Origin of the sequence: Actinomadura gamaensis (genome assembly GCF_042652125.1) — a bacterium.
In the GTDB taxonomy this organism is placed as follows: Bacteria; Actinomycetota; Actinomycetes; order Streptosporangiales; family Streptosporangiaceae; genus Spirillospora; species Spirillospora gamaensis.
The window spans coordinates 113136-225669 of record NZ_JBHSIT010000011.1; the positions used below are offsets into that span (position 1 = coordinate 113136).

Annotated in this window: 111 protein-coding genes (2 of these 111 only partly in view); 32 read left to right on the plus strand and 79 right to left on the minus strand. The window is 72.5% G+C overall.

Annotated features, from left to right (window positions below):
- The 16 genes from nuoL to ACFPCY_RS32700 all read right to left on the minus strand — a co-directional run.
- Positions 1-820 carry the 5' portion of an NADH-quinone oxidoreductase subunit L gene (gene nuoL / locus ACFPCY_RS32625; protein ID WP_378261665.1) on the minus strand. Its footprint begins 1094 nt before the window's first position, so 820 of the gene's 1914 nt are visible here — the first part of the coding sequence; the start codon lies at positions 818-820; its stop codon lies beyond the left edge, outside the window.
- 13 nt (positions 821-833) lie between these two features.
- On the minus strand, positions 834-1133 hold the full coding sequence (gene nuoK / locus ACFPCY_RS32630) for an NADH-quinone oxidoreductase subunit NuoK (RefSeq protein ID WP_253883576.1): 300 nt from the start codon (positions 1131-1133) through the stop codon (positions 834-836).
- Positions 1130-2011: an NADH-quinone oxidoreductase subunit J gene (locus tag ACFPCY_RS32635; RefSeq protein ID WP_378262067.1), complete on the minus strand. Its 882-nt coding sequence runs from the start codon at positions 2009-2011 to the stop codon at positions 1130-1132. The genes nuoK and ACFPCY_RS32635 overlap by 4 nt, the downstream gene beginning before the upstream one ends.
- Before the next feature lie 26 nt (positions 2012-2037).
- The gene (nuoI, locus tag ACFPCY_RS32640; protein WP_378261667.1) at positions 2038-2571 is read right to left on the minus strand and encodes an NADH-quinone oxidoreductase subunit NuoI; all 534 of its coding nucleotides are present in this window, start codon (positions 2569-2571) and stop codon (positions 2038-2040) included.
- Complete coding sequence (gene nuoH / locus ACFPCY_RS32645; RefSeq protein WP_378261669.1) at positions 2558-3910, minus strand: NADH-quinone oxidoreductase subunit NuoH; 1353 nt, start codon at positions 3908-3910, stop codon at positions 2558-2560. Before nuoH ends, nuoI begins: the two co-directional genes overlap by 14 nt.
- Entirely contained in the window at positions 3907-6333 is a 2427-nt protein-coding gene (locus ACFPCY_RS32650; RefSeq protein ID WP_378261671.1) for an NADH-quinone oxidoreductase subunit G, read from the minus strand. The genes nuoH and ACFPCY_RS32650 overlap by 4 nt, the downstream gene beginning before the upstream one ends.
- Positions 6330-7631 (minus strand): NADH-quinone oxidoreductase subunit NuoF, encoded by a 1302-nt coding sequence (gene nuoF, locus ACFPCY_RS32655; protein WP_378261673.1) that lies wholly within the window; start codon positions 7629-7631, stop codon positions 6330-6332. Before nuoF ends, ACFPCY_RS32650 begins: the two co-directional genes overlap by 4 nt.
- Positions 7628-8455, minus strand: coding sequence for an NADH-quinone oxidoreductase subunit NuoE (gene nuoE, locus ACFPCY_RS32660; RefSeq protein ID WP_378261675.1), 828 nt, complete (start codon positions 8453-8455; stop codon positions 7628-7630). Before nuoE ends, nuoF begins: the two co-directional genes overlap by 4 nt.
- The gene (locus ACFPCY_RS32665) at positions 8452-9702 is read right to left on the minus strand and encodes an NADH-quinone oxidoreductase subunit D (RefSeq protein WP_378262069.1); all 1251 of its coding nucleotides are present in this window, start codon (positions 9700-9702) and stop codon (positions 8452-8454) included. The genes nuoE and ACFPCY_RS32665 overlap by 4 nt, the downstream gene beginning before the upstream one ends.
- A 101-nt stretch (positions 9703-9803) precedes the next feature.
- Entirely contained in the window at positions 9804-10550 is a 747-nt protein-coding gene (locus tag ACFPCY_RS32670) for an NADH-quinone oxidoreductase subunit C (RefSeq protein ID WP_378261677.1), read from the minus strand.
- Position 10551: 1 nt separating this feature from the next.
- Positions 10552-11100, minus strand: a complete 549-nt coding sequence (locus ACFPCY_RS32675) for a NuoB/complex I 20 kDa subunit family protein (RefSeq protein ID WP_378261679.1) — start codon at positions 11098-11100, stop codon at positions 10552-10554.
- Positions 11100-11459: an NADH-quinone oxidoreductase subunit A gene (locus tag ACFPCY_RS32680; RefSeq protein WP_378261681.1), complete on the minus strand. Its 360-nt coding sequence runs from the start codon at positions 11457-11459 to the stop codon at positions 11100-11102. The genes ACFPCY_RS32675 and ACFPCY_RS32680 overlap by 1 nt, the downstream gene beginning before the upstream one ends.
- Before the next feature lie 163 nt (positions 11460-11622).
- Entirely contained in the window at positions 11623-12879 is a 1257-nt protein-coding gene (locus ACFPCY_RS32685) for a geranylgeranyl reductase family protein (RefSeq protein WP_378261683.1), read from the minus strand.
- 133 nt (positions 12880-13012) lie between these two features.
- Positions 13013-13714, minus strand: coding sequence for a demethylmenaquinone methyltransferase (locus ACFPCY_RS32690; protein WP_378261685.1), 702 nt, complete (start codon positions 13712-13714; stop codon positions 13013-13015).
- Positions 13715-14737: 1023 nt separating this feature from the next.
- Positions 14738-14980 (minus strand): DUF4229 domain-containing protein, encoded by a 243-nt coding sequence (locus ACFPCY_RS32695; protein ID WP_378261687.1) that lies wholly within the window; start codon positions 14978-14980, stop codon positions 14738-14740.
- A gap of 39 nt (positions 14981-15019) precedes the next feature.
- Positions 15020-15988, minus strand: a complete 969-nt coding sequence (locus ACFPCY_RS32700) for a threonine ammonia-lyase (RefSeq protein ID WP_378261689.1) — start codon at positions 15986-15988, stop codon at positions 15020-15022.
- Between the two features lie 255 nt (positions 15989-16243).
- Here ACFPCY_RS32700 and ACFPCY_RS32705 point away from each other — a divergent pair, with 255 nt between their 5' ends.
- On the plus strand, positions 16244-16450 hold the full coding sequence (locus tag ACFPCY_RS32705; RefSeq protein WP_117361811.1) for a BldC family transcriptional regulator: 207 nt from the start codon (positions 16244-16246) through the stop codon (positions 16448-16450).
- A 587-nt stretch (positions 16451-17037) separates the two neighbouring features.
- On the opposite strand, the gene ACFPCY_RS32710 is transcribed toward ACFPCY_RS32705, so the two are convergent.
- A complete protein-coding gene (locus tag ACFPCY_RS32710; RefSeq protein ID WP_378261691.1) occupies positions 17038-17286 on the minus strand; it encodes a hypothetical protein in 249 nt (82 codons plus the stop codon).
- A gap of 93 nt (positions 17287-17379) precedes the next feature.
- A complete protein-coding gene (locus tag ACFPCY_RS32715) occupies positions 17380-18357 on the minus strand; it encodes a hypothetical protein (RefSeq protein WP_378261693.1) in 978 nt (325 codons plus the stop codon).
- A gap of 104 nt (positions 18358-18461) precedes the next feature.
- On the opposite strand from ACFPCY_RS32715, the gene ACFPCY_RS32720 reads away from it, so the two are divergent.
- Entirely contained in the window at positions 18462-18770 is a 309-nt protein-coding gene (locus ACFPCY_RS32720; protein ID WP_378261695.1) for a PLDc N-terminal domain-containing protein, read from the plus strand.
- Positions 18771-18789: 19 nt separating this feature from the next.
- On the opposite strand, the gene ACFPCY_RS32725 is transcribed toward ACFPCY_RS32720, so the two are convergent.
- The 6 genes from ACFPCY_RS32725 to ACFPCY_RS32750 form a co-directional block, all read right to left on the minus strand.
- Entirely contained in the window at positions 18790-19179 is a 390-nt protein-coding gene (locus tag ACFPCY_RS32725; protein WP_378261697.1) for a hypothetical protein, read from the minus strand.
- 133 nt (positions 19180-19312) lie between these two features.
- Positions 19313-20302, minus strand: a complete 990-nt coding sequence (gene ccsB / locus ACFPCY_RS32730) for a c-type cytochrome biogenesis protein CcsB (protein WP_378261699.1) — start codon at positions 20300-20302, stop codon at positions 19313-19315.
- A 5-nt stretch (positions 20303-20307) separates the two neighbouring features.
- Entirely contained in the window at positions 20308-22185 is a 1878-nt protein-coding gene (gene resB, locus ACFPCY_RS32735) for a cytochrome c biogenesis protein ResB (RefSeq protein WP_378261701.1), read from the minus strand.
- Between the two features lie 6 nt (positions 22186-22191).
- On the minus strand, positions 22192-22932 hold the full coding sequence (locus ACFPCY_RS32740; RefSeq protein WP_378261703.1) for a cytochrome c biogenesis CcdA family protein: 741 nt from the start codon (positions 22930-22932) through the stop codon (positions 22192-22194).
- Between the two features lie 11 nt (positions 22933-22943).
- A complete protein-coding gene (locus ACFPCY_RS32745) occupies positions 22944-23522 on the minus strand; it encodes a TlpA family protein disulfide reductase (protein WP_378261705.1) in 579 nt (192 codons plus the stop codon).
- 45 nt (positions 23523-23567) lie between these two features.
- Positions 23568-24206, minus strand: a complete 639-nt coding sequence (locus ACFPCY_RS32750; RefSeq protein ID WP_378261707.1) for a histidine phosphatase family protein — start codon at positions 24204-24206, stop codon at positions 23568-23570.
- A gap of 273 nt (positions 24207-24479) precedes the next feature.
- On the opposite strand from ACFPCY_RS32750, the gene ACFPCY_RS32755 reads away from it, so the two are divergent.
- A complete protein-coding gene (locus tag ACFPCY_RS32755; protein WP_378261709.1) occupies positions 24480-25562 on the plus strand; it encodes a beta propeller repeat protein in 1083 nt (360 codons plus the stop codon).
- Between the two features lie 13 nt (positions 25563-25575).
- Here the strand turns inward: ACFPCY_RS32755 and ACFPCY_RS32760 are convergent, their stop codons facing one another.
- The gene (locus tag ACFPCY_RS32760) at positions 25576-25974 is read right to left on the minus strand and encodes an ATP-binding protein (RefSeq protein WP_378261711.1); all 399 of its coding nucleotides are present in this window, start codon (positions 25972-25974) and stop codon (positions 25576-25578) included.
- A gap of 194 nt (positions 25975-26168) precedes the next feature.
- Here ACFPCY_RS32760 and ACFPCY_RS32765 point away from each other — a divergent pair, with 194 nt between their 5' ends.
- Positions 26169-27221 carry a hypothetical protein gene (locus ACFPCY_RS32765; RefSeq protein WP_378261713.1) on the plus strand — a complete coding sequence of 351 codons (1053 nt, stop codon included), beginning with the start codon at positions 26169-26171 and terminating at the stop codon, positions 27219-27221.
- 114 nt (positions 27222-27335) lie between these two features.
- Here ACFPCY_RS32765 and ACFPCY_RS32770 read toward each other — a convergent pair whose 3' ends face one another.
- Complete coding sequence (locus ACFPCY_RS32770; protein WP_378261715.1) at positions 27336-27950, minus strand: hypothetical protein; 615 nt, start codon at positions 27948-27950, stop codon at positions 27336-27338.
- An 80-nt stretch (positions 27951-28030) separates the two neighbouring features.
- Positions 28031-28972: a LysR family transcriptional regulator gene (locus ACFPCY_RS32775; protein ID WP_378261717.1), complete on the minus strand. Its 942-nt coding sequence runs from the start codon at positions 28970-28972 to the stop codon at positions 28031-28033.
- A 72-nt stretch (positions 28973-29044) separates the two neighbouring features.
- On the opposite strand from ACFPCY_RS32775, the gene ACFPCY_RS32780 reads away from it, so the two are divergent.
- Together ACFPCY_RS32780 and ACFPCY_RS32785 are read left to right on the plus strand one after the other, a co-directional pair.
- Positions 29045-29974 (plus strand): EamA family transporter, encoded by a 930-nt coding sequence (locus ACFPCY_RS32780; protein ID WP_378261719.1) that lies wholly within the window; start codon positions 29045-29047, stop codon positions 29972-29974.
- A 5-nt stretch (positions 29975-29979) separates the two neighbouring features.
- The gene (locus ACFPCY_RS32785) at positions 29980-30813 is read left to right on the plus strand and encodes a dihydrodipicolinate synthase family protein (RefSeq protein WP_378261721.1); all 834 of its coding nucleotides are present in this window, start codon (positions 29980-29982) and stop codon (positions 30811-30813) included.
- On the opposite strand, the gene hemL is transcribed toward ACFPCY_RS32785, so the two are convergent.
- The gene (gene hemL, locus ACFPCY_RS32790) at positions 30797-32101 is read right to left on the minus strand and encodes a glutamate-1-semialdehyde 2,1-aminomutase (protein ID WP_378261723.1); all 1305 of its coding nucleotides are present in this window, start codon (positions 32099-32101) and stop codon (positions 30797-30799) included. The genes ACFPCY_RS32785 and hemL overlap by 17 nt on opposite strands.
- Before the next feature lie 178 nt (positions 32102-32279).
- Between hemL and ACFPCY_RS32795 the strand changes: the two genes are divergently transcribed.
- The 4 genes from ACFPCY_RS32795 to ACFPCY_RS32810 all read left to right on the plus strand — a co-directional run bounded on the left by ACFPCY_RS32795 (position 32280) and on the right by ACFPCY_RS32810 (position 36790).
- Positions 32280-33983 (plus strand): protein kinase domain-containing protein, encoded by a 1704-nt coding sequence (locus ACFPCY_RS32795; protein WP_378261725.1) that lies wholly within the window; start codon positions 32280-32282, stop codon positions 33981-33983.
- A 17-nt stretch (positions 33984-34000) separates the two neighbouring features.
- Positions 34001-34540 (plus strand): S26 family signal peptidase, encoded by a 540-nt coding sequence (locus tag ACFPCY_RS32800; protein ID WP_378261727.1) that lies wholly within the window; start codon positions 34001-34003, stop codon positions 34538-34540.
- A 138-nt stretch (positions 34541-34678) separates the two neighbouring features.
- Entirely contained in the window at positions 34679-34819 is a 141-nt protein-coding gene (locus tag ACFPCY_RS32805) for a hypothetical protein (RefSeq protein WP_378261729.1), read from the plus strand.
- A gap of 123 nt (positions 34820-34942) precedes the next feature.
- Positions 34943-36790 carry an ABC transporter ATP-binding protein gene (locus ACFPCY_RS32810; RefSeq protein ID WP_378261731.1) on the plus strand — a complete coding sequence of 616 codons (1848 nt, stop codon included), beginning with the start codon at positions 34943-34945 and terminating at the stop codon, positions 36788-36790.
- 46 nt (positions 36791-36836) lie between these two features.
- Here ACFPCY_RS32810 and ACFPCY_RS32815 read toward each other — a convergent pair whose 3' ends face one another.
- The 8 genes from ACFPCY_RS32815 to ACFPCY_RS32850 form a co-directional block, all read right to left on the minus strand.
- On the minus strand, positions 36837-37427 hold the full coding sequence (locus ACFPCY_RS32815; protein WP_378261733.1) for a bifunctional DNA primase/polymerase: 591 nt from the start codon (positions 37425-37427) through the stop codon (positions 36837-36839).
- Between the two features lie 222 nt (positions 37428-37649).
- Positions 37650-38633, minus strand: a complete 984-nt coding sequence (hemB, locus tag ACFPCY_RS32820; protein WP_378261735.1) for a porphobilinogen synthase — start codon at positions 38631-38633, stop codon at positions 37650-37652.
- Positions 38634-38703: 70 nt separating this feature from the next.
- Positions 38704-40266 carry a bifunctional uroporphyrinogen-III C-methyltransferase/uroporphyrinogen-III synthase gene (locus ACFPCY_RS32825; RefSeq protein WP_378261737.1) on the minus strand — a complete coding sequence of 521 codons (1563 nt, stop codon included), beginning with the start codon at positions 40264-40266 and terminating at the stop codon, positions 38704-38706.
- 26 nt (positions 40267-40292) lie between these two features.
- Complete coding sequence (gene hemC / locus ACFPCY_RS32830; protein ID WP_378262071.1) at positions 40293-41165, minus strand: hydroxymethylbilane synthase; 873 nt, start codon at positions 41163-41165, stop codon at positions 40293-40295.
- 44 nt (positions 41166-41209) lie between these two features.
- The gene (locus ACFPCY_RS32835) at positions 41210-42517 is read right to left on the minus strand and encodes a glutamyl-tRNA reductase (RefSeq protein WP_378261739.1); all 1308 of its coding nucleotides are present in this window, start codon (positions 42515-42517) and stop codon (positions 41210-41212) included.
- A 310-nt stretch (positions 42518-42827) separates the two neighbouring features.
- Positions 42828-43592, minus strand: coding sequence for a redox-sensing transcriptional repressor Rex (locus ACFPCY_RS32840; protein ID WP_378261741.1), 765 nt, complete (start codon positions 43590-43592; stop codon positions 42828-42830).
- A gap of 381 nt (positions 43593-43973) precedes the next feature.
- Complete coding sequence (locus ACFPCY_RS32845) at positions 43974-44225, minus strand: glutaredoxin family protein (protein ID WP_378261743.1); 252 nt, start codon at positions 44223-44225, stop codon at positions 43974-43976.
- Positions 44222-45538, minus strand: coding sequence for a putative quinol monooxygenase (locus tag ACFPCY_RS32850; RefSeq protein WP_378261745.1), 1317 nt, complete (start codon positions 45536-45538; stop codon positions 44222-44224). Before ACFPCY_RS32850 ends, ACFPCY_RS32845 begins: the two co-directional genes overlap by 4 nt.
- 312 nt (positions 45539-45850) lie before the next feature.
- Here ACFPCY_RS32850 and ACFPCY_RS32855 point away from each other — a divergent pair, with 312 nt between their 5' ends.
- Positions 45851-46648, plus strand: coding sequence for a sigma-70 family RNA polymerase sigma factor (locus ACFPCY_RS32855; protein WP_378261747.1), 798 nt, complete (start codon positions 45851-45853; stop codon positions 46646-46648).
- A 29-nt stretch (positions 46649-46677) separates the two neighbouring features.
- A complete protein-coding gene (locus tag ACFPCY_RS32860) occupies positions 46678-47562 on the plus strand; it encodes an HAD family hydrolase (protein WP_378261749.1) in 885 nt (294 codons plus the stop codon).
- 1 nt (position 47563) lies between these two features.
- Here the strand turns inward: ACFPCY_RS32860 and ACFPCY_RS32865 are convergent, their stop codons facing one another.
- From ACFPCY_RS32865 to ACFPCY_RS32900, 8 genes are all read right to left on the minus strand, one after another.
- On the minus strand, positions 47564-48919 hold the full coding sequence (locus ACFPCY_RS32865) for a leucine-rich repeat domain-containing protein (protein WP_378261751.1): 1356 nt from the start codon (positions 48917-48919) through the stop codon (positions 47564-47566).
- A 66-nt stretch (positions 48920-48985) separates the two neighbouring features.
- Positions 48986-49525, minus strand: coding sequence for a TIGR03086 family metal-binding protein (locus ACFPCY_RS32870; RefSeq protein ID WP_378261753.1), 540 nt, complete (start codon positions 49523-49525; stop codon positions 48986-48988).
- 87 nt (positions 49526-49612) lie between these two features.
- Positions 49613-50644, minus strand: coding sequence for a lysophospholipid acyltransferase family protein (locus ACFPCY_RS32875; protein ID WP_378261755.1), 1032 nt, complete (start codon positions 50642-50644; stop codon positions 49613-49615).
- Between the two features lie 28 nt (positions 50645-50672).
- Positions 50673-51683 (minus strand): NAD-dependent epimerase/dehydratase family protein, encoded by a 1011-nt coding sequence (locus tag ACFPCY_RS32880; protein ID WP_378261757.1) that lies wholly within the window; start codon positions 51681-51683, stop codon positions 50673-50675.
- Positions 51684-51733: 50 nt separating this feature from the next.
- Positions 51734-51832 (minus strand): 30S ribosomal protein bS22, encoded by a 99-nt coding sequence (locus ACFPCY_RS32885; RefSeq protein ID WP_018654693.1) that lies wholly within the window; start codon positions 51830-51832, stop codon positions 51734-51736.
- A 314-nt stretch (positions 51833-52146) separates the two neighbouring features.
- A complete protein-coding gene (locus ACFPCY_RS32890) occupies positions 52147-52350 on the minus strand; it encodes a helix-turn-helix domain-containing protein (protein ID WP_026414196.1) in 204 nt (67 codons plus the stop codon).
- Between the two features lie 337 nt (positions 52351-52687).
- Positions 52688-53539 (minus strand): phosphatase, encoded by an 852-nt coding sequence (locus tag ACFPCY_RS32895; RefSeq protein ID WP_378261759.1) that lies wholly within the window; start codon positions 53537-53539, stop codon positions 52688-52690.
- Positions 53539-54747: an acetoin utilization protein AcuC gene (locus ACFPCY_RS32900; protein WP_378261761.1), complete on the minus strand. Its 1209-nt coding sequence runs from the start codon at positions 54745-54747 to the stop codon at positions 53539-53541. Before ACFPCY_RS32900 ends, ACFPCY_RS32895 begins: the two co-directional genes overlap by 1 nt.
- Positions 54748-54998: 251 nt before the next feature.
- Here ACFPCY_RS32900 and ACFPCY_RS32905 point away from each other — a divergent pair, with 251 nt between their 5' ends.
- On the plus strand, positions 54999-56150 hold the full coding sequence (locus ACFPCY_RS32905; protein WP_378261763.1) for an alpha/beta hydrolase: 1152 nt from the start codon (positions 54999-55001) through the stop codon (positions 56148-56150).
- A 137-nt stretch (positions 56151-56287) separates the two neighbouring features.
- On the opposite strand, the gene ACFPCY_RS32910 is transcribed toward ACFPCY_RS32905, so the two are convergent.
- From ACFPCY_RS32910 to ACFPCY_RS32940, 7 genes are all read right to left on the minus strand, one after another.
- Positions 56288-56716 (minus strand): hypothetical protein, encoded by a 429-nt coding sequence (locus ACFPCY_RS32910; protein ID WP_378261765.1) that lies wholly within the window; start codon positions 56714-56716, stop codon positions 56288-56290.
- A 75-nt stretch (positions 56717-56791) separates the two neighbouring features.
- On the minus strand, positions 56792-57586 hold the full coding sequence (gene proC, locus ACFPCY_RS32915; protein WP_378261767.1) for a pyrroline-5-carboxylate reductase: 795 nt from the start codon (positions 57584-57586) through the stop codon (positions 56792-56794).
- Positions 57587-57651: 65 nt separating this feature from the next.
- On the minus strand, positions 57652-58572 hold the full coding sequence (locus ACFPCY_RS32920) for a proline dehydrogenase family protein (RefSeq protein ID WP_378261769.1): 921 nt from the start codon (positions 58570-58572) through the stop codon (positions 57652-57654).
- A gap of 167 nt (positions 58573-58739) precedes the next feature.
- Positions 58740-59474, minus strand: coding sequence for an ABC transporter permease (locus ACFPCY_RS32925; RefSeq protein WP_378261771.1), 735 nt, complete (start codon positions 59472-59474; stop codon positions 58740-58742).
- A complete protein-coding gene (locus ACFPCY_RS32930) occupies positions 59471-60202 on the minus strand; it encodes an ABC transporter ATP-binding protein (protein ID WP_378261773.1) in 732 nt (243 codons plus the stop codon). The genes ACFPCY_RS32925 and ACFPCY_RS32930 overlap by 4 nt, the downstream gene beginning before the upstream one ends.
- A 69-nt stretch (positions 60203-60271) precedes the next feature.
- Positions 60272-60979, minus strand: coding sequence for a TetR/AcrR family transcriptional regulator (locus tag ACFPCY_RS32935; RefSeq protein ID WP_378261775.1), 708 nt, complete (start codon positions 60977-60979; stop codon positions 60272-60274).
- The gene (locus ACFPCY_RS32940; RefSeq protein WP_378261777.1) at positions 60976-61860 is read right to left on the minus strand and encodes a sugar phosphate isomerase/epimerase family protein; all 885 of its coding nucleotides are present in this window, start codon (positions 61858-61860) and stop codon (positions 60976-60978) included. Before ACFPCY_RS32940 ends, ACFPCY_RS32935 begins: the two co-directional genes overlap by 4 nt.
- A 163-nt stretch (positions 61861-62023) precedes the next feature.
- Here ACFPCY_RS32940 and ACFPCY_RS32945 point away from each other — a divergent pair, with 163 nt between their 5' ends.
- Both ACFPCY_RS32945 and ACFPCY_RS32950 read left to right on the plus strand, forming a co-directional pair.
- A complete protein-coding gene (locus ACFPCY_RS32945; RefSeq protein WP_378261779.1) occupies positions 62024-62722 on the plus strand; it encodes a class I SAM-dependent methyltransferase in 699 nt (232 codons plus the stop codon).
- A gap of 92 nt (positions 62723-62814) precedes the next feature.
- Positions 62815-63870 (plus strand): alpha/beta fold hydrolase, encoded by a 1056-nt coding sequence (locus tag ACFPCY_RS32950; protein WP_378261781.1) that lies wholly within the window; start codon positions 62815-62817, stop codon positions 63868-63870.
- Positions 63871-64010: 140 nt separating this feature from the next.
- Here the strand turns inward: ACFPCY_RS32950 and ACFPCY_RS32955 are convergent, their stop codons facing one another.
- Positions 64011-64862: an SGNH/GDSL hydrolase family protein gene (locus tag ACFPCY_RS32955; RefSeq protein ID WP_378261783.1), complete on the minus strand. Its 852-nt coding sequence runs from the start codon at positions 64860-64862 to the stop codon at positions 64011-64013.
- A 159-nt stretch (positions 64863-65021) separates the two neighbouring features.
- Between ACFPCY_RS32955 and radA the strand changes: the two genes are divergently transcribed.
- Both radA and disA read left to right on the plus strand, forming a co-directional pair.
- Positions 65022-66683, plus strand: a complete 1662-nt coding sequence (gene radA / locus ACFPCY_RS32960) for a DNA repair protein RadA (RefSeq protein WP_378261785.1) — start codon at positions 65022-65024, stop codon at positions 66681-66683.
- Positions 66684-66795: 112 nt separating this feature from the next.
- Positions 66796-67878: a DNA integrity scanning diadenylate cyclase DisA gene (disA, locus tag ACFPCY_RS32965; protein WP_378261787.1), complete on the plus strand. Its 1083-nt coding sequence runs from the start codon at positions 66796-66798 to the stop codon at positions 67876-67878.
- A gap of 48 nt (positions 67879-67926) precedes the next feature.
- Here disA and ACFPCY_RS32970 read toward each other — a convergent pair whose 3' ends face one another.
- Together ACFPCY_RS32970 and ACFPCY_RS32975 are read right to left on the minus strand one after the other, a co-directional pair.
- Positions 67927-68625 carry a B3/B4 domain-containing protein gene (locus ACFPCY_RS32970; RefSeq protein WP_378261789.1) on the minus strand — a complete coding sequence of 233 codons (699 nt, stop codon included), beginning with the start codon at positions 68623-68625 and terminating at the stop codon, positions 67927-67929.
- Between the two features lie 110 nt (positions 68626-68735).
- Entirely contained in the window at positions 68736-69416 is a 681-nt protein-coding gene (locus tag ACFPCY_RS32975) for a hypothetical protein (RefSeq protein WP_378261791.1), read from the minus strand.
- Between the two features lie 66 nt (positions 69417-69482).
- Between ACFPCY_RS32975 and ACFPCY_RS32980 the strand changes: the two genes are divergently transcribed.
- The gene (locus tag ACFPCY_RS32980; RefSeq protein WP_378261793.1) at positions 69483-70352 is read left to right on the plus strand and encodes an HhH-GPD family protein; all 870 of its coding nucleotides are present in this window, start codon (positions 69483-69485) and stop codon (positions 70350-70352) included.
- A gap of 84 nt (positions 70353-70436) precedes the next feature.
- Positions 70437-71318: a DNA-3-methyladenine glycosylase family protein gene (locus ACFPCY_RS32985; protein ID WP_378261794.1), complete on the plus strand. Its 882-nt coding sequence runs from the start codon at positions 70437-70439 to the stop codon at positions 71316-71318.
- A gap of 29 nt (positions 71319-71347) precedes the next feature.
- Here the strand turns inward: ACFPCY_RS32985 and ACFPCY_RS32990 are convergent, their stop codons facing one another.
- Positions 71348-71926: a TetR/AcrR family transcriptional regulator gene (locus tag ACFPCY_RS32990; protein WP_378261796.1), complete on the minus strand. Its 579-nt coding sequence runs from the start codon at positions 71924-71926 to the stop codon at positions 71348-71350.
- Between the two features lie 86 nt (positions 71927-72012).
- On the opposite strand from ACFPCY_RS32990, the gene ACFPCY_RS32995 reads away from it, so the two are divergent.
- From ACFPCY_RS32995 to ACFPCY_RS33015, 5 genes are all read left to right on the plus strand, one after another.
- Positions 72013-72408 (plus strand): nuclear transport factor 2 family protein, encoded by a 396-nt coding sequence (locus ACFPCY_RS32995; protein WP_378261798.1) that lies wholly within the window; start codon positions 72013-72015, stop codon positions 72406-72408.
- The gene (locus ACFPCY_RS33000; RefSeq protein WP_378261800.1) at positions 72408-72884 is read left to right on the plus strand and encodes a nuclear transport factor 2 family protein; all 477 of its coding nucleotides are present in this window, start codon (positions 72408-72410) and stop codon (positions 72882-72884) included. The genes ACFPCY_RS32995 and ACFPCY_RS33000 overlap by 1 nt, the downstream gene beginning before the upstream one ends.
- Before the next feature lie 31 nt (positions 72885-72915).
- Positions 72916-73581 carry a DsbA family oxidoreductase gene (locus ACFPCY_RS33005; RefSeq protein WP_378261802.1) on the plus strand — a complete coding sequence of 222 codons (666 nt, stop codon included), beginning with the start codon at positions 72916-72918 and terminating at the stop codon, positions 73579-73581.
- Between the two features lie 67 nt (positions 73582-73648).
- Positions 73649-74098 (plus strand): VOC family protein, encoded by a 450-nt coding sequence (locus ACFPCY_RS33010; RefSeq protein WP_378261804.1) that lies wholly within the window; start codon positions 73649-73651, stop codon positions 74096-74098.
- A 387-nt stretch (positions 74099-74485) separates the two neighbouring features.
- Positions 74486-75328: a trypsin-like serine peptidase gene (locus tag ACFPCY_RS33015; RefSeq protein ID WP_378261806.1), complete on the plus strand. Its 843-nt coding sequence runs from the start codon at positions 74486-74488 to the stop codon at positions 75326-75328.
- Here the strand turns inward: ACFPCY_RS33015 and ACFPCY_RS33020 are convergent.
- Positions 75286-76536 carry an MFS transporter gene (locus ACFPCY_RS33020; protein WP_378261808.1) on the minus strand — a complete coding sequence of 417 codons (1251 nt, stop codon included), beginning with the start codon at positions 76534-76536 and terminating at the stop codon, positions 75286-75288. The two genes, ACFPCY_RS33015 and ACFPCY_RS33020, sit on opposite strands and share 43 nt — an antisense overlap.
- Before the next feature lie 225 nt (positions 76537-76761).
- On the opposite strand from ACFPCY_RS33020, the gene ACFPCY_RS33025 reads away from it, so the two are divergent.
- A complete protein-coding gene (locus ACFPCY_RS33025) occupies positions 76762-77112 on the plus strand; it encodes a VOC family protein (RefSeq protein WP_378261809.1) in 351 nt (116 codons plus the stop codon).
- Positions 77113-77290: 178 nt separating this feature from the next.
- Here the strand turns inward: ACFPCY_RS33025 and ACFPCY_RS33030 are convergent, their stop codons facing one another.
- Entirely contained in the window at positions 77291-78073 is a 783-nt protein-coding gene (locus ACFPCY_RS33030) for a hypothetical protein (protein ID WP_378261811.1), read from the minus strand.
- Between the two features lie 77 nt (positions 78074-78150).
- On the opposite strand from ACFPCY_RS33030, the gene add reads away from it, so the two are divergent.
- The gene (gene add / locus ACFPCY_RS33035; RefSeq protein WP_378261813.1) at positions 78151-79338 is read left to right on the plus strand and encodes an adenosine deaminase; all 1188 of its coding nucleotides are present in this window, start codon (positions 78151-78153) and stop codon (positions 79336-79338) included.
- A 97-nt stretch (positions 79339-79435) separates the two neighbouring features.
- Here the strand turns inward: add and ACFPCY_RS33040 are convergent, their stop codons facing one another.
- From ACFPCY_RS33040 to ACFPCY_RS33065, 6 genes are all read right to left on the minus strand, one after another.
- Complete coding sequence (locus tag ACFPCY_RS33040; RefSeq protein WP_378261815.1) at positions 79436-80134, minus strand: hypothetical protein; 699 nt, start codon at positions 80132-80134, stop codon at positions 79436-79438.
- A 158-nt stretch (positions 80135-80292) separates the two neighbouring features.
- Positions 80293-82809, minus strand: a complete 2517-nt coding sequence (locus tag ACFPCY_RS33045; protein WP_378261817.1) for an ATP-dependent Clp protease ATP-binding subunit — start codon at positions 82807-82809, stop codon at positions 80293-80295.
- A gap of 604 nt (positions 82810-83413) precedes the next feature.
- Complete coding sequence (locus tag ACFPCY_RS33050; protein ID WP_378261819.1) at positions 83414-83734, minus strand: histone-like nucleoid-structuring protein Lsr2; 321 nt, start codon at positions 83732-83734, stop codon at positions 83414-83416.
- Between the two features lie 556 nt (positions 83735-84290).
- The gene (locus ACFPCY_RS33055; protein WP_378261820.1) at positions 84291-84854 is read right to left on the minus strand and encodes an RDD family protein; all 564 of its coding nucleotides are present in this window, start codon (positions 84852-84854) and stop codon (positions 84291-84293) included.
- Between the two features lie 42 nt (positions 84855-84896).
- The gene (locus ACFPCY_RS33060; RefSeq protein ID WP_378261822.1) at positions 84897-85904 is read right to left on the minus strand and encodes an RDD family protein; all 1008 of its coding nucleotides are present in this window, start codon (positions 85902-85904) and stop codon (positions 84897-84899) included.
- A gap of 3 nt (positions 85905-85907) precedes the next feature.
- Entirely contained in the window at positions 85908-86438 is a 531-nt protein-coding gene (locus ACFPCY_RS33065; RefSeq protein ID WP_378261824.1) for an amino-acid N-acetyltransferase, read from the minus strand.
- A 473-nt stretch (positions 86439-86911) separates the two neighbouring features.
- On the opposite strand from ACFPCY_RS33065, the gene ACFPCY_RS33070 reads away from it, so the two are divergent.
- A complete protein-coding gene (locus ACFPCY_RS33070; RefSeq protein WP_378261826.1) occupies positions 86912-88021 on the plus strand; it encodes a C40 family peptidase in 1110 nt (369 codons plus the stop codon).
- A 272-nt stretch (positions 88022-88293) separates the two neighbouring features.
- Here ACFPCY_RS33070 and ACFPCY_RS33075 read toward each other — a convergent pair whose 3' ends face one another.
- Positions 88294-88524, minus strand: coding sequence for a LuxR family transcriptional regulator (locus tag ACFPCY_RS33075; protein WP_026414168.1), 231 nt, complete (start codon positions 88522-88524; stop codon positions 88294-88296).
- 560 nt (positions 88525-89084) lie between these two features.
- Here ACFPCY_RS33075 and ACFPCY_RS33080 point away from each other — a divergent pair.
- Positions 89085-90113: a LacI family DNA-binding transcriptional regulator gene (locus tag ACFPCY_RS33080; RefSeq protein ID WP_378261828.1), complete on the plus strand. Its 1029-nt coding sequence runs from the start codon at positions 89085-89087 to the stop codon at positions 90111-90113.
- 474 nt (positions 90114-90587) lie between these two features.
- On the plus strand, positions 90588-91802 hold the full coding sequence (locus tag ACFPCY_RS33085; RefSeq protein ID WP_378261830.1) for a cytochrome P450: 1215 nt from the start codon (positions 90588-90590) through the stop codon (positions 91800-91802).
- On the opposite strand, the gene lysX is transcribed toward ACFPCY_RS33085, so the two are convergent.
- On the minus strand, positions 91789-93243 hold the full coding sequence (lysX, locus tag ACFPCY_RS33090; RefSeq protein WP_378262074.1) for a bifunctional lysylphosphatidylglycerol synthetase/lysine--tRNA ligase LysX: 1455 nt from the start codon (positions 93241-93243) through the stop codon (positions 91789-91791). The two genes, ACFPCY_RS33085 and lysX, sit on opposite strands and share 14 nt — an antisense overlap.
- Positions 93244-93288: 45 nt before the next feature.
- The gene (locus ACFPCY_RS33095) at positions 93289-94260 is read right to left on the minus strand and encodes a LysR family transcriptional regulator (protein WP_378261832.1); all 972 of its coding nucleotides are present in this window, start codon (positions 94258-94260) and stop codon (positions 93289-93291) included.
- Positions 94261-94379: 119 nt separating this feature from the next.
- Here ACFPCY_RS33095 and ACFPCY_RS33100 point away from each other — a divergent pair, with 119 nt between their 5' ends.
- Positions 94380-95579: an MFS transporter gene (locus ACFPCY_RS33100; protein WP_378261834.1), complete on the plus strand. Its 1200-nt coding sequence runs from the start codon at positions 94380-94382 to the stop codon at positions 95577-95579.
- Between the two features lie 110 nt (positions 95580-95689).
- On the opposite strand, the gene ACFPCY_RS33105 is transcribed toward ACFPCY_RS33100, so the two are convergent.
- The 6 genes from ACFPCY_RS33105 to ACFPCY_RS33130 all read right to left on the minus strand — a co-directional run bounded on the left by ACFPCY_RS33105 (position 95690) and on the right by ACFPCY_RS33130 (position 101583).
- A complete protein-coding gene (locus ACFPCY_RS33105; RefSeq protein WP_378261836.1) occupies positions 95690-96481 on the minus strand; it encodes a type III pantothenate kinase in 792 nt (263 codons plus the stop codon).
- Between the two features lie 14 nt (positions 96482-96495).
- Positions 96496-97353 (minus strand): carboxylating nicotinate-nucleotide diphosphorylase, encoded by an 858-nt coding sequence (gene nadC / locus ACFPCY_RS33110; protein ID WP_378261838.1) that lies wholly within the window; start codon positions 97351-97353, stop codon positions 96496-96498.
- A 13-nt stretch (positions 97354-97366) separates the two neighbouring features.
- Positions 97367-98986, minus strand: a complete 1620-nt coding sequence (locus tag ACFPCY_RS33115; protein ID WP_378261840.1) for an L-aspartate oxidase — start codon at positions 98984-98986, stop codon at positions 97367-97369.
- 213 nt (positions 98987-99199) lie between these two features.
- The gene (panD, locus tag ACFPCY_RS33120; protein ID WP_378261842.1) at positions 99200-99613 is read right to left on the minus strand and encodes an aspartate 1-decarboxylase; all 414 of its coding nucleotides are present in this window, start codon (positions 99611-99613) and stop codon (positions 99200-99202) included.
- Positions 99610-100473, minus strand: a complete 864-nt coding sequence (panC, locus tag ACFPCY_RS33125; protein ID WP_378261844.1) for a pantoate--beta-alanine ligase — start codon at positions 100471-100473, stop codon at positions 99610-99612. Before panC ends, panD begins: the two co-directional genes overlap by 4 nt.
- Positions 100474-100668: 195 nt before the next feature.
- Positions 100669-101583: a Rossmann-like and DUF2520 domain-containing protein gene (locus tag ACFPCY_RS33130; protein WP_378261846.1), complete on the minus strand. Its 915-nt coding sequence runs from the start codon at positions 101581-101583 to the stop codon at positions 100669-100671.
- A 291-nt stretch (positions 101584-101874) separates the two neighbouring features.
- Here ACFPCY_RS33130 and ACFPCY_RS33135 point away from each other — a divergent pair, with 291 nt between their 5' ends.
- Positions 101875-102147, plus strand: coding sequence for a hypothetical protein (locus ACFPCY_RS33135; RefSeq protein WP_378261848.1), 273 nt, complete (start codon positions 101875-101877; stop codon positions 102145-102147).
- Positions 102148-102456: 309 nt separating this feature from the next.
- On the opposite strand, the gene ACFPCY_RS33140 is transcribed toward ACFPCY_RS33135, so the two are convergent.
- From ACFPCY_RS33140 to ACFPCY_RS33160, 5 genes are all read right to left on the minus strand, one after another.
- Positions 102457-104967 carry an ABC transporter permease gene (locus ACFPCY_RS33140; RefSeq protein WP_378261850.1) on the minus strand — a complete coding sequence of 837 codons (2511 nt, stop codon included), beginning with the start codon at positions 104965-104967 and terminating at the stop codon, positions 102457-102459.
- Between the two features lie 5 nt (positions 104968-104972).
- The gene (locus tag ACFPCY_RS33145) at positions 104973-105746 is read right to left on the minus strand and encodes an ABC transporter ATP-binding protein (protein ID WP_378261852.1); all 774 of its coding nucleotides are present in this window, start codon (positions 105744-105746) and stop codon (positions 104973-104975) included.
- Positions 105747-106724: 978 nt separating this feature from the next.
- Positions 106725-106961 carry a chaplin family protein gene (locus ACFPCY_RS33150; RefSeq protein ID WP_378261854.1) on the minus strand — a complete coding sequence of 79 codons (237 nt, stop codon included), beginning with the start codon at positions 106959-106961 and terminating at the stop codon, positions 106725-106727.
- A gap of 166 nt (positions 106962-107127) precedes the next feature.
- Positions 107128-107850 carry a response regulator gene (locus ACFPCY_RS33155; protein WP_378261856.1) on the minus strand — a complete coding sequence of 241 codons (723 nt, stop codon included), beginning with the start codon at positions 107848-107850 and terminating at the stop codon, positions 107128-107130.
- 164 nt (positions 107851-108014) lie between these two features.
- A complete protein-coding gene (locus ACFPCY_RS33160; RefSeq protein ID WP_378261858.1) occupies positions 108015-109205 on the minus strand; it encodes a sensor histidine kinase in 1191 nt (396 codons plus the stop codon).
- A gap of 489 nt (positions 109206-109694) precedes the next feature.
- Between ACFPCY_RS33160 and ACFPCY_RS33165 the strand changes: the two genes are divergently transcribed.
- Positions 109695-110834, plus strand: a complete 1140-nt coding sequence (locus tag ACFPCY_RS33165) for an SAM-dependent methyltransferase (protein WP_378261860.1) — start codon at positions 109695-109697, stop codon at positions 110832-110834.
- Here ACFPCY_RS33165 and ACFPCY_RS33170 read toward each other — a convergent pair.
- Both ACFPCY_RS33170 and ACFPCY_RS33175 read right to left on the minus strand, forming a co-directional pair.
- The gene (locus ACFPCY_RS33170) at positions 110792-112000 is read right to left on the minus strand and encodes a cytochrome P450 (protein ID WP_378261862.1); all 1209 of its coding nucleotides are present in this window, start codon (positions 111998-112000) and stop codon (positions 110792-110794) included. The genes ACFPCY_RS33165 and ACFPCY_RS33170 overlap by 43 nt on opposite strands.
- Before the next feature lie 285 nt (positions 112001-112285).
- A protein-coding gene (locus ACFPCY_RS33175) for a PH domain-containing protein (RefSeq protein ID WP_378261864.1) crosses the window boundary here: on the minus strand, positions 112286-112534 show its final stretch. It continues 1209 nt past the right edge of the window; the window shows 249 of its 1458 coding nt (coding positions 1210-1458); its start codon lies beyond the right edge, outside the window; the stop codon is at positions 112286-112288.

Below are 112534 nucleotides of genomic sequence, written 5' to 3' on the forward strand. Positions count from 1 at the left end.
CGCCCGCGGTGACCATGGTCGCCGCGTGGATCAGCGCCGACACCGGGGTCGGGCCCTCCATCGCGTCCAGCAGCCAGGACTGGAGCGGGAGCTGCGCGGACTTGCCGCACGCGCCGAGCAGGAGCAGCAGCCCGAGCGCGGTCGCGGTGCCGGAGGTCAGCTTGCCCGCCAGCCCGACGTGCTCGGCGCCGGTGCCGAGCACCGTGGTGAAGTCGACCGAGCTGAAGGTGGCGAACATCAGCATGATCGCGGTGACCATGCCGAGGTCGCCGACGCGGTTCACCACGAACGCCTTCTTCGCGGCGACCGCGGCGGTCGGCTTGAACTGCCAGAACCCGATCAGGAGGTAGGACGCGAGGCCCACGCCCTCCCAGCCGAGGAACAGCACGACGTAGTTCGCGCCGAGCACCAGCGTGAGCATCGCCGCGACGAACAGGTTGAGGTAGGCGAAGAACCGCCGCCGGTCCTCGTCGTGGGCCATGTAGCCCATCGAGTAGATGTGGATCAGCGAGCCGACGCCCGTGATCAGCAGCACGAAGCTGATCGACAGCGGGTCGACCAGCAGGTCCATCCCGACGTGCAGCGAGCCGACGTCGAAGAAGTTCCACAGGTGCAGCGTGCGGCGGCGCTCGGCGTCGTCGTAGCCGAGCATCTGGAAGAACATCCCCAGGCCGACGACGAACGACGCGAGCGACATCGCGACGCCGAGGAAGTGTCCCCACCTGTCGGTGCGCCGTCCTCCGAGCAGGAGGACCGCCGCCCCGAGCAGCGGGAACGCGATGAGCAACCAGGCCGCGGCCTGGATCCCTTCCGCTTTCACTGGCCGCGGCCCCCTAGTACTTCAGCAGGTTCGCGTCGTCGACCGACGAGGACCTGCGGGTCCGGAAGATGGTCATGATGATGGCGAGGCCGACCACGACCTCGGCCGCCGCCACGACCATCACGAAGAACGCGATGATCTGGCCGTCGAGGTTGCCGTGCATCCGCGAGAACGACACGAACGCCAGGTTGCAGGCGTTGAGCATGAGCTCCACGCACATGAACACCACGATCGCGTTGCGGCGCACGAGCACGCCGACGCCGCCGATGGTGAACAGGATCGCCGACAGCGCCAGGTAGTGTCCGGGGCTCACTTCTCGACCTCCTCAGTCGCGGCGCCGGCCCCGGGCTCGGCGGTCTCGGTCGCCGTGCGGACGGCCCGGACGTCCCGGTCGAGCGCCTGCCGCTCGGTCTGGCCGCCCAGGTCGGTGTGCCGGTGCGCGGTGTCGGTGCGGGCCGCGATGATCGGGTTGACCGACAGCTCGGACGGGGTGCCGTCCGGCAGCAGGGCGGGCATGTCGACCGCGTTGTGCCGGGCGTAGGTGCCGGGGCCGGGCAGCGGGCCGGGGTGCGCGCCGGTCTGCGCGGCCTTGCGGAACCGCTCGACCGACAGCGTCCGCTGGGTGGGCTTCGGGGAGGTGCGCTCGCGGTGCGCGAGCACCATCGCCCCGAGCGCCGCGGTGATCAGCAGGGCGCTGGTCGCCTCGAACGCGAACACGTACTTGCCGAACAGCAGGGCCGCCAGGCCCCGGACGTTGCCGCCGTGCTCGGCGTTGGCGTTCTTCAGCCCGGCCGAGTCGCCGAGCGCGGCGTTGGCGAAGCCCGCGCCGAGCAGGACGAAGAAGCCGAGGCCCGCGATCGCGGCCCAGAGCCGCTGCCCGCGCAGCGTCTCCACCAGCGAGTCGGTGGACGAGACGCCGACCAGCATCAGCACGAACAGGAACAGCATCAGCACCGCGCCGGTGTAGACGATGACCTGCACGAACGCCAGGAACGGCGCGTCCTGCACCGCGTAGAGCGCGGCCAGCGACAGCATCACCGTGGCCAGCAGCAGCGCCGAGTGCACGGCCTTCCGCATGAAGATCATGCCGAGCGCGGCGGCGACCGACACGATCGCCAGGAGCCAGAAGAAGAACGGCTCGCCGGACTGCTTGTCGGCGACGTTCCCCGCCAGCACGTGCGCGGTGGCCAGGTCGGCGGGGGTCAGGCCGGCGGCGGTCACTTCTTCTCACCGCCTTCCTCGGACTGCAGGCCGAGGCGGTAGTAGTCCTCCTCGGAGTCGCCGAGGCGCATGGCGTGCGGCGGGGCCTCCATGCCCTCGCGCAGCGGCGCGAGGAGCATGTCCTTGGTGTAGATCAGCGACTCGCGGCTGTCGTCCGCGAGCTCGTACTCGTTGGTCATCGTGAGCGCCCGGGTGGGGCACGCCTCGATGCACAGCCCGCACAGGATGCAGCGCAGGTAGTTGATCTGGTAGACGCGGCCGTACCGCTCGCCCGGCGAGTAGCGCTCCTCCTCGCTGTTGTCGGCGCCCTCCACGTAGATGGCGTCGGCGGGACACGCCCAGGCGCACAGCTCGCAGCCGACGCACTTCTCCAGGCCGTCCGGCCAGCGGTTGAGCTGGTGGCGTCCGTGGAAGCGCGGGGCCGTCGGCTTCTTCACCTCGGGGTACTGGACGGTCTCGCTCTTCATGAACATCTGGTGGAACGAGACCCCGAACCCCTTCACCGGGTTCAGGAAGTCAGTGAGTCCCACTGCTGACCTCCTCACGAGAGGATTCGGTGGTGCGCGGCCGGGGCACGTCGCGGCGGCCGTGGTAGTGCGGGGCGTCCATCGGCGGGACGGGGAAGCCGCCCGCCGCCGGGTCCGGCGGCGCCGTGCCGGCGGCCTCCGGTTCCTCGGGCCTGCGTCCGCGCGCGAACTCCCATACGAAGGTCAGGGCGATCACGGCGATCGCGAGCACCACGACGACCGCCATGAGCGTCCCGACGTTGTGGCCCTCGTTCTTCAGCGCGCGGATGGCGGCGACCAGCAGGATCCAGCCGAGCGAGAAGGGCATCAGCACCTTCCAGCCGAGCTTCATCAGCTGGTCGTAGCGGACGCGGGGCAGCGAGCCGCGCAGCCAGATGAAGAAGAAGATGAACAGCCAGAGCTTGACCATGAACCACAGCACCGGCCACCAGCCGGAGTTCGCGCCCGACCACACGGTGGAGATCGGGGCGGGCGCCCGCCAGCCGCCGAGGAACAGGGTGGTGCACAGCGCCGACAGCGTCGCCAGGTTGATGTACTCGGCGAGGAAGAACATCGCGAACTTCAGCGACGAGTACTCGGTGTGGAAGCCGCCGACCAGCTCGCCCTCGCCCTCGGGCAGGTCGAACGGGATGCGGTTCGACTCGCCCATCATCGTGATCACGTAGACCACGAAGGACGGGAACAGCAGCACCGCGTACCAGGTGTTCGCCTGCGCGTTGACGATCTCGGTGGTGGACATCGACCCGGCGAACAGGAACACCGCGACGAACGACAGCCCCATCGCGATCTCGTAGGAGATCACCTGCGCGGACGAGCGGAGCCCGCCGAGCAGCGAGTAGGGCGACATCGACGACCAGCCCGCCAGGACGATGCCGTAGACGCCCATCGACGACATCGCGAGCACCAGCAGCACCGCGACCGGGAGGTCGGTGCCCTGGAGCGCGGTGTGGTGGCCGAAGACCGACACGGTCGGGCCGAACGGGATGATGCTGAACGAGATGAAGGCGGGCACCGCCGACATCACCGGCGCGAGGACGAAGACGACCTTGTCCACGTTCCGAGGGACGATGTCCTCCTTCAGCGCCAGCTTCACGCCGTCCGCGAGGCCCTGGAGCAGGCCGAACGGTCCGGCCCGGTTCGGGCCGACGCGCAGCTGCATGCGGCCGATGACGCGGCGCTCGACCCACATCGACATCAGCACGGTGAGGACCAGGAAGACGAAGATCACCAGGACCTTGCCGCCGATCAGCCACCACGGGTCCTTGCCGAAGGTGGACAGCGTCGGGTCCGACGGCGCGGGCCCGGCCAGCACGGCCTGCCCGGCCAGGGTGAGACGGCTCATCGGGTGCCTCCGATCGAGACGATGTCCCCCGCCTGCGCGCCGAGGTCGGCGTGCACCGCGACCTCGGCGGAGTTGGTCGGCAGCCAGACCACGCGGTCCGGCATGCCGGGCGTGACCTCCAGCGGGAGGGTGACCTCGCCGCGCGGGCCGCGCACCGTGATCTTCCCGTCCGCGCCGGCCTCGGCGGCGGTGGCGGCCGAGACGCGGGCGACGGCGGCCTTGGCGGTGCCGGCGAGGTAGGGCTCGCCGTCCTGCATGCGGCCCCGGTCGAGGAGCTGGCGCCAGCTCGCGAGCACCGCCTCGCCGGGGCCCGGCTGCGGCAGGGCGCCGAGCGCGGCCGACGGCGCGGGCGGGCGCTCGCCGCGGAACGCGCCGAGCTCGGTCAGCTCGCGGCGCGCGGCGTCCGGTCCCGGCAGGCCGAGGTGGACGTCCATCTCGTTGGCCAGCGCGTCCAGGACGCGCAGGTCCGACATCTTCGCGGCGTTCTTCAGGACGGTGTCGAACGGGCGGCCCCGTCCCTCCCAGTCCACGAACGTGCCGGACTTCTCGGCGACCGCGGCGACCGGGAGCACCACGTCCGCGCGGTCGGTGACCGCGCTGACCCGCTGCTCCAGGCTGACGATGAACGGGGTGGCGTCCAGGGCCGCGAGCGCGGCCTCGGGGTCGGGCAGGTCGTACGGGTCGAACCCGCCGACGAGCAGCGCCCCGCGCTCACCGGACGCCGCCGAGGACAGGATCCCGGCGGTGTCGCGGCCGGGCGTCGCGGGCAGTTCCGCGACGCCCCAGACGCGGGCGGTCTCGGTGCGGGCGTCCGGGTCGAACACCGGACGGCCGATCGGCAGCAGGCCCGGCAGGGCCCCGGCCTCGATCGCGCCGCGCTCGCCCGCGCGGCGCGGCACCCAGGCCAGCTTCGCGCCGGTGGCGTGCGCCAGCCGGACGGCCGAGGACAGCGCGCCCGGGCTCGCCGCGAGCCGCTCGCCGACCATGATGACCGCGCCCGGCTTCTCCAGCAGGTCGCGGATCCCGGCGTTCTCGCCCGCGACCAGCCCGCCGAGCACCTCCGCCTCCGCTCCCGGCACGGCCGGGAGCAGCGTCCCGCCGGTCTTCTGGAGACCGCGGGTGGCGAACGGCGCGACGGAGACGACCTTCAGCTTCTTCTTGCGGAACGCCTTGCGCAGCCGCAGGAAGACGATCGGCGACTCCTCCTCGGGCTCGAACCCGGCCAGGAGGACCACCGGAGCGGTCTCCAGGTCGGCGTACGACACCTCGATCGGACGGCCCGCCACCGCGAAGGCCAGGAACTCGGCCTCCTCGGCGCTGTGCGGACGGGCCCGGAAGTCGATGTCGTTCGTGCCGAGCGCGATGCGGGCGAACTTGCTGTAGGCGTAGGCGTCCTCCAGCGTGAGGCGTCCGCCGGTGAGGACACCGGCCCTGCCTCGTGCGCGCGCGAGACCGCGCGCGGCCACCGTCAGCGCCTCGGGCCAGGACGCGACCTCCAGCTCACCCTTCTCGTTCCGGACGAGCGGGTGGTCGAGCCGGTCGGGCTGCGTGGCGTAGGTGAACGCCCAGCGGCCCTTGTCGCAGTTCCACTCCTCGTTCACCTGCGGGTCGTCCCCGGCGAGGCGGCGGGTGATCTTGCCGCGCCGGTGGTCGGTGCGCAGCGCGCAGCCGGACGCGCAGTGCTCGCACGCCGACGGCGTGGACACCAGGTCGAACGGCCGCGATCGGAACCGGTACGCCGCGCCGGTCAGCGCGCCGACCGGGCAGATCTGCACGGTGTTGCCGGAGAAGTAGGACTGGAACGGCTTGTCGGTCGCCGCGCCCACCTGCTCCTTCGCGCCGCGCTCGAACAGGTCGATGAACGCGTCCCCGGCGATCTGGTCGGAGAACCGGGTGCAGCGCGCGCACTGGATGCAGCGCTCGCGGTCGAGCAGCACCTCGGTGGACAGCGGGATCGGCTTGGGGAAGGTCCGCTTGGTCTCGGTGAACCGCGTCTCGCCCCGGCCGTTGGACATCGCCTGGTTCTGCAGCGGGCACTCGCCGCCCTTGTCGCAGATCGGGCAGTCCAGCGGGTGGTTGATCAGCAGCAGCTCCATCACGCCGTGCTGCGCCTTGTCGGCGACCGGCGAGGTGAGCTGCGTCTTGACGACCATGCCCGGCATCACCGTGGTGGTGCAGGACGCCTGCGGCTTGGGCATGCCGCGCCCGTTGCCCGCGTCCGGGATCTCCACCAGGCACTGCCGGCAGGCCCCGATGGGGTCGAGCAGCGGATGGTCGCAGAACCGCGGGATCTGGATGCCGAGCAGCTCGGCCGCCCGGATGATCAGCGTACCCTTGGGGACGCTGATCTCGAAACCGTCGATGGTGCAGGTCACCATCTCGACCTGCTGCTCCACCGACTTCTTCTCGTCGGCGACGGTCATACCGCTGCACCTCCCCACAGGGTGGACTTGGCCGGATCGAACGGGCAGCCGCCCTGCTCGAAGTGGCGGATGTACTCGTCCCGGAAGAGCTTGATCGACGAGACGACCGGGCTGGTCGCGCCGTCGCCGAGCGCGCAGAACGAGCGGCCGAGGATGTTGTCCGACAGGTCCAGCAGGGTGTCCAGGTCCTGCTCGGAGCCCTGCCCGGCCTCCAGCCGCTTGAGCAGCTGCTTGTACCAGTACGTCCCCTCGCGGCACGGCGTGCACTTGCCGCACGACTCGTGCGCGTAGAACTCCGACCAGCGCAGGACGGCCCGCACCACGCACACCGTGTCGTCGAAGATCTGCAGCGCGCGGGTGCCGAGCATGGACCCGGCCGCGCCGACCGACTCGAAGTCGAGCGGGACGTCCAGGTGCTCCTCGGTGAACAGCGGCGTGGACGAGCCGCCCGGCGTCCAGAACTTCAGCCGCCGCCCGCCGCGGATGCCGCCCGCCATGTCGAGCAGCTCGCGCAGCGTCACGCCGAGGGGGGCCTCGTACTGGCCCGGCCTGGTCACGTGCCCGGACAGCGAGAAGATGCCGAACCCGGCGGACTTCTCGGTGCCCATGGAGGTGAACCAGTCGGCGCCGTTCGCCACGATCGAGGGAACCGAGGCGATGGACTCGACGTTGTTGATGACGGTGGGACCGCCGTAGAGTCCCGCGACCGCCGGGAAGGGGGGCTTGAGCCTGGGCTGACCGCGGTACCCCTCCAGGGAGTCCAGCAGCGCCGTCTCCTCGCCGCAGATGTAGGCCCCGGCGCCGGTGTGCACGACCAGCTCCAGGTCGTACCCCGAGCCGAGGATGTCCTTGCCGATGTACCCGGCGGCGTAGGCGTCGCGCACCGCCTGCTGGAGGCGGCGGATGACGTGCAGCACCTCGCCGCGCACGTAGATGAACGCGTGGTTCGACTTGATCGCGTACGCGCTGATGATGACGCCCTCCACCAGGACGTGCGGGTTGGCCATCATCAGCGGGATGTCCTTGCACGTGCCCGGCTCGGACTCGTCCGCGTTCACCACCAGGTAGCGCGGGTTCGGGCTGTCCGGCGGCAGGAACCCCCACTTCATCCCGGTGGGGAAGCCCGCGCCGCCGCGGCCGCGCAGGCCGGAGTCCTTCACCGTCTGGACGATCGCGTCCGGCTCCATGGCGAGGGCCTTGCGCAGGGCGGTGTAGCCGCCGTCGCGCTCGTACCCGGCCAGGGTGAACGAGTCGGGCTGGTCCCAGTTCCGCGTGAGGACGGGAGTCAGCGTGGTCACTGGTTGCGTCCTTCCTGGCTGCCGGGCTTGACGTCGCCGCCGATGGGCTTGCCCGGCTCGTTCGGCGGCGGGTCGGTGATCTCCTCGGCCCGCACCGGCTCGTCCGGGGCGGCCGCGCCCGTGTCGGCGGACGGTGCCGTCCAGCCGCGCTCGCGGGCGAGTTCGAGGCCGCGCAGCGACTCCGCGCCGGCCTGGACGCCCTCGTGCGCGAGGCCGTCGTCGAAGCCGGCCAGCACCCGGCTGGCCTCCTTCCACGTGCACAGCCGGTTCGGACCGCGAGAAGGAAGCACTTGCTTACCCGCGCGCAGGTCGTCGACCAGGCGCTTGGCCTTCTCCGGCGTCATGTTGTCGAAGAACTCCCAGTTCACCGTCATGACGGGGGCGAAGTCGCAGGCCGCGTTGCACTCGATGCGCTCCAGCGAGACCTTGCCGTCCTCGGTGGACTCGTCGTGCCCGACGCCGAGGTGCTCGCTCAGCTCGTTCCAGATCTGGTCGCCGCCCATCACCGCGCACAGCGTGTTGATGCAGACGCCGACGTGGTAGTCGCCGACCGGCTCCCGCTTGTACTGGGTGTAGAACGTCGCGACCCCGGTGACCTGCGCGGGCGTGATGCCGAGCGTCTCGGCGCAGAAGTCGATCCCGCGCCCGGTGACGAAGCCGTCCACCGACTGCACCAGGTGCAGCATCGGCAGCAGCGCCGACCGGGGCTGCGGGTACCGGGCCAGGATGTCCTTGGCGTCGCGGTCCAGCCGCTCCCGCGTCTCCGGGTCGTACGGCTCGGTGTTGCGGAACGGCGGCTCCAGCTTGAGCAGCTGCTCGCTCAACGGTCCACACCTCCCATCACGGGGTCGATCGAGGCGACCGCGGCGATGACGTCGGCGACCATGCCGCCCTCGGCCATCGCGGGCGCCGCCTGGAGGTTGGTGAACGACGGCTCGCGGAAGTGCACCCGGTAGGGGCGCGTCCCGCCGTCGCTGACGATGTGCGCGCCGAGCTCGCCGCGCGGCGACTCCACCGGCGCGTACACCTGCCCGGCCGGGACCCGGAAGCCCTCGGTCACCAGCTTGAAGTGGTGGATCAGCGCCTCCATGGAGGTGCCCATGATGTGCGCGATGTGCCGGGGCGAGTTGCCCATGCCGTCCGCGCCGATCGCGAGCTGCGCCGGCCAGCCGATCTTCTTGTCCTCGACCATCACCGGCCCCTTGACCGACTGGAGCCGCTCGACGCACTGCTCCACGATCTTCAGGGACTCGTCCATCTCCTTCATCCGCACCAGGTAGCGGCCGTAGACGTCGCAGGTGGTCTCGGTCGCCACCTCGAAGTCGTAGGTCTCGTAACCGCAGTACGGCTGGGACTTGCGCAGGTCCCACGGGATGCCGGTGGAGCGCAGGATCGGTCCGGTGATGCCGAGCGCCGTGCAGCCGGTCAGGTCCAGGTACGCGACGTCCTTCGTGCGCGCCTTGTAGACCGGGTTGTCGTCCATCAGCTTGCGCATCGCCTTCAGCCGCTTCGGCATCCGGTCGAGGTAGTCGCGCAGCTTGCTCATCGCGCCGCTCGGCAGGTCCTGCGCGACGCCGCCCGGACGGACGTACGCCATGTTCATCCGCAGGCCGGTGATCTCCTCGAACAGGTCGAGGGTGTACTCGCGCTCGATGAACCCGTTCAGCATGACGGTCGTCGCGCCGAGCTCCAGGCCGAACGTCGCGATCGCGACCAGGTGCGAGGAGATCCGGTTCAGCTCCATCATCATCACGCGGATGATCTGGGCCCGCTCCGGCACCTGGTCGGTGATCCCGAGCAGCTTCTCGACGCCGAGGCAGTACGCCGTCTCGTTGAAGATCGGCGCGAGGTAGTCCATCCGGGTGCAGAACGTGGTGCCCTGCGTCCAGGTGCGGAACTCCATGTTCTTCTCGATGCCGGTGTGCAGGTAGCCGATGCCCAGCCGGCACTCGTCGACCGTCTCGCCGTCGAGCGTCAGGATCAGCCGGAGCACGCCGTGCGTGGACGGGTGCTGCGGGCCCATGTTGACGACCAGGCGCTCGTCCCCGGAGTCCCGGGCCTCGGCGACCATCTGGTCCCAGTCCTGGCCGCCGACGTCGAAGACGCGGCCCTCGGCCGCCTCCTCGGCGGCGGCCGCGTAGGCGTCGTACTCGGTGTACTTGGTGGAGGGGCTCACGTGTACGACCTCCGCTGGTCGGGCGGCGGAACCTCGGCGCCGCGGTACTCGACGGGGATGCCGCCGAGCGGGTAGTCCTTGCGCTGCGGGTGCCCGACCCAGTCGTCCGGCATCATGATCCGGGTCAGCGCCGGGTGGCCGTCGAACACGATCCCGAAGAAGTCGAAGGTCTCGCGCTCGTGCCAGTCGTTGGTCGGGTAGATCCCGACGACCGAGGGGATGTGGGGGTCGGCGTCGGGGCACGACACGTCCAGCCGGACGCGGCGGTTGTGCGTGATCGACAGCAGCGGGTAGACCGCGTGCAGCTCCGCGCCCTCGTCGGTGGGGTAGTGGACGCCGCTCACGCCCATGCACATCTCGAAGCGCAGGTCCGGCGCGTCCCGGAGGGTGCGGGCGACCTCGACGAGGTGCTCCCGCCTCACGTGGAAGGTCAGCTCGCCGCGGTGCACCACGACCCGCTCGATCGCCTCGCCGTAGCTCGGCAGCAGGCGCTCCAGCGCGTCCGCGACCTCGTCGAACTCGCCGGCCTCGGCCGCGCCCTCGGGCCCGCCGAACGGACGCGGCGACGACACCTTCGGGGCCTGCCGGACGACGAGCCGTCCGTATCCGGACGTGTCGCCGGAGCCCCTGACGCCGAACATGCCCATCCGGGCGACCGGCTGCTCGGCGCGGTCCTCCTCGCGCTGCGCGGGGAGCCGGTCGGCGGCCTGCTCGGCCTGCTGCTCGGGGTTCTGCGAGCTCATCTCACAGCACCCCCTGTCCGAGCAGCGGCAACTGGCGGCGCCTGGACTCCTCCAGCTCGGCGATCTGCTTCGCCCGCTGCGGCCCGAGCTTGGTGTTCTGGATCTTGTCGTGCAGCTTCAGGATCGCGTCCAGCAGCATCTCCGGCCGCGGCGGGCAGCCGGGCAGGTAGATGTCCACCGGGACGATGTGGTCCACGCCCTGCACGATCGCGTAGTTGTTGAACATGCCGCCGGACGAGGCGCACACGCCCATAGCGATGACCCACTTCGGCTCGGTCATCTGGTCGTAGATCTGCCGGAGCACCGGCGCCATCTTCTGGCTCACCCGGCCCGCGACGATCATCAGGTCGGCCTGCCGGGGCGTCGCCGAGGCACGCTCCATCCCCCACCGGGAGAAGTCGTGCCGCGGGTCGCCGGTCGCCATCATCTCGATCGCGCAGCACGCGAGACCGAAGGTGGCGGGCCACACCGAACTCTTCCGCGCCCAGCCCGCGACCTGCTCGACGGTCGTCAGCAGGAAGCCGCTGGGGAGCTTCTCTTCAAGACCCATTAGTCCCACTCCAGACCACCGCGCCGCCAGATGTAGGCGTACGCCACCAGCACGGTGAGGATGAAAAGGACCATCTCCACAAGACCGAAAATCCCCAGGCTGTCGAAGGCGACGGCCCAGGGATAGAGGAAGATGATCTCGATGTCGAAGACGATGAACAGCATCGCCGTCAGGTAGTACTTGATCGGGAAGCGCCCGCCGCCCACGGGCTGCGGGGTCGGCTCGATCCCGCACTCGTAGGCGTCCAGGCGCGCCCGGTTCCAGCGCTTCGGCCCCGTCATCGAGGCCATCAGCACCGATCCGGCGGCGAAAACGAACGCCAGAACCCCCAACACGATGATCGGGATATAGAGGTCCACGGAGTCCTACTTCCTCTCCTCGGGGCGTACGACGCTGTACGGACGCGACCTTCGCGCATGGCGGAACCGCGTCACGGCGACGGCCGCCGCGTGACCGCGGTCACGCGGGCGGGTCGTCACCCTAGCCAAGGTGATCAATAGCACTCCCCTCCGGGGGTCGGGGTTAAGCGGCGGGCGCCACCCTCTGCATGGCGTTGATGATCCGGTCGAACGCGTCGCCGCCCCGCGGGTCGGTGAGGTTCGCCAGAAGCTTGAGGGTGAAGCGCATCAGCGTCGGGTGCGGCAGGCCGTGCGTGGTGAGGAACTTCATCACCCGTGGGTCACCGATGGCCTGCACGAAGACCCGCGCGAGCGTGAAGTAGCCGCCGTGCTCGTCCTTCAGGATGCGGGGGTACTCGTAGAGCGTCCGCTCGCGCTGCGCCGGGGTGCGGCGGGCGAGCGCCTGCACCATGATCTCGGCGGCGAGCTTCCCCGATTCCAGGGCGTAGTCGATGCCCTCGCCGTTGAACGGGTTGATCATCCCGCCCGCGTCGCCGACCAGCAGCATGCCGCGGGCGTAGTGCGGCTGCCGGTTGAAGCCCATGGGGAGCGCCGCGCCGCGGGCCGGGCCGGACGCGTGCTCCTCGTCGAACTGCCACTCGGGCGGCATCTGGGCCGTCCAGCCCTTGAGCATCCCGCGGTAGTCCACGTTCTGGAACGACTTGGAGGTGTTGAGGAGGCCGAGGCCGACGTTGCAGGTGCCGTCCGCGAGGGGGAACACCCAGCCGTAGCCGGGGAGCAGGCGGCGGCCGTCCCACAGCTCCAGCCACGCCTCCATGTACTCGTCGGTGTGCCGCGGCGACTCGTAGTAGCGCCGGACGGCCACGCCCATCGGACGGTCGGTGCGGCGCTCCAGCCCCATCGCCACGCTGAGCCGGGTCGAGTTGCCGTCGGCGGCCACGACCAGCGGCGCGTGGAAGGTGATCTCCTCGTCCTTGTGCCTGGCCGTCACGCCGACGATGCGGTCGGTGCGCTCGTCGATGATCGGGCCGGTGACGTTGCAGCCCTCGATCAGCTCGGCGCCGGCGGCCGCGGCGTGCCGGGCGAGCAGCTCGTCCAGGTCCATCCGGGAGCGGACGAGGCCGAAGTCGGGGAAGCTGGCGAGCTCGGGCCAGGGCAGCTCGATCCGGGTGCCGCCGCCGTAGATGCGCAGGCCCTTGTTCCGGCTCCAGCCGGGCGCGTCGATGTCCACGCCCATGGAGATCAGCGCCCGGACGGCCCGCGGGGTCAGCCCGTCGCCGCAGATCTTGTCGCGCGGGAACGTCGCCTTCTCCAGCAGGAACACGGTCAGGCCGGCGCGGGCCAGCCAGTAGGCGGTGGACGACCCGGCGGGTCCGGCCCCGACGACGATGACGTCCGCGTGTCGGGTGGAGTCGGTCACAGCGTTCCTCTTACTTCGTTCGCTTGTGAAGTACTTCACAAGAATCCGATGGGGAGTCTATTCCTTTGGAGCCGCTCGTGGGTACCTCTGCGCCCGCCCGGTTTTGGACCGGTGCAAAACACCCGGAACGGGATCAGCCTGGGTTGACGGCGTGGTGCATCGCCGCAACCCCGAAAGTCAGGTTCCGCCAGCGCACCCTCGTCCACCCGGCGGCCTGGACGATCGCCGCCAGCGACGCCTGGTCGGGCCACGCCAGCGTCGACTCGGCCAGATACGTGTAGCTGTCCGGGTTGGACGACACCCGGCCGAGCAGCGGCAGCCCGACCTTCAGGTGCGCCTTGTGCCCCGCGGCCAGCAGCGGGTTCGGAGGGTGACTGACCTCACACACCAGCAGCCGTCCGCCCGGCTTCGCCACCCGCCGCATCTCCCGCAGCGCCGCCTCGGTGTCGGCGACGTTCCGCAGCCCGAACGAGATCGTGACCACGTCGAACGCGCCGTCCTCGAACGGCAGCCGCAGCGCGTCCCCGGCCACGAACGCCAGATTGTCGACGCCGACCTGCCGTCGCCGTCCCACCCGGAGCATCCCGAGCGAGAAGTCGCACGCGACGGTGCGCGCGCCCGCGTCCGCGAACGGCACCGAGGACGTCCCCGTCCCCGCGGCCAGGTCGAGCACCCGCTCCCCCGGCCGCGCCGCCACGGCGCGCACGACCTCCCGCCGCCACCACCGTTCCATCCCACCGGTCATGAGCGTGTTGAGCAGGTCGTACCGATCGGCGGTCCGATCGAACATCGCCGCCACGTCGGCGGGCTTCTTGTCGAGATTGGCGCGGGTCATGCCCCCAGCCTAGGAGGCCCCGCAACACCCCACACGAGCGGTCCGCACCCGCACCCCCCCCAGGGCGACACAACCCCACCCCCCAGCCCCACCCCATCCGCCCACAAATGCCGCAACCAAGAAGAACAAGCAGCCGCCCACCCCCAGCAAGTACGCATGCGCGAGATACGCGCGGTGTACGGAAAGAACACACACGCGCGCCAAGCACGCGCGTGTGCAGGAGGTACGCGCGTGCGCGGCGAGTACCCATGCCCGGCGCACGAGCGTGCGCGAGAAGAACGCGCGCACGAGAGGCACTCGTGAACCGCAAGGCACCCGTAAACGCGACAGATGCGCGCGGGACGCGCGCGTGAGGGATGCGCGCGGAAGGTACGCGGGCGCCCGAGGAGTGGGCGCAGGCACGGAAGGTACGCGGGCGCGTGAGTAACGCACGAGGAAGGTGCGCGCGGCCGCGAGAGCGATGCGCGCGGGCGCGTGGGGGATACGCGCGGAAGGTATGCGAGCGCCCGAGGAGTGGCGCAGGCACGGAAGGTACGCGGGCGCGAGAGGGACGCACGAGGAAGGTGGGCGCGGGCGCGTGTGAAATGCGCGCGGGCGCCGGGGGATGCGCGCGGAAGGTGGACGCGGGCACGGAAGTACGCGCATGTGCGGGAAGAACACGCGGGCGCCAAGGGGTGCACGTCGCGGAAGGTACGCGCGTGGGCGGGAAGAAGACGCGGGCGCGGAGGGGGTGCGCGGCGCGGGAGGGGCGCGCGGGCGCGGACGTACGCGCGTGGGCGGGAAGAAGACGCGGGCGCGGAGGGGGGCGCGGCGCGGGAGGGGCGCGCGTGGGCGGGAGGGGCGCGCGGGCGTTGGGCGAGGAGGTCTGGGCGGGAAGAGCGCGTGCGCGGGATTAACGCGGGGGAGCCGGGGGCGACGGCGCGTGGGGCCGACGCGTGTGGACGCTGTGGGAGTTGGGCCGGAGGGGAAGGCGTGCGGCAATTCCGCTGTGCGCGGAGCGGGCGCTAGCGCGCGCTGGAGGGGTTAGTCCTCTTTGCCGCGGGACTCCTCCAGTTTGGTCTTGCGGTCGCGGACGGTGCTGACGATCGTCGCCGACATCGCGTCCCGCTGGGTCGAGAGCAGCACGTAGCTGATGACGCCGCTGATGAGGAGGGCGCCGAGCAGCAGGAAGATCGGCGCTTTCCGCATGGGGGTCAGCCAGAGGACGGCGGTCGTGGCGACGAAGATCCCCAGGCGCGCGGAGGTGTAGAAGAGAACGGAACGCATGGCGGTTCCAGGCTACTCCCGGTCTGGCGATGGCCTGGTTCAGCCCTGCCGCAGGACGTCGAGGAAGAGCGCCGGGTCCACGTTTCCGCCGCTCAGGACGGCGACGGTCGTCCGGGCGGACGGCAGGTCGGCGCGGCGGTACAGGTAGGCGGCCGCCGCGACGGCGCCGCCGGGCTCGGCGATGAGGCGGGCCTCGCGGGCGACGCGGCGCATGGTGAGCCGGATCTCGTCCTCGGAGACGGTGACGATGTCGTCCACCAGCTCGCGGACGTGCGCGAAGGTGAGGTCGCCGAGGCGCTGGACGCGGAGCGCGTCGGCGATGGTGCGGCCGGTGTCCTCGGCGGCCCACTGGACGGGGCGTCCGGCGCGCAGCGAGTCGCGGGCGTCGGCGGCGAGTTCGGGCTCGACACCGATGACCCTGGCGCGCGGGTTGCGGGCCTTGATCGCGACCGCGACGCCCGAGACGAGGCCGCCGCCGGAGACCGGGACGAGCACGAGGTCGACGTCCGGCGCGTCCTGGACGATCTCCAGCCCGACCGTGCCCTGCCCGGCGATCACGCGCGGGTCGTCGAACGGCGGGACGAGGGTGAAGCCGTGCGCGGCGGCGAGCTTCTCGGCCGTCTCGACGCGCGCTTCGAGGGTCGGCTCGACGTAGACGATCTCGGCGCCGAGGGCGATGCACGCCTCGACCTTCACGCCGGGAGTGGTGTGCGGGATGACCAGGACGCAGCGGATGCCGAGGGCGCGGGCCGTCCAGGCGACGGCTTGGGCGTGGTTTCCGCTGGAATGCGCGACGACTCCCTTGGCACGTTCCTCTTCGGGAAGTCCGGCGATGGTCGCGTACGCGCCGCGCAGTTTGAACGCGCCGACGGGTTGGAGCGATTCGGCTTTCAGCAGGAGCCGTTCTTCGGCGGGGACGGGGAACGGCACGAGCGGCGTGCGGACGGCGGTGCCGGCGATCAGTCCGGCCGCGCGCTCGACGTCCGCGACGGTCACGAGGGCGGGCATGGGAGCGAGGTTATTCGCTCACGATCAGCGTGCGATAACGGACGGCCCGGCCGCCGTCACGGGCGGGACGTCAGGGACGGGAGCTGGGCGTGGTGTCCGTAGTGTCCAAAACCACGTTTACGGTCGGTGATAGAGGCAGCTCGGAAAACTACGCAGCGTGATGTTTTGCGAAAACAAGGGAGAAATCGGTCTTGCTCCGCCACACTAGGAAACAGTCCACCCGCGCCGAGAGCGGGACAAAGGGGGAGAGAGAACGTGGAGAGCACGAGCGAGCGCCTGCTGACCCCCGGAGAGGTCGCCGCCCTCTTCAGGGTCGATCCGAAGACGGTCACCCGATGGGCCGCGGCGGGCCGCATCAGCAGCATCCGGACCCCGGGAGGCCACCGCCGCTTCCGCGAGTCCGAAGTGCACGCGCTGCTGCGCGGTGACGAACCGGTCGTCGAGCACTCGGCCGTCCGCTGACGGGACCCGCCCGCGCTGCCTCGGCGCGGACGGTCCCGCCGCCGCCTTTCCGGGCCCCGCCTCACCCGGCATGCCCCGCCGGTGGTAGGCGGTCTTCTGTTTTTCACACCCGAACACCGGGTGCCGGGCACGAACACCGCGAGTACGCGCGGGCGACCCGCCGAGTCCGCGCGTCCTCGACATCCAATTCACCGCGCCACGACTCACGGTCCGTTGCGCTGCCCGAGCTCGAACCGTCGCGCCGCCCGAACTCATGCCGTCGCGCCGTCCGACTCCGAATCGTCGCACTGCCCCGACATCGGATCGTCGCGCCGCGCCATCCCACGGCATCGCGCCGCGCCATCCCAGGGCATCGCGGCGCGCCATCCCAGGGCATCGCGCCGCGCCATTCCTGGGCGAGGAGCTGCGCCAACCCGGCGCGTCGCGCTGTGCGATCCGATCGGGGTGCTGACTGATCTCAGGCTTTTCGTGCCGGGTGGTTCCCGAGCACCGTCTTGGACGGTTCGGGACGGCGATCTCGTGACGCCGGATGCCGTCTTGCCGGGCCTTGCCTCATCGGCCTTTTGTACCGTTCCCAAGGCGCTGATTCAGGAGTCGTTCTCGGCTTTCCACTCTTCGAAGGCCGCCTGCAGCTCCGCGTCGCCCTCGCGCCATCCGCGGCGGCGCTCCTCCAGCTCCTCCTCGGTGAGCGACTGGTCGAGGAGGCGCTCGTAGTCGGGGTCGTTCGGGCCGATCTCCACGTACGCGTCGGCGATGACCCGCCCCTCGTCACCGCTGTCGAGCAGGACGCCGTGCGGCACGCGGAGCGTGCCGTCGGGGAGCCGGATCACGTACATCGGGAATCACCTTCGATGGCTCGTCTTCCGTTGGCGGACGGTCGGATTCCGTTGGCGGGTCGCGGGGTCGGGTTCCGTTGGCGGAGGGGCTGGTCAGATTCCGTATCGGCGGTTGAAGAACAGCATGACCTCAAGGGCGGCACGGATGTTGCCGGAGAGCATATCCACCAAAGCGGGACGTTGCCGGGCCGAAATGGCGGCGAACGCGTCCGCGAAAAACTCCCGGCGGCCGAGCGCGTCCGGCTGCTGGTGGAAGTCGCTCATGAGGTACGGACGGCACATGTCGTACAGCTGCCGGAACGCGGCGCTGTCGGACTGCCACGTGCCGGGTTCGCCGTCGATGTCGTCCAGGGCGTGTCCGACCTCGTGCATCATGACGTCCGGCGTCGGGGACGGCCGGTCGCCGACGACGATCTTCCGGTCGCCGTACGCGCCCGCGCAGATGTCCCACGTCGCCCGGCCGGACGGGAGCGGACGGCCGCGCAGGTGCCCCATGTCGTCCAGGTGCGGGACGCCGCCCGGCCCGACATAGATTCCGGACAGGCCGTCGGCGAGTTTGCGCTTCAGCGCGTCCGGCAGCGACGCGAGGCTCTCCACGGCGCGGACGACCTCGGGCGACGGCGGCCCCTGCCGGGCGTCCCACTGGCGGTGTAGGACGTTCTCCAGGACGCCGCAGTGCCGGAGACCGTCCAGCATCGGCGGGCTGTCCGGCGGACGCGGCGCGGCGCGCAGCGGGGCGGGCTCGTCGTCGAGCTCGAAGTCGCTCCACGAGTAGACCTTGGCGGGCTGCTCGGCGCGCATGCGGTGCCGTCCGACCGCGGCGGTCGGATCCGGCCCGGGGACGTCGCCCTCGGGGCGGGCCGCGTACGCGTCGTCCCGTCCGCCCTTCCGGAAGCGTCCGAACCGGTCCCGCGGCTGCGCGCCGCGCGGCCGGATCTGCGCCGGCTCGGGACTCTGCCAGGCACCCGAGTCCCGCGACCGCCCGGGATCGGGCGGCGAGGGCGAGTACCGGGCGTCGCCACCGCGCGACCCGCCTCCGGGGGACCTGCGATGGATGCCTTTGAACCGCATCGGGCTCCTCGCGTTCTCGAGGGGCCCCGTGCGGGGCCTCCGGGCAGCGTAAGCCGAATCCCGACACGCCGTCATCCCCCTTGGTCGAGGACTACCGTTGTCCCATGGCCTATGCGCTGATCGCTGTCGTCCTCGTCGCGGGCTGGCTCTTCTGCCTGCTGGACGTCCTCACCAGCGACGAACGCGAGGTTCGCCTCCTCCCGAAGTCCGTCTGGCTCCTCCTCACCCTGCTCGGTTTCGTCCTCGGCGGGTTCCTCTGGCTGCTGGCCGGGCGCCCGCGCGGACGCTCGGTGGAGTCGGTGCTGTGGCCGCCCGGATCCCAGGCCGTCCCCCATCCGGACGCCCCGAAGGGCCCCGACGACGACCCCGCGTTCCTGCGCGACCTGAGCCGCCGCATCCGCGGCGACGACTGAACGACGGGCTCGGTGAGCGCTAGCCGGTGCCGTGGTGCGTCTTCAGGTGGTCGCGGGAATCCTGGTCCAGGCGCTCGATCGTGTTCGCCATGGGTTTGAGGGCTGCGAGGATCTCGTTGCGCAGTCCGTCGAACTTGGCGTCCATACCGTCGAACTTGGCGCTCATCTCGGCGCGGAGGCCGGCGATGCGCGAGTTGGTGCCGTCGAGGCGGGCGTCCAGTTCGGCGCGGACGCCGTCGATCTTGGTGTCGAGGCGGGTGGCGACGCCGTCGATGCGGGCGGTGAGCTCGGAGCGGAACAGGCCCATCTGGCGGAAGATGACGCCGATGACGGCCACGGCCGCCGCGATCAGCGGCCAGAGCTGGGTGAGGTGCATGATCGTGATCCCTTCGTCACGGAATGTGCTCACAGCGATCATCCGGGGCGGGGACGAGTGATCACAAGCTGATACCCAGCCTGTGGATAACTTCGAGACTCCGTTAGGGACGGGCAACGCCAAAAGGGCGTCCTCCCCGACGGAAGGACGCCCCTTTCGGCATGGGTCAGGCGTAGGAGTGCAGGCCCGAGAACATGTAGTTCACGCCGAAGAAGTTGAAGATCAGGCAGGCGAAGGCCAGCAGGGACAGAAGGGCGGCCTTGCGGCCCTTCCAGCCGGCGGTGGCGCGGGCGTGGAGATAGGCGGCGTAGACGATCCAGGTCACGAACGACCAGGTCTCCTTGGGGTCCCAGCCCCAGTAGCGGCCCCAGGCCTGGTCGGCCCAGATGGCGCCCATGACGATGGCGGCCGTCCAGATCGGGAAGGCGAAGGTGGTGACGCGCAGGGACAGGCGGTCGAGGGCGTCGACGCCGGGGACGCGGGACCAGACCGAGTCCTCCGCGATCGGGCCGCGGGCCTCCTGGCGGGACCTCAGCAGGTACAGGATCGTGGCCGCGCCCGCGACCGTGAACGAGCCGGTCGCGATGATCGCGGCCGTGACGTGGATGGCGATCCAGTAGGAGTTCAGCGCCGGGGTGACGGGGCCGACCGAGTCGTAGAGCCAGATGTTCGCGACACCGAGTGCGATCACGGCGGCGAACATGACGAAGGCGCCGAGGAAGCGGGCCTTGTACCGGGCCAGGACGATCAGGTAGGCCGTCACGGCGGCGAACGCGATGGCGGTGAGGAACTCGTACATGTTGCCCCACGGCCAGCGGTGCGCCGCGAGGCCGCGGGTCAGGATGACGCCGAGGTGGGACGCCCAGCCGAGCAGGTTCAGCACGACGGCGAGGCGCGCCCAGTCGATGCGGCGGCGGTCGTCCTCCTGCGGCGCGGGGACGGCGGCGACCTCGGTGACCGTCCGGTCGGGGCCGTCCGCGCCGACGAGGACCTTGGCCTCGGTCCGGACGGCGGCCGTGGCGGCGGCGGTCGCGGCGGCGTGCCTCCTGCGGCCGAAGCCGAGGTCGGCCGCGTAGGCGACCAGCGCGACGATGTACAGCACGACGGTGCTGACCATCAGCTTGTCGCTCAGGTTGGCGAGGTCGGCGTTGTGCACCCTCGTCACTCCTTGTCAGAAGGGTCGTCGGTTGCCGACGCGGACGTCGTGGCCCCGGACGGTTCGGATGTCTCGCCGGTGGACGCTGCCTCCGGCGCCTGCTTCTCCCCGGGCTCCGGGTCGCCGGGGCCCTCGGGCGGCGTGCCGCGCAACGCGGTCACGACGTCGTCGAACTCCGGGGTCGGGTTCCCGAGCGTGAGCCCGCCGACATGCACCACCGTACGCCCGTCCCCCGCGGCGCTCGCACGGACCCATACCCTGCGCCGCCGGACGGTGAACGACGTGATCACTCCGAGGATGGCCAGCACCGCCGCGATCAGCGCGGGCATGCGCCCCGGGTCGTGGTTGACCGAGAGGCTCGTCCACTCCTTCATGCCGTCGAAGGTGACCGAGCCGGAGCCGTCGGGGAGCTTGAAGGTCTCCCCCGGCTCCATCAGCTTCTCCCCGCCCTTGATCGGGTTCAGCGTCTTGCCGATGCCCTCCAGCTGGTACACCGACTGGGCGCTGCCGTTGTCGAGGCCGAGGTCGCCCTTGAACGCGACGAGCGAGATGACCGGGCGCAGCGCGGCCGGGAACTCCGAGACGATCTGCTTGCCGTCCGGGGTGGCGGTCGCGGTCGGCCACAGGATCGCGTAGAAGGCGAGCTGGGTCGGCTGCGCGTCCGGGGCCTTGATCACGCCCTCGGACTGGAGGGTGCGCGGGTTCTGCGGCAGGAACGGGACCGCGCCGCGGAAGGCGACCTGGCCCTTGGCGTCCCGGACGGTGAACTGCGGCGCGTAGCCGTGGCCGAGCAGGTACACCTTCGCGCCGCCGATCTCCAGCGGATGGTTGACGCGCAGGTTGTAGTGCTTGGCGGGGCTGTCCGGCTTGTCCCGGTAGGTGATCGCGGCGTGGAAGTCGGTGGCCTGGCCGCGCTTCTCGCCCTTCAGCTCGTACTTGGCCTGGAAGTCGTCCAGGGTGATCGAGAACGGCGCCATCTGGTCGGTGTCGAACATCCGGCCGGGCTTGAACTGGTCGTACTGGGCGAGGGTGTTGCCGAAGGACGAGCCCTCGCGGAGCAGCACGTCCCCCCGGTAGCCGAACAGGTTGCCGACGCCGAGCGAGAACAGCAGGCCGAGCAGCGCCAGGTGGAACAGCAGGTTCCCGAACTCGCCCGCGTAGCCCTTCTCGGACGCCACGGACCCCTTGCCTTCCGCGACGCGGAACCGGCGCTTCCTGAGCAGCGCCTTCGCCTCGGCGAGCACCTCGTCCGGGGTACGGGACGTCTCGAACGTCGCCGACTGCGGCAGCCGGGCCAGGTTGCGCGGCGCGGCGGGCGGCTGGGCGCGCATCGCCTGGACGTGCTTGACCAGGCGCGGCAGGACGCAGCCCGCGAGCGACACGAACAGCAGGATGTAGATCGCCGCGAACCAGGGCGCGGAGAACACGTTGAACAGGGAGAACTTGTCCAGCCAGGGCGCGAGCGTCCTGTGCTGCTGGAAGTACCGGTCGACCTTCTCCGGCGCCTGCCCGCGCTGCGGCAGGAACGAGCTCGGAATCGCACCGAGCGCCACCAGGAACAGCAGGACGAGCGCCGTCCGCATCGTGGTGAGCTGCCGCCACGCCCAGCGCAGCCAGCCGAGCGGGCCGATGCCCTTCGGACGCGGCCCGTCGGCGGCGGGCGTGCGCCCGGCGGGGGTGGCGGTCGCCGCCGCGTCCACCGCGTCCGCGGCCGCAGCCTCGTCCGACGCCGCCTTCTCAGCCGCCGCCTCGTCCGAAGCCTTCGCCTCGTCGGAAGCCGAAGCTGAAACGTTCGCCTCGTCCGAGGCCGAAGCCGCCGCCGCAGTTGCGTCCGCGGCTGCCGCTCTCTCGGCCTTCTCGCGCTCAGTGTCTGTGTCGGCCATCGCTCATCAAATCGGGGTCTCGAAGCCGCCGATGAACGACTTCATCTGGATGGTCAGTTCGTTCCAGAGCCCGGTCACCAGCGCGAGCCCGATGAGGACCAGCATCCCACCGCCGACCCGCATGACCAGCGCGTAATGCCGCTTGACGGCGGCGAACGCGCCGAGCGCGCGCCGGTAGGCGAGCGCGGTGAGCAGGAACGGCAGGCCGAGCCCGACGCAGTAGGCGACCGACAGCAGCGCGCCGCGGGTCGAGCTGGCCTCGGTGATCGCGAGGGACTGGACGGCGGCGAGCGTCGGGCCGATGCACGGCGTCCAGCCGAGGCCGAAGATCACGCCGAGCAGCGGCGCGCCGGCCAGCCCGGCCGCCGGGAGCCGCCCCGACTTCAGGGTGCGCTGGAGGCCGGGGATGAAGCCCATGAAGGCCAGCCCGAACACGATCGTCACGACGCCGAGGACGCGCTGGATCGTGGTCTGGTACTCCAGCATCCACCGGCCGAGGCCGCCCGCGACCGCGCCCATGCTGACGAACACGAAGGTGAACCCGCCGACGAACAGCGCGACGCCCCCGAGGAGCCGGCCGCGCCGCTGCTCGGCGAGGTCGGCGCCGGTCATCCCGGTCACGTAGGACAGGTAGCCGGGGACGAGCGGCAGCACGCACGGCGACACGAACGACACCAGCCCCGCGAGCGCGGCCAGCGGGGCCGCCGCCAGCAGCGAGCCGCTGGTGACGGTCGTCTCGGTGTTCACCGCCGCGAGGATCACTTTTCCGCGAGGACCTTGGTCACGATCGGATTCAGCGTGGAGAACGTCGTGGCGCCGAGCAGCCGCGCCGCGACCCGGCCCCGGCGGTCCAGCACCAGGGTGGTCGGGATGGCGTTCGGCGGGACGTCCTTGAAGGCGAGGCCGATGCGGCCGTCGCCGTCGAACAGGCTCGGGTAGGACACCTTGAAGCGCCGCTGGAAGGCGATCGCGTTGTCCTTGTCGTCCTTGAAGTTGACGCCGAGGAACGCGACGCCGCTGTTCTTGTTCTGCTGGTAGACCTGGTCCAGCGACGGGGCCTCGCCCCGGCAGGGCGCGCACCAGGACGCCCAGAAGTTCACCACGGCGACCTTGCCGCGCAGGTCGGAGAGCCTGACCTGCCTGCCCTCCAGGGTGCTGCCCTCGGCGGACGGCGCGGCGTGGCGGCCGGTGGCCGCCACCTCCTGGATCTTGCCGTTGCCCGCGATGAACCGGTTGTCGCCGCCGCTCGGGCCGCCGGTGCCGCCGCCCGCGCAACCGGCGAGCAGCAGAACCGAGGACGCCGCGGCGGCGCTCACGAGGGAGATCCGGGGGCTCAACACACCCTCCTACTACAAGACGTAGTACTCAATGTATCGGCCGGGTCAGGCGCCCGCGACACCGGTCCCCCGGCCGATGCCCGCGGCGGGCTCGGCGTAGGACGTCCCGACCAGCCGGGAGCCCTCGAACTCCAGGCTGGTGACGCTGGCGAGGTCGCACTCGCGCCGGCGGGGGTGGTGCCACAGCCTGCGGTGCTCGGCGTGCAGGCGCAGGATCCAGATGGGCAGCTGGTGGCTGACGAGGACGGCCTCGTGCCCGGTCGCGGCGTCCCGCGCGGCGATCACCGCGGACCGCATGCGGCGGGCGATCTCGGTGTACGGCTCGCCCCAGGACGGCCGGAACGGGTTCCACAGGTAGCGCCAGTGCTCCGGCCGGCGCAGGCTGCCCGCGCCGACGCCGAAGGTGAGGCCCTCGAAGTGGTTGTCCGCCTCGATCAGCCGATCGTCCACCGTGACCGGCAGCTCGAAGGCGTCCACCAGCGGGGCCGCCGTCTCCAGCGCGCGCTGCATGGGCGAGGAGTACAGCGCGGTCACGTCGCGGCCCTCGAACCACTTGGCCGCGGTCCGGGCCATCTCGTTCCCGTCCTCGCTCAGCCGGAAACCGGGCAGCCGCCCGTACAGGACACCGTCGGGATTGTGCACCTCACCGTGCCGCAGCAGGTGAACGATCGTCTTCTCAGTCATCGCGTCGCCAGGCTACCCGCCCCCGGCCCGCGCCCCGCCCCACCCCCTCACCCCACCCGCGCGCGACGCCCCGCCCCTCGCTGCCCGCGCGCGCCACCTCGGCCCCTCGTCCTGTCCGCGCGCGCCGCCTCGGCCCCTCGCCCGTCCGCGCGCCACCGCGACGCCTCATTCCTTCGCGCGCCGCGGCCGTCCGCGGGGGCCGTTCCGCGGTCGTGTCAACCGGCGGCCCTTTCGGCGCGTCAAGATCGCGTCATTGCGATCGGAAGGATCCCCATGCCGCGTCCCCTCCCCCTGGCCGCCGCGCTGACCGCCGCTCTCGTGGCCGTCACCGCCTCCCCGGCGTCCGCCGCCCCCTCCCACTGGAAGCTCACCTACGACGTCGCCGCGTCCCGCACCCTCGGCAACGTGAGCAACGGCCTGACGTCGCTCGCGGTGCTGGGCCCGCGCGACGCCTGGCTCGCCGGTAGCTGGGACAACGTCGCGACGAACTTCTCGGCGATCCAGCACTTCGACGGGCACCGCTGGAGGAACACGCCGCTGCCCGGCGTGCTGACGTCGAAGCGGAACAGCCTGAGCGCCGTCGGCGAGGTGTCCGCGTCGTCCTCGGGCAATATCTGGGCGTTCGCGACGACCCAGACGAACGCGGACGGCGTGATGCAGCACGCCTTGCGCTGGAACGGGCGGGCCTGGACGGTCCAGCACACGTGGAAGCGCGAGTCGGACCGCTTCACCGGTGTGACGTTCGGCCCGAAGGACGTGTGGGCGTTCGGCGACCGGGGGTTCGGAAGCCGGCACTTCGACGGGTCGTCCTGGCGGCAGGTCGCGACGCCCGGCGTGGTCCAGCAGGTCAGCGGCGTCTCCTCCAGGAACATCTGGGCGGCGGCCGGGGCGTCCCTGCTGCACTACGACGGCCGGGCGTGGCGGGCGGTGAAGCCGGGTCCGGGCGCGCTCGACATCCGCGCGGTCAGCGCGCGGACGGCCGGCGACGTCTGGGCGGTCGGCGGCGTCCGATCCGGAGCGAACGTGACGCCCGTCGCCTTCCACTGGGACGGCCGGGCCTGGCACAGGTACGCAGGGCCGCGCGGCAAGGTGGCCAAGGCGCCGCTGGTCGCGGCCGTGGCGGACGGGCGCGGCGGCGCGTGGCTGTCGCGCCGCTCGACGGGCGGTGGCACCGACCTGTTCCACCTGGTCAGGGGCAAGTGGGTGGCGCAGGCACTGCCGAAGCACCGGCTGGGCAGGCCGTACGTCCGCACGCTCGCGGCCGTGCCGCACTCGACGGCCCTCTGGGCGGTCGGCGTGATCGAGTACGGGGGCGCGCCGGCCGGCGACACGGTGGTCTACAGCGGCACGCGGTGAGGTCGGGGGACGGTCAGGGCGAGAGTTCGAACCAGGTGTGGAGGCGGCCGGACGCGTCGGAGGCGTAGCCGAAGCGGTCGGCCAGGGACTCGATCAGGACGATCCCGTAGCCGTTGTCGCGGGGTTCGTCGCCCTGGCGCCGGGTGGGGACGGTGTCCCCGCCCGCGTCCACGACCTCGCAGTGCAGGACGCCGCCCCGGTCGTGCAGGGCCAGGGTGAACCTGCCGCCGTCGCGCGAGCGGGAGTGCTGGACGCTGTTCGTGCACGCCTCGGAGATCAGCAGTTCGGCGGTGTCGCAGCGCGGATCGTCCGCCAGTTCGGCGCGCACGAAGCGCCGGGCGAGCGCCACGCTGGCCGCCACGGCCGTCAGCTCGACGGCTCCGATGAGCTCTCCGACCTCGGTTCCCGACACGGTGCACCCCCGCCCCCGACGACGCGCTGGACTCCTACCGAACAGCGCCAACTCCAGACCTCTGACACAAGATAGGACGAATCGGACACCATTCGTGCCCGCCGAACCCGCCGATTCCCAGGTCGGGGCCTCAGGGCGCCAACCGGCGGGGCGGTTCGCGCGTCCAGCACGTGATGATCACGAAAAAGGCCGCGATGCGCCGTACGACCACAGTTCTCGCCGCCGGAGCCCTGCTCGGCGGCGTCCTCGTCCCCGCGTCCGCCGAGGCCGCCGCGCCGTCCTGGAAGGTCGCCCGCTACGACGCCAAGGCCGGTTTCGACGGCGTGGCGGCGATCAACGGCAAGAACGTCTGGGTCGTGGGCGGCGGCTCGGGACGCGCCCACACCTGGCGGTTCGACGGGCGGCGCTGGACCGAGCCCGCGCTGCCCGCCGCCTACCGGAAGATCGACTTCTCGGCCGTCGCCGGGTCCGCGCCGGACAACGTGTGGGCCTTCGGGAGCGTCGGCCGCGGCACGCAGGTCGCGCTGCGCTGGGACGGCCGCGCGTGGCGGGCCGTCCACACCTGGAAGATCACCGCGCCGGTGGTGGGCGCGGTGGTGAACGGGCCGAAGGACGTCTGGGCCTACGGCTCCGCCACCGATTTCCTCACTTTCAGCACGTACCACTTCGACGGGCGCACCTGGACGCATCCCCGTATGGGGTTCCAGATGTCGGCCGGTTCGGTCGCGTCCGCCAAGGATCTGTGGGTGACCGCACACGACCGGACGGGCGCGGTCCCCAAGCCGGTCGTCGCGCGCTGGAACGGCAAGTCGTGGGCCCAGGTGAAGCTTCCGGCGCTGCCCGTCGAGCGGCAGCACCAGACCGAGCTGTCGGCGATCGCCGCGCGGTCGTCCTCGGACGTGTGGGTCGCGGGCACCCGCTACGTCAAGGACGGCCCGGACCTCGCCCTGCGTCCGATCGCCCTCCACTGGAACGGACGCGCCTGGAAGCGGCTCGACCCGCCCGGCAAGAACGCGGTCGTCTCGCTCGCCTCGGACGGTTCGGGCGGCGTCTGGGCGTCCACGACCTTCCACCTGTACCACTACGCGAAGGGACGCTGGACGCAGGCGAAACTGCCCGCGCGCAAGGGCAAGACGCTGCGGGTCGCGCAGCTCTCGCGGGTGCCGGGCGGCACGTCGGTGTGGGGCTCGGGTGACTACATCTGGGGCAGGCTGCCCAGCACGGCCGGCGCGATCATCCGCTATTGACGTCCGGCCGGGCAGCCCGACCCGCGGGCAGCCCGAGCCGGGCCGCCGGTCAGCCGGGCCGCCGGTCGGCCGGGCCGCCGGGCCGCCGGGCCGCCGGTCAGCCTGAGCGAACAGTCAGCCGGAGTGGACGGTCGTCCAGGTGTGGCGGTCGAGGAAGCCGCGGTCGTCGTTCGCGTACTCGGTGAACGCGCGCTGCACCTCGGCCAGGTCGGGGACGCGCGTGCGGTACAGCTCGCCGCTCGCGCCGTCCTTGTACTCCAGCTCGTAGCCGCCGTCCTCGGGCGAGACCTGGACGAAGTGGTGGCCGAACACGACCAGGGCGGCGAAGGGGTTGGCCGCGTCCAGGGTGGCCAGGACGTCCCGGACGAGTCCGAGGTCCGGGTCGATCACGACCATGCCGTCCCCGGTGTGGAGCTGCATGCCCTGGTAGACCCCCACGGGGGCGATGTTGTGGACGAGTTTCCGCACCGGGTCCCAGACGATCAGGCCGAGCCCCTGCGCGATCGCGTAGACGTCCGTGGAGACCTGGTCGGCCCGGTCGTCGGCCATCGTGACGCGAACGAACCGTCCGCCGGTCTCGGCGACCTCGACGTCCGGGTGGAGGCGGCGCAGCTCGGCGGCGAACTCGCCGGTCGCGGGGGTCGGCTCCGGTTCGGTGGCGGTGATCCGTTCCGCCTGCTCGCGGGTCACGGGCCGGTCGGAGCGCCAGAGCAGCAGCTCGTAGGTCATGCGGCCATCATCCCAGTTCAGCGCTTGCGGGCCTTACCCGCGGCGCGATCCGAAGCAGCTTCCCGCCGGGGAGGCTCCGGTCAGGCGGGAACAGGGGTCGGGACGGCCTCCAGCGAGACGGGGACGTTGGACGGGACGGCCTTGCGGAAGGCGTCCAGCGCGGCGCGGATGGCGGGACGGCGGGCGGCCTCCTCGCGCCAGACGCAGTAGACGCGGCGGGTGAGCGGGGCCTTCAGCGTGACGATCTCGACCTCGGGCGGGACGTCGCAGCGGCCGAGGCGGGGCAGGATCGCGACGCCGAGCCCGGCCGCGACCAGGGAGAGCTGGGTGGCGAACTCGTAGGCGTGGTGGTCGATGTGGGGCTCGCAGTCGATCGAGCGGAGCGTCCGGTGCAGCCAGTCGCAGCAGATCGAGCCGGGGGTGGAGCTGATCCAGGTCTCGCCCGCCAGCTCCTCCAGGGCGATGTCGGCGCGGCCCGCGAAGCGGTGGCCGGGCGGCAGCGCGATGTCGGCGATGTCCGCGCAGACGGCGCCCTTGAGCAGGCCCTCGGGCAGCGGGAGGGGCTCGTTGCTCCAGTCCTGGACGACGGCCAGGTCGAGGTCGCCGCGGACGACCAGGGGCATGCTCTCCAGCGGGTCCAGCTCGCTGAGCAGCACGCGCAGGTCGGGGTGGTCGAGGCGGAGGGCGCGCATGGCGGCCGGAAACAGGCCGCGGATAGCGGTCGGGAACGCGCCGACCGAGAGCTGGCCGACGACCGCGCCGCGGTGCGCCTCCAGGTCGGCCTGGGCCTGCTCGACCAGCGACAGGATGCGTCCGGCGTGCCCGACGAGCAGCTGGGCGGCGTCGGTGAGCCGGACGCCGCGGCCGTTGCGCTCCAGGAGCTTCTGGCCGGTCTCGCGTTCGAGCTTGGCGAGCTGCTGGGAGACGGCGGAGGTGGTGACGTGGAGCACGTCGGCGGCCGCGCTGACCGACCCGTAGGTCGCCACGGAGTGCAGCGCGCGCAGCCTTTCCAGATCGAGCATGAAGCAATGCTAAATCCATCTGTCAAGAAGATCTAGCTTGTCCTAAACACAGGGCTTGACGACGATCGGGTGATGCGTCCCCGACACGTGTTGCTCGCCGTGCTGATCGCCGCGGTGTGGGGGTTCAACTTCGTGCCGATCAAGATCGGCCTCGAACACTACCCCCCGCTGTTCTTCGCCGCCCTGCGTTTCGCGGTGGCGGCGCTGCCCGCCGCGCTCCTCGTCCGGCGGCCGCCCGTCCCGGCGCGCTGGCTGCTGCTGGTCGGGCTGCCGATGGGCGTCGGCCAGTTCGGGCTGCTGTTCATCGCGATGCGGGCCGGGATGTCCGCCGGGCTCTCGTCGGTGGTGCTGCAACTGTCCGCGCTGTTCACCGCGCTGATCGCGTGGGCGGCGCTGCGCGAGCGCCTCGGCCTGAGGCTGGTCGCGGGGATGGCGGTCGCGTTCGGCGGCGTCGCGTGGCTCGGCGTCCTCCAGTCGGGCGGGACGAGCGGACCGCTCGGCGCGTTCCTGCTCTGCATAGCGGCGGCGTTCATGTGGGGTCTGGCGAACGTCGCGATGCGACGCATGAACGCGCATGCGACCGGCGAGATCGACCCGTTCGGGTTCATGGTGTGGATGTCGCTGGTGCCGCCTCTTCCGATGCTCGCCCTGTCGCTCCTCATCGAGGGACCGGACGAGATCGGGCACTCGCTGGCGCACCCGTCCTGGGCCGGGCTGGGGGCACTGGCCTACGTGGCCTACCTGTCCACGCTGGTCGGTTACGGCCTCTGGGGCTACCTGATGCGCCGCTACGAGGCCAGCACCGTGGGCATGTACTCGCTGCTCGTCCCGCCGTTCGGACTGGCCGGGGCGACGGTCGTCCTGCACGAGCACGTGAGCCCGGCGCGGCTCGGCGCGGCCGCGCTGATCGTCGGCGGGGTCGCGCTCGGCGCGGTCCGCGTCCGTTCCCGGCGGAAATCGCGGGCTCTCGGCTCGACTCCCGATCCCCTTCCCACGAGGTGACTTCGATGTATGGAATCCATGTCCCGCTGGTCACACCTTTCACACCGGACGGCGAGGTGGACGTCGCCTCGCTCGAACGGCTCGCCAAGCACGTCCTGGACGCCGGGGTGGACGGCCTCGTCGCGCTCAGCACCACCGGCGAGGCCGGGATGCTCACCCCGGACGAGCAGGAGACCGTCCTGCGCGTCACCCGGAGCGTCTGCGACTCCTACGGCGTGCCGCTGACCGTCGGCGCCGGGACGATGGGCACGGACGCCACCATCGCGCAGGCGCGCGAGCGCGCCCGGTACGCGGACACCCTCCTGGTGGTCGCGCCGTATTACGTGCGCCCCACCGAGGACGGCGTCGTCCAGCATTTCGCGGCCGTCGCGTCCGCCGTGGACGTGCCCGTGCTCATGTACAACATCCCGTACCGCACGGGCCGCGCGCTCTCCGCCGAAGCCCTCCTGCGCGTCCTCGCCCTGGACGGCGTCGCCGGCGTGAAGCACTGCCCGGGCGGCATGGACGCCGACACGCTCACCCTCCTGGCCGAGGCGGGCGAGAAGATCCTCTGCGGGGACGACCCGTACATCTACCCCATGCGCACGCTGGGCGGGGGCGGCGCGATCGCCGCGACGGCCAATCTCGTGCCGTCCGCCTACACGAGCCTCGACCTCGACACGCACAACCGGCTCGTCCCGCTGGTGGGGGCGCTGTTCTCGGAGCCGTCCCCGACCGTCCTCAAGGCGTGCCTCGCCGCCCGAGGGATCATCGACGCTCCGGACGTCCGCGCCCCCTTCCAGCCCCCGCGGCCCGAGCCGGTCGACCGCGCGCTGAAGATCCTTACCGAGCTTCCCTGACCGCCGCGGCCGCGCGGGCGGCGTGCGGGAGGGCGTCGAGGATCTTCGAGATCGCGGTGTCGTCGTGCGCCGCCGACAGGAACCACACCTCGTACGCGGACGGCGGCAGGTAGACGCCGCGGTCGAGCATCGCGTGGAAGAACGCGGCGAACGCGGCCGTGTCCTGCTTCTGCGCGTCGCCGAAGTTCTGCACGACCGGGGCGTCCGTGAAGAAGATCGAGAACAGGTTGCTCGCGCGCTGGACCCGGTGCGGCACGCCCTCCTTGGACAGCGCCTCCGACGCGGCCGACGAGACGGCCTCCGCGTTGCGGTCGATGGCCGCGTACACCTCGTCGGTCGCGTTCCGCAGGGTGGCGAGGCCGCCCGCGGTCGCGAGCGGGTTCCCCGACAGCGTCCCGGCCTGGTAGACGGGCCCGGCGGGGGCGAGGCGGTCCATCACGTCGGCACGGCCGCCGAACGCGGCGGCGGGCAGCCCGCCGCCCATCACCTTGCCGAAGGTCATCAGGTCACCCGCGACGCCCTCCACGCCGTACCAGCCGGACCGGGACGCCCGGAACCCCGTCAGCACCTCGTCGACGATCAGCAGCGCGCCGTGCCGCTGGCACAGGCTCTTCAGCAGCGCGTTGAAACCGGTCGTCGGCGGGACGACGCCCATGTTGCACGGCACCGCCTCGGTGATCACGCAGGCGATCTCGCCGCCGTGGTCGGCGAAGGCCCGCTCGACGCCGATCACGTCGTTGTACGGCAGGACGATCGTGTCGGCCGTGGTCGCGCCCGTCACGCCCGGGGTGTCGGGCAGCGCGAGCGTCGCCGCGCCGGACCCGGCGGCGGCGAGCAGCGCGTCCACGTGCCCGTGGTAGCAGCCGGCGAACTTCACGACCTTGGACCGCCCGGTGAACCCGCGCGCCAGCCGGATCGCCGACATGGTCGCCTCGGTGCCGGAGTTCACCAGCCGGACGCTGTCCACCGGCGTCCGCGCGACGATCTCCTCGGCGAGCTCCACCTCGCCCTGCGACGGCGCCCCGTAGGACGTGCCGCGCTCGGCCGCCTTCGCCACCGCCTCGACGACCGCCGGGTGCGCGTGGCCGAGGATCATCGGCCCCCACGAGCAGATGAGGTCGACGTACTCGACGCCGTCCGCGTCCGTGAGGTACGGCCCGCGCGCCGACGCGATGAACCGCGGCGTCCCGCCCACGGCCCGGAACGCTCTCACCGGCGAGTTCACGCCGCCCGGGATCACCCGTACGGCCCGATCGAACAACTCCTGGGACTTGTCTGCTTCGGTCACCCCTCCAGTCAACCAGTTGCAGTTCGGTGACGCGTCTTGACCTCGCCTGGTACCGGCCGATATTCCAGCAAAGGCGTCGTCTGCCCCTTGCGGACAGGCGAGAATGCTTCAGGCGGGATGTCGGTGTCGCGAGCGGCGGCACCCCCGGTTCTTCAGCCGGCGCCGCCGGATCGGAGGGATGGCTCACACCGTGGTCGACGGCTGGACGGTTCCGGGATTCACCCACGAGCGGGACCTTGGCGGCGGCACCGCGGGGCGCGTGGTGCTCGCGGTGGACGACATGACCCAGACCAAGGTCGCCATTCGGTACCTCGACAAGCGCCTGGAGTCCGACGAGGCGCTGCTGTCGCGGTACCGGATGGTCGCGCGCAGGCTGTCCCAACTGGAGGATCCGAACGTCGTCGATCTCTACGACTTCGTGGAGAACCCCTCCCCGCGCGGCGGCACGGCGATCGTGATGGAGCGCGCCGAGGGCGTCTCGCTGCGCCGCATCCTGGCGGCGCGCGGCCCGGCCGGGCCCCTGGCGGCCCTCTCGGCGCTCGGCGGCGTCCTGCTGGGGCTGGCGGCCGGGGAGGGACGGGAGGTCGTCCACGGGGCGCTCCGGCCGTCCAACGTGATGGTCGCGCCGGACGGCGAGGCCCGCCTCACCGACTTCGGCCTCGGCTTCGGCCCGGTCGCCGGGCCCGCCTACACCGCGCCCGAACTCTGGGACGGCGCGCCGCCGTCCGCCGCGTCCGACCTGTACGCCGCCGCGGCGATCTTCTTCGAGTGCCTGACCGGACGGCCGCCGTTCAGCGCCCGCAGCAACTCCGGCTGGGCCAAGGCGCACCGCGACGCGCCCGTCCCGGTCGACCAGGTGCCGGGGCCGCTGCGGGACGTCCTCGCGCACGGCCTCGCCAAGGAGCCGGAGAAGCGTCCGGCGTCCGCCGCCGACTTCGCCGCCGAGCTGGAGGAGGCGGCGGTCGCGGCGTACGGGCCGTCCTGGGAGGCGCAGGGCCGGGGCCGCCTGGCCGAGCTGGTCAAGGAGACCGCGGACATCCCCGAGCCGTCCCCGGCGCGGATCCGCATCACCGGCCAGAACCGGATCTCCGCGCCGTCCGGCGGCGGCGGGGGCGGGAAGCGCCGCTGGGCCGTGATCGGGATCGCCGTCGTCGTGGTCGCCGGAGGCGCGGGCGCCGCCTACGCCTTCACCGGCGGCGAGAAGCACAGCGCCGACCCGCCGCACCCGTCGCAGGAGAGCCGCACGACCACCCCCTCGACCGCGTCGCCCGCGCCGCAGGGGCCGGGCGCGGCGCTGGCCGCCCAGATCCGGGACGCCACGACCCGCACGCCCGCCGCGACGTTCTCGTTCCGCCGGACGGGTCCGGGCGTCAACGTCACCGCGCACGGCTCGTTCACGCTGGTCACGGGCGGCGAGCCGTCCTACACGATGCAGCTCGCCGGGACGGGCGACACCAAGAGGACGGGCCGCGCGGTGGTGATCGGCGACAGCGCCTACGTGCGCGCGGGCAAGGGCTGGCGGCAGTTGCCGGTGGCCGCCAAGGGCTACCCCGCGCTGGCGGCGCAGATCCGCGCGGCGGGCTCGGTCCCGGCGGTGACCGCGCTGCTGGAGAACTCCACGAAGTTCCAGCACAACGGCCCGGTGTACCAGGGGACGGCCGCGCTGGACGTGCTCGGCCGGCAGCCCGGCTTCGGTGATCTCTACGCCGAACTGGCACGTGCCACGGGCGCGCGGGAGGTCACGTTCTTCCTGCGTCTCGACAAGGCGAACCGTCCGGTCCAGCTGAAACTGCGCGCGGGCGCGAAGCCGCACTGGCTGCTCACGACCTACACCGACTGGGCCCGCAAGCCCCCCATCGCCGTGCCCAAGCCGGCCGCCTGACCGCGGCGTTGAGCGCGATGGGCCGGACGCCGCTCGCCTTCGTCCTGGGGGCGGCCGGGCTCGCCGGAGCCGCCGTGGCCGCCGGGGCCGCCGCCTGGACGGCCCGGCGGCGGCTGATCGTCGTCACGGTCGAGGGGCGCAGCATGGCGCCGACGTTCCTGGACGGCGACCGCGTCCTGGTCCGCCGCCGGAGCCTCGCGGACGTCCGGCTCGGTGACGTCGTCGTGCTGGAACCGCCGTCCACCGGCGAGTACCTCGCGGCGCCCCCGACCAATGGCCCCGGCCGCGGCCGGACGGTGGCGTGGAACGTGAAGCGGGTCGTCGCGCTGCCCGGCGACCCGGTGCCGGACGGCGTGCCGGGCGAGGGCGGGACGGTGCCGTCCGGGAAGCTGGCGGTGTTCGGCGACAATCCGGACAGCGTCGACTCGCGGCAGCGCGGGCTGTACTCAGGCGAGCGGCTGCTGGGCGTGGTGCTCCGGAGGCTGGGCGGCACCCGCGCGGGCGCCGTCCGGGACGGGTCAAACCGGCAATGGTCACCAAGATCCGCTCCCCGCTGATCGCAGAACTCACAACGCGGAACCGGGCTCTTGAGCCCTTGATCGCCGACGGTTAGCTTCTGGGCAAGCGAGCGCCGGGCGGGTTCCGGAACCGCGACGGCGGCGCTCGACCAGTCCCGCGACCGGAGGTGGTTCTCCATGGTCCGTGCCCTCACCCGACTGAGCGACCGAATGCTCGACCGGCTCCTGCCGTCGTCCAAGGCCAAGGCCGAGGCGTGCTGGTGGACCTCGACCGGCATGCACTGCTGCATCTACGCCGGCCACACCTACTGCACCTGATCACCTACTGCACCTGATCAGGACCGATCCGATCACGCTCCACCTGATCAAGGCTGATCTGATCGACCGGTGACCGGTCCGCCGAGAACGGATCGTCCCCGCCGACAGGGATCGGAGGCGCTCATGACGCCGTCGCCGATGACGGTGCCGCTGCGGCGGCGGCTCATGAGCGTCGCCTCCCTCACCTGGCGGGCGCATCCGCGCGCGACGCCCGCGGCCGTCGCGATCGCGGTGCTGGCCGGGTCCGCGCCGGTCGCGACCGCGTGGCTCACCAAGCTCGTCCTGGACGCGCTCGCCGCGGGCGAGGGGCGCTCCGAGCTGCTCCCCCTGGCCGCCGGGCTCGCCGTGTGCGGGCTCGCGGTGACCGTCCTGCCGCACGCGTCCACCTACGTGCAGCAGCAGCTGAAACGGGCCGTCCGGGCGCTGGCGTCCGACCGGCTGTTCCGCGCCGTGAACGCGGACGCGGGCCTGCGCCGCTTCGAGAGCCCCGGCTTTCAGGACGTGCTCCGCCTGGCCCGCGAGTCCGCCGAGAACGCCCCGGACCGGCTGGTCTCCGGCGCGCTCGCGATCGCGCAGTCCGCGCTCCTGCTGACCGGCTTCGTCGGGACGCTGCTGGTCGTCAACCCCTGGCTGGTCGCGGTGATCTTCCTCGCCGCGCTGCCGTCCGCGTGGATCCAGCTCGGGCTGAGCCGCGAGCGCGCCCGCACGATGTGGGGCATCAGCCCCGGCCTGCGCCGCCAGATCTTCTACGGCGAGCTGCTGAGCCGGCCCGAGGCCGCCAAGGAGGTGCGGCTGTTCGGCCTCGGCGACTTCTTCCGCGCGCGGATGCTGGCCGAGCTGCGCGCCACCGACGCCGCCGAGCGCCGCGTGGACGTGGCCGCGCTGCGCCGCCAGGGCCTGCTCGCGCTGCTCGGCGGCGCGGTCGCGGCGGGCGGCCTGGTCTGGGCGGTGCTCGCGGCGACCGCGCACCGGATCACGCCCGGCGACGTGACGATGTTCGTCGCGGCCGTCGCCGGGGTGCAGGCCGCGCTCGCCCAGATCGTGGACCGCTGGGCGAACGCCCACCAGGCGCTCCTGCTGTTCGGCCACTACGTCACGGTCACCGAGGCCGGCCCGGACCTGCCGGTGCGCCCCGATCCGCGTCCCGTGCCCGCGATGCGGCGCGGCATCGAGCTGCGGGACGTGTGGTTCCGCTACGGCGAGGACCAGCCCTGGGTGCTGCGCGGCATCGACCTGGTCGTCCCGCACGGACGCAGCGTCGCCCTCGTCGGCGTGAACGGCGCGGGCAAGAGCACGCTGGTCAAGCTGCTGTGCCGGCTTTACGACCCGGACCGCGGCTCGGTCACCTGGGACGGCGTGGACCTCCGCGACCTCGACCCCGCCGAGCTGCGCGACCGCGTCGGCGCCGTCTTCCAGGACTTCATGGAGTACGACCTGACCGCGGCGGAGAACATCATGCTCGGCGATCTCGCCGCCGCCGGAGAGCCCGGGCGGATCGAAGCCGCCGCGCGCCGCGCCGGGATCCACGACGCCGTCGAGGCCCTGCCGGACGGCTACGACACCATGCTGAGCCGGATCTTCGCGGGCCCCGGCGACGCGGCGGGGGCGGCGCTCTCCGGCGGCCAGTGGCAGCGGCTCGCGCTGGCGCGGGCGCTCCTGCGCGACGACCGGGACCTGCTGCTGCTCGACGAGCCGAGCTCCGGCCTGGACGCGGAGGCCGAGCACGCCGTCCACGCGTCCCTGCGGGAGCACCGGACGGGCCGGACCAGCGTGCTCATCTCGCACCGCCTCGGCGCGGTGCGCGAGGCCGACCTCATCGTCGTGCTGGCGGACGGCCGGATCGCCGAGCAGGGCACCCACGAGGAGCTGATGGAGCGCGGCGGCGCGTACGCGCGCCTGTTCGCCCTCCAGGCGAGCGGCTACGTCTCCGAACCCGAGAAGACCCGCGCGTCCGAGACCGCCGACCGCTGAGCGGCCGCCGCAGGCGCCTCCCGCAGGCGGCGCAGGCGCTGAGCGGTCAGAGCGCCTCGCAGGCGTCGGCGAGGACTTCGAGGAGGCGCAGGGGGTCGGGAAGCGGGGCGTCCTGCGGCGGACGGATCCAGCCGGCCGTCCGCCCGTGGGCCAGGACGGACGGCGGGGCGACCACGTAGCTGTCGCGGCAGTGCCAGCGCATGCCGGGCGTCTCGGCGACGGTCTCGGGCGAGCAGTCGAGATGGCAGGACCACCACTCGTCCTCGTCCACGGGGGCGCCTCGGGTGGCGACGAAGAACAGGTACCGCTCGTCGCCGACATGCGCGACCGGGCCGACCGGGAGGCCCTCGGCCTCCAGCCGGGCGAGGGCGTCGGCCCCGGCCTCGGACGGGACGTCGAAGACGTCGAACACGCGGCCGGTCGGGAGGATGACGTTGGCCTCGGGACGCTCGGTCCACCAGCGGTCGATCACGGCGGGCTCGACGGTGGCCTGGATCGCCCAGGCGGCGGAGACGGGGTGCGCGGCCGGGTCGGGACAGCCGATGCGGTCGCACGAGCAGGCCCGGTCGCGGCCCGCGTGCGCGCCCGGTACGCAGGGCCAGCCCAGGGCCGCGTAGGCGCGCGCGGCGTCCGCCATGGAGGGCGGCTGTTCGCGAGTCCGTCTGTTCCTGTTGCCCGAGACCGCAAGCACGATGACGCCCCCAATCACCCGGGCCGCGCCACCGGCCCCGTCCGGCTCTCTTGTCAGTCGATGATGCCGGTCGGGAGGCCGCCGGGACACGGCAACCCCCCGGAAACGGTCCCAAGTGACTAGGAGGAAGTGATCACCGGCAATTGATCACCCGCCCCGCGGTGCGGTTCAGCCCAGCGCGCGGGCGACCTCCGTCGCGTAGTAGGTGAGCACGATGTCGGCCCCGGCGCGGCGGATCGCGATCAGCGACTCCATGATCGTGCGGTCCCGGTCCAGCCAGCCGTTGGCGGCGGCGGCCTCGATCATCGCGTACTCGCCGCTGACCTGGTAGGCGGCGACGGGGACGTCCACGGCGTCCCGGACCCGCCGGACGATGTCGAGGTAGGCCCCGGCGGGCTTCACCATGACCATGTCCGCGCCCTCGTCCAGGTCGAGGAAGACCTCGCGCAGCGACTCGTCGGCGTTGGCCGGGTCCTGCTGGTGGGAGGCGCGGTCGCCGAACTGCGGCGCGCACTCGGCGGCGTCGCGGAACGGGCCGTAGTAGGCGGAGGCGTACTTGACCGAGTAGCCCAGGATCGACACCTGCTCGTGCCCGGCCGAGTCCAGCGCGGAGCGGATCGCCTCGACCTGGCCGTCCATCATCCCGGACGGCGCGATGACGGCCGCCCCGGCATCGGCCTGCGCGACCGCGATCGAGGCGTACCGCTCCAGGGTCGCGTCGTTGTCGATCTCGCCGGACGGGGTGAGCAGGCCGCAGTGGCCGTGGTCGGTGAACTCGTCCAGGCACGCGTCGGTGATGATCACGGTCGAGTCGCCGAGGTCGGCGGCCAGGTCGCCCACCGCGACCTGGACGATCCCGTCCGGCGCGTCCGCGCCCGAGCCCACGGCGTCCTTCACGGCCGGGACGCCGAACACGATGATCCCGCCGACGCCCGCCTCGGCCGCCTCGTGCGCGGCCTTGCGCAGCGACTCGCGGGAGTGCTGCACGACGCCGGGCATGGACGGGATCGGCTGCGGCTCGGTGATGCCCTCCTTGACGAACATCGGCAGCACCATGTCGGCCGGGGCGAGCCGGGTCTCGGCGGTGAGCCGGCGCAGCGCCGGGGTGCGGCGGAGGCGGCGCGGCCGGGCGACGGGGAACTGGGCGGACATCTCAGTCATCTCCAGGTGGGGACGGAAAACGGCGGGCGCGCCGGGTCACCGGGCGCCCGCCGCGGGGTGGCTACTTGCGGCGGCGCGCGCCCCGGCGCATCTGGCTGGGCTTGCGCAGCGGGTCGCCGTTCTCGATCTGGGCGGCCCTCCGCTTCGCACCGTACTCCGCGAGCGCCTCGGCCAGCGCGGAGACCGACGGCTTGGGCGACATCACGTCCACCCGCAGGCCGTACTCCTCGGCGGTCTTGGCGGTCTGCGGGCCGATGCAGGCGATGACGGTCACGTTGTGCGGCTTGCCCGCGATGCCGATGAGGTTCTTCACGGTGGACGACGAGGTGAACAGCACCGCGTCGAACCCGCCGCCCTTGATCGCCTCGCGGATCGGCGCGGGCGGCGGCGCGGCCCGGACCGTCCGGTAGGCGGTCACGTCCTCGCACTCCCAGCCGAGGTCGGTCAGGCCCGCGATGAGCGTGTCGGTCGCGATGTCGGCGCGCGGCAGCAGCACCCGGTTGATCGGGTCGAGGTCCTCGTCGTAGGGCGGCCAGACCTCGACCAGGCCCTCGGACGACTGCTGCCCGGACGGCGTGAGATCGGGCTGGACGCCGAACTCGACCAGCGCCTTCGCGGTGGCCTCGCCGACCGCCGCGACCTTCAGCCCGGCGAACGCGCGGGCGTCGAGGCCGTAGTCCTGGAACTTCTCCTTCACCGCGCGGACGGCGTTGGTGGAGGTGAACACCACCCACTCGTACCGGCCGGTGACCAGACCCTTGACGGCGCGTTCCATCTGCTGCGGCGTGCGCGGCGGCTCGACGGAGATCGTCGGCACCTCGTCCGGGACGGCCCCGTACGAGCGGAGCTGCTCCGACAGCGACGCGGCCTGCTCCTTGGTACGGGGCACCAGGACCCGCCAGCCGAACAGCGGCTTGGCCTCGAACCAGCCGAGCCGGTCCCGCCACCGCACCACGTCGCCGACGATGATCAGCGCCGGGACCTCCATGCCCTTGGCCTCGGCCGCGAGCCGCTTGAGGTCGGAGACCACGGTCTCCTGCTCGGTGGTGGTGCCGAGCATGGTCATCGCGGCGGGCGTGGAGTCGGGCCGTCCGACCGCGACGAGCGACTTGCACACCTCGGCGACCGAGTGCTCGACCCCGGCGATCACCAGCGTCGCGGACGGGTCGGAGAACTCGGCCCAGTCGACGCCGCCCTCGGACGCGTCGATGAACCGCACCTCGCGGTGCCGGTCGTCGGTCAGCGGGATGCCCGCGTAACCGGGCACACCGGTCAGCGCGGACACGCCGGACACGACCTCGAACGGGACGCCCGCCTTGTGCAGCGCCTCGCCCCAGGACGCCATGTCGCAGGCCAGCGCCGGGTCGCCGGCCGACAGCCGGGCCACGCGACGGCCCGCCCGGGCGTGCTTCACGGCCAGCTTCACCGGGTCGGCGACCTCGGCGGAGTCGACCAGCTCGGCGTCCGCGCGGCGGTGCGTCAGCACCTCGGGATGGACCTGCGCGACCGGCGCGATCACCACGTCCGCGCCGTTCAGCACCTCCACCGCGCGCAGGGTGAGCAGCTTCGGGTCGCCGGGTCCGGCGCCGACGAGGAACACCCGGCCGGCGTCCGGGTCGGTCACGGAATTACCGGGGCCGCTTACGGGGCTCACGAATCGCCCTCCCCCATCAACTGGTCGGCGCCCCGTTCGAGCAGCGCCTCGGCGAGCGCGCGGCCCGTCTCGGCGGCCCGGTCGGGGTGGCCGCTGGCGGACAGCCGCACCTGCCGGCTCCCGTCGTGCGCGACGACGGTGGCGGTCAGGTGCAGCGTGCTTTCGGTGACGACCGCGTACGCGCCGATGGGCGCCGAGCAGCCGCCCTCCAGCACGGCGAGGACCGTGCGTTCGGCGGTGACGGCGGCGCGGGTGTCCGGGTCGTCCAGGGTGGCGAGCAGCTCGCGCAGCTCCGGATCGTCCGCGCGGCACTCCAGCGCCAGCGCGCCCTGGCCGGGCGCGGGCAGCACGGTGTCCGGCTCGAACACCTCGGCGACGTCGTCCAGCCGTCCGATGCGCTTCAGCCCGGCGTGCGCGAGGACGACCGCGTCCAGCTCGCCGTCGGTGACCTTGCGGAGCCGGGTGTCGGCGTTGCCGCGGATCGGCACGATGTCCAGGTCGGGACGCAGGACGCGCAGCTGCGCGACGCGCCGCGCCGCGCCCGTCCCGACGCGCGCGCCCGCGGGCAGGTCGGCGAGCTTGTGCGGGCCGCACAGGGCGTCCCGCGGGTCGTCGCGGCGCGGGACGGCGGCGAGCACGATCCCGTCGGCGGGCCCGGTGGGCAGGTCCTTCAGGCTGTGCACCGCGAAGTCCACCTCGCCGGCCAGCAGCTCCTCCCGGAGCCGGTTGACGAAGACCCCGGTCCCCCCGATCTGCGCGAGCAGTGCCTTGGATACATCACCCTCGGTCGTTACCCCGACCAGCTCGACGCCAAGCCCCGTGGCCTGCGTCAATGCGTCGGCGACCAGACCGGACTGGGTGGTGGCCATCAGGCTCCTGCGCGTGCCGAGCCGCAGTCGCCGGTCCGATTCCGTCACGTCTGGCTTCCTTCGATGTTGTCGGCGCGCGCCACGGCCTCGGGCCTGCTCGGGTCGAGTCCGAAAAGCTCGCGCAACGCGTCGGCGTAGGCGTCCCCCCCGGGCGCCGCCGCCAGCTCCTTCACCCGGACGGTCGGGGCGTGCAGCAGCTTGTCGGCCACCCGCCGGACAGTCTGGGCGATCTCCTTGTAGGCCCGTTCGTCGATGTCGGGCAGGCGCCCCGCGAGCCGGGCCAGCTCGGCGTCCACCACCTCGGCGGCCTTGGACCGCAGCGCCACCACGGTCGGCGCGACCGCCGCCGCGCGCGCCGCCGACAGGTAGGCCGAGACCTCGTCGCAGACGATCCGCTTGACCTGCTCGACCGCCTCCGGCCCGATCGCCTTCGCGGCCTCCTGCGCGACCCGCAGCTCGTCCAGGCCGGCGAGCTCCACCCCCGGGACCTCGCGGACGCCCGGATCCACGTCGTGCGGCAGCGCCAGGTCCAGGAAGAACCGTTTGCGGTCGATTGCGGTCAGCATGTCGGCCGTGATGACGCGGCCGGTCGCGCCCGTGCAGGAGACGATCAGATCGGCCGCGGCGAGGGCGTCGGCCAGCTCGTCCATCCGGATCGCGCGGGCCGGGACCTCCAGCGACGCGGCGAGCCGGACGGCGGTGTCGTACGTCCGGTTGGCGATCACGATCTCGCCCGCGCCGGCGCGGCTCAGCGTCGCGGCGGCCAGCGAGCTCATCGAGCCCGCCCCGACGACCAGGGCGCGCCGCCCCGGCAGCGGCCCGAGATGCTTCCCGGCGACCTGGAGGCCGACGCTGACCAGGGACGCCCCGGCCTGGTCGATCCCGGTCTCGTGGTGCGCCCGCTTGCCGACCCGCAGCGCCCGCTGGAGCAGGTCGTGCAGGTCGCGGCCGATGGTGTGCTCGTCCTGCGCGAGCTTGAACGCCTGCCGGATCTGGCCGAGGATCTGCCCCTCGCCGACGACCATGGAGTCCAGGCCGCTCGCGACCGCGAACACGTGCTGGACGGCCCGCTCCTCGTAGTGCACGTAGAGGTGCCGGGACAGCTCCTCCAGCGGGACGCCGCTGTGCAGCGCGAGCAGCTCCGACACCGCGGTGACGCCGCCGTGGAACCGGTCCACGACCGCGTAGACCTCGACGCGGTTGCAGGTGGAGACGATCGCCGTCTCGGACACGTGCCCGCAGTCGCGCACCGAGTGCAGCAGTTTCAGCAGGTCGTCGCCCGACACCGCGGCCCGCTCCAGCAGCGCCACCGGTGCACTGCGGTGGCTGAGGCCCACCACGAGCACGCTCATCGGCCGGTTCTCCGCTCTCGCTCGTTCGTCGTCGTCCGCTCGTCCGCCCGCACCGTCCACGCCCCGTGCGGGACCGTCCATGCCCCGTGCGGGATGGCGCACGCCCGGCGCGAAGCCGTGCGCGGCCCGTGCGGGACCGTCCATGCCCCGTGCGGGATGGCGCACGCCCGGCGCGAAGCCGTGCGCGGCCCGTGCGGGGCCGTGCTCGGCCCGTACGGGGCCGTTCGCGGCCCGTACGGGATTGTGCTCGGCCCGTACGGGATTGTGCGCGTCCCGCCCGCGCGCCGCCCGGGAATCGACCGACCGCGCATCACTCGGCCGCCTCCACGTACTGCACGGGCTCGGGCGGCGAGCCGTTCAGACCGCGCGGGCGGCCGTTCAGACCGCTCGCGCCGTCCGGGCCGCCCGCCTTGCGCTGCTCGTGGAACGCCAGGATCTGCAGTTCGATCGACAGGTCCACCTTGCGGACGTCCACCCACTCGGGGACCGAGAGCACGACCGGCGCGAAGTTCAGCACGCTGGTCACCCCCGCGGCCACCACGCGGTCGCAGACGCCCTGCGCCGCGCCCGCGGGCGTCGCGATCACGGCGATGGACACGCCGTGCTCGCCGATGACGTCCTCCAGGCGGTCGATGTGCTGGACCGAGAGGCCGGAGATCTCCTGCCCGACGATCCGCTCGTCGGCGTCCAGCAGGCCCGCCACGCGGAAGCCGCGGGACGCGAACCCGCCGTAACCGGCGAGGGCGCGGCCCAGGTTACCGAGCCCGATGATTGCCACGACCCAATCCTGGGTCAGGCCCAGTTCACGAGAGATCTGGTAGACGAGGTACTCGACCTCGTACCCGACCCCGCGGGTGCCGTACGAACCGAGGTGGGACAGGTCCTTGCGGAGCTTGGCCGAGTTCACCCCGGCGGCGGCGGCCAGCTCCTCGGAGGAGACGGTGGCGACGCCGCGGTCCTGGAGGGCGTGGAGCGCCCGCAGGTAGACCGGCAGCCGGGCCACGGTGGCCTCCGGGATGCCCCGGGGTCGGGCGGCGTCCACGCGGTCGCGGTGGCGGGTCTGTCGAGGTGTCACGGCCTGCTCTTCGGGGGCTCGACGCTGAGTCCGGTCCGGTCACGGGCGCGTCCGGGCCGGAAGCGACGGGAACCGTGCCCGGGACCCGAGGCTGCCTTCCAGATTAAGCCTTTGTGAATACACGCACAAAGTCGCCCCCGCCTTACGGAACGCGGCGATCGCTGCGTTCCGGGCGCGTCACCGCACGTCAAGGACGGGCAAATGGGCCTTTTCGCCCGATCGACCGGGAACTTTCACCGCACTTGAGTGTGACTGACGGAACATTCCGCATTCACGGAGTTTTACCCTCGCCCGCGCCGGCGGCGGCCGGACGCGGCGGACCGGGGCCGCGCCGGACCGCGGCGGACCGGGGCCGGGACGGGCCGGTGCGGACGCCGGTGATCAGCGGCGGCGCTTGGCGATGGCGGCGCGGAGGCGCGCCTCGTCGACCCGCCAGAAGTCCACCTGGACGCCGTCCACCAGCGTGACCGGGATCTGCTCCCAGTACTCGCGCTGGAGCTCCTCGTCCAGGGTGATGTCGCGCTCCTCGAACCGGACGCCCTCGTCGGCGACGACCCGCTCGATCACCGCGCGCGCGTCGTCGCAGAGGTGGCAGCCGGGCTTGCCCAGCATGGTCACGACGATCTCGCTCATCGGCGCGGCCTCGCCCCCGGCGGGATCGGGGACGCGCCGTCCCCGGGCAGCGGCAGGATCTTGGCGGCGCCCAGCCGGATCTCGATCACGTTCGTGGTGAGGACGTGCGGGCGGGACTCGGCCTGGAAGCGGCGCAGGTGCGGGAGGCGCTGGTGCGCGGCGAACGCGGCCTCGTTGCGGAAGAGCTGGTAGAAGATCCGCTGGGTGGGCGCGTTGACGACCTGGTGCGAGGCGAAGACCAGCGTGTCCGGCTCGGAGGAGCGGGCGGACGCGGCGAGGTCGGCGGCGAGCCGGTCGAACGCCTCCTCCCGGCCGTCCAGCAGGGTGTAGACGGTGATCTGCCCGCAGATCTGCGACATGTCGGGCGTTCCGGCGGCGGCAGCGGCCGCGGCGGCCATCACGTCGTTCAGCGCGTTCGGCCCGCCGGGGCCTCCGGGGCCTCCGGGGCCCAGAGCCGGCGGGGTGGACGGGGTCGGCGGGGTAGGCGGCGGGGCGGGGACGGGCTGGGGAGGCATCGCCTCGGGAGGCCGCCTGCGGCGCCCGGCCGGACGGTCCGGAGCGGCGGTCATCGCGTTCGCCGCCGGGACGGCGCGGGCGGGCGGCTCGTCGTAGCCGGTCGCGGGATCGTCGTAGTCCTCCTCGGCGTCCTCGAAGACCGGGAGGGTGCGCATCGCGCCGTACCAGACCAGCCCGGCGGCGGCGCCGAGCGCGATCACCGCGGCGGGCGCGGGCAGCAGGCCGCGGGTGCCGCTGACGACCAGCACCCCGGCCAGCGCGACGAGCGCGATCGGGATCATCAGCTCCTGCGCCTCGACGTCCCGCCGGGACGCCAGCCACGCGGTGAAGCCCGCGCAGCCGACCAGCGCCAGCACCGACACCACGTGCGCGCCGTCGATCAGCAGCAGCGGCAGGGCGTCGTAGGTCTGCGACGGCTTGGGCAGGCTCTTGGTGAGCGTGGAGACCTTGAGCGGGTCCACCAGCAGGATGACCGTGGCGACCAGCGTGTAGGAGACCGCGAACAGCCAGGCCACGAACCGCACCTGGACGAGCCGGGCGATCAGCTCCACCATGCCGAGCGCGAGCCAGACCGGCGCGAGCAGCGCCGCGCCGAGTTCGACGACCCGGAACACCGGGGCGTTGAACTTCATCAGGAAGCCCGCCGTCATGGCCAGCAGCGCCAGGCACAGGCCCACCTGCGTGACCGACCACGCGATCAGGTAGAGCATGCGGTCCGTGGAGGCGCGCTTGACCAGCAACCCGGCGGCGGTTAAGGCGCCGAGGGTCGCCAGCAGGGCGAGGAGAGCGTTGACCATCGCGCCCCATGGTGCCCGATGCGGAGGGATGAGGGGTAACCCGGGCGCGGTTTGCGGGCGCCGGCCCCCGTCCGGACGCGGCGGCGGAGACCCTCCCGACCTCTCGGAATGCCCTCCCGGCACCGCCCGCGTGCCTTCCCGGCGCAGGGGCGGGACGTCCGTTCGGCGGCTCAACGGTGCACTTCGGGCGCCTTCCGCCGGCGCGCCAACGATGCGACGGTCGGTGCGCGGCAGGGGCATTGCCTCGCATACCGGCACGTATCTACAGTGGCCTTTCACGCCTGAGGTCGCGTACGCACCGAGGAGAACTGCATGAGCAGCTTGACCCTCGACATCCGGTCCGTACCGTTTGCTCGGCCCTCCCTCCGGCGCGCGACCGTCCCGTCCAGGCGGGCCGTCCGGGACGCGCACGGCCCTGCCGACGCCCGGGGAGCCGCCGACGGCAGCGGCCTCCCCAACACGTTGGGAACCGCCGGCGCGTTCGGATCCGGCGACGCGTTCGGATCGGCCGACACCCGCGCCGCGGCCGGGGGGCACCGCGCCGGGGACGTCCGGGAGGTGGGCGATCCGGCGAAGGCCCTGGTGCTCCGGGCCCGCGAGGGCGACGCCGAGGCGTTCGGGCAGCTCTACGACCGGTACCTGGACCTCGTCTACCGCTACGTCTACTACCGGGTCGGCTCGCACTCCCTCACCGAGGACCTGACCAGCGAGACGTTCCTGCGCGCGTGGCGGCGGATGGGCGACTTCAGCTGGCAGGGCAAGGACTTCGGCGCCTGGCTGGTCACCATCGCCCGGAACCTGGTCGCCGACCACTTCAAGTCCGGCCGCTACCGGCTGGAGGTCTGCACGGGCGACCTGCTCGAACCGGAGCGTCCGCAGGAGGGGCCGGAGCGCGCCGTGCTGGACTCGATCACCCACCGGGCCGTCCTCGCGGCCGTCCGGCGGCTGGGCGAGGAGCAGCGGCAGTGCGTCGTGCTGCGCTTCCTGCACGGCCTCTCGGTGGCCGAGACGGCGGTGGTCATGGGCAAGAAGACGGGGGCGGTGAAGGCGCTCCAGTACCGCGCCGTCCGGTCCCTGGCCCGGATGCTCCCGGACGACCTGCGCGGCTGATCGTGCGACCGGTTGAATACGCTCGGGTCATGCGGCGAATCTGGCAGCGGGACTTCTGGCAGCGCGAGGACGAGGACCACGTGAGCGCGGGCGAGGCGGCGGCAGCGGCGGCCGAGCACCGGCCGCCCGCCCCCGAGGCCGACCGGCGCGCGGCCGCGTTCTTCGACGTCGACAACACGATGATGCGCGGCGCGTCGATCTACTACTTCGCCCGCGGTCTCGCCGCCCGCAAGCTCTTCACGCTGCGCGACCTGGCCACCTTCGCGCTCGGCCAGGCCGCCTTCCGGGTCCGCGGCACCGAGAACGCCGACCACATCTCCACCGCCCGCGAGGCCGCACTCGCCTTCGTCGCGGGGCAGCGGGTCTCCGACATCGTCCGGCTCAGCGAGGAGATCTACGACGAGGTGATGGCCGACCGGATCTGGTCGGGCACCCGGTCCCTCGCCCTCCAGCACCTGGACGCGGGCCAGCAGGTCTGGCTCGTCACCGCGACCCCGGTCGAGGTCGCCCGCACGATCGCGCACCGCCTCGGCCTGACCGGCGCGCTCGGCACCGTCGCCGAGACCGAGGCGGGCGTCTACACCGGACGCCTCGTCGGCAACCTGCTGCACGGCAGCGCCAAGGCCGAGGCCATCCGCGCGCTGGCGCAGCGCGAGGGCCTGGACCTCTCGCGCTGCTCGGCCTACAGCGACTCGGTCAACGACCTGCCGATGCTGACCGCGGTCGGCCACCCGAACGCCGTCAACCCCGACCCCGCCCTGCGCGACCACGCGCGGGAGCACGGCTGGCCCGTCCACGACTTCCGGACGGGCCGCAAGGTCACCATGGTCGCCCTCCCCGCCGCCGCGGGCGTGGGCGCCCTCGCCGGGGGCGTGGCGGCGGGCATCGCGCTCCGCAAGCACTACCGGTCCTGACTCAGTCCTTGAGGAGGCCCCGGGCGCGGAGGTCCTCCAGCGTCGCCGAAGGCAGCGCGTCGCAGCCGTCGATCTCGACCTCTTCCAGCGCCGGGAAGCCGGGCACCGCGCCCAGATCGACCAGCTCGGGGCAGTCGTACAGGTTCAGCTCGCGCAGGGACGGCAGGTCGGTCAGGGACGCGAGGCTGCGCAGGTCGTCCAGGTAGGCGAGGGTGAGGCACTCCAGGTCCCGCAGGCCGGCGAAGGCGCTGAGATCGGCGAGCTGGTCGAGGCCCTGGAGGGTCAGCTCGCGGAGCGCGGGCATCGCGGCCAGGACGGAGAAGTCCGTCATGTCGGTCGCGTAGATGAGCCCGAGCTCGGCCAGGGACGGGTGCCCTTCGAGACCGTCCAGTGTGGTGAGCTTGTTGTACTCGTTGATCGACAGGTCGGTGAGCGCCGGAAGCCTCTTCAGCGGGCGCAGGTCGGGCAGGGCGGCCTGCGGAAGGCCCAGGACGGTGAGGCGCGGATGGTGCCCGAGGCCGTCCAGGCTCGTCAGGTGGGTGGCCCCGCTGAGCCACAAACGCTCCAGTGACGGCATCGAGTCCACGCCGTCCAGGCTGGTCAGGCGCGCGCAGTGCAGCGACAGCTCGCGGACGGAGTCGAGGTCGCGCAGCCCGGCGAGCGAGCGGATCTTGGTGCGGGAGAGGTCCAGCTGGGTCAGCTCGCGCAGGCCGGCGAGCGGGGTGACGTCCTCCAGGAAGCGGCAGTTCGCGAGTTCGAGGCGCCGGAGCGAGGGGAGCGCCTCGCCGATCCCGGTGAGGTCCCGCACGCCGGAGCTCTGGAGGTCGAGGTGGCGGAGTTCGCGCAGGCCCAGCAGCGCGGAGACGCTCGTCACGCCCCGGCAGCTGCGCAGGTTCAGGCTCTTCAGCGACGTGAGGCCGGCGAGCGGCGTCAGGTCGGTGACTGACGCCGCGCCCTCCATGCCGAGCTCTTCCAGCCCGGTCAGGGAGGCCAGCTCGGAGAGGCCGGTCAGGTTCTTGCAGCCGACCAGGCGCAGCCTCCGCAGGACGGTCAGATGCCGGACGCCCGCGAGCGAGGTGCGTCCGCGCAACTCCAGCTCGTCGCGTCCCTCGCGGACGAACGCGGGAGCGAGCAGGAACTCGGCGAACCGGTCCGGGTCGGGGGCCTTCGTCCAGAGCTTGAGCAGCTTCTCGGACGGGACGGCGGCGGCCTCGGCGAACTCGCCCGCGAGGACGAGCTCGCCGAGGCCGCGGGACCGGACGAGTTCCCTGATGGACTTCCAGGCCACCGCGGGCGAGGCGGTCGCGATCTTGGCGCGCAGCGCGGTCAGGTCAGGGCCGGGGGGAGCGTAGGTCATGGCCCGGCACCATAGTGATCAAGTCCGACAACCGGGCGAGGAGATCCGAAGATCCTCCGCCGGTCGTCAGGACGGCCAGGCCGGGCTGCGCCCCGTGATGCCCACGATGCGGTCGATCACCGGGGCGTCGTCGGCGACCGGCACCGGCGGTTCCCACAGGGACGGCAGCGGAGCCGTCGGGATGAACTCCGCGACATGCTCCAGGCACGCCTCCAGCGTCTCCTCCGGCATCTCGAACGGCCGCCCGGTCGCCTTGGCGAGGTCCCAGACGTGCACGACCATCTCGGTCAGGGCGATCTTGCCCCACACCTCGTTGGGCAGCTTCACCCCGGCGCCCTCGCTGACGCCGTTCCAGGCGACCTCGCGGCGCCATGCCGCGGCGAGCTCGCGCACGTGCCCGGCGACTCCGTCGCGGCCGTCCGCGCGGTCGGCGGGCTCGCCGTCGCCGCGCGCCATCGCGGCGAAGTTGCGGGCCGCGTCGTCCACATGCCCGATCAGCTCGGCGACGGTGTACTCGGCGCACGGGGTCGGGTCGTCCAGTTGCGCGTCGTCGATAGCGGCGAGCATCCGCGCCATCTCGTCACATGCGGGTGTCAGGTCGATCATCGGTCTCTCCTCACCTAAGGACGGATTCATCCGGAGAAGAGACCGCCGGAGCGCGCGAGAATCATCGCCCCGAGCGGCGCCGGCCGATCAGAGGAACGGGTTGCCGCGGCGGAGCAGGGTCTCGTAGAGCATCTGCTGGACGACCTCGCGGACGTGGTCGGTCAGGTTGAAGACGGTCATCGGGTCGTCGGCGGCCTCGGGGCCGTAGTCGGCCAGCGGCATCGGCTCGCCGAACCGGATCACCCACTTCGACGGCAGCGGGACCAGGCCGGCCGCGCCCAGCAGCGGGAACGTCGGGGTGACCGGGAAGTAGGGCAGGCCGAGCAGCCGGGCCAGCGGCTTGAGATCGGCGATCTTGGGATAGATCTCCTCCGCGCCGACGATGGCGGTCGGGATGATCGGGACGTCGGCGCGCAGCGCGGTCTCGACGAAGCCGCCGCGGCCGAAGCGCTGGAGCTTGTACCGGTCGGCGTAGGGCTTGCCGATGCCCTTGAAGCCCTCCGGGAACACGCCGACCAGCTCGTCCTTGCCGAGCAGCCGCGCGGCGTCGGCGGGGCAGGCGAGCGTGTGGCCCGCCTTGCGGGCCAGGTGGCCCAGCACCGGCACCTGGTAGACCAGGTCGGCGCCGAGCAGCCGGAGCGGACGGTCGAGGTGGTCGTGGGTGGCGACCGACAGCATGATCCCGTCCAGCGGGACGGTGCCGGAGTGGTTGGCGACCAGCAGCGCGCCGCCCTTCGCCGGGACGTTCTCCAGCCCCACCAGCTCGACCCGGAACCAGCGCTCGTAGAGCGCGCGGGCCGGCGGGAGCAGGAGGGTGGCGTTCAGTTCGGGGTCGAAGCCGAACTCGTCCACCTCGTAGTCGCCGGTCAGGCGGCGGCGCAGGAAGGCGAGCCCGGACGCCACGGCGCGCTCGACGGGATGCCGGTCGGACCCGTCCTGCGCAAGCGGCGCGGACACGTCGCCGGACCCGGTCTGGACACGGCCGGAACCGGCCTCGGCACGGCCGCCGGCAGCGGTCTCCGCGCCGGATCCGGACTCCGAGCCGGGGTCGCCGGGGCGGATCGGGATGACCCGCGCGCCGTCCACCTCGTCGAAACTCTCCTGGTGGTGCGCGTTCATGCCGGTCACTCCCTCCTCGCGGGGACGGTCAGTCGCGTCCGATCGCCGCCGCCAGCCGGTCGAGCAGGGCGAGCGGCGCGCCGTGCCCGTGCTCGGAGGCGAAGTCGGCGAACGCCTCCTCCGAACCGTACTTGGGACGCCAGGACAGCTCGGCGGCGAGCCTGGAGGTGTCGAGGACCCGGCCGTACATCAGCCAGCGCAGCAGCTCCGGCGAGAACGCGGGCATGCCGCCGAACCGGCGGCCGAGCCCGCCGAAGGCGGACATCGACTGGGCCGGGACCGGGACGTGCGGACGTCCGGCGCGGCGGAGCGCCTGCGACAGCAGCAGCACTCCGTCGCCCGCGACGTTGTAGCAGCCGGGATGGTCCTCCACGGTCATCCGGCGCAGCACCTCGACGCCGTCGTCGGTGTGCACGAACTGGAGCCGGGGATCGAACCCCAGCACCGTCGGGACGACGGGCATGGTGAGGTACCGGGTGAGCGGCGAGTCCACCCCCGGGCCGAGGAAGTTGGCGAAGCGCAGGACCGAGACCGTGAGGTCGGAGCGGCGCCGCATCAGCCCCCGCACGTAGCCCTCGACTTCGGCGGTGTCCTTGGCGTACCCGTGCGCGGGCGCCTCGACCGCCTCGTCCTCCTCGGTGAAGACCGCCGGATCCTTCGGGGAGGACCCGTAGACGGACGCCGAGGAGCGCACGACCAGCTTGCGCGTGTCGGGCGAGCGCTGGCACGCGGCGAGCAGCTGCATCGTCCCGATGACGTTCAGCTCCTTCGCCTTGGCCCGCGGTCCGGCCTGGCTGGTGACCAGGCTGAGATGGACGACCGTGTCCACCCCGGCGGACGAGATGACCTTGGCGATGCCGGGCGTGCGGATGTCCACCCGCACGAACTCGGTGCGGCCCAGCGGGGCCGTCGGCGGAACCGTGTCCACGCCGATGACCCGCTCGATGCCCGGGTCGGCTTGGAGGGTGTTCGCGACCCGCGCCCCCAGGAAACGGGAGACGCCCGTGACGAGGACGACACGGGCCGCGGTGGAGGGCATGGAGGACACTGTGCGCCCCACCCCTTACGGCTGTCTGGCCGGCGTCTTCTCTACTTCTTGTTGCGACGCTGGATGCGCGTCTTCTTCAGCAGCTTGCGGTGCTTCTTCTTCGCCATCCGCTTGCGACGCTTCTTGATGACAGAGCCCACGGGACCTCGCTCGGCGTATCGGTGCGGTACAGGAGACGGGCCATGGTGCGAGGCGGGGCCCGCGATGGGCGGGCGACCTTGCGCGCATGGTCCGTCGCCCAAGGGTACCGCTGAGCCGAAGCCGGTCCGTCCAGGGCACTGCCCGCTCGGCGCGGCTCCACACATCCGCACGTCCGAGCGGGTATGGGGGCCCGGCCGGGGCCTGCCCGCCGCGAGGCGGCCGGGCGGCGGCGCACCCGCCGGGAAGGCAGGACGGCCGGGACCTACGGGAGCCCCGGCCGTCCTTGTCGTCGTCTTCCCCGATCGGATGCCCGCTATCCGGCTTCGATGAACGCGTCGCGCAGATAGTCGTGTACAGCCTGTTCGGGGACCCGGAACGAACGTCCCACGCGGATCGCGGGGAGCTCGCCCGAGTGGACGAGGCGGTAGACGGTCATCTTGGACACCCGCATCACCGCCGCCACTTCGGCGACGGTCAGGAACCTGACCTCGCTCAGAGGTCGCTCGCCTGAGCTCATCGGACGCCCTCTTCCACACGTGCCGCGCACCGGCCCTTTGGGTGACTTTGATCACGCACGTGTACTTCCCCCAGCGTAAATCGTGTACCGACAGTCGCAAGAGGGGAGTTCCACCCATTTGCACCACCGGACCTGACGCCGAGGCCACAGTGCTGTTCCGGACGGAGCGCCATCGGGACGGCACCGTCCGTGCAGCGATCTCTGTTCGAGTCCCCGGAACACGCATTGACCTGCGACTCCGCCGATCGTCGCGGTCCCGGACGCCCCGGCAGCCACGGATCTGGCCTGTCGTCACACCGCGTGACACGCGGACATCACGAAAACCGGGATCCGGACCTCAGCCGAGTCCGGCGCGGTCCAGCAGGTAGGCGGTCAGCGGCGCGTAGTGGTGCGGCGATACGCCGTCGTCCAGCGGCACCACGACCTGGATCTTGCCTTCGGCCGCGCCCGCGAACAGCGCCGGGTCGTTACAGTCAGCGAATCCGACGGTGTCGACGCCCGCCTGGCCCGCCGCGCCCGCCCAGCCGTGGTCGGCGATGGCCAGATCCGGCCAAAGTCGAGGTTTAGGCCCCGCGGAATCGGGCGAGGCGCTAGCGGAACCGTCCCCGGCGGAGCGGAGTTCGGCGAGCATCGCGTTCATCGGGGCGGCGTCGTGCGTGTGGTGGGTGCGGCCCGTCTCGTCCTCCAGCATCGCCACGCCCTCGGGGGCGTAGACGATCCGGCGGGTCTCGCGTTGACCGTAGCTCTCGATCTCGTACGTCCAGCCGCCGGCGGGCGTCAGGACGCGGCAGCCCCGCCCGGCCAGCGCCTCCGCGACCGCCCGGTAGACCGGCGTGAGCGTCGCCGGATGGCCCGTCGCCAGCAGGACGGTCTCGCGGCGCGAAGCGGCGAGCCCGATCCGGTCGCCCATCGCCTCCAGCGCGTCGATGGTCAGCTCCGGGTCGATCGTGTCGTCGCCGTACAGGTGCAGCGGGTCCGGATCGACGCCGCACAGCTCGACCATCGTCTTCAGGACGTCCCGCTCGCCCCACCGCTCGGAGAGCCGCAGCCCGAACAGGTAGTAGGGGTTGCGGGCGGCCATCCGCCGGTAGTGCAGCAGGTTGTTCTGGCGCGGCGTGGCGACGTCACCGGCGATCATCGTCCGGACGAGGTGGGCGCGCAGCTCGGCGCGGGTCGGGACGTCGGCCATCAGAGGTCCAGCATGGGGTCGAGGCCGTGCTCGGGGAAGACGGCCCGGCGCGTCGCCATGATCGCCTGATCGACCGGGTTGGCCGGGTCCATGCCGTCCGACCAGGGGTGGAACTCGACGGTCGGGTGGCCGTCGGTCATCCGGCGCGGCGCGATCTCGTCCACGCGGTCGCGGACGAACGCGCGCCACGGGTCGGGCGTCGCGGTGTCCGGCGGGACGGGCCGTCCGGCGGCCTCGGCGATCAGGTGCGTCCAGGCGCGCGGGACGACCTGGACCAGCTCGTAGCCACCGCCGCCGGTGGCGAGCCAGCGTCCGCCCGCGACCTCGTGCGCGAGCCGGTGGAGCGCGGCGTAGGCGGTGCGCTGGCCGTCCACGGTGAGGATCAGGTGGGCGAGCGGGTCGAGGGCGTGCGCGTCCGCGCCGTGCTGGGTGACCAGGATCTGCGGCCGGAACGCACGCAGCAGCGCCGGGACGGTCGCGTCGAAGGCCCGCAGCCAGAGCGCGTCGCCGGTGCCGGGCGGGAGCGCCACGTTGACGGCCGTCCCCTCCGCGCCGGGTCCGCCGCTCTCGTTGGGGAACCCGGTGCCGGGGAACAGCGTGCGCGGCGTCTCGTGGAGGCTGATCGTCAGCACGCGCGGGTCGTCGTAGAACGCGGCCTGGACACCGTCGCCGTGGTGGACGTCGATGTCCACGTAGGCGACGCGCTCGGCGCCGTTCTCCAGCAGCCACGCGATCGCGATCGCCGGGTCGTTGTAGACGCAGAATCCGCTGGCGGCCCCGGCGAGCGCGTGGTGCAGCCCGCCGGACACGTTGACCGCGTGCCCGGCCGCGCCCGTCCAGACGGCCCGCGCTCCGGCCACCGACGCGCCCGCGACCAGCGCGGACGCCTCGTGCATGCCGAGGAAGACCGGGTTGTCGTCGGTGCCGAGGCCGTGCGCCGGTTCGGGGAGGCCGGTCTCCCCGGCGTGCCGGACGGCCGCGATGTACGCCTCCTCATGGACGAGCCGGAGCAGCTTGTCGTCGGCCGCCTCGAACGCGGCGACCCGCACGGAGGGATCGTCCAGCAGGCCGAACTCGCGGGCGAGCGCGATCGTCAGCTCGACCCGGACGGGGTTCATCGGATGCCCCGGACCGAAATCGTAGGAGGTGAGCCGTTCGTCCCAGAAGACCGTGAGGTCGCACCTGCCGGTGGCCGAGGGGCTGGTCATGGCTCTCACGGTAGCGCCACGCCGGTCCGCCGGACTCACCCGGGACGGCCCCGCGTGATCGACCCACCGCGGCCGTCCGGCTGCGGAAACATGTCGCCACCTCCGGAAACTCCCCGCGAACGCGACAAAGTTGTGACGTGAACTACCTCACTTTTCGGGCATCTAAGTAAGACACCCGAAACAGAACGAGCGGGGTGCTCATGGACCCGAAGCCACCCGTCACGGCGCCGGCGGAGGTGACCCCTCTGCCCGTGCCCGCCCCGGCGCCCGCCGATCCGGAGCGCTGGAGCCACGACCGCCGTCCCAGCATCCGCAGCAGAGCGCTCTCCCAGGCCCTCTACCTGGGCCTGCGTCCCTTCATCCACCGCGTGCCCGGCCACGCCGCCGGGCTGCGCGCCGCCCGGTCCACCGTGGACGCCGCGTCCCTCCTCATGCGCGCGGGCCAGCGCGCCCGCGTCCTGCCCCTGGTCGATCCGCGCGTCGAGACCGGCGAGGACGCGCCGCCCGTCGTCGGCGAGTGGGTCGTCAGCCGCGAGGTCGGCCACCGCGACCCGGACGGCAGGCACCGCGCGAAGGACGCGCGCAAGCCGGACGACACCCGCCGGGCGGACAGCACGCGCGCGGCCGACGCCACGCGCCGGGCGGACGGCACGCGCGCAGCCGACGCCACGCGCCGGGCCGACGGCGCGATCCTGTACCTGCACGGCGGCGGGTACGTCGTGTGCTCGCCGAGGACGCACCGTCCGATCACGTCCCGGCTCGCGGTCGAGACCGGGCTGCCCGTCCTGGCCCCGCACTACCGGATGGCCCCCGAGCACCCGTTCCCCGCGCCGCTGGAGGACGCCGTCGCCGCGTACCGGTGGCTGCTGGACCGGGGCGTGCCCGCGTCCGGGATCGTCCTCGCCGGGGACTCGGCGGGCGGCCACCTCGCCGCGTCGCTGACCGGCGAGATCATGCGCACCGGCCTGCCGAACCCCGCCGGGACCATCCTGTTCTCCCCCTGGGTGGACCTGACGTGCGAGCTGTCCACGCAGGAGCAGCGCGTCGCGCGCGACCCGTACATCAGCGCGTACGCGGCCCGGCGGCTCGCGCGCCTGGTGGTCGGCGGCACGGGGTTCGACGACCCGAGGCTCGCGCTGCTCGCCTGCCCGTGGGCGGACGCCCCGCCGTTCCTCGTCCAGGTCGGCGGCGCGGAGGTGCTGCGTCCCGAGGCCGAGGCGTTCGCAGACGTCCTGACCGCCGCGAACGTGGACTGCCGGCTCCAGGTCTGGACCGGCCAGATGCACGTCTTCCAGATCCTCAACCGCGTGCTGCCCGAGGCCAGCGCCGCGATGAGCGAGGCCGCCCGGTTCGTGTCCCGCGTGACGTCGACCGAACCCGTCCCGGCGTCCGCCGTCGCCTGATCCCCCGCCGCTTCCACAGGTTCCCTACGAGCGCCAGCGGCGTGCCGCGCGCAGCGCGCGGCACGCCGCATCCCCTCCCGCCGCTGAGCGGAACCCCTTCGCTCAGCGGACGCGTCGGCTCGACGAACGCGTTTCACTCACCGGACGCGTTCGGCGGGCGCGGGCCGCGACGCCGCCGGACGAGCCGTGCGGACGGTCAGGAACCCGGCCAGCGCCGCGAGCGCCGCGATCCCCTCGCCCACCAGCGACTCGGTCTTCTGCGCGTACCAGATCGGCTCGTGCATGTCCGGCAGCGGGCCGATCGCGCCGACGTCCACGTAGTAGTAGAGGAGCAGCGCCCCGACGGCGCTCGCCGCCACGAGGAAGGCGAGCGCGTACGTCCAGCGCCGGGCGTGGACCAGCACGAGCAGCGCGACGGCCCCGGCCGCGACCGCCTGGGCGTAGAACACCGTGTCGGCGTGGATCGATCCACCCGGCACGTACCTCATCTGCGGGGCGTATCGCCAGTGCACCACCGCGTCCACGGCGAGGCCGGCGGCGACGAGCACCCGAAGCACGTATCCCATGCCCTTAACACGGACGCCACCCGCGGACGGCTCAATCATCGAGCCCCCCGGGCACCGGGACCTCCGCGGCCGGAATCAGCCCGCGGCCAGTTCCCGGCCGCGGTTGCGGGCCGCCTCGATCGCCTCCAGGACCGCGGCCCGGACGCCGTGCTTCTCCAGCTCGCGGATCGCGGCGATGGTCGTCCCGCCCGGCGAGGTGACGGCCTCGCGCAGCAGGACGGGGTGCTCGCCGGAGTCGCGCAGCATGACCGCCGCGCCGACGGCCGACTGGATCACCATCTCCAGCGCGGCGGCGCGCGGCATGCCGAGCAGGATGCCCGCGTCCACCATGGCCTCGACCAGGTAGTAGAAGTAGGCCGGGCCGCTGCCGGAGAGCGCGGTCGCGCCGTCCTGCAGGGACTCGGGGATGCGCAGCACCTTGCCGACCGGGCTGAGCAGCTCCTCGGCGAGCTTGAGGTGCTCCTCCCCCGCGTGCGAGCCGGGCGAGATCACGCTCATCGCCTCGTCCACGTGGACGGGCGTGTTCGACATGACCCGGACGACCGGGACGCCGTCGCCGAGCTGGTCCTCGACGTAGCCGGTGGTGATGCCCGCCGCCATCGAGACCACCAGCGTGCCGGCGGGCACGTGCGGGCCGATCTCGTCCAGCAGCGCGCCCATGTCCTGCGGCTTCACCGCGAGGACGAGCACGTCGGCGGTGCGCGCCGCCTCCCGGTTCGGCACGGTCTCGACCCCGTACCGCTCGCGCAGCAGGGCGGCGCGCTCCTCGCGGCGCGCGGTGGCCCGCAGCTCGGCCGGCCGGCGTCCGGCCCGGAGCACGCCGGACAGCAGCGCCTCGCCCATCTTGCCCGCACCGAGAATCGCGATCATGTCTGCACACCTGAGCCCTGGGACGTCTTCGGGGGGAAACGCCTTCCAGCCTAGCGAGCGCGCGGTCAGGACCTGGAGGCGACCGACCGGAAGAGGAAGCCCAGGTTGGCGGGCTTCTCGGCGAGGCGGCGCATGAAGTAGCGGTACCACTCGCCGCCGAACGCCACGTACACCCGCACGCGCGCGCCCTCGCGCGCCAGGCGCCGCTGCTCCCCCGGCCGGATCCCGTACAGCATCTGGTACTCGTACCCGGACGGCTCGCGGTCGTGCAGCGAGGCGAGCGCGCCCGCGATCTCGATCAGGCGCGGGTCGTGCGTGGCGAGCATCGGGTAGCCCTGGCCCGCCATCAGCACCCGCATGCAGCGGACGTACGACTTGTCGATCTCCACGTCGTCGGTGAACGCGACCGACTCCGGCGCGCGGTAGGCGCCCTTGCACAGCCGGACGCGCGAGCCCTCGTGCGCCAGCTCCGCGCAGTACTCCTCCGAACGGCGCAGGTAGGACTGGATCGCGATGCCGGTGTCGGGGAAGTCGCGGCGCAGCTCGGCGAGGACGCGCAGGGTCGAGTCGACCGTCTCGTGGTCCTCGGCGTCGAGCGTGACGGCGGTGCCCGCGTCGCGCGCGGCGGCGCAGACGCGGCGGGCGTTGGCGAGCGCGAGGTCCTCGTCCAGGGCCTGGCCCACGGCGCTGAGCTTGAGCGACACCTCGGCGGAGCCCGCGAGGCCGTCCTCGCCGAGGCGGCCGAGCAGCATGGCGTAGTGGTCGGCGTTCGCGTCCGCCCGGTTCGTGTCGTGGGTGTCCTCGCCCAGGACGTCGAGGCTCACGAGCAGGCCCTGGCCGGCGATGTCGGCGGTGACGCGCAGCGCGTCGTCGATCGACTCGCCCGCGACGAAGCGCCGGACGAAGCCGCGCGTGCCGGGCGCGGTCTCCACGATCCGGCGCGCGGCGCCGCTGTGCGAGGCGGCCAGGAGAGCCTGACGGAGCACGGTCCATCCTTCCGGTGAGCGGGACGGCGTCCGTTCCGTCCCGCGTCGGGCAGGGTCATACCCACCAACGCGGAACGATCACCGAACCGTTCCGCCGCCCGCCGAACCGTCCCGCCGCCCGCCGGGCCATGCCCGCCGGCGGTGCCGAGCCGATCGTGCCGCGGAGGTCAGGCGGTGCGGCGGCGGAGCGTCGCGGCGCCGAGCGCGAGAGCGCCGACCATGAACGCCCCGATGATCAGCACGTCCCACAGCAGCGAGGACGAGAACGTCGCCTCGCGCGAGACGCGCTGCATGGCGTCCACCGCGTAGGACAGCGGCAGGACGTCGGAGATCACGCGCAGCCAGGTCGCCATGTCGTCCCGCGGGATCAGCAGGCCGCACAGCAGCACCTGCGGCAGGACGAACGCGGGCATGAACTGGACGGCCTGGAACTCGGTGCGCGCGAACGCGCTGGCGAACAGCCCGAGCGCCATGCCGAGCAGCGCGTCCAGCACCGACACCAGCACCAGCGACCAGACCGAGCCGGACAGGTCCAGGCCGAGCCAGGTCAGAGAGATCAGCAGCACCACGCCCACCTGGACGAGCGACAGCAGGCCGAACGCGAGGGCGTAGCCGAGCAGGAAGTCCAGCTTGCCGGTGGGCATGGTCATCAGCCGTTCGAGCGTGCCGCCGGTGCGCTCGCGCAGCGTGCCGACCGAGGTCACCACGAACATGATCACGAAGGGGAACAGGCCGAGCAGCATCGGACCGACCCGGTCGAACAGCGCCGGCTCGTCGAACACGTACCGGAGCAGGATCATCAGCAGGCTCGGCACGCCGATCAGCAGGGCGAGCGTGCGGCGGTCGTGCCGGAGCTGGGCCAGGATGCGCCTGGTCGTGGCCAGGGTGATGACGACGCTCATGCCGGGCTCCCCGCGCGCTGATGGATCAGGTGGAGGAACGCCGCCTCCAGGTCCTCGGTGCCGGTCCGGGCGGTGAGCTCGCCGGGCGCGCCGTCCGCGAGGAACTCGCCGTCGCGCATCAGCAGCAGCCGGTCGGTTCGGACGGCCTCGTCCATGACGTGGCTGGAGACGACGAGCGTCGTGCCGTTCCCGGACAGCTCGCGGAACAGCTCCCACAGCTCCTCGCGCAGCACCGGGTCGAGGCCCACGGTCGGCTCGTCCAGGACCAGCAGCTCGGGTTCGCCGAGCAGCGCCACCGCCAGGTTCGCGCGGCTCAGCTGGCCGCCGGACAGCGTGGCGACCACCTGGTCGCGGTTGTTCCCGAGGCCGACCTCGTCGACGACGCGGTCCACGTCCGTGCGGGGCGCGCCGAGGACGGCGGCGAAGTACCGCAGGTTCTCCCGGACGGACAGGTCGGCGTAGACGGCGGGCGTCTGCGTCGAGTACCCGACCCGGCGGCGCAGCCCGCGCGATCCGGCCGGCTCGCCGAGGACGGTCACCGTCCCGCCCTTGACGACCTGGACGCCGACCAGGCAGCGCATCAGCGTCGTCTTGCCGCAGCCGCTCGGCCCGATCAGGCCGAGGACCGATCCGCGCGGCGCCTCGAACGAGATGTCGCGGAGCACGGGCTTGCCGCCGCGTTCGACCCGGAGGCCCTTCACCTCGACGGCCGGCACAGAACTCATCATGTGTTGAATTTACGTCCGCGCGGAACCCCGGTCAAGGACCGGAAGCGGCCGTCGAGGGATCGGCCGGGGTCAGTCGCCGAGGTAGCGCTGGAGGGTCGGGGCGAGCAGCTCGACCAGCTCGTCCGGGGTGGCGGAGGCCAGCGGCTCCACCTGGACGACGTGACGCATGATCATCACGCCGATCAGCTGGCCGACCGCCGCCTGCATCCGCAGCGGCGGGATGCGGCGGACGTCCGCCGCGCGTTCGAGTATCGCGGAGGTGACGAACTCGCGCATCAGCCTGGCGGCCCGCTCGTTGGTCATCGCGGTGCGCAGCATGGCGAGGATCGGCGCGCGCTTCTCCGGGTCCTCCCAGATGCCCATGAACACGCGGGCGAGCTGCTCGCCGAGCCGGCCGGGATCACCCGTGAGGACGCGCGGCAGCAGCTCGGCCGGGTTCACCGGAAAGCGCATCGCCGCGACGAACACGCCCTCCTTGCTGCCGAAGTAGTGGTGCACGAGCGCCGGATCGACCCCGGCCGCGCGCGCGATCCCGCGCAGCGACGCGCCGTCGAAGCCCTTGTCGGCGAACATCTCGCGGGCGGCGGCGAGGATCTGCTCGCGCGTGTCGGTCCGCCCGGCGGGGCGTCCCGGCCCCCGCCGCCCCGCCTCGACCGCGCCGTTGGCCGCACCAGGCCCCTCGGTCGTCCCGCGGGAAGACGCGGCAGGCTCCCCGGCCGTCTCGCGGGGAGACGCGGCGGGCTCCTCGGTCGTCTCGCGGGTGGACGGGTCGGTCATCGGGCGGTCCGCGGGGTGACCTCGCCGCTGGAGCTGACCTCCCAGGTGCGCTCGGCGGCGGCCAGGTGCAGGCGGGCGAAGGCGAGCGCCTCGGCGAGGTCCTCCATGCGCTCGGCCCGGCTGGACGCGCGGCGCGTGTTGACCTCCAGGACGATCTGCCCCCGGAAACCGTCCTCGGCGAGCTTCTCCAGCACCGGGCCGCAGGGCTGGTTGCCGCGCCCGGGCACCAGGTGCTCGTCCTTGTTGGTGACGCCGAGGCCGTCGGCCAGGTGGACGTGCCGCAGCCGGTCGCCGAGCTGCACCGCCATGTCGAGGGCGTCCGACTTGGACACGGCCGTGTGCGACAGGTCGAGGGTCACGTGCGGGTACGGCTGGTCGACGGGGTTCCAGTCGGGGGCGTACATGCCCGCCTCCGCGCCGCGCGCCTTCAGCGGGAACATGTTCTCGACCGCGAACCGGACGTCGGTCTCGTCCTGCATCCGGGCCAGGCCCTCGATGAAGTCGCGGGCGTACTCGCGCTGCCAGCGGAACGGCGGGTGCACGACCACGACGTCCGCGCCGAGCTCCTCGGCGACGTCCTTGGAGCGGATGAGCTTGCCCCACGGCTCGCGCCCCCAGACCCGCTGCGTGAGCAGCAGGCAGGGCGCGTGGATCGACCTGATCGGCACCTGGTGGTAGTCCGACAGGCGGCGCAGGACGTTCAGGTCCTGCGAGGACGCGTCGGTCGACACCATCACCTCGACGCCGTCGTAGCCGAGCATCGCGGCGATCTCGAAGGCGCTCGGCACCTTCTCGGGGTACACCGACGCGGTGGACAGCGTGATCGGCGCGTCGGGGACGCGGATCGCCGGAGATGCGGTGCCGTTGTGCTGCGGGGTCAAGGCTCCCTCGCCGTCTCGGTTCGCACGGAAGGTCCCCGGACGGCGGGCGACGGGCGCCGCCGGGTGCGTTCGCCGCAAGCCTATGCGCCCGCGGCGCGCCCTCAACCCTCGGTGTGACGCGAACCGCGTTTCCCGGCATCCCGGGTGACTACCCTCTGCTCCCGTGGTCGAGATCGCACCGGGCGCCGTGCCCAGCCCCAACATCTGGAACTCGCCGTCGGTCTACGAGATCGAGAACCGCGCCGTGGACCCGGACGGGACGATCGAGGCGGCGATGCGGTCGATCGCGCCCTGGGCCGGCCGCACGGTGCTCGACCTGGGCTGCGGCACCGGCTTCCACCTGCCGCGATTCGCCGCGGAGGCGGCCCGCGTGGTCGGCGTGGAGCCGCATGCGGGCCTCGCCGCCGCCGCGCGCCGGCGCGTCCGCGACCTGCCGGACGTCACGGTCCGTGTCGGGGCCGCCCAGGCGTTGCCGCTTCCGGACGCGTCCGTCGACGTCGTCCACGTCCGGTGGGCGTACTTCTTCGGGCCCGGCTGCGAGCCGGGCCTCGCCGAGCTCGACCGGGTCGTCCGGCGCGGCGGGACGGTCTTCATCGTCGACAACGACGCGACCCGCTCGACGTTCGGCGGGTGGTTCCGGCGCGGCCTGCCGTCCTACGACCCGGCCGCCGTCGAGCGGTTCTGGACGCGCCGGGGCTTCCAGCGCGAGCCGCTGATGATCCGCTGGGAGTTCGAGAACCGCGCCGACCTCTCGGCCGTCCTGCGGATCGAGTTCCCCGAGCGGCTCGCCGCCGAGTTCGAGCGCGAGCACCGGGGCCTCACCGTGGACTACGCGGTGAACCTGTGGTGGCGGCACAACTGACTGACTGGTAGGTCACAACCACTTCCGTCTACTGGACGCCGTATACAACAATTGGTCCCGGCCCGCCGCCCCCTCCGCCCCCAGGGAGACCGATGAGCGTCAGCAACACCCTCACCGCGACCGCCGTCGGCGCGGGCTCCGTCGCGCTGCTGGGCGGTGCCGGGATCGCCGCGCAGCGCCGCGCCGTCCGCCGCCTCAAGCTCCGCCCGGACCCCTACGCGTCCGAGCCCTTCGGGTCCCTGCGCGGCCGGCCCGTCCCGGTCCGCGCGTCCGACGGCACCCGGCTGTACGCCGAGGTGGACGGCGACGACCGCACCGACCTCGCGATCGTCTTCTCGCACGGCTGGACCCTCACCCAGGACTCCTGGCACTTCCAGCGCCGCGCCCTGCGCGGCCTCGGCCGCCTCGTCTTCTGGGACCAGCGCGGCCACGGCCGCTCCGACGGCGGCGCCCGCGACGACTACGGCCTGCCCCGCCTCGCCCACGACCTCGCCGACGTGATCGAGCACACCGTCCCCGAGGGCACCCCGGTGGTCCTGGTCGGCCACTCCATGGGCGGCATGACGATCCAGCGCTTCGCCGACGAGTACCCGCACCTGCTCGACGACCGCGTCGTCGCCGCGGCCCTGCTCAACACCTCGTCCGGCGGCCTCGGCGAAGTCACCCTCGGCATGCCCGCCCTGCTCGCCCGGTTCGCCCAGCGCACGGCCCCGCGCGCGCTCCGCATGGTCGGCGCGAGCTCGTCGTTCATCGAGAAGGTCCGCCACCTCGGCCGCGACGGCGTGCTGCTCTTCGAGGACTACGCCGCCTTCGGCCCCGGCGCGAGCCCCTCGGCCGTCGCCTTCGCCGAGCAGATGGCCGCCGACACCCGCATGGACGCCCTCATCGACTTCTTCCACTCGATGATCACGCACGACGTCATCTCCGAGTGCACGCACCTCGCCAAGATCGACACCCTCGTCGTCGGCGCCGAGAACGACGTCCTCACCCCCGTCGCCCACTCCCTGAAGCTCGCCGACCTCATTCCCGGCGCCCGCCTCGAGGTCATCCCGAGCGTCGGCCACATGGCCATGCTCGAACGCCCCAGCGCCGTCTCCGACCACCTCGGCGACCTGATAGCCCGAACCCGCAAAACCCTCGGTCTCTGAGGGCCGCCCCGCCGCCGGTGATGCGTTCCGAGCCTCCCGGGCCGGTGCTCTCCGGTCGCGAGCCTCCCGGTTCCGGGCGTCCCGGTTCCGGGCGTCCCGATTCCGGATTTCCCGGTTCCGGGCTTCCTTCCGGGCGCTCTTCAAGCGTCCTTGGACGCCTTGAGAGCCGCGAGGACGCGGGTGGCGATCTGTTGCATGCCGACGGCGTTCGGGTGGGCCGGGGCGGCCGGGTGGGAGGGCAGCAGGCCTTCCACCCAGCGGGCGGTGAGGGGGGCGCAGACGTCGTGGCCCTCGGTCCTCGCGTAGGTGTCGACGAAGGTCGCGCCGTTGGCGGCGGCGGTCTTGGCGAGCATCGCGTTCATCTTGCGTTCGGTGGTGTTCAGGAAGGGGACGTCGCCGGTGGCGATGGGGATCTCCGGCCAGCAGCCGTTGGCGTCCGGGAGCAGGCGCATGTAGCCGACCAGCAGGACGCGGGCGTGCGGGGCCTTCTTGTGGATCTGGCGGAGGACGGACGCGACCTTCGGGGCGGTCTCCTGGATGCGCTTGTCCAGGTCGTTGCCGTAGCGGGTGGCGCACGGGGCGCCCTTGGGCGACATCAGGCTCAGCGCGCCGCAGGTGAGCACGATCTTGCTGAAGCCGACGTCGTTGCCGCCGATGCCCAGGGTCACCAGGGTGGTGCCGGCGGTGACGGAGTCGAGCTGGGGCGGGTTCGTGCCGACCGCGGTGCGCTGCGGCCGGGTCATGTCGGCCGTCTCGGCGCCCGTGCAGCTCGCGTCGCTGAGGCGGGCCTTCAGGGCCTTGGCGACCAGTGACGGGTAGTTGTGGTCGGAGCGCAGGCAGCCGGCCATGCCATGCCGGTTGGGGATCATCGGGCCGGCGGTGAAGGAGTCGCCGAGGGCCGCGTAGCGGCTGGCCGGACGGTCCGCCCGGGCGGCTGGCAGGGGCGTGGCGGCGGTGATCGCCAGGGCGAGGACGGTCGCGAGTCTGCGCATGTGCCGGTTCCTTTCGCAGGGGGGCCAGAGGGTTTCAGGTGGCCACCGTAGGGCGATTGACTGCGTTCCGTCATCATCCGGACACGTAAAGTGACGAAAGTCTGGCCATCGGGGATGGGTGCGGGTCCGCTGTCGGTGGCGGGCCGTAACCTTCGGCGCATGGCGAAGGCGAAGACGGCGCGGGCGGCCTACCACTGCTCCGAGTGCGGCTGGCAGACGTCCAAGTGGGTGGGGCGGTGCGGCGAGTGCCAGGCGTGGGGCTCGATCGTCGAGGCCGCGTCCGCGACGCCCGCGCGGATCGTCTCGGCGGGGCCGGTGTCGGCTCCGGCGCGTCCGATCGGGCAGGTGGACGTGCGGTCCGCGCAGGCCCGCGCCACCGGCCTGGACGAGCTCGACCGGGTACTCGGCGGCGGCATCGTGCCGGGGGCGGTGCTGCTGCTGGCGGGCGAGCCGGGCATCGGGAAGTCCACGCTGCTGCTGGAGGTGGCGGCGCTCGCGTCGGCTCCTGCGCTGGCGTCCGTCCCGCCGCAGGCCCGTACCGGCAAGGGGTCGGCCCAGGATCCGCTGGCGCCCGTCCGCGCCGGGACGAACGGGGCGAGCGGGGCGAGCGGCGCGAGCGGGGCGAGCGGGGCGAGCGGCGCGAGCGGGGCGAGCGGGGCGAGCGGGGCGAGCGGGGCGAGCGGGGCGAGCGGGGCGAGCGGGGCGAGCGGGGCGAGCGGGGCGAGCGGGGCGAGCGGTTCGGACGGCGAGGCGCGCGAGCGGACGCCCGTGCTGTACGTGACCGGCGAGGAGTCGGCCGAGCAGGTGCGGCTGCGCGCCGACCGGGTCGGGGCGATCACCGACGACCTGTACCTGGCCGCCGAGACCGAGCTGTCGGCCATCCTCGGGCACATCGACGCGGTCGAGCCGGTGCTCCTGGTCGTCGACTCGATCCAGACGATCGGGACGTCCGAGGTGGACGGCGCGCCCGGCGGCGTCACCCAGATCCGCGAGGTCGCGGCGAACCTGATCCGCGTCGCCAAGGAGCGCGGCATCACGGTCGTGCTGGTCGGGCACGTCACCAAGGAGGGCGCGATCGCCGGGCCGCGCCTGCTGGAGCACCTGGTCGACGTCGTCCTGTACTTCGAGGGCGACCGGCACAGCCGGCTGCGGATGATCCGCGCCGTCAAGAACCGGTACGGCCCGACGGACGAGCTGGGCTGCTTCGACCTGTCCGAGGTCGGCCTGGTCGGGCTGCCCGACCCGTCCGGGCTGTTCCTGACCCGGCGCGAGGAGCCGGTGCCGGGCACGTGCGTGACGGTGACGCTGGAGGGGCGGCGTCCGCTGGTCGCGGAGGTGCAGGCGCTGGTGGCCAAGTCGCACCTGCCGTCCCCGCGCCGCGCGCACTCGGGGCTGGACGCCTCGCGCGTCGCGATGGTGCTGGCCGTCCTCGCCCAGCGCTGCAAGATCTCCATGCACGAGCAGGACGTGTACGTCTCCACGGTCGGCGGCGTCCGGCTGACCGAGACGTCGGTCGACCTCGCGATGGCCCTCGCGGTCGCCGGGTCCACCGTCGAGCAGCCGCTCTCGCAGACCCTGATCGCGCTCGGCGAGGTCGGGCTCGCGGGCGAGGTGCGCGTGGTGCCGGGCGTCCAGCGGCGGCTGGCCGAGGCGGCGCGGCTCGGGTTCCGGCACGCGGTGGTGCCGCGCGGCTCGCTGGAGCTCGGCGACGGGTCGCCGCTCAGGCGCGCCGATCCCCAGCTGAGCGATTTCGAGGGTATGAAGGTGATGGAGGTGGACAGCCTGACCCAGGCGCTCCAGGTGTCCTTCACCGCGCCCTGACAGCTCCGCCTCACCGACCAGTACCATCCGCGTCACGCTTCCGACCAGGGGAGGAGCCGCCCGCGCGGCGCCGTCGGTAAACTGACGCCGGTAAGCGACCTCCGGGGGCCAGGTGCCAGCAATCGACAAGGGTCATGACGAACGACGCCGTGCCACGCTCGCCGCGGTGGCCCCGGGCACCCAGATCCGGGACGGCCTGGAGCGCATCCTGCGCGGCCACACGGGCGGCCTGATCGTGCTCGGCTACGACACGCTGGTGCGGGAGATCTGCACCGGCGGCTTCGAGCTGGACGTGGAGTTCTCCGCCACCCGGCTGCGCGAGCTGGCCAAGATGGACGGCGCGATCGTGCTGGACGACACCCGCGACCGGATCGTCCGCGCCGCCGTGCACCTGGTGCCCGACTCCACCATCCCGACCGAGGAGTCCGGCACCCGGCACCGCACGGCCGAGCGGGTCGCGCGGCAGACCGGCCATCCGGTGATCTCGGTGAGCCAGTCGATGAACATCATCGCGCTCTACCTGGACGGGATCCGCTACGTCCTGGAGGACTCGGCGGCCATCCTGTCCAAGGCCAACCAGGCCCTCGCGACGCTCGAACGGTACAAGCTGCGGCTGGACGAGGTGTCCGGCACGCTGTCCGCCCTCGAGATCGAGGACCTGGTCACCGTCCGGGACGTGTCGGCCGTGGTGCAGCGGCTGGAGATGGTCCGCCGCATCGCCGACGAGATCGAGGGCTACGTCGTCGAGCTCGGCACCGACGGCCGGCTGCTCTCACTCCAGCTCGACGAGCTGGTCTCCGGCGTGGACGTGGACCGCGAGCTGATCGTCCGCGACTACCCGTCCGCCGAGGCGCGCGCGGTCGGCGTCGAGACGGTGCTGGCGAACCTGGACGTCCTGTCGGCGAACGAGCTGCTCGACCTCACCACGGTCGCCGAGGTGATGGGCTTCGCCGGGCCGGACGCGCTCGACCTGCCCGTCTCCCCCAAGGGCTTCCGGCTGCTCGCCAAGGTCCCGCGCCTGCCGAGCCTGGTCGTCGAGCGGCTGGTCGAGCACTTCGGCGGCCTGCAGAAGCTCCTCGCCGCCTCGATCGACGACCTCCAGGCCGTCGGCGGAGTCGGCGAGTCCCGGGCCCGCAGCGTCCGGGAGGGGCTGTCGCGCCTGGCCGAGTCCTCGATCCTGGAACGGTACGTCTAACGGGTCACCTGAACCGGCCGTTTCCGGACGGGGCGGAAGGGCGGCTCGTCAGAAGTCGAGGCGCGGGGCGGACGCGGTGACGCGTGCCGTCGTGGGGCTGACGGGCCAGAGGGACGCGATCTCGTCGGCGAGCGTGGCGACCAGTTTCGGAACATCCGATACCGCCGTCTCGTGCATGGCCTCGGCGACGATCAGGACCGACCGGGTCGCCGGGCGGACGGCGGAGCGGCCGCTCTGCCGGTTCGTCCAGCGGCGGGCGTGCGCGCGGCCCGCCTCGTCGGCGTAGGTGACCTCGCCGGGCACGGGGTGCTCGATCTCGCCGCCGAAGGTCTCGTACTCCTCCGTGCCGTCCGCGGGGCCGACCGTGAGGCCGCCGGTCACCGCCGCGAGGTCGAGCGCGGCGACCGGGATCGCGAACGCCGCCGAGACCGCGTTGCACAGGTCCACGAGCGGATGGATCGAGGGCAGCGAACCCTCTTTGCGGACGCGCCGCAACAGCGCCTCCGACGCGCAGCGGTACTGCGTCGGCTTGAGGCCCATCGCCGCGAACGTCCGGCGCCACGCCCTGATCTCGGGGAGCTCGGCCTCCGTGCCCTCGTCCGCCAGGCGGGCCAGGGCCACGGCGGTGAAGTCGGCGACGCGGGCGCGGACGTCGGCGTCCGGCGTGATGCCGTCCGTGACGACGACGGTCCCGGCGACCAGGTCCGGGTGCTCGTCCCAGAGTCGCGGCGCGTGCTGGAAGTACATGGTCCCCCGTCCGTGTGGAATGTCGGTCGGGGCCAGCCTGCCGCCGCAGCGGTCCGGCGGACAGGGCCAACCACGACCCGTTCCAGAGGTCCAATCCGCGGCCGGTCGGCTCAGCGCAGGTGGAAGATCTGCTTTCCGGTCCTGACCTGGTCGCCCTTCACGGACGCGACGTAAGTGCCCGGCATGGCCTTGTCCCGCGCGCCCTTGCAGTCGTCGCCGGAGCGGCGGCGGTCCCAGCTCAGCATCGTCACGTACGGAATTCCGCGTTTCAGCATGTGGACGGACGACCCGGAACCGGTCGCGCACGCCGACGCCGCCCACACCCGGTCGGCGCCGGAGGTGATGCGGACGTCCAGGTTGCCCGGGCCGACGTCGTAGGTGCAGGCGCGCTGCCCGGTGTTGACCGCGGTCAGCCGGAACGTCGGACGGGCGCCGCCCGCGAAGGTGTCGCGGGTGGAGGCGAGGTTCACCACGACGTCGCGCGGGTCGCAGGCGTCGCCGGGCCTCGGCCTCGCGGTGGGAGAGATGGTGATCTTCGCGGTCGTGGTGACGGTGACCGTCGGCGTGGGAGCGGGCGGGGAGGTCGCGACCGATGTGGGCACGGCGGAGCCGATTCCGGCCACGCTCTCCACGCCCTGTTTCCGGACGTCCCCGTTACCGCCGGTGAGCGCGCCGCAAGCCCAGGCGGCGAGCCCGACCACGCCCAGCACCCCGGCCAGCGCGATCGCGCGGCGGCGCCAGTACCGGTCCGCCTCCCATTCCTCTGGATCACGTTCGGTATCCGCGTCCATGCACACAGTATGCATTTGCGGATCGTCCGGGACGTGGCGACCCGCCGTGCCACAATGCACCTCGTCATGCGGAAGTTCACCGATCCGATCCTCGCCTGGTACGAAACGCACGCCCGGGACCTGCCGTGGCGGTCCCCGGACGCGACCCCCTGGGGCGTCCTGGTCAGCGAGATCATGTTGCAGCAGACGCCCGTCGTCCGCGTGCTGCCCGTCTGGCACGCCTGGCTGGAGCGCTGGCCGGCGCCCGCCGACCTGGCGGCCGAGCCGTCCGGGGAGGCGGTCCGGGCGTGGGGACGGCTCGGCTACCCGCGCCGCGCGCTGCGGCTGCACGCGGCGGCGCAGGCGATCGTCGAGCGGCACGGCGGCGAGGTTCCGGACTCCCACGCCGACCTGCTGGACCTGCCCGGAATCGGCTCCTACACCGCGGCGGCGGTCGCGAGCTTCGCCTTCCGGCAGCGGCACGCGGTGCTGGACACCAACGTCCGGCGCGTCCTGGCGCGGATGATCGACGGCGTGGAGTTCCCGCCGAAGTCGCAGACCCGCGCCGAGGTCGCCACGGCCGAAACCCTCCTTCCGGTCGATCCGCCGACCGCCGCGCGCTGGTCGGTCGCGATCATGGAGCTGGGCGCGCTGGTCTGCACGGCCCGCTCACCGCGCTGCGTGGACTGTCCTGTTCTGGACAGGTGCGAGTGGCAGGCGCGGGGACGTCCGGCCTACGACGGCCCGCCGCGCCGCGGGCAGACCTACGCGGGCACGGACCGCCAGTGCCGCGGCCGGCTGCTGGCCGTCCTGCGCGACGCGCACGGCCCGGTCGCCAAGCCGGCCCTGGACGTCGTGTGGTCGGACGCCGTCCAGCGCGAGCGCGCCCTGGACGGACTGATCGCGGACGGCCTCGTGGACCCGGTGGCGGACGGTCTCTACGCCCTCCCGAGCTGATCTCGCTCCCGCCCGCCGAGAAATGTCGGAGCGTCCTTTTAGGATGCACGTAGATTATCTCCGCGAAGGCAAGAAGGAGTTCCGATGATCACGTTCACGCTTCCCGCCACCCCGCCGTTCGACTTCGCGCCGCAGCTCCGCTTCCTGACCGGCTTCCGGCCGACCGCCGGCCAGCAGCGGGTGGACGACTCGACGCTGACCAAGGCCCTGCGCGCGGACGGCCGCACGTTCGCCGTCCGCCTCGCCGCCGCCGACTCCGGCGACGGCCTGCGCTGCGACCTGTGGTTCGAGGGCGACGCGCCGTCCGACGAGGTGGTCGCGACCGTCCGGCGGCAGATCACGTCCTGGCTGAGCCTGGACGACGACCTCACCGAGTTCTACGAGATCGGCCGCCGCGACCCCGACTTCACGCCCGTCATCGACCGCCTCTACGGCTACCACCAGGCGAAGTTCCCGACGCCGCTGGAGAACGCCGTCTGGGCGATCCTGTCGCAGCGCACGGCCCTGCCCGTCGCCGCCAAGGAGAAGCAGGCCCTCACCGAGGCGTTCGACAACGTCCTGACCGTGGACGGCGTCACGCACCGGGCCTTCCCGGACGTCGAGCAGCTCGCGTCCCTGGCGCCCGGACGCATCGCCGAGCTGGTCGGCAACATGCGCAAGGGCCAGTACCTCAGCGGCACCGTCCGCGCCTGGCTCGACCTCGACGAGGACCACCTGCGCACCGCCCCCTACGAGGAGGCCAAGGACACCCTGCTCTCCCTGCCGGGCATCGGCCCCTGGTCGGCCACCTTCATCCTCATCCGCGGTTTCGGCCGGACCGACGAGGTGCCGAGCGAGAAGCAGCTGATCACCGCCGCGTCGCGCGTCTACGGCCGCCGGCTCACGGCCGCCGACGTCCGCAAGCTGGGCGAGCCCTACGGCCGCTGGTCCGGCTACTGGGCCCACTACCTGCGCGTCGGCGCCTGACCCGTCCTCCGACGCCACAGGCGCCCGCCTCACGCATGAGAGGCACGCAGGCCGTCGAAGACGACGTCCAGGACGCGGGCGCGCGTAGCGACGTCCAGGTTCTCGGTGGCTCTGGACGTCCCGGCGAGGAGGGCCATCACCTCGCCGAAGCCGATGTCACCACGCACGCTCCCCGCCTCCTGCGCGCGCGTGAGCAGGACGCCCAACGCGCCTCTCAGCTCCGCCCGCACGTCGTCGCGTCCGGCGTGAACGTCCACGCCCGCATCGGCCAGCTCGGCCGAGACGGCGTTCTTCGTGGCGGCCTCCCCCACGACGAGCTGGAAGAAGTCGAAGAACGCGCCGCCTGGATCGGGTGAATCACCGCGCGCCCTCGCCTCCTCGGCGAACCCGGCCAGGATCTCCCCCAGCACCGCCTCCAGCAGCGACTCCTTGGTCGGAAAGTGCCGGAACACCGTCCCGATGCCGACCCCGGCACGCTTGGCGACCTCCTCGGTGGACGCCCCGGTGCCGAGCTCGGCGAACACGCCCCTGGCGGCGTCCAGCACCTTCGCCCGGTTACGCGCGGCGTCGGCGCGCAACGGTTTGGCGGACGCCTGTTCGGCGGCCATCGCTGCCTCCTCGATTGACAAGCGGAGTGCCTACTCCATATTCTGGAATCGGAGTGAGCACTCCGATTCTACGACGGGAGCGCAGCATGCCCGAACCACGCGAGATCTTCACCCGGGTGGTCGAGAGCGTGGCCGCCAAGAAGATCGACGACCTGCACCTCCTCTACGCCGAGGACGCGCTCGTCACCCATCCGTTCGCCCATCCCGAAACGCGGCTCGTCGGGCGCGCCGCGCTGCGCGAGCACTTCGCGCAGGTGCCGGGCCTGCCGGTCGAGCTGACCGTCCGGGACGTGGTCGTCCACGAGACGTCCGACCCGGAGGTGATCATCGCCGAGTTCGCCTACGCCGGGCGCCACACCGGCACCGGCGCCGAGTTCACGGTGCCGAACATCTTCGTGATGCGCGTCCGCGACGGCCTCATCCTCGAATCCCGCGACTACGCCCACCACCAGGCGTTCGCCGACGCCATGGCGGAACTCTGATGACCCCCCGCGAGACCTTCCTGCACCTCTCCCGCGGCATCTCCGAAGGCCGCTGGCACGAGCTGGCCGCCCTCTACGCCGAGGACGCCGTGGTCGAGCAGCCCTTCGCCCTCCCCCCGGCCCCGCCCCGCATCGAGGGCCGTGCCGCCATCGCCGAACACTTCGCCTCCGCCGCGCGAGGCCCCCTCCGCCTCCGCGCCCGCGACCACGTCATCCACGAGACCCGCGACCCCGAAGTGATCGTCGCCGAGTTCACCTACGACGGCGAGGTCACCACGACCGCCACCACCTTCGAAATGCGCAACATCCAGGTCCTGCGCATCCGCGACGGCCTCATCGTCGCCACCCGCGACTACCACGACCACCTCGCTCTCAACCGGGCCCTCAACCGGGCCCCGACCGGCTCGGACGAGCACGAGGCCGGGCGGCCGGCCGGGGAAATGCCGCGTGAAAGCGGGGTGTTGCGCATGAGGTAAGCGTCTTGTCACCTCAGGGAAGGGCTCCGCCGTGCGCGTCGACATCTGGACCGACATCGTCTGTCCCTGGTGCTATATCGGGCAGGCGCGTTTCGACGCGGCGCTGGCCGGGTTCGAGCACCGTGACCAGGTCGAGGTCGTCCAGCACTCCTATGAGCTGGCGCCGGATCTCTCCCCCGCGGAGACCGGGCCCGTGCTGGAGATGCTCATGGACAAGTACGGCATGTCGCGCGAGCAGGCCGAGCAGGCCGAGGCGCGCGTGGCCGGGCTGGCAGCCGCCGAGGGACTGCCGTACACGTCGAACCGCGCGAACGGCAACACCTTCGACGCGCACCGGCTGCTGCACCTCGCCGCTGAGCGCGGACTCGGCGACGACCTGCGCCGCGCGCTGTACCGGGCGAACTTCGGTGGCGAGGCCTCGGTCTTCGACGCGGACGCCCTGACCGAGATCGCTTCCAGCGTCGGTCTCGACGCCGCTGAGGCCCGATCCGTCCTCGCCGGGGACGCCTACGGCGACGCCGTCCGCGAGGACGAGCGCACCGCCGCCCAGATCGGCGTCCGCGGCGTGCCGTTCTTCGTGCTGGACGGCAAGTACGGCGTCAGCGGCGCCCAGGAGACCGGCACCCTCATCGAGGCCCTCAACCAGGTGTGGAACGAGACCCACCGGGCTCCCGGCGCCCCCGCGGAAGGCGCCTGAATGGAGTGCGGGTCGATGTGCCGGGGGTCGGGCAGCCGCGGATCGAGGACGCTGAAGGTGGTCGGGGATGAGTGCTGAGGAGCGGGAGTGGCCCGGGCATCTGGACGTGGGGGCGGTGCGGTTCGCGCGGCCTACGGCGCGGTACGACGAGATCCTGGCGTTCTACCGGGATGACCTGGAGCTTCCCGTGCTGGCCTCGTGGCGCGGTCACGACGGGTATGACGGCGTGGTTTTCGGGCTGCCCGGCACGGGTGTCCAGATGGAGATCACTCAGCACGGCGTGCCGCCGGTGATTCCGGAGGCGCATCCGGAGAACCAGCTCGTCCTGTATCTGCGCGGGCCGGAGGCGCGGGACGCGGCGGTCGCGCGGCTCGCCGAGCGCGGCCATCGGGCCGTGGCGCCCGCGAACCCGTACTGGGATCGCCACGGCGCGGCCGTCTTCGCCGACCCGGACGGCTGGATGGTCGTCCTGGCCCCCTGGGTTTTCGGCGAACAGCCGCCTCCGGTGTTCGGCTGACCGAAAGTGCCCCGGACGCATTCGGCGGTCTGATTTGCGCATTTCTCGCATATCGGACTGAAGGCGGGTTTCTCCAGTTAGGGGATGAGGCAGTGCGATATCGCGCCGGCGCCTCGCCTCTCGGACGGCCGTCCCGCCGGAGATCAGGGCACGAGCTCCGGCCGGGCTTCCCCCTGAACCCGTTCACCTGGTGGAACGTAAGGATGTGGGTACAGGTAGATCGATGACGGGAAGGCGTTCAGGAAAGTTTCAGGGTCGTCCCAGGACCCCTACAGAACCTGATAGGCACAATCGTCTGGCGGGCACGAGCTGAATGAACGAGCAGACGGACGATCGTTGCTGGAGGGCCGGATGGGGTTGTTCAGGCGGACACGCGGGGGGAGCCGTGTGACGCGTCCGAGCTACCCGCTGCTGACCCTCTCCGCGGTGACGGCCGGCCTGGCGATCGTGTCGTGGCCGCCCTCCGCCGGCGGCGGCGCCGCGGAGGCCGCGCGACAGGCGGCGCGGCCTCTCAGCGACACCGTCGCCGGCACGGCGCGTCCGGCCGAGACGTCCAGCAGCGCGTTCGAGGGCCTTCCCGCGGTCGGCGCGCTGTTCGAGATCGACGGCAACGGCAAGCTGAGCGACCACTCCTGCACCGCGAGCGTGGTGGACAGCCCCGGCCGCAACCTCGTGGTCACCGCCGCGCACTGCGTCGGCGGCGGCACCCGGCACGGCGACATCGGCATGGCGTTCGCGCCGGGCTACCACAACGGGCAGACGCCCTACGGCGTGTGGCGGGCCGTCGCGTTCTACGACCCGCCCGAATGGGCCGATTCCAGCGATCCGGATTCGGACGTCGGGTTCTTGCAGGTCACCGACGTGAACGGCGGCAGCCGCAAGGTCCAGGACGTCGCGGGCGCGATGACTCTCGAAACGGACGGCCCGGTCAGCGGGCAGGCCCGCGTGGTCGGCTACCCCTCCGACACCGAGAAGCCGGTGTCGTGCCGGAACCGGGTCGAGCCGTACAGCACGACCCAGCTCCGCTTCACCTGCGACGGTTTCCCGAACGGCACGAGCGGCGGCCCGTTCCTCACCGGCGACGACGAGAAGACCGTCGTCGGCGTGATCGGCGGCTACGAGCAGGGCGGCGACTCGGCCGACGTGTCCTATTCGGTGATCTTCGGGTCCCGGGTCAAGAACCTGTATCAGAGCGCGAGCGCGTCCTCCGCCGCCAACGCCAACTCCTGAGCCCGGACGCGTCGCCCGGCGCGGACCGTCCCGGCCAGCACCATGCCGGACGCCAGCAGCACCGGCAGCGCCGCGAGGGCGAAGCACAGCGGCAGCGGCAGCAGCGCGGTCAGCGCGCCCACGCCCGCCGACCCCAGGGACGATCCCGCGTTGAACGCGGTGTTCACCCAGGACGCGACGGCGGTCCGGCGCTGCGGCGGCGCGGCGGCCTCCCCGACCAGGTATCCGGTGGTCAGGAGGGGTGCGATGAGCAGCCCGAACACCGAGACGACGGCGATCAGCACCGGGACGTCCGGGGCGAGGCCCGCCGCCGCGAGCGCCAGCGCCAGCGGGACGGCCAGCGCGGGCAGCCGCGTCCCCGGCGACATCCGCCACGTCACCGCGCCGTAGACCAGCCCGCCCACAACCCCGGCCACCGACATCGCGGCCTCCGTCCAGGCGGCGCCGCCCGCCCCGGCGAACGCGACGATCAGCAGCGCGAGCCCGCTCTCGGCCGCCCCGAGCGCGGCCATCGCGAGCAGCGTCGGCCAGAGCCGCGCGAAGACGCGCCGAGCGCCGGAAACCTCGGCAGCCTCCAGATCACCGCGCGCGAGCTCGACGGCGTCCACGGCCTCGGCGGGCCTCCTGATCACGTTCCGCTTCGCGGTCAGGCCGAACGTCCCGGCGATCACGAGGCCGGCGCTGACCAGCAGGCCGAGGGACGCGGAGGCCGTCACGGCGAACAGGCCCGCGAGCAGCGGCCCGAGGGTGAAGATGATCTGCTCGGCGACCGTGTCCAGGCTGTAGGCGCGCTGGAGCAGGTCCCGGTCGGGCACCAGCTCGGCCCACAGCGCCCGCATCACCGGGCCGAGCGGCGGCAGGGTCGCGCCGGCCGCGATCGCGACACCGCCCGCCGCCCACCCGGACGCCAGATGCGCCGCCCCGGCGAGCCCCACCAGCCCGATCCCGTACAGGACGGCCATCGGACGGAGCACGGCGCGCGTCCCGTAGCGGTCGACGAGTCCGGCGCGCCAGGGGGTGAGCAGGCAGCTCGCGCCGCCGAAGAGCGCGACCATCGCGCCGGCGCGGGCGTACGAGCCGGTCGCCTGAACGAACGTCAGGGTCAGGGACAGTCCTACCGTCCCGAAGGAGAGGCGTCCCACGAGGGCCGCGGCGAACACGCGCGCGGCGCGAGGGGTGCGCAGAACAGCGCCATACGAGGCGAACATGGGATGTTCCTTCTGCGAAGCGGCGCGTCAGCGAGCGCACCGCACATCGTGCGAGGGCACCGTCTGCCGCCATGGGAACCCGGAAGCGGGGGCGGCGGCGACGCGCTCTCTACGCACGGACGAGGAACATGCGGTCATCCTCACATCCCGCCCACTTTTCGGCAAGCGCCCTGTCACACCCCGCCCGGACCGCGTGTCAACAGGGTGAGAGGGAAGGAGAACACCATGACCCAAGGCGTCAAGACGATCATCTACTCGGTCTCCGACGTCCCGGCGGCGAAGGAGCGGCTGGACGTCCTGCTCGGGATCGAGCCCTATTCCAACGAGCCCTACTACGTGGGCTACAAGGTGAACGGCCAGGACATCGGCCTCACCCCGAAGCGGGGCGACGACGCGGCGGCCGGCCCGGTCTGCTTCTTCGAGGTGGCCGACATCAAGAGCGCGATCCAGGACCTCACGGGCAAGGGCCTGGAGGTCGTCGAGGACGTGCGCGACGTCGGCAACGGCAGGCTGATCGCGACTCTGAAGGACCCGGACGGCAACCCGATCGGCGTCCTCCAGGACCCGCCCGCCTGATCCCGAGGCGACCGGAACGCCGCCGCCCGCGCAGGTGGACGGGTCGAGGCCCCGCGGTTCCGCGGGGCCTCGACCCGTCTACCGCGCCACCAGGCGCCTCAGCAGGCTCAACAGGCTCAGCGGTTTCAGCAAGTCAGCGGTCAGCGGTCAGCGGGACATCGGTCAGCAGGTCAGCAGGTCAGCACCAGACGACCGGATTGCCGGTCTCCACCGCCGCCTCGCAGACCCGCCGCAGCGGCTCGACGGCGTAGTCGAAGTAGGAGCCGCCGAGTGGACGCTCCACCACCGTGAGGCGCGCCGGATACGAGCCGTCCTGCTCGCCGATGGCCGAGGCCAGGTCGAGCGTCGTCTCCGCGCCGTCCTCGGTGCGGAACCGGATCCGGCCGGCGCGGACGCGCCGCTGCGTGCAGCGCCGGGCCCGGAACAGCTCGCGGTCCGCGTCGTCGAGGACGAACAGTCCGCGCTCGTCCACGCCCACCCGCCGCTTCGCGATGCCGTCCCACACGAACACGCCCCCGTACGCGCGGATGTTCGCGGCCAGGACGGTTCCGGTGTCCTCGTCCAGCAGGACGGTCTCGCGCCCGACGTCAGCGCGATCCCGGAAGGACGCCAGCTCGCCGAGCGCCTCGCGGGCGCGCTCGGCAGGTAGCGTGCCCCCGTTGGACTCGGGCAGGTATTCGCGCAGGACGGGGAAGCGTTCCCACCCGGCAGCCTCCATCGCCTGCTGGAAGCACCGGTAACCGCCCCAGTTGGAGATCCGCTCGCTCGCGGCCTCCATGTTCTCGTGCGGGCAGGCGGCGCCGTCCTTCCAGACCGAGAACTCGGGCTCCCCCGCGTCCCCCTCCACGTAGGGCCCGTACTCGTCGGCCTTGACCAGCTCGGGTGGGACGGGCGGCTCGCTGGTCCGGCCGTCCTGCCAGCAGCGGCACAGCACGAAGGCGTCGAGTCCCATGCCCGTCATGCTCGCGATGCGAGAAGTGTCAGGTCAACGCATTAAATGGCTGGCGGCGCGCGCGGCGCCGTCCCTAGGGTGAGCCGGTGCGCGACCTCACCACGCTTCCCAAGGCCCACCTGCACGTCCACCTGGAAAGCGCGGTCCGCTGGCCGACGCTCACCGAGATCGCAGCCGCCCACGGCCTGGACGTCCCGACCCCGAACCCGCCCGCCCAACCCGCCCAGCAGGCGCAGGGCGCCCAGCACGCACGCGGCGTGCGGGAGACGCGGGAGGCGCAAGGCGCGCGGGGCGCGAAGGGCGCGCAGGACGTGCAGGGAGCGCAGGACGTGCAGGGCGCGCGGGGCGCGCAGGAAGCGCGGGGCGTGCGGGGTGCCCAAGAGGCCGGCCTCGGCCTCGGCGGGTTTGCGGGGTTTTTCGCGCTCAACACGCTCGTCAGGGACGCGCTCCGCGCGCCGGACGACTTCCGCCGGATCGCGTACGAATACTGCGAGGACGAGGCGGCACAGGGCACCCGCTACGCCGAGGTGTCGTTCACGGCCGCCGCCCACGGCGAGCGCCTCGGCGACCCGGACATGCCGATCACGGCCGTCCTGGACGGGCTGGCCGCCGGACGCGAGGCGTTCGGCCTGGAGACCCGGCTGATCCTCGATCATTCGCGCCGCCGTCCGGTGGACCGCGCCTGGTCCACCCTGCGGCTCGCCGAGCGGTACCGGGACCGCGTCGTCGCGGTCGGCCTCGCCGGGGACGAGGCGTTCCCCGGCGACCCGTTCACCGGGGTCTTCGAGGCGGCCCGGGACGCGGGCCTGCACGTCGTCCACCACGCGGGCGAGGCCGAAGGCCCGGCCAGCATCCGGCAGGCGATCGGCCCGGGCCGCAGCGAGCGGATCGGCCACGGCATCCGCGTGCTGGACGACCCGGAACTGGTCGCCGAGGTCCGCGACCGCGGGCTGCCGCTGGAGGTCTGCCCGTCGTCCAACGTGGTGCTCGGGTTCGCGCCGTCCGCCGCCGAGCACCCCTTCGCCCGCCTCCGCGACGCGGGCCTGGCCGTCACCGTCAACACCGACATCCCGGCGATGACCGGTCGCCCCCTCGCCGCCGAGTACGCCCTGGTCAGAGACACTTTCGGCGACGACGACACCGCCTGCGCCGCCCTGGCCCGGGTCTCCGTGGACGCCTCGTTCGCCCCGTCCGCCCTCAAGGCCCGCCTCCGCACCGAGATCGACGCCTGGCTCACCACCCCCGCTCCAGCCGAGACCGGGCGCCCCGCCTGACGTGCCCCCTGCGCGCCGCCAGGCCGCCTGAGGGGCCGGGGGCGGCCGGACGGCGTCGTCGGCCGGTAGGGGCGCTCTGGGCGGGCTTGAGGCTCGGTCACGGCAGTGAGAGGCGCAGAGTGGGGGCGGACCGGATCTCGCGGAGGAAGGGGTCGTCGTCCTCGGACCAGGCCGTGCGGGACCGGACGACGGCGTGGACGGGAAGTCCGAGGCGGGCGGCGCTGTCCTGGGCGGCGTCGAAAGCGGCCTCGCGGGAGACCTCGCCGATCACCAGCACCTCGACGTCACCCGTGGGCTCGTGGGCGCCCGCGGGGTAGGTCTCGTCGGCGTAGTGGGCGGCCCAGGTGCCGAAGAGGTGCAGTTCGGCCACGCCGGGCAGCCGGGCGAAGTGCTCGGTGACGACGACGGACGGCCCGAACGCCAGCATCACCAGCCGGGCGAGCGGCGCGAACATGGGTGAGGACGCGTCGCGCGCGACGAGCCGCCCGGCCGGGGTGCGGCGCAGGCGCAGGATGCCCGCGCGGGACAGCCGCTCGACCTCCCGGACGACCGTGCCGAGGTCGGTGCGCAGCATGACGGCGAGGTCGAGGGTGGTCAGCTCGCGCTCGGGCCCGAGGAGCAGCCGGGCGAGCAGCTCGCCCTGCCGCCGCGAGCGGAAGATCGGCAACTGCGGCGGCGCGGGCGAGCGCAGGTCGCGCATGAAGACCTGCGCGAGGTGGGAGTCCACGGGCGGGCGCACCCGCCGCGCGGGCCGCCGCCGGAACTCCGCCGCCGAACCCAGCACATTCGATCGCATGTTCGAAGACTACGGAGCGGGTCCGACAGAATCCGTCCCACCGCGCACACGGGAAAGGCCCGCACCTCGCGGTGCGGGCCTCTCTCACGCCTCGGCGGGCGCCTCGGTTCTCAGACCTCGGTTCTCACGCCTCGGTTCTCACGCCTCGGTGGTCCCGGTCACTCCTTGTTGAAATTGACCGCGCCCTCGATCGGGGGCGGGCTGTCCGGGACGCCGTTCGGCTTCGGGACGCCCTTGAAGGTGAACTTCGCCTCCTCGCCGGTGCCCTCGGTGCCGACGATGACGATCTGCCCGGCGGACAGCTCGCCGTAGAGGATCTTCTCCGACAGGTTGTCCTCGATCTCGCGCTGGATCGTCCGGCGCAGCGGCCGGGCGCCCAGCACGGGGTCGTAGCCGCGCTCGGCGAGCAGGTCCTTGGCCTCGGACTTGAGCTCGATGCCCATGTCGCGGTCCTTCAGCCGCTCGTCCACCTTGGCGATCATCAGATCCACGATCTGGATGATCTCCTTCGGGGTGAGCTGGTGGAACACCACGATGTCGTCGACGCGGTTGAGGAACTCGGGACGGAAGTGCTGCTTGAGCTCCTCCGACACCTTGGACTTCATCCGGTCGTAGGACCCCTGGGTGTCGTCCTGCCGGGAGAACCCGAGGGACTGGCCCTTGGAGATGTCCCGGGTGCCCAGGTTGGTGGTCATGATGATCACGGTGTTCTTGAAATCGACCACGCGCCCCTGGGCGTCGGTGAGGCGGCCGTCCTCCAGGATCTGCAGCAGGCTGTTGAAGATGTCCGGGTGGGCCTTCTCGATCTCGTCGAACAGGACGACCGAGAACGGCTTGCGGCGGACCTTCTCCGTCAGCTGGCCGCCCTCCTCGTACCCGACGTAGCCGGGCGGGGAGCCGAAGAGCCGCGAGACGGTGTGCTTCTCCATGAACTCGGACATGTCGAGCTGGATCAGCGCGTCCTCGTCGCCGAAGAGGAACTCGGCCAGCGTCTTGGACAGCTCGGTCTTACCGACACCGGACGGGCCGGCGAAGATGAACGAGCCACCGGGACGCTTCGGGTCCTTCAGGCCGGCGCGGGTACGGCGGATCGACTGCGACAGCGCCTTGATCGCGTCTTCCTGGCCGATGACGCGGCGGTGCAGCTCGTCCTCCATCCGCAGCAGCCGCGCGGACTCCTCCTCGGTGAGCTTGAACACCGGGATGCCGGTGGCGGTCGCGAGGACCTCGGCGATGAGCTCCTCGGTGACCTCGGCGACGACGTCCATGTCGCCGGCCTTCCACTCCTTCTCCCGCTGCGCCTTCTTGCCCAGCAGCTGCTTCTCGGAGTCGCGGAGGGCCGCGGCCTTCTCGAAGTCCTGGGCGTCGATCGCCGACTCCTTCTCCCGGCGCACGTCGGCGATCTTCTCGTCGTACTCGCGCAGGTCCGGCGGCGCGGTCATCCGGCGGATGCGCATCCGGGACCCGGCCTCGTCGATCAGGTCGATCGCCTTGTCCGGCAGGAAGCGGTCGGAGATGTAGCGGTCGGCGAGCTGCGCGGCCGCGACCAGGGCGGCGTCGGTGATCGAGACGCGGTGGTGCGCTTCGTACCGGTCGCGCAGGCCCTTGAGGATCTCGATGGTGTGCGACAGCGACGGCTCGGCGACCTGGATCGGCTGGAAGCGGCGCTCGAGGGCGGCGTCCTTCTCCAGGTGCTTGCGGTACTCGTCCAGCGTGGTCGCGCCGATCGTCTGCAGCTCGCCCCGCGCCAGCATCGGCTTCAGGATCGAGGCGGCGTCGATGGCGCCCTCGGCCGCGCCCGCACCGACCAGCGTGTGCAGCTCGTCGATGAACAGGATGATGTCGCCGCGGGTGCGGATCTCCTTCAGGACCTTCTTCAGCCGCTCCTCGAAGTCACCCCGGTAGCGGGACCCGGCGACCAGGGCGCCGAGGTCCAGGGTGTAGAGCTGCTTGTCCTTCAGCGTCTCCGGGACCTCGCCCTTGACGATCTTCTGGGCCAGGCCCTCGACCACGGCGGTCTTGCCGACGCCGGGCTCGCCCACCAGCACCGGGTTGTTCTTGGTGCGGCGCGACAGCACCTGCATCACGCGCTCGATCTCGGTGTCGCGGCCGATCACCGGGTCGAGCTTGCCCTCGCGCGCGGCCTGGGTCAGGTTCCGCCCGAACTGGTCCAACACCAGCGACGTGGACGGCGCCGACTCGCTCGGTCCGCCGGAGGACGCGGGCTCCTTGCCACCGGAGTAGCCGTGCAGCAACTGGATCACCTGCTGCCGGACCCGGTTCAGGTCGGCGCCCAGCTTCACCAGCACCTGGGCGGCGACGCCCTCACCCTCCCGGATCAACCCCAGGAGGATGTGCTCGGTGCCGATGTAGTTGTGCCCGAGCTGCAGCGCCTCGCGCAGCGACAGCTCCAGCACCTTCTTGGCACGCGGCGTGAACGGGATGTGCCCCGACGGCGCCTGCTGCCCCTGGCCGATGATCTCCTCGACCTGCTGGCGCACCGCCTCGAGGCTGATCCCCAACGACTCCAGCGCCTTGGCGGCGACACCCTCGCCCTCGTGGATCAGACCCAGGAGGATGTGCTCGGTGCCGATGTAGTTGTGGTTGAGCATCCTGGCCTCTTCCTGAGCCAGAACGACAACCCGCCGCGCGCGGTCGGTGAACCTCTCGAACATCTCGTCGCTCCTCACAGAGCGGTTGGGCAGAGTCCGGAACGTCCGAACCTGTCCTTCCGCATGCTAGCCCGCCCCGAGGAGGCCGCCCGGTGCACTCCCACCAGAAGACGTTCCCCAGCTAAGCGCTGTTCATCCTCATCCAACTACCGCACTGATGCGGCATGTTCCCGCTACGCCGCGAGCGAACGGGCCTTTGCCCGGACCGTTCACGGGCGGCTCACCAGCACCTATTCCGAGGGGACGGGGCGGTCACGGGACATCCCTTCCGCGACCGGCGCCCGCGAATCGCGCCCGGTGTACGCCACAAGCGAACGGCCGGCCCGTGGGGAAGGACCGTCCCGAAAGGAACGGTCCGTCCTTCAAGATCGATTGAGAACCGCCCGCGGCCCGTCCCGGAGGGGTGGTCCGCGGCCCCTCCGGAGCGGTAAAGCGAACGGCCCGCCTCGCGTCGCCGCGCGCGGCTGACGGTGGAAGGCGGGCCGGTCGGTCCGGACGAGCCGGTGAGGCCGTAGCGGTCCGGTCGGCGGGCCCCGATCGCCCCTGCGGGAATCGCTCCCGCTCCCGCCGACCCGGCTCCGGTCGGCCGCGGGGCCGACCGGCGCGGCTAGTTGGCGGCCTCGTACTTCTCGATGACGTTGGCCGGGATGCGGCCGCGCTCGTTGACCTTGATCCCGTGGGCCTTGGCCCAGGCGCGGATCTCGGCGCTGCGCTCGCGGCTGGACGCGCCGCGCTGCCGGCGGCGGCGCTGCGTGCCGGCCTTACGCGAAACCTCCACGAACGGCTGAAGAGAATCCCGCAGCTTCTTCGCATTGGCGCTACTGAGGTCGATCTCGTAGGAGGCGCCGTCGATCGAGAACGCTACGGTCTCGTCCGCCTCGCCACCGTCGAGGTCGTCGACGAGAAGCACCTGAACCTTCTGTGCCATGAGGACAGACCTTTCAGACTGGAGCAAACTGCATTCGGCTGCAAAGATATACCGCGATCCACGTCGATGACAATTCGACACCCGCGATGAACTTTGCTTGCCCCGCGGTAACTCCTCGTAATCACGCGCCATCCGAATCGGGCATGATCCGGTGCATCCGGGCCGGACGTGCCGTCCGAACGGGGAAAATCCGGGGCGGGCCGCTTAACGTTCGGGGCCCGATCGTCCCACGAGCCGCCGATTAACCCCGACGTAACGTGCCTAACCGCCCGTGGTACGGACCGCGGAAGCCCGACCGAAGTCGGACGTAAGTCATGCGGAACGGCGGCGGGCCGGGCTCCCGGAAGAGGAACCGGAAGGCCCCGGGAACGCGGGCGCAAGGGGGCCGTGAAGGTCACGCGAAGGTGACGTGAAGCCGACGGCGCGACGCGTCCGGCAAACTCTCGACGCGGCGCTAACGTCCGGCGAAAGTCTCCAACGAAGCCGTCACGCGGACGTCCCGGGCGATCGCGCCTGATCCCAACTCCCCCATGTAAGGGGATTTGCGCGCATTATGTCAATCGATGGTGTTCTTCACCACGCCGGTCCCCGCCAGGCGGTCGTGTACCGCCCTCCGCTCGGGACCGCGGAAGGCCGTCGCCACGTTCACGACCCAGAAAATGCCGCCGAGCAGTCCGAGTACGGGAACGGGCCGCAGCGCGATGGGAACCGCGTACACGGCCGCCCGCAACGCGGCCTGGGTCGGATTCGGACGCGACCCGTCGGGCGTGACGACGCGCACGCCCGCGACCCGCTTGCCGACCGTCCGCCCCCATACCGCCAGCTGGACCGCATCGTACGCGAGCAGCAAGGACGCGACCGCCGTCGGGGCCCAGCGGTCCGCCGCGTCGTGCGGAAGGGCCGCCCGCAGCACCAGCACCACGGGCAGCCCGACGATGAGCGTGTCCACGATCCGGGCCAGCAATCGCTGGCCGGGTTCGGCGAGAAAACCGCCCTCTTCCGTCCCGGAGGACGCCGGAGTCCCCGCCTCTTCGAGTTCCGGACCGTCCCATTCGGCCGCCGGTTCCGGAACGCGCTCGGCGGCGCCGAACGTTTCGGGCGAGTCCGCTTCGTCCGCCATGCTCCCCGCCTCGCGCGCGCGTTCCTCCGACGAGGTCACCGGCTAACCCTCGTAACCGCCATACCCCGGCCGGCCACTTTCGTAGGACGATCCATATCCCTCGCCGTAGCCCTGGTCATAACCCGCGTCCTCGTAACCCGCGCGTTCGTCGATGACGACCGTTCCGGCGAGCCGGTCGTGCAGGGCCTGGTGCAGCGGCTCGTCCCAGATCGCCCAGAGATACGCCATCAGCGTGCCGCCCGCGACGAGCAGTTCGCCGGTGAACGCGTAGTCCCAGACCTTCACCGCGAGGATGAGAAAGAAGAACACGCCGATCTGGTAGCCGATGTTGTTGATGGCGGCGCGCCAGACCGCGTGCGCTCCGGTGAGCGGTTCGCCCAACGGCTGCGCGCGGACGACGCCGATCCCGAGCCAGCGCTTCCCGAGCGTCCGCCCCCACATCGACAACTGGACGGCCTCGTAGAGGAACGGAAGGACGGCCATCACCGCGAACAGCGTGATGAAGATCGGCCAATTCCAGATCGCGCCCTCGTTCGCGGTCTTCTTGCTCGACCCGCCCGCGCCCGTGACGGCCAGCGTGATCGGCAGGACGAGCGCGAAACCGAATGCCGACACCAGTGCGCCGTCGATGATTCGCGCGCCCGCGCGACGCAGGATCGGCGCGTGGACGAGTGCGGGAGGCTCGGCCTCCTCGTATTCATAGCCGGACGACTCGTACTCCTGAGCGGCGTAGTCCGTCGTCTGGTTCGCGTCCTCCTCGTTCCACGAGGACGAACCGCCGCGTTCCCATTGCTGCGTCCGCGGCTGCTGCCCGTACTGCTCGGGCCGCTGCCCGTACTGCTCCGGCTGCTGGCCGTACTTCTCGGGCCGGCGGTCGTACTGCTCCGGCTGGCGGCCGTACTGCTCGGGCCGCTGCCCGTACTGCTCCGGCTGCTGCCACTGCTGCTGCGCCGGCTGACGGGACGGCTGCCACTGCTGCGGCGGCGCGCCGTACGAGGGGTCACCGTGGGACGGCTGGTCCTGCCGTCCCCGGCGGGGGAAGTCACTCATGGGTCAATCCTCCAGGCGGAGCAGCATCCGGGTGTTTCCCAACGTATTGGGCTTCACCCGGTCGAGGTCCAAGAACTCGGCCACACCTTCGTCGTACGACCGGAGAAGTTCCTCATAGACCTCGTGCGACACGGGCGTCCCGAGGATCGGGGTGAAGCCGTGCCGGGCGAAGAAATCCACCTCGAACGTCAGGCAGAACACCCGCCGCACGCCGAGCTCGCGCGCGGTGTCGAGCAGGCGGCTCACGATGCGGTGCCCGATGCCGCGCCCGCCGTGCCCCTTGTCGACCGCGACCGAGCGGACCTCGGCCAGGTCCTCCCACATCACGTGCAGCGCGCCGCAGCCGACCAGCGGCGGAGGGCCGTCCGGGACCGCGGCCTGCAGGTCCTCGGCGACCCAGAACTCCTGGACGTCCTCGTAGAGCGAGACCGTCGTCTTGCGCAGCATGCGCGGCCCGGGTCCGGCGTAGTGGCCGATCAACCGGGCGATCTCCTGGACGTCGGGCGTGCGGGCCCGCCTGATCACCACTTCCACAAGCAGGCGACGCTATCGGACTTCGCGGGTTCCGCGCCGTCCGGGAAGGGTCCGGCTGACCGGACGGACACCGGTGACTAGCCAGAATCCACTAGCCACGCCCCGCAAAAGCGGCCAACAGAACAAGCCGCCGAAGGGAGGGAACAGGCACTTCCCCAGAAGCGAGGCGCCCGCTCTGTCTTTTCGCATGTTCCGGTTGGCATCCCCTTCCCGCTCCGTTAGTGTCCCGCACTGACATCGGGCTTCGGAAAGTGACCGACCCGATCCGCCGAGTATCCGGGCCGCAGCCGGCCGCCCGGAAGCCGGGAACCCGCCGTCGGCGACGTCCGCGGCGCGGCACCGCCCGCACCGCCCGCCGACCGGGGTGAATCCGCCCGAGACGCGCGAACCGAACCGCGCCCGCGAGGGCCGACGGGCTGCTCCTGCCCGAACCCGACAGCTAACCCGGTAGGCGGACGAGGAGAGGAGAGTTCGTGGAGCCATCGCGCCCTGCCGCCCTTTCGGCTGCCCTTTCGCAGGTCCGCGCCCTCGGGCACGGCGCGCGGAACAGCGCGGGGAACGGCGTGGGAAACGGCATGGAGAACGGCTTAAGGGACGGCAGGGGAACCGGCGCCCGTCCGGGCCGGGGACGGCGGGCCACCGCCCTCACCACCCTCGCCGGGCTGACCGTCGCGCTCGCGGCCGCGCCGCCCGGTCCCGCCGCGCACGCCGACCCCGAGCCGTCCGGCAAGGAGCTGACCTCCCGGGCGTTCCGGCTCGCCGACCAGTTGGAGCAGCTCACCGAGCGGTACAACGGGCTCAAGGTGAAGCTCCAGGAGACGCAGGCCGCCGCCAGGGCGGCCGTCGCGAACGCCCGGCGCCAGCAGCGGTCGCTCGGCGACATCCGCGGCCGTCTCAGCCGCATCGCGGCGACCAGCTACATGCAGGCGGGCGGGGGCACCGATCCGGCCGTCTCGTTCGTCGTCTCGCGGAACCCGCAGCAGATCCTCGACCGGGCCGCCACCCTGCGGTACTTCGCGACGCAGAACAGCGCGCAGTTCGTCAGCCTCATCCAGGCCATGCAGGCGGCCGACCGCGCCCGCAAGGCCGCGCAGGAGCGCAGCCAGGAGGTCGGCGTCCTGCGCGGGCAGCTCGACGTCGAGCGCAAGCAGATCACCGCCGCCTACGAGAAGATCCGCGGCCAGCTCGTGAAGCGGGACCCGGCGTCCCTGGCGAAGCTGCCGGTGCTCGGCGACGACATCGGCGCCAAGGCGCTCCGCCTCGCCATGACGAAGCTGGGCGACCCGTACGTGTGGGGCGCCGCCGGGCCGTCCACCTTCGACTGCTCCGGCCTGGTCATGTGGGCCTACGAGCAGCTCGGCGTGAACCTGCCGCACTACACCGGCGACCAGTGGAACGCGGGCACGCACGTGTCGCGCGGGCACCTCCGCCCCGGCGACCTCGTCTTCTTCTACCCCGACCTGCACCACATGGGCATCTACGTCGGGGACGGCAAGATCCTCCACGCGCCGCACACCGGCGACGTCGTGAAGATCGACAAGTTGGACGGCCGTCCGTTCGCGGGCGCCGTCCGCATAGCCTGAGCGCCGCCGCGGGAACCGGGGCGCGGATCCCGGCGCAGGCATGACGGCTCAGCAGCGGAGTGGCGCTGGGTGGAGGATGCGTGCGGGGACCGGGCACGCGTACCGGGAGCCTCGTCCTGCGGCGACGCCGGGGGCAGGGGGCGTCACTGCCTCGGCGGGGCGTCGCCGCCACGGGGTCGGACGGGGCGCTCGTCGAATTTCGGCCGGGCCGCCAAACGGTGCGGCGGTGCCGGGGAGCGGCGTGCCACACCTCCCGGCCGGGTCGGGACGGATCAGATCAACTGCCTCCTGGCCGCCCACACCACGGCCTCGATGGGGGTGTTGACCTCGAGCCGGTCGCAGATGGTCCGCAGCCGGCGGCGCAGGGTCCGGGCGCTCAGTTCCAGTTTGCGTGCCGCCACATCAGCGGTGACACCACTGGCGATCTGCGCGAGGAGCTTGATCTCCTCCTCGTTCAACCGCAGCTCGTCGGTGCCACGACGTGCGAGTGTGGCCTGTTCCACTCCGTCCTCCCTCGTCCGTGGTGATGACCGCGGGGATGCAGCCGCCTGCTGCACAGGCACGGGTAGGCCGATGTCTACGCGTCGGGTTGCCGGGGCCCGGATCGCTCCGGGCCAGATCATCGATTACTGCTGGGCTCGGCGTGTGCTTGGCCGGAGGTGGCCGCCTGCGTGAACGGGTCGCGGGACGGGGGAACTCCGGGTCACGATTCAGTCGTTGAGCGTCCGAACACCGGCGCGCCGGACGGCGCGGAGGGTCCGACCGCACGGTCGCGGACGGGGCCGACGCGGCGGGGCGCGCCACGTCCGGGACGGGTCATGATCGCCAGCCATCCAACCCACCCTTTCTCGGCCGATCCGACGACCCCCGTTAGGGTGAAGATCGTGAATCGTTTCAAGCCACGCTTCGGCTCGGAACGCTAGGCGGCCGGATCCGGCCCGTCAAGCGCCGATTGCGCACGCTGTGTGCTTGTATGGACTCTGCCAGTGACGGCCCGTTCGGAAGTGTTCCGTGAGGCACACGACGACCTGCGAAAACAGTTCCGGGGCGGACGAGGAGTGAGTTGCCACAGACCAGTATCCGGGAGGTTGCGAGGCGTGCCGGGGTCTCAGTTGGGACCGTTTCGAATGTCCTAAACCGGCCAGACCTGGTGGCCGAAGCTACCCGTGACCGCGTGCGCGCGGCGATCCGGGAGCTCGGCTTCGTCCGCAACGAGTCCGCGCGGCGGCTCCGGCAGGGGCCCGCGGCGCCGGAGTCCCCCGCCGAACCACCCGCCTCCCGCGCTCCCGCCTACGGGGTCCTCGTCGAGGACCTCGCCAACCCGTACGCCTCCGACGTCGCGCGGGGCGCCGAACGCGCGCTGAACAAGGCCGGCCACGACGTCCTGTGGCTGTCCAGCGACCACGACCCCGCCAAGGAGCGGCGCGGCCTGGACCTGCTCGCCGCGCAGCGCGCCGCCGGCGTGCTGGCGATCCCGGTCGGCATGGACGACGCCGACATCGCGCGGCTGCGCGCCGCCGGGATGGCGGTCGTCCTGCTCGACCACGCCCGGCCCGGCGTCTGCTCGGCCCGCGTCGACCACGTCGCGGGCGGCGCGGTCGCCGCCGACCGGCTGCTCGGGCTCGGCCGCCGCCGGCTCGCCTTCGTCAGCGGACGTCCGGAACCACGCCCGGTGGTCGACCGGCGGGAGGGCGCCGCGCGCACGCTCGCGGGCGCGCAGGCCGGGCCGCTCCCCCTGTTCACGATGGACGCGCTGACCCCGACCGAGGGCCAGGCGGCCGCCCGCCGCCTGCTCGCCCTCCCCGAGGTCCCGGACGGCGTGTTCTGCGCCAACGACCTGCTCGCCATCGGCCTCACCAACGAGCTGGTCCGGCTCGGCGTCCGGGTCCCGGACGACATCGCCGTGATCGGCTACGACGACATCGAGCTCGCCGCGTCCGCCGCGGTGGCGCTCACGACCGTCCGGCAGCCGCGCCGCGAGCTCGGCCGCGCCGCCGCCGAACTCGCCCTCGCCGAGACCGCCGAAGGCGACTCCCACCAGCACCGCCAGCTCGTCCTGACCCCCGAACTGATCGTCCGCGACTCCGCCTGACCCACCCCCCGCCCCACCGATCCCTCACCCGCCACCCCCCGCCCCACCGATCCCTCACCCGCCGCCCCCCGCCCCCCATCCCGCCTCGCGCCTGGCGCGCCCCGCGCCTCGCACCTTGCACGTCGCACCTCGCGCGTCCTGCCTCGCGCCTTGCGCCTTGCACGTCCTGCCTTGCACCTCGCGCGTTGCGCCTCGCGCGTCCCGCGTTGCGCCTCGCGCGTCCCGCATTGCGCCTCGCGCGTCCCGCGTTGCGCCTCGCGCGTTGCGCGTTGCGCGTTGCGTCTTGTCTCTCGCGTCTTGTGTCGCGCGTCTTGTGTCGCGCGTCTTGCGTTGCGCGTCCCGGCCACGCGCCTTGCGCTTTGCGGGTCTCGGCTCGCGCGTCGCGCTGAGAGTCGGCTTCCGCGTTCCGCTCGGGGCGGCGCGGTTTCGCGCGGGGCGTTGACAGAATGCGGTTCGGTCTGGGTGGGTGGACGCATGGCGACGACCGGTATGCCCGGAGCACGGGCGATCCTGGGGTTCGATCCGTCCGACGCGGCGTTCCGGGCCGACCCGTACGCGGAGTACCGGCGGCTCGCGGAGGCGGGGACGCTGACGCGCACGGAGGTCGGGCTGTGGGTCACGGCGTCCTACCGGCTGTGCGAGAGCGTCCTGCGCGACCAGCGGTTCGGGCACCGCCCGGACGGCCGGGACGGCGCGTGGCGGCGGTCGGCCGGGGCCCGGCGCTCGTTCCTCACGATGGATCCGCCCGACCACACGAGGCTCCGGCGGCTGGTCGGCCGCGCGTTCACCCCGCGCCTGGTCGAGCGCCTCCGGCCCCGCGTCGAGGAACTCGTGGACGACCTGCTCGCGCCGGCCGCGCACGGGCCGTTCGATCTGATCGGGGAGCTCGCCTACCCGCTGCCCGTGATCATCATCAGCGAGCTGCTGGGCGTCCCGGCGGAGGACCGGGAGCGGTTCCGCGGCTGGTCGGACGCCCTGGCGCGCGGCCTCGACCCCGATTTCCTGCTGCCCGCGGACGATCTGGCGCGGCGCGAAGAGGCCCGCGAGGAGTTCGCGGGCTACTTCCGGGACCTCGCGGCGCGCAGGCGGGCCGAGCCGCGCGACGACCTGCTCAGCGCGCTCACGGCGTCCTACGACGGCGAGGCGCTCACGGAGGCGGAGCTGCTGGCCACCTGCGTCCTGCTGCTGGTCGCGGGCCATGAGACGACCGTGAACCTGATCGGGAACGGCGCGCTGGCGCTGCTGCGGAACCCGGAGCAGCTCGCCCGGTTCCGGGCGCGCCCGGAGAGGACCGCCGTGGCCGTCGAGGAACTGCTCCGGTACGACCCGCCCGTCCAGTTCACCGTCCGGGCGGCGCTGGAGGACGTCGAGCTGGACGGGACGCCGATCCGCGAGGGCGAGCTGGTCTTGCTGCTCATCGGCGCGGCGAACCGCGACCCCTCGGTGTTCCCGGAGCGTCCCGGCGAGCTCGATCTCGCCCGGTACGAGAACGCCGAGACCGCGCGCCATCTGGCGTTCGGCCTCGGCATCCACTACTGCCTCGGCGCTCCCCTGGCCCGGCTGGAGGGCGGGGTCGCGCTGCGCGGGCTCTTCGAGCGCGACGTCGAGCTCGCGACCGCGGCGCCGTCCTACCGGGACAACGTCGTGCTGCGCGGGCTCGCCGCCCTGCCGCTCGCTATTCGGGCTTGACCAGCGGGAACAGGATGGTGTCCCGGATCCCCTTGCCGGTGAACGCCATGATCATCCGGTCGATGCCGGCGCCCATCCCGCCGGTCGGCGGCATCGCGTACTCCAGCGCGCGCAGGAAGTCCTCGTCGAGCTGCATGGCCTCGGGGTCGCCCCCGGCGGCCAGCAGGGACTGCTCGGTGAGGCGGCGGCGCTGCTCGACCGGGTCGACCAGCTCGGAGTAGGCGGTGCCGAGCTCGGTGCCGAAGCCGATGAGGTCCCACTTCTCGGTGAGCAGCGGCTCGTCGCGGTGCTGGCGGGTGAGCGGGGACGTCTCCAGCGGGTAGTCCATGACGAACGTCGGCTGGATCAGGGTGTGCTCGATGAGCTCCTCGAACAGCTCCTGGACGAGCTTGCCCTGCCCCCACTTGGGGTCCGGCTTGACGCCGTGCGCCTCGGCGATCTTGCGCACGTCCTCGATCGGGGTGTGCGGCGTGATGTGCTCGCCGACCTTCTCCGACACCGATCCGTAGAGCGTGATGCGCGGCCACTCGGCGAGCCCCAGATCGACCTCGACGTCGCCGTGCCGCACCACGGTCGTGCCCAGGGCCGCGACGACGGCCTTCTGGTACATCCGCTGGGTGAGGCCCGCCATGTCGTTGTAGTCGAGGTAGGTGCCGTAGGCCTCCAGCATCGTGAACTCGGGGTTGTGGGTCGAGTCCGCGCCCTCGTTGCGGAAGTTCCGGTTGACCTCGAAGACCTTCTCGATGCCCCCGACGACGAGCCGCTTGAGGTACAGCTCGATCGCGATCCGGAGGTAGAGGTCCATGTCGTAGGCGTTGATGTGCGTCTGGAACGGGCGCGCCGCCGCCCCGCCGTGGATCGGCTGGAGCATCGGCGTCTCGACCTCGAGGTAGCCCTCGTCGTGCCAGAAGTCGCGGACGGCGCGCACCGTGCGGCTGCGCAGGTGCGCCATCTCGCGGGCCTCGTCGTTGACGATGAGGTCGACGTACCGCATCCGGACCCGCGCCTCGGGGTCGGTGAGCCCGGCGTGCTTCTCCGGCAGCGGCCGCAGGCACTTGGCGGTGATCCGGAACGAGTCCGCCATGATCGACAGCTCGCCCCGGCGGGAGGTGATGACCTCGCCGGTCACCCCGACGTGGTCGCCGAGGTCGACCTCGCGCTTCCAGAACTCCAGCTGCTCCTCGCCGACCTTGGCCAGCGAGAGCATGACCTGGATGTCGCCGGAGCCGTCCCGGATGGTGGCGAAGCAGAGCTTGCCGGTGTTGCGGACGAGCATGACCCGGCCCGCGACGCCGGCCGTCTCCCCCGTCTCGGTGCCGGGCTCGAGATCGGGGTGTTTCGCGCGGACCTCGGCGATCGTGGCCGTACGCGGGTATCCCACGGGGTACGGGTCGATCCCGGCCTCGCGGAGCCGGTCGAGCTTCTCCCGGCGGACCCGCATCTGCTCGGGCAGGTCGTCGTAGGTCTCGTCACTCACGGCCCAAGGCTACCGACCCGCCGCGCGTGGACGTGAATCATTCCCGCCGGACCACGGACGCGGCAGCGGCGGCGGGGGGACGAGCGTGGGCCCGAGGTCGCGCGCGAGCGCCACGGCCAGGGACCGGAACGCCTGCACCTCCAGCCGCGTATCGTCGCGGCGGGCGGCGAGGACGCTGTGCTCCCACGGCGCGTCCAGCAGCGGGACGAACCGGACGCCCGGCCAGGAGTAGAACCGCACGAACGAGTAGAGGCCGGAGCTGAGGCCGCGCCCGGCGGCGGTTCCGGTCAGGACGTCCTGCGGGGTGCGCACGCCCTCCGGGTTGAGGCGCGGGGCCTCGCCGTTGCGTGCGGTGCCGAAGTAGAGGTAGTCGGAGAACGCGCGGGACACGCCGTCCGGGAGCCCGAGGAACGGCTCGTCCACGACGTCGGCCAGGCGCAGCGCCTCGGCGTCGGCGAGCGGGCAGCGCTCGGAGACGGTGATGATGCGCGGCTCGGTGGTCATCGGGTCGGAGACGATGCGCTCGTCGTCGGGGGCGGGACGCAGGAACGCGACGTCCACCCGGTGCTCGACGAGGGCGGCGACGTGGTCGGTGAAGTCCAGGCTGACCACGGTCACGTTCGTCTCGGGCCGGGCGCGGCGGAACGCGCGCAGGATCGCCGGGGTCAGCTCGGCCGAGCCGTGCACCATGATCCCGACGCGCAGCTCCGAGCCGCGCGGGGTGTCCTCGCGCAGGCCGGCGACCGCGTCGGCGGCGGCGTTGGCGGCGGCGAGCGCCGCCCGCGCGTGCGGGACGAGCCGCTCGCCCGCCTCGGTCAGCCGCAGCGGGGAACGTTCCAGCAGCGGCACGCCCAGCTCCCGCTCGAGCTGCCGGACGTGCCCGGTGACGGCCGGGGGCGACAGGAACAGCCGGGCCGCCGCGCGGGCGAACTGCCCCTCCTCGACCACCGCGAGGAACGAGGCGAGGTGACGGAGTTCCACCCGATCAAAATATCCGGACGGCACGGCACGCCATCCGGACGGACCGGGCGTCCCGGGCCCGGTTCACGATTCGTGAACCGTTTTCCGGACAGACCGGTTCATTGAGTAGACCAGAGGTCATGGCCACCGTCACGCTTCCTCGCAGCCCGTCCGAAGAACGCGTCTCCGCCTGGGGTCCCGTCGCGCTGGCGATGTTCGGGGTCGGCTGGGGCGCGAACCAGTTCGCGTCGCTGCTCGGCCTGTACGCCGACCGCCTGCACCTGGGCGGCGGCGAGACGCGCGCGATGTTCGGGATCTACGCGCTCGGGCTCGTGCCGGGCCTCGCGCTCGGCGGGCCGGCGTCCGACCGGTTCGGGCGACGCCGCCTCGTGCTGCCGTTCGCCTCGCTGTCCGCGCTGGTCACGGCCGTCCTGATGGCCGGGGCCGCCGTCCCGGCGCTGCTGTACGCCGGACGGCTCGCGGCGGGCGTCGTCACCGGCGCGGTCCTCGCCGCCGGGACGGCCTGGGTCAAGGAGCTGGCCCCGCGCTCGGGCACGCGCATCACCGCGCTCGCGGTCTCGGCGGGCTTCGGCGCGGGTCCGCTGGCGTCCGCGCTGGTCGCCCAGTGGCTCCCGCACCCGCTCCTGACCGCCTACCTCCCGCACCTGCTGATCATGGCCGTCTCCGTCCCCCTCCTGTTCCGGACGCCCCATACCCCGCCGCACGCCCCCGACCGGGCCGGCGACACGGCGCAGCCGGCGAAGCCCGCGGCCGGGCGGACGGCCGCTCGGAGCGGTTCCGGCGGTCGGTTCTGGAAGACGGTCGCGCCGGTCGCGATCTGGTCGTTCACCGCGCCGGTCAACGCGTTCGCGGTGCTGCCCGTCGAGGTGCCCGTCCATCACCTGCGGATCGCCTACGCCGGGCTCGTCACGGCGATCACGCTCGCCGCGGGCATGGCCGCCCAGCCCGTCGCGCGGCGCCTGGAGGCCCGCCATCCGCGCCTGGTCGCGCGGGCCGGGCTGAGCCTCACGACGGCGGGCCTGGTCGTGGCCGCGCTGACCGTGGCGTCCGGAACGCCCGCGCTGAACGTGGTCGCGGCCGTGCTGCTGGGCGCGGCGTACGGGTTCGTCCTCACCTACGGTCTGGGCGAGGCCGCCCGCATCGCCGCGCCGGGCGAGCTGGCGAAGGTCACCGCGATCGTCTACGCCCTGGTCTACGTCGGGATGTTCACGCCGCTGCTGCTGACCGCGCTGACCGCGCTCGCCCCGCTGACGGCCCTGCTCGGCGCGGGCGCGGCGCTCGCCGCCCTCAGCCTGGCGTGGATCTGGCTGAAGGCCTAGCCCGTCGCCCCGTGGCTAGCCGGTCGCCCCGGGCCTAGCCGGTCGCCCCGGGCCTAGCCGGTCGCCCCGGGCCTAGCCGGTCGCCCCGGGCCTGGCCCGTCGCGCCATGCTTAGCCCGTCGCCCCGACGTTGCGCTGGTAGATCAGCCGGAGGCCGACCAGCGTCAGCCATGGCTCGTAGTGGTCGATCGTGCGCGCCTCGTCCAGGACGAGCGGGGCGAGGCCGCCGGTGGCGAGCACGGTCACCTCGTCCGGGTCATCGGCCAGCTCCTCCGACATCCGCTCGACGATGCCGTCCACCTGCCCGGCGAAGCCGTAGATCAGGCCGGACTGGAGCGCCTCGACGGTGTTCTTGGCGATCACGTTCCGGGGCCGTTGGAGCTCGATCTTGTGGAGCTGCGCGCCGCGCACCGACAGCGCGTCGATGGAGATCTCGATGCCGGGGGCGATCGCGCCGCCGATGTACTCGCCCTTCGCCGACACCGCGTCGAACGTGGTGGCGGTGCCGAAGTCGACCACGACGGCCGGGCCGCCGTGCAGGTGCACGGCGGCCAGCGCGTTCACGATGCGGTCGGCCCCGACCTCCTTCGGGTTGTCCATCCGGACCGGGACGCCGGTCTTCACGCCCGGCTCGACGATCACGGCGGGCACGTCCCCGTAGTAGCGGCGGCACATCTCCCGCATCTCGTGCAGGACGGACGGCACCGTCGAGCACAGGGCGATGCCGCTGATGTCGGTGTCGGCGAGCAGCGGGCTCTGCTGGACCAGGCCCTGGAGCACCACGGCGATCTCGTCCGCGGTGCGGCGCGGGTCGGTGTTGATCCGCCAGTGCTCGATGACCTCCTCGCCCTCGAACAGGCCGAGGACGGTCTGGGTGTTACCGACGTCGATGGTGAGCAGCATCAGGTCCCCGCTGATCAGGTGAAGTCAAGGCCGATGTCGAACACGCGCGCCGAGTGGGTCAGCGCACCCACCGCAAGGTAGTCGACACCGGTCACGGCGACGTCTCGGGCCCGGTCGACCGAGAGCCCGCCGGACGCCTCCAGCTCGGCCCGCCCGTCCACCAGGCGGACCGCCTCGGTCATCTCGGCCGGGCTCATGTTGTCCAGCAGGATGGACGTCGCGCCGACCTCGACGGCCTCCCTGACCTGGTCCAGCGTGTCACACTCGACCTGGATCGACAGCGCCGGGTAGGCCGCCCGGATCGCCTCGAAAGCCCTGGTCACCGAGCCCGCCGCCGCGATGTGGTTGTCCTTCACCAGCGCCGCGTCGGACAGGCCCATGCGGTGGTTGACCCCGCCGCCGCACCGCACCGCGTACTTCTGGATCGACCGCAACCCCGGCAGCGTCTTGCGGGTGTCGCGGACGCGGGCCTTGGTGCCCTCCATGGCGTCCGCCCACGCCCGCGTCGCGGTCGCGATCCCGGACAGGTGCGTCAGCAGGTTCAGCGCGATCCGCTCGGCCCGTAGGACGGCCCTGGTCGGCCCGGAGACCGAGATCAGGACCTGCCCGGCGGCCACCCGGTCGCCGTCGGCGGCCTTCGCCTCGGCGTCGATCCCGAGCAGGTCGAACACGACTCCGGCGACCGGGATGCCGGCGACGACGCCGTCCTCGCGGGCGGTGAAGTCACCGGTGGCGCGCTCGTCCGGGCCGAAGATCGGCGTGCTGGTGACGTCCACCGGGCCGTCCTCGTCCAGCGCGGTGCGCACCAGCCGCTCGACCTCCTCCGGGTCGAGCCCGGCCGCCCGCAGGCGGTCCGCCAGTTCCGCTTCCATGCTCGGTTCCTCCTCAGCGCTCGAACTCGGTGTGCAGCGTCCCATCCCAGGTCAGGCGGGTGACCAGGCGGCCCCGCCAGTGCGCGTCGTCGCGCTCGGGGTGATCGGCGCGCCAGTGGCTGCCGCGCGTCTCCTCGCGCCGCAGCGCCGCCGCGACGAGCGCGCTCGCGACGGCGTGCAGGTTCGCCGCCTCCCACCCGGCGACGCCGGGCGCGCCGACCCGGCCGGCGAGCGCCGCGAGCTCCCGCTCGGCCGTGGCGAGCCCCTCGCCGGTCCGCATCACTCCGGCATGGGCCGACATGATCCGCTGGATCTCCCCGCGCAGCTCCCGCCCGTCCTCGTGAGCCGGAGCGGACGCGGACGGGGTGAGCGGCGTGGATGGGTCGGGTGCGTCCTCGCTGATGGCGGCGGCGATGCGCTCGGCGAAGACGAGGCCCTCCAGGAGGGAGTTCGACGCGAGCCGGTTGGCGCCGTGGACGCCGGTGCGGGCGACCTCGCCGCACGCGTAGAGGCCGGGGACGGTCGTCCGGCCGGACAGGTCCGTGCGGACGCCGCCGCTGGAGTGGTGCGCGGCCGGGGCGACCGGGATCGGCTCGGTCACCGGGTCGATCCCGTGGTGGCGGCAGGCGGCGAGGATGGTCGGGAAGCGCCGCTCCCACATCTCCGCGCCGAAGTGCCGTCCGTCCAGCAGCATGTGGGACGCGCCGGTCTCGCGCATCCGGTTCACGATCCCCCTGGCGACGACGTCGCGCGGGGCGAGTTCGGCCAGCTCGTGCCGTCCGACCATGAAGCGGACGCCGTCGTGGTCGACCAGGTGCGCGCCCTCGCCCCGGACGGCCTCGGAGATCAGCGGATGCTGCCCGCGCGCGCCCTCGCCCAGCCACAGCGGCGTCGGGTGGAACTGGACGAACTCCAGGTCGGCGACCTCGGCCCCGGCGCGCAGCGCCAGCGCGACCCCGTCGCCCGTGGCGACCTCCGGGTTGGTGGTGGCCGAGAACACCTGGCCGAGCCCGCCCGTCGCGAGCACGACCGCGCGAGCCCGGACGGCCCCGACCCCGCTCGGCGAGCCCTCGCCCATGACGTGCAGCGTGACCCCGGCGGCGCGGCCGTCCGCGTCCTTGAGCAGGTCGAGCACGAGCGCGTTCTCGATCGCCTCGATGCGGTGCTCCTTGAGCGCGACGCGCAGCGCACGGCTGATCTCCGCGCCGGTCGCGTCGCCGCCCGCGTGCGCGACCCGGCGCCGGTGGTGGCCGCCTTCCAGGCCGAGCGACAGCTCGCCGTCCGGCTCGCGGTCGAAGGCGGTGCCGAGCTCGACGAGCCGCCGGACGGCCGCCGGGCCCTCGGTGACCAGCATCCGGACGGCGTCCTCGTCGCACACCCCGGCTCCGGCGGTCAGCGTGTCGGCGAGATGCTCCTCGGGGGAGTCGGCCGGGTCGAGCGCGGCGGCGATGCCGCCCTGGGCCCAGCGGGTGGACCCGGCGTCCAGCAGCGCCTTGGTGACCAGCAGCACGTCCTGGCCGCGCTCCTGGCAGCGCAGCGCGGCGACCAGCCCGGCGATGCCGGAGCCGATCACGACGGTGTCGGCGGTCCGGGTCCAGCCGGGCGCGGGGGCGGTGAGCGATCGAGGGATCATGCGATCCTCCTCGGGAGGTGTTTTCGTCATTCTGACATTAACCCCCGCCGGGCGGTGCTGTGAGACCGCCCACAAAAGCCGGACGCCGCCGCCCGAGGGCGACGGCGTCCGAAAGGCGCGTCCGAAAGGCGCGTCCGAAAGGCGCGGCCGAAAGGCACGTCCGGAGGCTGCGTCCGGAAGGCGCGTCCGAAGGGTCCGTTCGGAAGGAGGGGATCAGAGCGAGTGGGCCGGCCGGAGCTGGTCGGTGCCCGGAACCGGCTCGGCCGGGTCGTCGCCGAGCGCGACGATCCGGTTCGCGCGGTCCACGTGCACGACGGTCGGCGTGAACTCGCGCGCCTCGGCGTCGGTGAGCTGCGCGTAGCTGATGATGATCACCAGGTCGCCGGGCGACACCAGCCGCGCGGCCGCGCCGTTGATGCCGATCACCCCGGAGCCGCGCTCGCCCGCGATCAGGTAGGTGGACAGCCGCGCGCCGTTGTCGATGTCCACCACGTCGACCTTCTCGCCGGGCAGCAGGTCCGCGGCGTCCAGCAGGTCGGCGTCCACGGTGAGGGAGCCGACGTAGTGCAGGTCGGCCTGGGTCACCGTGGCGCGGTGGATCTTGCTCTTGAACATCGTCCGGATCATCGCGACTCCTTGCCGAGCTCCAGGGGGACGTTGTCGATGAGATGCGTGGCGCCGACCCGGCCCGCGACGGCGAGGACCGCCGGGCCGGTGTGGTCGCCGGCCACCTCGGTGAACGTCGAGGGATCGACGAGCACCAGGTAGTCGAGTTCCAGGGGAGGTTCGGCCGCCGCCGCCTCGTCCAGCACGCGGCGCGCGGCGCGGGTCACGGCCGACGGCCCGTCGCCGGCCGCGTCCGCGCCCGCCCGCAGCGCCCGGGACAGCGCGAGCGCCGTGCGCCGCTCGTCCTCGGCGAGGTACCGGTTGCGGCTGGACAGGGCCAGCCCGTCCAGCTCCCGGACGGTCGGACTGCCGATGATCTCGACCGGGACGTCCAGGTCGGCGACCATCCGGCGGATCATCGCGAGCTGCTGGGCGTCCTTCTCCCCGAACACCGCGACGTCCGGACGCACCAGGTTCAACAACTTCGCGACGACCGTCAGCATTCCGGCGAAGTGCCCGGGCCGGGTCTCGCCCTCCACGATCCGGCCCATCGCGCCGGGCTCGATCGTGACCATCGGCGCGCGCGGGTACATGACCTCGGGCGTCGGCGCGAAGACGATGTCCACGCCCTCGGCCGCGCACGCCTCCAGGTCGGCGGCGAACGTGCGCGGGTAGCGGTCGAGGTCCTCGCCCGGCCCGAACTGGAGCGGGTTGACGAAGATCGACACCGCCACCGTGCCGGCGGCCTCCCGGGCCCGCCGGATCAGCGACCGGTGCCCCTCGTGCAGCGCGCCCATGGTCGGCACCAGCGCCAGCGTCCCCCGGACGCCGGACCGCACGGCCGCCAGTTCCTCGCGGGTCTTCGCGATCACCGGTGTCAAGAATCCTCCACTGGGTCGGCCGCCGCCTCCTCCGGGCGGTCGGCGCGCCTGCCGGTCCGGCGCGGTCGGGCGCTCGGCGGTTCTGGGTCGATGGACGGGGATCGTCGGGCCGCTCCGCCCGCGACGGGCCGTGTCCGTCCCGTCCCGGCGGATCGAACCGCCAGGGCGACCGGCGGACGAGGCCGGCGGCGCGGATCAGTCGGCGAGGGCTTCGAGCAGGCGCTCGGCGTCCTCGGGCTTGAGCCGTCCGGCGGCGAGCGCGCGGTCGGCGGTGAGGCGGGCGAGGGCGACGTAGGCGCGCCTGCTCTCCGGGGAGATGCGGCCGAGCTCGTCCACGTGGTCGGCGACCGTCCCGGCGTCGCCGCGCGCGACCGGGCCGGTCAGGCCGTCGATGCCGAGCCGCAGGGCGTTGTCGAGGGCCGCGCCGAGCAGCGGGCCGAGCATCCGGCCGGGCTCGTCCACGCCGGCGCGGCGCAGCAGGTCCATCGCCTCCACGACCAGCGTGACCAGGTGGTTCGCGCCGCTCGCCAGCGCCGCGTGGTACAGCGGACGGCGCTCCTCGGCGATCCACACCGGCTCGCCGCCCATCTCCAGGACCAGCGCCTCGGCGACCGGGCGCAGCGGCTCCGGCGAGGTGACGCCGAACGAGATGCCGGTGAGCCGGTTCACGTCGTCGGGACGTCCGGTGAAGGTCATCACGGGATGCAGCGCCAGCGGCAGCGCCCCGGCCTCGGTGAGCGGGTTCAGGACGGCCGCGCCGTACCGGCCGCTGGTGTGCGCGACCAGGCGTCCCTCCAGCGGCGTCCCGGTCGCGGCGAGCCCGGCGGCCAGTTCGGGGAGCGCGTCGTCGGGGACGGTCAGCAGCACGAGCTCGGACGCGGCGACCACGTCGCGCGGGTCGGCGACCTCGGCGTCGGGCAGCCGCTCCTCGACGCGCGCGCGGGACGCCTCGGACACCGCCGACGCCGCGACGACGCGGTGGCCGGCCCGGCCGAGCGCGACGCCGAGCGCGGTGCCGACCCGGCCCGCGCCGACGACGCCGACCGAGAGCCTGGCCGGACGGTCCGCCGGATCGGGCGTCCCGGAGTCGGGCATGGCAGATGCGTTCATGGGATTCGTTCCAGTCCTCAAGGTGGGTACCGGACGTGCGCGACCCAGCGTACCCGTGGGTCGCAAGGCGTCCGGAACCGCGGCGCCATCACATCCAGGTGACCATACGACTACCCAAGGTGACGATGAACACGGCGGGTCGGCCACAGTTGCCCCGGCTCGCCCCGCTACCACTTGCCACCGCTCGGGCACCCGGAGTAACTCTGTGGTTGTGACGGCCGTCACCAGCAGGTCAGCAAGTGCCAGTCCGACACCGGAGGGCGCTCCGCCCCCGAAGAGATGGAGCACACCGTGATCAAGACTGTCCTCAAGACCGCCACCGTCGCCGCCACCATCGCGGGAGCCACGTTCCTGGCCGCCCCGGCCAACGCGAGCACACACAACCACAACCAGGGCAACGCCATCGGCAACACCACGAACTTCCTGATCGTCGGAGGCTACGGGGTGACCTGCGGCACGGTGTCGGTCGCGGGTCAGGCCGGCACGTCCTGTGACGGGAACAGCGTGCACAACCTCGCCAACCACAGCGCCGCCGAGGGTGTGGGCGGTGCCGGGCACCGCTGACCGGGCCGCGCACCGCGACAGTCCGGGCTGAGCACCGCGGCCGGGCGACGCCCGCGCCGCGCCAGCCACGGCCTCCGTCCCACCGCCGACCTGTGGCGGCGGTGGGGCGGGCGGCATGAAGGACGGCAGAGAAGAGGAGTTCGCGCATCCCCCGCCCGCGCGAACTCCTCTTCCATTTCCGGCCCCGGTCTTCCGCCCCGGGCCTTCCTGCCCCGGTCTTCCTGCCCCGGTCTTCCTGCCTGGGCCTTCCGGCCCCCGTCTTCCGCTCCCCGTCTTCCGGCCCCCGTCCGGAATCCGGAGGGCTGCGGCTCAGCCGGACGAGAGGGACTCGACGACCGACGCCTTCGCGGCGCGGCGCGCCGGGAGGACGGCCGCGATGACGCCCGCGACCCCGGCCAGCGCGATGAACCCGATGATCTGCGCGTACGGCACGGCGAACACCGCGCTCGCCGCCATCGCCTTCGTCGCGGCCCAGCCGAACCCGAGCCCGAGGACGACCCCGGTGAGCGCGCCGATCACGGACATGACCAGCGCCTCCACCGAGAGCATCCGGCGCAGCTGGCGCCTGGTGAGACCCAGCGCGCGCAGCAGCGCCGACTCGCGGGTCCGCTCCACGACCGACAGCGACAGCGTGTTCGCGATGCCGAACAGCGCGATCACGATCGCCAGCCCGAGCAGCCCGCCGAAGACCAGCAGCAGCGTGTTGACCGCCTGCGTGAGCTGGTCGCGCATCTCCGCCATCGACGCGACCTTGATCGTCGGGTAGCCGCGGGTGGCGTCCTCGACGGCGCGGCGCGCGTCGTCCACCTCGACGCCCTTCTTCGCCTTGGCCCACACCGTCGCCGAGTCGCGGACGGCCGAGATCCGGTCGAAGTCGGACGCGCCGACCACCACGCCGTGCAGCGGCGTGTCCCCGCCGAAGATCCCCGCGACGCGGAGCGGCGCGCTGCCGCGGTCGCCCTTCACCTGGATCGTCTGCCCGACCCGGTAGCCGTACTGCTTGGCGCTCGCGTGGTCGACGATCACCGTGCCGGGCGCGGGCGCGCCGACCGTGCCGGACTCCGCCGTCAGCTTGAGCAGCCGGCCGAACGACGACTCGGTGACGGTCGTCACCGTCGTGTCCCGGTCGCCGCTCTTCGGGCGGCCCGCCTCGCGGGCGTCGGTGACCTGGTCGAGCTGCGGCAGGCCGCGCAGCCGGGCGACCAGGTCGCGCGGGACGGTGCGGTTCGCGCCGTCCGCGTGCCCGCCGAACTGCGACTCGACCTGGAAGTCGACCGGGAAGTGCTTGTCGAGCTGCGCGTTCGCGGTGGCCGTGCCGCTGGCGGCGACGACGGCGAACAGGCTCATCAGCCCGATCCCGATGGTCAGCGCGATCGTGGTGGTCGCGGTGCGGCGCGGCGCGCGCTGCGCGTTGGAGACCGCGAGCCGGGCGGGCACTCCGCCGAGCTTCGCGGGGATCGCGCCGACCAGCCGTCCGAGCGGGCGCACCAGCGCGGGCATCCCGGCGACGACGCCGAGGAAGAACAGCATCCCGGCGAGCGCGACCAGGTACATGGCCATCTCGCCCTTGTCCATGCCGAGCGCGCCGTAGCCGCCGAGCGCGAGCCCGCCGGACCCGAACAGCACGGCGACGGCCGTCCGGAACCAGCCGAGCCGGAACCGTCCGCTGCCCGGCTCCAGGTCGGCGCGCAGCGCGGCGACCGGCGCGACGCGGGTGGCGGCGCGGGCGGGCAGCAGCGCCGACAGGACGGTCACGACGACGCCCACCAGCAGCGCGACCGCGACCGTCCGGACGGCCAGCTCCGGCGACGCGAGCGCCATGCCGGTGTCGAACGAGCCGATCAGCGCGAGCGCGCCCGCGCCGAGCGCGAACCCGGCGCCGAGGCCGAGCAGCGACCCGACCAGGCCGACCACGACCGCCTCGGTCAGCACCCCGCCGAACACCTGGCGGCGGGTCGCGCCGACGCAGCGCAGCAGCGCCATCTCGCGCATCCGCTGCGCGATGAGGATCGCGAAGGTGTTGTAGATGACCAGCGCCGACACCAGCATCGCGACGAACCCGAAGATCAGCAGCCCGGACTGGATCACCTTGGTGTCCGCGCCGTTGGCCTTGGCGAGGCGCTGCGCGAGCTGGGAGCCGGTGAGCGCGTCGTACCGCGTCCCGACCGCGCTCGCGACCGCGTCCCTGGAACCGCCGAGCACGTCGATCTCGGTGAGCTTCTTCTCACCGGTCATCGCGGCGGCGGTCGCGGCGTCGAAGCCGACCCCGCCGCGGAAGCTGACGTCCTGGTCCATGCCCATGTCCACCAGGCCGACGACCGTGAACCTGCGCGGCCTGCTCTTGCTGTCGAGGACGGTGACGGAGTCGCCCACCTTGAACTTCTCGCGCTTGGCGAGGTGGGTGTCGAGGACGGCCTCGGTCGGCCCGTTCGGGATGCGTCCGCCGTCCACGTCGTAGCGGAGCAGCCGTCCGGACGGCACGGACATCCCGACGGTCGGCATGTCGCCGACGGCCTTCCCGTCCCGTCCGACCAGGGCGGCGTCGCCCTTGACGATCCCCTCGGCGGCGGTCACGCCCGGGACGCCGCGCACGCGCGCGAGCAGCGAGGCGGGCAGGTCGTCGGCCGCGTTCGCCTTCGGCAGGACGGCCACGTCCACCTTGTCGGCGGACCGCGCGAACGTCTTGTTCACCCCCGACTTCATCGAGTCGGTCAGCACGAACGTGCCCGCGATAAAGCCCACGCCCAAGGTGATCGCGAGCGCGGTGAGCAGCAGCCGCAGCTTGTGCGCGGCGAGCCCGGCCAGTGTCGTCTTCAGCATCGCGGTCAGGCCCCCAGGCCCTTGAGGCGGTCGAGGACGGCGTCCGGCGTCGGCCGGTACAGCTCGGTGACGATCTGGCCGTCCCGCAGGAACACCACGCGGTCGGCGTAGGACGCGGCGACCGGGTCGTGGGTGACCATCACGATCGTCTGCCCCATCTCGCGGACGGACGCGCGCAGGAAGCCGAGCACCTCCGCGCCGGACCGCGAGTCGAGGTTGCCGGTCGGCTCGTCCGCGAAGATGACCTCGGGCTGCGAGACCAGCGCGCGGGCGCAGGCCACCCGCTGCTGCTGCCCGCCGGACAGCTCGCTCGGCCGGTGCTTCAGCCGCTCGCGCAGCCCGACCACGTCGATGACCTGGTCGAACCACGGCCGGTGCAGCTTGCGCCCGGCCAGCTCCAGCGGCAGCAGGATGTTCTGCTCGGCCGTCAGCGTCGGCAGCAGGTTGAACGCCTGGAACACGAACCCGATGCGGTCCCGGCGCAGCAGCGTGAGCTGCTTGTCGTTCATCGCGGTCAGCTCGGCGTCGCCGAGCATCACCCGCCCGCCGCTGACCGTGTCCAGCCCGGCCAGGCAGTGCATCAGGGTGGACTTGCCGGACCCGGACGGCCCCATGATCGCGGTGAACGCGCCGCGCGCGAACCCGACGCTGACACCCCGCAGCGCGTGGACGGCGGCGTCCCCCGAGCCGTAGACCTTGCTCACCTCGGCGGCGACGACCGCGGGCGGCTCGGCGGTCCCGCCGCGCTCCGCGGGCGGGTCGGTGAACGTGCTGGTCACTATGGCTCCTTCGGTGGTCTCCAACGTCGGAGTCCACGCTAGGAAGCCGGATCTCGCCTGCCATCGCCCGTGCGTCCACGGTTCGGATCAGCACTTCGGCTGGCTCCCGCCCTCGCGTACGACCAAAGTCGTACCTTCCCGTCACCCCCCGGACCCACCGAACAAAACCAACGACCCCCGCCCCAAAGCGCCCACGCCCGGGCACACGGGCGCGCGGGCGCAAGCAAAGGTGCGCGGGTGCCCAGGCCCACAAGGACACAGACGCACGGACGCGCGAGCACAAGCCCGCAAGGCAAAGGCGCGCGGATGCGCGAGCACAAGCACGCGGGTGCGCGAGCCCAGGTCCGCGAAGCACAGGCGCGCGGGTGCGCGAGCACAGGCCGCGAAGCACAAGCGCGCGGGTGCGCGAGCACAGGCCCGCAAGGCACAAGCACGCGGGTGCGCGAGCACAAGGGTGCGCGAGCACAAGCACGCGGGTGCGCGGGCGCGCGGGGGCACGAGCACAAGCGCCCGGGGGCGCGGGCACAGGCACGCGAAGCACAGGCGCGCGCGGGGCGCGAGCACAAGCGCGCCAGGGCGCGGGTCCGCGAGGCGCAAGCGGCCGCGAGCCGCGGACACAAGCGCGCGGGTGCGCGGGCACAGACCCGCGAAGCACAGGCGCGCCAGGGCGCGGGTCCGCGAGGCGCAAGCGGCCGGGAGCCGCGGGCGCAGGTGTGCGGGTGCGCAGGGGCACAGGTGTGCGGGGGCACAGGTGTGCGGGGGCCCAGGTGTGCGGGGGCCCACGTGTGCGGGGCGGTGCAGCTGTGCGGAGGCGCGGGCGTGCGGGGCCCAGGCACGTGGGGACGTGGGGATGCCGCGAGCCGGGGCGGTGGGGGCGGGTGCGCGGGAGCGCCGGGGTCCTGAAGGGGGGTCCCGGCGCTCACGCGGTCATCTAGTGTGCCGCCCGGGGGCGCTTGGCGCGCGTCCCCGGGCGAGCGGTCAGCGGAAGTCGTTGGCGGCGGCTGCGCTGCCCTGGCAGCCGGCGCCCGCGATCCCGAGGACGGCGACCGCGTTGCCGCAGACGGCGATCGGGACCGAGATCGGAGCGACGACCTGGTTCCCGGAGATCACTCCACCCCCGCCGTTGGTGTGGATGCCGGCGTTCGCGGGGGCGGCCAGAATCGAGCCCGTGACGACGGCGCTGAGTGCGCCGGTGAGTGCGAGCTTCTTGAGCACGGTGGTACCTCCCGTACGTGGGGCCGGGGCCCCGACCTGACAGACACGTCATGCGACGCCGCGACGACCGGCGGCGTCACGTACGGTAGTTATTCAGCTACTGGAGCGTAAGGGAAACCCCAACCAGGCGTCGAGAACGAAAAGTCACCACCGGGTAACCACTTCGTTACTGCAAGTTGTCGCCTTGGCCGCTCTTGACCAGACCTGTCTCATACGCGAACACGACCGCCTGGACCCGGTCGCGCAGCCCGAGCTTCATCAGGATCCGGCCCATGTGCGTCTTCACCGTCGCCTCGGACACGTACAGCCGCTCGGCGATCTCCGCGTTCGACATGCCGCGCGCGACCAGGTGCAGCACCTCGGTCTCCCGCTCGGTGAGCGCGGCGAGCGCCTCGTCGGCCTTCTCCCGGCCGCCGTCCGGCAGGTGCAGCGCGAACCGGTCCAGCAGCCGCTTGGTGGTGCTCGGCGCGACCACCGCGTCCCCGGACCGGACGGCCCGGATCGCCTCCACCAGCTGCGCCGGTCCCGCGTCCTTGAGCAGGAACCCGCTGGCCCCGGCCTTGATCGCGGCGAACGCGTACTCGTCCAGGTCGAACGTGGTCAAGATGATCACCTTCGGCCCGCCCGAACCCACGATCCGCCGGGTCGCCTCGATGCCGTCCATGCGCGGCATCCGCACGTCCATCAGGACGACCTCGACCGGGCTGTCCGCCGGACGCGCGCGCACCGCCTCGACCGCCGCCGCGCCGTCCCCGGCCTCCCCGACGACCTCGATGTCGGGCTGGGCGTCCAGCACCATCGTGAAGCCCGCCCGCACCAGCTCCTGGTCGTCCACCAGAAGCACCCGGATCGGCTCGTCCACCCGTCTCTCCTCACTCACGTCCGCCATCCCCACTCCCCGCGAGGTCACCGGGGACTCCGCGCAGCCGCGCCATCACACCCGACCGCCGCCCAGACGCAGCACCACGCCCCGACCTCCGCCCAGACACCGCACCACGTCCGAACCTCCGCCCAGACGCAGCATGACGTCCCGCTTCCCTCGCGGGCGTGGCGTCACGTCCGGGCCTCCTCGCGGACGGGGATGCGCGCCGTGACCGCGAACCCGCCGCCCGCGCGCGGCCCGGCGTCCACCTCGCCCCCGTAGACGGAGGCGCGCTCGCGCATGCCGACCAGGCCGTGCCCGTGCCCGTCGTTCGGGGCCGCGGCCCCGCGCCCGTCGTCCACGACCGCGACGGTCACCTCGTCGTCACCGTAGTGCAGTGTGATCTTCGCCGAGGCGCGCGGGCCGCCGTGCTTGAGAGCGTTCGTCAGGGCCTCCTGGACGATCCGGTAGATCGCGAGCGCGCGTCCCTGCGACAGCGCGGACGCCGTTCCGGTCCGCTCCAGGGTGACTGGGAGCCCGGCCGTCCGAACCTGTTCGACCAGGTCGTCCAGCTGGTCGAGGCCCGGCTGCGGCGCGTACGCCTCCGCCGCGGACTCGTCCCGCAGGACGCCGAGCAGCCGCCGCATCTCCGCCAGCGCCGTCCGCCCGGTCGTGGCGATCGTCTCCAGGGCCTGCCGGGCCCGGCCGGGATCGGTGTCGATCGCGAACGCGGCGCCGTCCGCCTGGACGACGATCACGCTCACGTTGTGCGCCACCACGTCATGCATCTCGCGCGCGATCCGGGCGCGCTCGGCGTTGCGGGCCATCCGGATCTCGGCGTCCCGCTCGTGCTCCAGCCGCTCCGCGCGCTCCTCGAGTTGCCGCAGGTAGGCACGGCGCGTCCGCATGTGCAGGCCGAGGACCCAGATGCCGAGGATGACCGCGGTGAACGCGACCAGCGGCCCGCGCATCTGCTTGAGGCTGCCCTCCCACTGCTGGTAGGTCTCCAGCACCGCGCCGAGCACGGCGACGCCCAGCGCCGCCAACCCCCACCGGAACGTGGAGTACGCGGTGACGGTGTACAGCCCCATCAGGACGGCCGTGTCCGAGATGATCATCTGGGTGCCGGCCAGCCACTGGACGAAGGCGACCAGCGCGACCACCGCGAACGTCAGCCTCGGCCACCTCCGCCGCCACACCATCGGCAGGAGCAGCCCGGCCGTGAGCAGCAGGTACGTCGGCACGGTGAGGTGGTAGCTGTGTATGCCGTCGTGCAGGACGGCCGGCGCGGAGAGGAACTCCATGAACACGACGGGCAGGACGAACGCGGCGTCCACCAGCGTCCGCCTGGCGCGCCACCACTCCCACAGCCTCCCGACCATGCCGCCAGCGTACGTATCCGCTGGTCAGCCTGGAATCAACCCCAGGTCGGACACGCGCTCCACCCCAGGTAGCGCGCCCCCCGGCCACAAGACCACCCCGGTCCTCCCGCAACGACAAGAGCCCACGCGCAGAAGCCCACCCCCGCAAGGACGCGCGCGGACGCGCGAGGACGGACCGGCACGCACGCCGACGCCCGAGAGCACGCGAGACCGCGCCCAGACGCGCAAGGAAGCGAAGGATGCGCGTGGATGCACTGCGTCGTCGCGACGGTCCGCAAAGACGCATGGGAACGCGAGCACGAGGGGGACGCAAGCAGGCGCTGAAGGACACGCGGGAACGTACGCAGACGCCCGCACGCGCGAGGCACGCCCAAACGCGCGGGGACGCGGGAGGACGCACGGGAGGCGGGAGGATGCGCGGGACGCGCGGGCGGGGCTGGGCGGGGGCCTGGGTGGGGGTCGGCGCGGTAACGTCGGGGTGTGGTGGCGGTGACCTGGACTTCCTGGCGGTCGGCGATGGAGCTGGCGCTCTACGGGGAGGACGGCTTCTACCGGCGCGGCGAGCGGCCCGCCGAGCATTTCCGGACCTCGGTGAGCGCGTCGTCCCGGTTCGCCGCCGCGCTGGCCCGGCTGCTCGGCGAGGTGGACGAGGCGCTGGGCCGCCCTGAGCGGCTCGACGTCGTGGACGTCGGCGCGGGCTGCGCAGGCATCCTGCGGCATCTCCTCACCCACGCCGGTCCCGGCCTGGCCGGACGGCTCCACCCGGTGGCCGTCGAGATCGCGCCACGCCCGGACGACCTTACGGACGCCATCGACTGGCGTTCCGCGCTGCCCGAATCCATCACCGGCCTGGTCATCGCGAACGAGTGGCTCGACAACATCCCCCTGGACGTCGTGGAGCAGACCGACGGCGGCCCCCGGCTCGTCGAGGTCTGCGCGACGTCCGGGACGGAACGCCACGGCCCGCCGCCGTCCGCGCAGGATCTCGACTGGATCGCCACGTGGTGGCCGCTGACCGAACCGGGCAACCGCGCCGAGATCGGCCATCCGCGTTGCATGGCCTGGGCGTCGGTCATCGAACGCCTCGACGCGGGGCTCGCCGTAGCCGTGGACTACGCGCACGTGCGCGCAGCCCGTCCGCTGTACGGGACGCTCACGGGGTACCGCGACGGGGCCACGGTCGCGCCCGTCCCGGACGGCTCGTGCGACATCACCGCACACGTGGCCCTGGACGCCTGCACAGCCGCCGGAGAGCGCGCGGGCGCGGACGCCACCCTCCTGACCACCCAGCGGGACGCGCTGCGCGCTCTGGGCCTCACAGGCGCGCGCCCGCCGATCGATCTCGCCCACCGCGACCCGCGCGAGTACCTCGTCGGCCTCCGAACCGCCGGTGAGGAGGCCGAGCTTCTGGACCCGTCCGGTCTGGGTGGTTTCGGCTGGCTGGCGCAGACGGTCGGGATGCCCCTACCGCCCTCTTTCGCCCAGCTTTCGGCGGACCAGGCCGCCGCCGCTCCGACCGTCGCAGCTCAGAGAGTTGCCGTTGAGAACGACGCGGCTCCGAACGTTGCGACTGAGAGCGCCGCAGCTCAGAGTTCGACGTCGAGGGATTCAAGTCCGCGCAGGACGTAGCCAGGCTTCCACTGCGGCTCGGCCTTCAGCTTCAGCGTCGGAGCGGCTCGCAGGACGGCGCCGAAGGATTCGGCCATTTCGATCCGCGCGAGAGGTGCGCCTAGGCAGTAGTGGATGCCGAGTCCGAAACTGATGTGCGGGTTCGGGTCGCGGCCGAGGTCGAGCTTGTCCGGGTCGTTGAAAACCTCGGGATCGCGGTTCGCGGACGCGAACTGTAGGGCCACCTCGTGCCCGCGCGGGATGGAAACCCCGGCGACCTCGATGTCCTCGAGAACCCAGCGCTCGAACATGGGCGCGGGACCGTCGTAGCGCAGAAGTTCCTCGACGGCGGTCGGGACGAGCGAATGGTCGGCGCGAAGCCGCTCCAGCTCTCCGGGGTTGCGGAACAGCGCCCACCAGCCGTTGCCGGTGGCGTTCACCGTCGCCTCATGTCCGGCGTTCAGCAGCAGGACGCACGTGCCGATCAGCTCGTCCTCGGTGAGGCGGTCCCCCTCGTCCACGACACGGGCGAGCGCCGAGATCAGATCGTCGCGGGGTTCGGCCGCGCGCGCCCGCGCGAGGCCGCGCAGGTAGTCGGAGAACTCGTTCGCCGCCCGGACGGCCCGGTGCTGGACGTCCTCGGACGGGTTCAGCTCGTACATCCCGCAGATGTCCGCCGACCAGGGCCGCAGCAGCCCCCGGTCCTCGACCGGGACGCCGAGCATCTCGGCGATCACGTTCACCGGCAGCGGCTCGGCGAGATCGGCGAGCAGATCGCCGCCTCCGCGCGCGACGAGACCCGCGACCAGATCCTCGGCCAGCCCGCGGATCATCGGCCGCAGCCCCTCGACCATCCGCGCCGTGAACGCCTTGGACACCAGGCGGCGCAGCCGGGTGTGCGTGGGCGGCTCGACGTCCAGCATCCCGGCGCGGATCAGGTCCCAGAACGGCTTCAGGAAGTCCGGCTCGGGCCGCTGCCCGAACTCCTCGTGCGTGCCGACGTGCAGGTAGGAGCGGCCGAGACGGCGATCCCGCAGCAGCGCGTCCACGTCGGCGTAACGCGTGACGACCCACTGGCCGGTCGCCTCGTCATGGAAGACGGGACGCTCCGTCCGCAGCCGCTCGAACACCGGATACGGGTCGGCGACGAACCGCGCCGACCACGGGTCATAGGACAACTCGCTCACGCAGGCACAATACGTCCCGCGTCCCGGTGACCAAGGCAACGACCGCCGCGCCGAGCACCAACGTTGCCAACACCGCAGCCGACACAGCGGCCAACACCGCAGGCAGCACAGCGGCCAACACCCCGCGAGCAACACTGCGGCCAACACCGCGGCCAACACCGCGGCCAACACCGCGGCCAACACCGCGGCCAACACCGCGGGCAGCGCAGCGGGCAGCGCCGAATAGACAGCGTGGTGGGCAGCGCGACGCAGCGTTGCGCCGTCTGCTGGACGCGTAGGCGCGCGTTAGGACGCCGGGGTCTGGCGGGTGGCCCAGTGCGTGGTGTCGCCGGACGCGGCACGGGCGCTGCGGGCGCGCTGCGCCGTCGACTCGACGATCGCACGCGCCTCGCCCAGCTCGCGGTCGGCCGCCGCTACCCGCACCAATCCGGGCGGCGCGTCCACATGGACGGTGCCCAGCTTGAGCAGCCGCTGTACCGGGTTGACCGTGAGGCGGACGCTTTGCGCGCGCGCATGAGCGATCACGTCCGTGCG

Bases quoted from the DNA above. Each gene is read 5' to 3' on its own strand.
- nuoH (WP_378261669.1), bottom strand. From the start codon at position 3,910: ATGAGCCGTCTCACCCTGGCCGGGCAGGCCGTGCTGGCCGGGCCCGCG.
- ACFPCY_RS32650 (WP_378261671.1), bottom strand. From the start codon at position 6,333: ATGACCGTCGCCGACGAGAAGAAGTCGGTGGAGCAGCAGGTCGAGATG.
- ACFPCY_RS32665 (WP_378262069.1), bottom strand. From the start codon at position 9,702: ATGGTCGCCGAGGCCCGGGACTCCGGGGACGAGCGCCTGGTCGTCAAC.
- ACFPCY_RS32670 (WP_378261677.1), bottom strand. From the start codon at position 10,550: ATGAGCTCGCAGAACCCCGAGCAGCAGGCCGAGCAGGCCGCCGACCGG.
- ACFPCY_RS32675 (WP_378261679.1), bottom strand. From the start codon at position 11,100: ATGGGTCTTGAAGAGAAGCTCCCCAGCGGCTTCCTGCTGACGACCGTC.
- ACFPCY_RS32690 (WP_378261685.1), bottom strand. From the start codon at position 13,714: ATGACCCGCGCCAATCTCGACAAGAAGCCCGCCGACGTGGCGGCGATG.
- ACFPCY_RS32695 (WP_378261687.1), bottom strand. From the start codon at position 14,980: ATGCGTTCCGTTCTCTTCTACACCTCCGCGCGCCTGGGGATCTTCGTC.
- ACFPCY_RS32700 (WP_378261689.1), bottom strand. From the start codon at position 15,988: ATGCCCGCCCTCGTGACCGTCGCGGACGTCGAGCGCGCGGCCGGACTG.
- ACFPCY_RS32710 (WP_378261691.1), bottom strand. From the start codon at position 17,286: ATGTACGTGATCCGGCTCCCCGACGGCACGCTCCGCGTGCCGCACGGC.
- ACFPCY_RS32715 (WP_378261693.1), bottom strand. From the start codon at position 18,357: ATGCGGTTCAAAGGCATCCATCGCAGGTCCCCCGGAGGCGGGTCGCGC.
- ACFPCY_RS32720 (WP_378261695.1), top strand. From the start codon at position 18,462: ATGGCCTATGCGCTGATCGCTGTCGTCCTCGTCGCGGGCTGGCTCTTC.
- resB (WP_378261701.1), bottom strand. From the start codon at position 22,185: ATGGCCGACACAGACACTGAGCGCGAGAAGGCCGAGAGAGCGGCAGCC.
- ACFPCY_RS32750 (WP_378261707.1), bottom strand. From the start codon at position 24,206: ATGACTGAGAAGACGATCGTTCACCTGCTGCGGCACGGTGAGGTGCAC.
- ACFPCY_RS32755 (WP_378261709.1), top strand. From the start codon at position 24,480: ATGCCGCGTCCCCTCCCCCTGGCCGCCGCGCTGACCGCCGCTCTCGTG.
- ACFPCY_RS32765 (WP_378261713.1), top strand. From the start codon at position 26,169: ATGCGCCGTACGACCACAGTTCTCGCCGCCGGAGCCCTGCTCGGCGGC.
- ACFPCY_RS32770 (WP_378261715.1), bottom strand. From the start codon at position 27,950: ATGACCTACGAGCTGCTGCTCTGGCGCTCCGACCGGCCCGTGACCCGC.
- ACFPCY_RS32775 (WP_378261717.1), bottom strand. From the start codon at position 28,972: ATGCTCGATCTGGAAAGGCTGCGCGCGCTGCACTCCGTGGCGACCTAC.
- ACFPCY_RS32780 (WP_378261719.1), top strand. From the start codon at position 29,045: ATGCGTCCCCGACACGTGTTGCTCGCCGTGCTGATCGCCGCGGTGTGG.
- ACFPCY_RS32785 (WP_378261721.1), top strand. From the start codon at position 29,980: ATGTATGGAATCCATGTCCCGCTGGTCACACCTTTCACACCGGACGGC.
- ACFPCY_RS32795 (WP_378261725.1), top strand. From the start codon at position 32,280: ATGGCTCACACCGTGGTCGACGGCTGGACGGTTCCGGGATTCACCCAC.
- ACFPCY_RS32800 (WP_378261727.1), top strand. From the start codon at position 34,001: ATGGGCCGGACGCCGCTCGCCTTCGTCCTGGGGGCGGCCGGGCTCGCC.
- ACFPCY_RS32805 (WP_378261729.1), top strand. From the start codon at position 34,679: ATGGTCCGTGCCCTCACCCGACTGAGCGACCGAATGCTCGACCGGCTC.
- ACFPCY_RS32810 (WP_378261731.1), top strand. From the start codon at position 34,943: ATGACGCCGTCGCCGATGACGGTGCCGCTGCGGCGGCGGCTCATGAGC.
- ACFPCY_RS32815 (WP_378261733.1), bottom strand. From the start codon at position 37,427: ATGGCGGACGCCGCGCGCGCCTACGCGGCCCTGGGCTGGCCCTGCGTA.
- hemB (WP_378261735.1), bottom strand. From the start codon at position 38,633: ATGTCCGCCCAGTTCCCCGTCGCCCGGCCGCGCCGCCTCCGCCGCACC.
- hemC (WP_378262071.1), bottom strand. From the start codon at position 41,165: ATGGCCACCACCCAGTCCGGTCTGGTCGCCGACGCATTGACGCAGGCC.
- ACFPCY_RS32835 (WP_378261739.1), bottom strand. From the start codon at position 42,517: ATGAGCGTGCTCGTGGTGGGCCTCAGCCACCGCAGTGCACCGGTGGCG.
- ACFPCY_RS32845 (WP_378261743.1), bottom strand. From the start codon at position 44,225: ATGAGCGAGATCGTCGTGACCATGCTGGGCAAGCCCGGCTGCCACCTC.
- ACFPCY_RS32850 (WP_378261745.1), bottom strand. From the start codon at position 45,538: ATGGTCAACGCTCTCCTCGCCCTGCTGGCGACCCTCGGCGCCTTAACC.
- ACFPCY_RS32855 (WP_378261747.1), top strand. From the start codon at position 45,851: ATGAGCAGCTTGACCCTCGACATCCGGTCCGTACCGTTTGCTCGGCCC.
- ACFPCY_RS32860 (WP_378261749.1), top strand. From the start codon at position 46,678: ATGCGGCGAATCTGGCAGCGGGACTTCTGGCAGCGCGAGGACGAGGAC.
- ACFPCY_RS32865 (WP_378261751.1), bottom strand. From the start codon at position 48,919: ATGACCTACGCTCCCCCCGGCCCTGACCTGACCGCGCTGCGCGCCAAG.
- ACFPCY_RS32870 (WP_378261753.1), bottom strand. From the start codon at position 49,525: ATGATCGACCTGACACCCGCATGTGACGAGATGGCGCGGATGCTCGCC.
- ACFPCY_RS32875 (WP_378261755.1), bottom strand. From the start codon at position 50,644: ATGAACGCGCACCACCAGGAGAGTTTCGACGAGGTGGACGGCGCGCGG.
- ACFPCY_RS32880 (WP_378261757.1), bottom strand. From the start codon at position 51,683: ATGCCCTCCACCGCGGCCCGTGTCGTCCTCGTCACGGGCGTCTCCCGT.
- ACFPCY_RS32890 (WP_026414196.1), bottom strand. From the start codon at position 52,350: ATGAGCTCAGGCGAGCGACCTCTGAGCGAGGTCAGGTTCCTGACCGTC.
- ACFPCY_RS32895 (WP_378261759.1), bottom strand. From the start codon at position 53,539: ATGGCCGACGTCCCGACCCGCGCCGAGCTGCGCGCCCACCTCGTCCGG.
- ACFPCY_RS32900 (WP_378261761.1), bottom strand. From the start codon at position 54,747: ATGACCAGCCCCTCGGCCACCGGCAGGTGCGACCTCACGGTCTTCTGG.
- ACFPCY_RS32910 (WP_378261765.1), bottom strand. From the start codon at position 56,716: ATGGGATACGTGCTTCGGGTGCTCGTCGCCGCCGGCCTCGCCGTGGAC.
- proC (WP_378261767.1), bottom strand. From the start codon at position 57,586: ATGATCGCGATTCTCGGTGCGGGCAAGATGGGCGAGGCGCTGCTGTCC.
- ACFPCY_RS32925 (WP_378261771.1), bottom strand. From the start codon at position 59,474: ATGAGCGTCGTCATCACCCTGGCCACGACCAGGCGCATCCTGGCCCAG.
- ACFPCY_RS32930 (WP_378261773.1), bottom strand. From the start codon at position 60,202: ATGATGAGTTCTGTGCCGGCCGTCGAGGTGAAGGGCCTCCGGGTCGAA.
- ACFPCY_RS32935 (WP_378261775.1), bottom strand. From the start codon at position 60,979: ATGACCGACCCGTCCACCCGCGAGACGACCGAGGAGCCCGCCGCGTCT.
- ACFPCY_RS32950 (WP_378261781.1), top strand. From the start codon at position 62,815: ATGAGCGTCAGCAACACCCTCACCGCGACCGCCGTCGGCGCGGGCTCC.
- ACFPCY_RS32955 (WP_378261783.1), bottom strand. From the start codon at position 64,862: ATGCGCAGACTCGCGACCGTCCTCGCCCTGGCGATCACCGCCGCCACG.
- radA (WP_378261785.1), top strand. From the start codon at position 65,022: ATGGCGAAGGCGAAGACGGCGCGGGCGGCCTACCACTGCTCCGAGTGC.
- ACFPCY_RS32970 (WP_378261789.1), bottom strand. From the start codon at position 68,625: ATGTACTTCCAGCACGCGCCGCGACTCTGGGACGAGCACCCGGACCTG.
- ACFPCY_RS32975 (WP_378261791.1), bottom strand. From the start codon at position 69,416: ATGGACGCGGATACCGAACGTGATCCAGAGGAATGGGAGGCGGACCGG.
- ACFPCY_RS32980 (WP_378261793.1), top strand. From the start codon at position 69,483: ATGCGGAAGTTCACCGATCCGATCCTCGCCTGGTACGAAACGCACGCC.
- ACFPCY_RS32985 (WP_378261794.1), top strand. From the start codon at position 70,437: ATGATCACGTTCACGCTTCCCGCCACCCCGCCGTTCGACTTCGCGCCG.
- ACFPCY_RS32990 (WP_378261796.1), bottom strand. From the start codon at position 71,926: ATGGCCGCCGAACAGGCGTCCGCCAAACCGTTGCGCGCCGACGCCGCG.
- ACFPCY_RS32995 (WP_378261798.1), top strand. From the start codon at position 72,013: ATGCCCGAACCACGCGAGATCTTCACCCGGGTGGTCGAGAGCGTGGCC.
- ACFPCY_RS33000 (WP_378261800.1), top strand. From the start codon at position 72,408: ATGACCCCCCGCGAGACCTTCCTGCACCTCTCCCGCGGCATCTCCGAA.
- ACFPCY_RS33010 (WP_378261804.1), top strand. From the start codon at position 73,649: ATGAGTGCTGAGGAGCGGGAGTGGCCCGGGCATCTGGACGTGGGGGCG.
- ACFPCY_RS33020 (WP_378261808.1), bottom strand. From the start codon at position 76,536: ATGTTCGCCTCGTATGGCGCTGTTCTGCGCACCCCTCGCGCCGCGCGC.
- ACFPCY_RS33025 (WP_378261809.1), top strand. From the start codon at position 76,762: ATGACCCAAGGCGTCAAGACGATCATCTACTCGGTCTCCGACGTCCCG.
- ACFPCY_RS33030 (WP_378261811.1), bottom strand. From the start codon at position 78,073: ATGACGGGCATGGGACTCGACGCCTTCGTGCTGTGCCGCTGCTGGCAG.
- ACFPCY_RS33040 (WP_378261815.1), bottom strand. From the start codon at position 80,134: ATGCGATCGAATGTGCTGGGTTCGGCGGCGGAGTTCCGGCGGCGGCCC.
- ACFPCY_RS33045 (WP_378261817.1), bottom strand. From the start codon at position 82,809: ATGTTCGAGAGGTTCACCGACCGCGCGCGGCGGGTTGTCGTTCTGGCT.
- ACFPCY_RS33050 (WP_378261819.1), bottom strand. From the start codon at position 83,734: ATGGCACAGAAGGTTCAGGTGCTTCTCGTCGACGACCTCGACGGTGGC.
- ACFPCY_RS33055 (WP_378261820.1), bottom strand. From the start codon at position 84,854: ATGGCGGACGAAGCGGACTCGCCCGAAACGTTCGGCGCCGCCGAGCGC.
- ACFPCY_RS33060 (WP_378261822.1), bottom strand. From the start codon at position 85,904: ATGAGTGACTTCCCCCGCCGGGGACGGCAGGACCAGCCGTCCCACGGT.
- ACFPCY_RS33085 (WP_378261830.1), top strand. From the start codon at position 90,588: ATGGCGACGACCGGTATGCCCGGAGCACGGGCGATCCTGGGGTTCGAT.
- lysX (WP_378262074.1), bottom strand. From the start codon at position 93,243: ATGCGGGTCCGCCGGGAGAAGCTCGACCGGCTCCGCGAGGCCGGGATC.
- ACFPCY_RS33100 (WP_378261834.1), top strand. From the start codon at position 94,380: ATGGCCACCGTCACGCTTCCTCGCAGCCCGTCCGAAGAACGCGTCTCC.
- ACFPCY_RS33105 (WP_378261836.1), bottom strand. From the start codon at position 96,481: ATGCTGCTCACCATCGACGTCGGTAACACCCAGACCGTCCTCGGCCTG.
- nadC (WP_378261838.1), bottom strand. From the start codon at position 97,353: ATGGAAGCGGAACTGGCGGACCGCCTGCGGGCGGCCGGGCTCGACCCG.
- ACFPCY_RS33115 (WP_378261840.1), bottom strand. From the start codon at position 98,986: ATGATCCCTCGATCGCTCACCGCCCCCGCGCCCGGCTGGACCCGGACC.
- panD (WP_378261842.1), bottom strand. From the start codon at position 99,613: ATGATCCGGACGATGTTCAAGAGCAAGATCCACCGCGCCACGGTGACC.
- ACFPCY_RS33130 (WP_378261846.1), bottom strand. From the start codon at position 101,583: ATGAACGCATCTGCCATGCCCGACTCCGGGACGCCCGATCCGGCGGAC.
- ACFPCY_RS33140 (WP_378261850.1), bottom strand. From the start codon at position 104,967: ATGCTGAAGACGACACTGGCCGGGCTCGCCGCGCACAAGCTGCGGCTG.
- ACFPCY_RS33155 (WP_378261856.1), bottom strand. From the start codon at position 107,850: ATGGCGGACGTGAGTGAGGAGAGACGGGTGGACGAGCCGATCCGGGTG.
- ACFPCY_RS33160 (WP_378261858.1), bottom strand. From the start codon at position 109,205: ATGGTCGGGAGGCTGTGGGAGTGGTGGCGCGCCAGGCGGACGCTGGTG.